The organism is Pseudomonas syringae pv. tomato str. DC3000, from assembly GCF_000007805.1.
Lineage (GTDB): Bacteria > Pseudomonadota > Gammaproteobacteria > Pseudomonadales > Pseudomonadaceae > Aquipseudomonas > Aquipseudomonas avellanae.
In genome coordinates this window covers 2106643-2221985 of record NC_004578.1, presented here as the reverse complement: position 1 = coordinate 2221985, position 115343 = coordinate 2106643, and the positions used below count along the sequence as shown (strand labels likewise).

The following is a 115343-nucleotide window of genomic DNA, read 5'->3' as shown; positions in this document are numbered from 1 at the left end:
GTCGGGTGCATTACTGACGGTCGCTGGCGTTTCCAGCCTGGTCGGTCATCCACAGATGCTCGGCGAGCTGAACGCAAGCCCCGGCGGCGCTGCGTTTGTTGCCGTCAGCGGATTGCTGGTGTTTTACCTGGGCGTCTGGCTATGGCGTCGTTGCCGCCGTCAGCGCAGCGCCAGCGGCTTGAGCATCTCTGCCCATCTGATGAAAAAACACAACTGACCCGCTCACTTGAGCGGTTAGACTAGCCTCCTTCGCGGAGGCCCTCATGCAAGACGACGATTTTTCCCTGTTCAGAAGCGAGACGCGCGGCGTAAAGCCGCTCAAGCATGAACACGCCGATGTCGGCAAACCCAAAGCTGATCGAAAAATGCTGGCGCGCCTGCGCCAGTCGGCAACCGTGCGTACCGATTCGGTCATCGTCGACGGTCTTTCGGATCAGTTCGTGATCGATGTCGGCCCGGAAGATGTCCTGAGCTGGTCGCGTGACGGCGTGCAGGAAGGCCAGATGCGCAAGCTCAAGCTCGGCCAGATCAGCTTCGAGGGCGGCCTGGACCTGCACGGCATGACCGTGGAAGTCGCTCGCGAAACGTTATGGGAGTTTCTCGCCGAAGCTACCCGGCTGGAAATACGCTGCGTGCGTGTGACACACGGCAAGGCGGTGCGCCTGGACGGCAAACGTCCGATGATCAAGAGCCACGTCAACACCTGGCTGCGTCAGCATCCGCAGGTGTTGGGCTTTTGCTCGTGCCTGGCCAAACATGGCGGCGCGGGCGCGGTTTATGTGGTGCTCAAACGCACCATGATGGAAGGACGTGACGAGTAACCCCCGGTCGCGTCTTCACAACGCCTGCGCAGCACGGGCAGCATGCAGTTGCCCGCCCCTGCCATTGAGTTAGCGCTCGCCGCCACCCGGACCAAAACCCGGGCCGCCACCGCCGCCACCCTGGTGATGCCCACCGCCGCCACCACCTGGGCCGCCCCCACCCGGACCGGGCCAGAACGGCCAGCAGCCGGAAACCGACGACAGTACGATGGCGAACATCGCTATTCTTGCTACTCGACTCAACATCCGGATTCACTCTCTCGACAGGCAATTGATTAATGACCTGCCACTCAGACAGTGCGGCGTCGAGGAAGTGGGTAGCGATCTGGTCGCCAACCTGTAAGCGGCGCGATACAAAGCGCATCCTGCCCGGTTGATTTGCAGCACTGCCGTGCACCCGCCCCAGTGCGTAAGTTACTATGTGCGTCTCGGCGAAGGGCTCACCCTCGCACCTATCGAAACCCACACGGAAACACAGTCCTGTGACACTGGAACAGAATTACACCGCCATACTCGGGCAACTGGGCGAGGACGTCTCGCGTGAAGGTTTGCTGGACACCCCCAAGCGCGCGGCCAAGGCCATGCAATACCTGTGTCGCGGTTATGCGCAGACGCTTGAAGAAGTCACCAACGGTGCGCTGTTCAGTTCCGATGCCAGTGAAATGGTGATGGTCAAGGACATTGAGCTGTATTCGCTGTGCGAGCACCATCTGTTGCCGTTTATTGGTAAGGCCCACGTGGCCTACATTCCGAATGGCAAGGTGCTGGGTCTGTCGAAGGTCGCGCGGATCGTCGATATGTATGCCCGTCGCCTGCAGATTCAGGAAAACCTCAGCCGGCAGATCGCTGAAGCCATTCAGCAGGTTACCGGTGCTCAGGGCGTTGCGGTGGTGATTGAAGCCAAGCACATGTGCATGATGATGCGCGGCGTCGAGAAGCAGAATTCGGCCATGATCACCTCGGTGATGCTCGGCGAATTCCGTGAAAACGCCGCCACGCGCAGCGAGTTTCTCAGCCTGATCAAGTGACCCGTCCAGCCTGCGTTCGCGTGCTCTGACGCACGCTGAGCGCCCGGCTGGTCTTCTCCCTGCACGCAAGAGGTATGACCGTGTTCATGAAAGCGTTAAGAGTCGGCCTTGGCCAACTCGTTATCGGCATCGACTTTTTGACCCGCCCGAGCAAGAAAAAGCGTGATCCCAAGGCTCAGGCCGCTGTTGCTGAAGCGGCTCGGAACCTGACGCTTTATCAATTTCATGCCTGCCCGTTCTGCGTAAAGACCCGACGCACCCTGCATCGCCTCAACGTTCCTGTCGCACTGCGCGATGCGAAGAACAATGAGCTTGATCGCCAGACGCTGCTCAACGAAGGCGGCAAGATCAAAGTGCCTTGCCTGCGCATCGAAGAAGGCGGAAAAACGGTCTGGATGTACGAGTCCAAAGTGATCATCGATTACCTGGACCAACGCTTCGGCGCGATCTGAACACAGCGTGCCCGCCCTCCTTCAGCGCGGGCAACCTTCATCGCGGCAGGCCACATAGCTTTTCAGTTGCTTGAGCCGCACACTGGTTTGCTCGGCCAGGCATTGCGACTGCACCAAAGGCCAGATCGAGCCTGAATCCTCAGGCTTGCCCGCCTGATACAGACAATCGGCATCACGCAGGGCTATCCACTTCTGCTGCGCGTCTTTGAGCGCCTGCTTTTTTGCCGGCGTCTGGAGCCAGGCCATCTGCGCCTTGTATTGCTTGTTAAGGTCGGCATCCAGCGCTGCCAGTTTGTTGGCCGCACACGTGTTCATGCTCGCCTGATTGGCGTCGCAATTCTCGGCCTGCGCCGAACAGCCGATACCCAGCGCGATGAACGCAGCCAGAAGGGTCATTGAAATACGCATAAATGTCCTTGGTGTCGGTTTTCAGGGGGAGTCAGTCCAGCATGCCGATATAGCCCGGTTCAGCCTCGACCCGCTTCAACCAGCGGCGAATGCCCGTGTAGGGTTCCAGGTCAAAACCACCCTGATGCGCTACGTGGGTGTAGGCATACAAGGCGATGTCGGCGATGGAGAAATTGTCACCGACCAGAAACGGTGTGCGATGAAGCTGCTGCTCCATGACCGCCAGCGCTCGATAGCCGGACTTCTGCATGGCGCGATATTCGACCATGCGTTCGGCAGGCAAGCCCAGGTAGAACTGTATGAAACGCGCGACGGCCACTGACGGTTCGTGGCTGTATTGCTCGAAGAACTGCCATTGCAGCACTTGAGTCCGTAAACGTGGCTCGCTTGGCAAGTACCTGGAACCATCGGCGAGAAAATTGAGAATCGCGTTGGACTCCCACAGGCAGGTGCCGTCGTCCAGCTCCAGGACCGGAATCTTGCCGTTGGGGTTTTTTTCCAGAAACGCCGGGGTCTGGGTTTCGCCGTTGAGAATATTGACCGGCACCCACTCGTACTCGCTGCCCAGCAGGTTAAGCATCAGCTTGACCTTGTAGCAGTTGCCCGAGTTGTAATCGCCATAAACCTTGTACATCGCCCTGCTCCCTTGATATGCCCGTGACACCGAATCGGATCAAGCCGCTTGCAGATTCTGTGCTGTACGGACCACGGATGCCAGTCGTTTTATGCCTTCATCCAGGCGCGCCGGGTAGATGTGGCTGAAGTTCAGCCGCAAATGCCCGTGATTGGCGTCCGGGTCGGCAAAAACGGCTCGCCCGGCATGAAGGCCATCTGCACCAGCCCGCAGGCTCACGAAGACAAGGAAAAGCGCTACACAGCCGCGATCTGGTGCGGGATTTTCTATGCTGTTGCCGGGATTTTCGGCGCGACGCTGGCAGGCCTGTTCAGCGCATTCCCCAAGGAACTGATGCTCTCGATTGCCGCACTGGCGCTGCTCGGTTCGATCACCAATGGTCTGACCGTAGCCATGGCCGAGCCCCGGCAGCGCGAGCCTGCCCTGATTACCTTTATGGTGAGCGCGTCCGGGTTGACGCTGCTTTCCATAGGCTCGGCGTTCTGGGGCATTGTGGCCGGCTTGCTGACCCTGCTGATTCTGAATGCGCGCAAGGCTTGACCAAGCCGCTGTATCAGCTACGCGCGGCGGCGGATACCAGCAGCGTGCCGGCATCTGCATCAAGAATCGCCTGCGTGCCCAGTGGCACAGCCTGATTGAGATCGCCATGACCGACCGGCAGCCCACCAAGCACCGGAATGCCAAGCCCGCCGAGCCGTTCCATCAGCACATGGGCCGGGCTGATGGAGCCACCGGTGTTGGCTGCGGGGGTGAACTCGCCCACCGCGATACCTGCCAACTGCTTGAGAATGCCGCAGTTACCCAGATGGGTGAGCATGCGGTCGACCCGATAAGCGGGCTCGTTGACCTCTTCTATCAGCAGGATCGCCCCGCTCAGGTCCGGCATGAACGGCGTGCCGACAGAGGTGTCGAGAATGCACAGATTGCCGCCCAGCAGCAGGCCCCGAGCACCGCCAGCGGTTCTGACCCTGGCCGTTGGTGACGCCGGATCGGCCTTGAGCAGTACCGGCTCGCTGCTCATCAGCACATGGCGCATGCCACTGACGAACAGCCCACCGCGCTCCAACTGGGCAGCGACCGGCCCGTGAATGCTCGCCAGACGCGCATGGTTCCACAGCGCACCGTGCAACGCGGTGATGTCGGAAAAGCCGGTCACCAGTTTGGGGTCGCGCCGCACTGCGTCCATGTCAACCTGCTGAACAATCCGCTGCATGCCGTAACCACCGCGGTTGCAGATGACCGCACGGATTTCCGGATCGGCCAGCGCGGCGTTGAGGTCGGCAAGCCGCTCTTCGTCGGTGCCCGAATAGAACGAGTATTTGCCCAGTGCATGCGGATAGACACGCGGTCGCAATCCCCACCCCTTGAGCACTTCGACCGCCGCCTCAAGCTTCGCCGGGTCCACCGGGCCTGCCGGGGAAACCAGCGCCACAGCGTCGCCAGCTCGCAGAACTTGAGGGTGACGGGTGTTTGGAAAGGTCGAGGTCATTACGGTCATCCGGGCATTCATCAAGCAGGCAATGTAGATCAGCAGGTCGGGTGACTCAAGCCGCATTGGCAGTCGGCATGTGTCATCTGCAGATCAATATGAACGTCATAGCCACTGAGCACTCCTATCAACCACATGGATCAAACGGCATTCGCTGGATGATCCGTTCTTGCCTGAACACCGCTCCGAGGCTTGAATCCACCCATAAACCACTGTTACGAGGCCCCGCCATGACTGATTTATCCAACCGCCAGTTCCTGCTCGCCAAGCGTCCTTCGGGCGCTGTACGCCGTGATGACTTCACCTATCAGCAAGTGCCTGTCACCTCATTGGCAGACGGGCAGATTCTGGTCAGAAACAAATTCCTGTCGCTTGATCCGGCAATGCGGGGCTGGATGAATGACGGCAAGTCCTATATTCCGGCGGTGCAACTGGGCGAGGTGATGCGCGCGCTGGGTGTGGGCGAAGTGCTTGAATCGAAGAACCCGAAATTTGCCGCAGGCGATCACGTCCAGGGTGCGCTTGGCACTCAGGATTACTTTGCAGGCGAGCCGAAGGGTTTCTATAAGGTCGATACCAGCCTTGCACCGTTGCCGCTGTACCTGTCGGCACTGGGCATGACCGGCATGACCGCCTACCTGGCGCTGCTGGATGTCGGTCAGCCGAAAAGCGGTGACACCGTATTGATTTCCGGCGCAGCAGGCGCGGTCGGCAGCATTGCCGGGCAGATTGCCAAGCTCAAGGGCTGCCGAGTGGTCGGCATCGCCGGCGGCAAGGACAAATGCAGCCTGCTGACCAGCGAGCTGGGGTTCGATGCGGCCATCGATTACAAGTCCGAAGATGTCATGGACGCGATCAAGCGTCATTGCCCGGACGGCGTGAACGTGTACTTCGATAACGTCGGCGGCGATATTCTCGATGCAGCACTCAGCCAGTTGGCAGTCGGTGCGCGCGTGGTGATTTGCGGTGCCATCAGCCAGTACAACAACACCACAGCCATCAAAGGCCCGGCCAATTACATGTCATTGCTGGTCAACCGCGCTCGCATGGAGGGCTTCATTGTGCTGGACCACGCCGACCGCTTTGCCGAAGCAGGTCAGGTCATGGCCGGCTGGATCAAGGAAGGCAAGCTCAAGAGCAAGGAGCATATCGTAGAAGGCCTGGAGACATTCCCGGAGACCTTCCAGATGCTGTTCAATGGTGAAAACCAGGGCAAGCTGATATTGAAAGTTGAATAAAGCAGGCGTTTGGTACTCGCCCCAGTGGAAGTGACCGGGGCGGCGATCCGCGTTGTTCACAAAGAGGCCTGTGCGGTCGCTGAATGCCCCGCTGATCTGTTAATCCGCTTTCGCTAGCAAGCGAAGCGTCACCCGGCTCGCTCCCGCAGGGATAGACCCCGGCGTGCTTTTGATCAGGCCAGTTCGGCAACCACTGCGGCCAGTGCCTTGGCCGGGTCCGCTGCCTGGCTGATCGGCCGGCCGATCACGAGGTAGTCGGAACCCGCGTCCAGTGCCTGGCGCGGGGTCAGAATGCGACGTTGATCGTCCTGTGCGCTGCCCGCCGGGCGAATGCCTGGGGTGACCAGCTGCAGTGACGGGTGAGCGGCTTTAAGGGCCTGGGCTTCCAGCGCCGAACAGACCAGGCCATCCATACCGGCTTTTTCAGCCAGCGCTGCCAGGCGCAGCACCTGTACTTGCGGATCAATATCCAGGCCGATACCGGCAAGGTCTTCACGCTCCATACTGGTGAGTACGGTCACGCCGATCAGCAAAGGCTGAGGACCGGTGCGCTGCTCCAGCACTTCCCGGCACGCTGCCATCATGCGCAGCCCGCCCGAGCAATGCACGTTGACCATCCACACGCCCATCTCGGCAGCGGCCTTGACCGCCATCGCCGTGGTGTTGGGAATGTCATGAAATTTGAGATCCAGAAAAACATCGAAGCCCTTGCCGCGAAGGGCCTCGACGATGTCCGACGCACAGCTGGTGAACAGCTCCTTGCCAACCTTGACCCGGCACAGCTTGGGGTCGAGCTGATCAGCCAGGCGCATGGCGGCTTCGCGGGTCGGGAAATCCAGGGCGACGATGACAGGAGTCTGGCAGGCGGACATGAGCGTGGTCTCAGGTAAGTCGAAATCGGCGCGCATTGTAGCTGAACCAGCCCACAGGCGGGACCCATAGATCGACATTTGGCTGATGGGCGTCGCAAAAAGTCACGAATCGCTGCACCCGCGCAGTACGCCGCCGAGCTAGCCTGCACCAAACCTGCACAACACGATGACCTCGTTCGCCGCAGCGTTCTGTAAACGACCTGTTTTGAGGCAACACGACGGCGATCCGTGCACTGGCACGGCGTCTGCAACAGGATGTTTCATCGATTATCTAATCTCAGGGAGATAACAATGAGCACGCAACTCAAGCCTACGCTAGGCACGATACATCTATGGGGGATTGCCGTCGGGCTGGTGATCTCCGGCGAATACTTCGGCTGGAGTTACGGCTGGGGGGCAGCCGGGACCCTGGGCTTTTTGGTAACGGCCCTGATGGTTGCAACCATGTACACCTGTTTCATATTCAGTTTTACCGAACTGACCACCGCCATTCCTCACGCAGGCGGGCCGTTTGCCTACAGCCGCCGCGCCTTCGGAGAAAAAGGCGGGTTGATCGCCGGCATGGCGACCCTGATCGAATTCGTCTTTGCGCCACCGGCCATCGCCATGGCCATTGGTGCCTATCTCAACGTTCAGTACCCGGGCCTTGACCCCAAACACGCGGCGGTCGGTGCCTATATCGTGTTCATGGCGCTCAATATCGTAGGCGTGAAACTGGCTGCAACCTTTGAACTGGTGGTGTGCATCCTCGCAGTCGCCGAGTTGCTGGTGTTCATGGGCGTGGTCGCGCCAGCCTTCAGCTTCAGCAATTTTGCCCTCAATGGCTGGGCGGGCTCGCAGACTTTCGGGCCGCAAGCCATCGCCGGCATGTTCGCCGCCATCCCGTTTGCCATCTGGTTTTTCCTGGCCATCGAAGGCGCGGCAATGGCTGCCGAAGAAGCCAAGGACCCGAAACGTACCATCCCCAAAGCCTACATCAGCGGCATTCTGACTTTGGTGTTTCTGGCCATCGGCGTCATGCTGTTTGCCGGCGGGGTCGGTGACTGGCGCACCTTGGCCAACATCAACGACCCGCTGCCACAGGCCATGAAGGCGGTGGTCGGTGACAACTCCGGCTGGCTGCACATGCTGGTGTGGATTGGCCTGTTCGGCCTGGTAGCCAGCTTCCACGGCATCATCATGGGCTACTCGCGGCAGTTCTTCGCCCTGGCCCGCGCCGGTTACCTGCCTTCGTCACTGGCCAGACTGTCACGCTTTCAGACCCCGCACCGGGCAATCATCGCGGGCGGCCTTATCGGTATCGCCGCCATCTACAGTGACGGCCTGATCAATCTGAGCGGCATGACGCTGACCGCTGCAATGATCACCATGGCGGTGTTCGGGGCCATCGTCATGTACATCATGAGCATGCTCAGCCTGTTCAAACTGCGCAAGACCGAACCGAATCTGGAACGCAGCTTCCGTGCGCCTGGCTACCCTGTGGTGCCTGGCATTGCGCTGGCGCTGGCAGTCGTGTGCCTGGTGGCAATGGCCTGGTTCAACATGCTGATCGGCGTGATTTTTCTGGGTCTGATGGCCATCGGGTTCATCTATTTCAGTCTGACGGCCAAATCGCGCGCCGATGCACCGGCCGATTCGATGCTTACCGGCCAGTAACGTAAACAGAATTGCGTGCAAACAGGTTTGCACGCAATTCATTGCGGGCGCTTACACTTGAACCATTGAGCAATCCCGTTGCTCAAACCGGTATCACAACAAGGAGAGCGCTATGCCCTGGTATGCCTGGTTAATTCTGCTCGTAGCCATTGGCTCGATCGTCGGCGGTCTGATGATGCTGCGCGATACCGCCAAGAAACTGCCCCTCACCGAAGAACAGCTCAAACGCGTCCATGAGCGCAATGCGCAAATGGATGCAAAGGACGCCAAGGACCGCTGAAGCTGCTGAAGCTGCTGAAGCTGCACAGGATGGCAGGATCAAACCTGCCTCCCCTCCTCGCTTATTTCCCCGACGCCGCCGCGCTGACCGGCATGACCTTTATGTGCAGTGGCTGAAAGATCGCCGCCAGCTCGCCGTCCGCGCGTAACTTTTCCATCAACCTCACAAAGTGCGGCACATCAATGCTGCCGTTCGGGCGCAGCAGCGCGTATTGACGATAGATCTGATCGACACGTTCGGAGACCATCAATTGCGCGGCCTCATCTTTGTTATGTGCCATGAAATCAATCAGATAGGAACGGGTAACGGGGGCGATATCCGCACGCCCGCGCACCACCATCAGCAGGTTGCTGTCGTGGGAATACGTCGAGGTAACATTGAAGTGCTCACTCAGGTACTTCTGATCGGTATTGAAGTTGGCAAAGCCGTAATGATAGCCACTGAAAAGCGCCAGACGCTTGTCGGACAAATCGTCGAAGTAATTCTGTTCTCGCCCCTCGACCCGCCGTGCCACATAGACTTCGGCATCTTCAAGGCCCATGTCGACCGTCTGGTGTGGAATGTCTTTCCAGCCCCATTCAGGGTTTTCAAAAATCGCGACGTCGAAACGACCTTCCGAGAAGTCACGAAAGCGCCGGGGCACCGAGGTCGGAACCATCACGAACTGATAGTCACTCTGTTCGGCATTCAGGGCATCGACCAGCCTGGGCAACAGACCAGTGTCCTCACCCTTTTCAGGGCGCACCATGTAAGGGGGAAAATGCACCGCGGCAACGCGTACGACCTGCGCAGCAAAGACGTGCGGCGTCATAATCAGCGCAACGAACAGCGTCATTCCCGTCACGGCCGTGTTCACGACATTATCAATTACCACTGCAAGTCTTTTCATAAAACACGGCATTAATCAAAGCCCCCCACGCTATGCGGTTTCCTTGATTTAAACAACTGTCAAATCAACGACGCCAGCGTAGCGCATACCGCTCGACGCTTTGAACAGATGACCGAACACGACGATCTCACTGGAGGCACCAATGCAATAACACGCGGTCACTGTATGGGCGGTGTGAAACACGCTGCTGCCCGCACGCCGCCAGGCACGAGCGTAACGCATTAATGTGGCTACGCTGAAGCCATTGACTATCGAAGGGAGCTTGATGATGCCGCATTGGCTGGTGATTGATCTGGAGGCGACTACCGAAGAAGGTGGCTGGCCGGTCGCAGAAATGGAAGTCATCGAGATAGGTGCGACGCTGGTCAATCAGGATGGGCGCGAGCTGGACCATTTCGAACGCTTCGTACGCCCCGCACGCAGGCCGCTGTTGACTCATTTTTGCAAGGAGCTGACCCATATCAGCCAGAGCAACATCGACAGCGCTGCGCCGCTGACCACCGTATGGCCGCAGTTCGAGCGCTGGCTGAGCCATCATCGCGCCCGAGTAGTGGGCTGGGCCAGTTGGGGGGATTATGATCGTCAGCAACTGGAAGAAGAATGGCGCCGTCATCAACTTGGCAGTGCGTTGTCCAGCATGCCGCATGTCAATCTCAAACAACGTTTCGCACAAGCCCGTCAGTTGCAAAAACCGGTGGGGCTGAACAGTGCGTTGCAGCTGGCGGGTATGCAGTTCAGCGGGCAACAGCACAGGGCGCTGGTAGATGCGCGTAATACCGCCAGGCTTTTGCCGCTGATTCTGCCCAACTGAATGTTGCAGCACCTGAACACTTATTCACTGTCGAGCTGCAATGGACGTGACGACTTTTAACCTGTTGGGCATACTGGCAAACCTTTTTCAGCCCTTTCATCAAGGAACCGCCCATGTTCAAGGTCAACGAGTACTTCGACGGCACCGTCAAATCCATCGCCTTCAGTCAGGCCGAAGGTCAGGCAACTATTGGTGTGATGGCAGCGGGAGAATATGAGTTCGGCACTGCACAGCGGGAAATCATGCATGTGATCTCTGGCGAATTGAACGTCAAACTCCCGGACAGCACCGACTGGGAAACTTTCTCCACCGGCAGCCAGTTCAATGTACCCGCCAACAGCAAGTTTCAGCTCAAAGTCAGCGTCGATACCGCGTACCTGTGCGAGTACCGCTGAACCTGAACGAGTGGGAGGCTTGACCTCCCACTGCTGCCCTCGCCTTCCCGCCGTTATTCGACACCGGCATTGAACTGCAACGCCGCCAGCCGTGCATACAGCGGGTTGCTGGCAATCAGTTGCTGATGAGTGCCTACCGCCACCAGTTGCCCTTGATCCATCACCGCGATGCGGTCAGCATTCTGCACCGTCGCCAGACGGTGAGCGATGACCAGCGTGGTACGGCCTTTCATCAAGCTGGGCAAGGCTTGTTGAATCAGGTGTTCGCTTTGCGCATCCAGCGCGCTGGTAGCCTCGTCCAGCAGTAAAATCGGCGCATCGACCAGCAAGGCACGAGCAATCGCCAGACGCTGGCGCTGCCCACCCGACAACCCCAGCCCGCCCTCGCCCAGATGAGTGCGGTAACCGTCAGCCATTTCCAGAATGAACTCGTGGGCATGGGCGATACGTGCCGCTGCCTGCACCTGTTCAAAGCTTGCGTTGACGTTGCCGTAACGAATGTTGTCCTCGACGCTGCCAAAAAACAAACCAGGCGTTTGCGACACCATTGCAAAGCAGCGACGCAGGTCATGGGGATCGAGCTGCACGGCCGGCACGCCCTCGATCAGAATGCGTCCACAGCCTGGGTCGTAAAAACGCAGCAGCAGGTCGAAGATCGTTGACTTGCCCGCGCCGGACGGCCCTACCAAAGCCAGGGTTTCGCCGGGCTCTACGGTCAGGGTCAGGTCATCGACCGCATTACGCTCGGGGCGCGACGGATAGGCGAAACTGACGCCCTCCAGTGCAAGCCCGCCGCTGATACGTTGCGGCAGGGTCTGCAGACCGGTGGTTGGCGCGCTGATCTCGCTGCGCGCCTGCAGCAACTCGCCGATCCTCTCGGCCGCACCGGCGGCGCGCTGCAGCTCGCCGATCACCTCGCTCAACGTGCCGAACGCCATACCGACCACCAGCGCGTAAAACACGAAGGCCGCCAGTTCACCACTGGAAATGCGGCCGCTGATCACATCCATGCCGCCCACCCACAACATCACCGCCACCGCCCCCAGCACCAGAACGATAACCAGCGTGATCAGCCAGGAGCGTTGCAGGATTCGCTTGCGCGCGGTATCGAACGCCTGTTCGACGGTGTGGGCAAAACGCTGTTTGTCCTGTTGCTGATGGTTATAGGCTTGCACCGTCTTGATCTGCCCCAACGCCTCGGCCACATAGCTGCCGACATTGGCGACGCGGTCCTGGCTCTCGCGCGACAGAGTGCGCACTCGCCGACCGAACATGAGAATCGGCGCGATGATCAACGGCAAGGCCACCACCACGATGCTGGTGAGCTTGGGGTTGGTGATGAACAGCAGTACGATCCCGCCGACGACCATCAAAGCATTGCGCAGGAACATCGACAGCGACGAGCCGATGACCGACTGCAACAGCGTGGTGTCGGCGGTCAGGCGCGACTGGATTTCCGAACTACGGTTGTTTTCATAAAACCCCGGATGCAGTTCGATCAAGTGGTCAAAGACCTTCTTGCGCAGATCCGCCACCACACGCTCGCCGATCCACGACACCAGATAAAAGCGACTGAAAGTGCCTATGGCCAGGCCCACCGTCAGCAGCATGAAGAACCCGATCGAGCGTTCGAGCAATTGCGGCGAACGGGTCATGAAACCCTGATCGATCATCAACTTGATGCCCTGCCCGATCGACAGCGTGATGCCCGCAGTAACGACCAGTGCCAACAATGCGCCAAGCGCCTGCCAGCGGTAAGGTGCGATAAAACTTGCGGCCAGACGAATCGCCTGGCGTTGACGCCTGGAAACCAGTGAAATCATGAAAAATGAACCTGCCTGTGTGCCCGAGCTGTCTGAACCGCAAAGCCTACACCTGTCACGCCGGGCGTGCTGCGCATCATTGCAAGTGAACTTGCGCCGCATTTGAAAGGTCAGGTTATGTCTGCTTGACAGAGAACGCTATAAGAGATCGATCTAAGCGCCTGCTGGCAGATTTACATCATTTCTGTTGCACTGGTATCGCGTTTGAGCGGCTGACAGCACCTGTCACGGACCGGTCATCAAGCGCGGTTAATTTAACGCCGTTATCTGATGAAAGGAGATACACCATGAGCCTGCAAGAGCGCAGCAACGAAGTTCAAGTCGTTCGAGCCACGCCCAATCTGCCGGTTGGCGGTGCAATTCTCGACCAGCACGGGCAAGAAGTCCTGATCACCGAAGAAATGGTTCAGGCTGCCTGCCAGGAATGCGACAAGAACTGGGTCACCCCGGAAAAATAATACCGAGCGACACCTCATCTTGAAACCCGACCTCCAGGTCGGGTTTTTTATGCCAGGCAAAGTCTTAGGCTCTGTACGAAAAGTGGCTGCGCTCGGTGATGCTGCGTTAAAAACAGGCTCGGAATGCTCATTTACAACCCGTAGAGTCGGGCGCGACCCCGGCCGTTCCTCGCCTGTTTTTGCTTTGCCTGACCTTCGCTCGCCGACTTTTCGTACAGAGCCTAAACCCGCACCGCCCCCAGCGCCCGGATCAGTTGCGTCAGCGTGTCGGACTCGCCTTCCAGGTGAACCTTCAGCCCTTCGATTTCCCGACGGGGCGGGTAATGTTTGCGCAGCGCATCGAAGGCCAGTCGCTGGCTGGCGGTGTCGCCGGTCAGGCTGCGACGGAAATCCGCATCGTCACGGCGCGGGTCGTATACGCCGCGGCACAGCATGTTCAAGGCCCACTGCGGGTCAGTGGCAGCGTCGAGGCTGACTTGCGCCAGCCAAGGGGTTGGCAGCAGGTCAGCGAGGCTGATCGCCGCCGGCTGATCGAGAAAGGTGCACAGTGCCTGATAGATCTGCGCAGTGCCGCGCTGCCTGCCGTCGAGACTGTAACCCGCGATGTGCGGCGTGCCGATGACGCAAAGGTCAGCCAGCGCCACGTTGACCTGCGGTTCGCCTTCCCACACATCGAGCACGGCTTGCAGGTCTTCACGTTCAAGCATGACATCGTGCAGTGCGCGGTTATCCACCACCGCGCCACGGCTGGCATTGATCAGCCAGGCGCCTTGCCTGAGCTGACGCAGACGCGCTTCGTCGAGCAGGTGCCAGGTGGGTGACTGGCCGCTCTTGTCCAACGGCGTGTGCAGGCTGATCACGTCACAGCGCTGCAGAATCTCATCAAGGCTGACGAAGTCACCGCCTTCGGCAGACTGGCGTGGCGGGTCGCAGACCAAAACCTTCCAGCCCAGTGCTTTGAGCACCGCAATCAGCCGCCCCCCCACCTGCCCCGCACCGACCACGCCGTAGGTGCGCTGGCGCAGATCGACGCCTTCGATTTCCGCCAGGGTCAGCAGGCTGCCCAGTACATAATCCACCACACCACGCGCATTGCAGCCCGGTGCGCTGGACCATTGGATCGCGGCGTCCTGAAAGTAGGCCAGGTCCAGATGATCAGTACCAATGGTGCAGGTGCCGACGAAACGCACCGGGCTGCCCTCAAGCATCTCGCGGGTCACCGGCGTCACGGAACGCACCAGCAATACATCGGCGTCGGCTACTGCAGCGCGGTCGATGGAGCGGCCTGGCAGGCGGCGAATTTCGCCGAAACCGGCAAAAAAGGCGTCGAGCAGGGGAATGTTTTCGTCAGCAACAATGCGCATGGAAGCCTCTCAAGATCTGGCGGACAGGGGCCGGCCCACAGCGTGAACAGGCGCGTCGTGAACAAGCGCGGTTGCAGCGATGTGGCGGTCAGTCGGACTTTTTACGGATCCAGTACAGGAACGTGCTCTCTTCTGCCTGCTCGGCCACCAGTTCATGGCCGAGAAAGACGCAGAATTTCGGGATGTCACGGCACGTGGACGGATCGGTCGCAATCACCTTGAGCAGGCCACTTGGGGGCAGATCACGGACTTTCTGGTGCAGCATCATCACCGGTTCCGGGCAGAACAGTCCGGTGGCGTCCAGAACGGCGTCGACGGTGAGGCTTTCAATGGGTTCAGACATGGGGCACTCCAGCGGCGGGTGGCTATTGTCGCTCAAATCAGCAGGTACGATAAGCGTCAGCTTGCCTCACTTGCGGGCCGCTTTGGCCACATCCAGCCTGCGCAGGTGGCAAGTGACTTCCTCGCGGTCATGGTAAAGCTGCTTGCAGCCAATCGATACCCGCACACCGCGCGCCTGAAAACCTTCTTCGATGCGGTCGAGCAAGCGGCGCACTTCAGCGTAGCGCTGTTTCATCGGCAGCTTGAGGTTGACCACTGCTTCACGGCACAGCCCTTCACCCAGCCAGGTTTCCAGCAAGGCCGCATTGCGCGCCGGTTTTTCGACGATGTCACAGACCATCCAGTCCACAGGGTGACGAGGCTTGTAGGTAAAACCGTCCGCCATCAAGTGCTGCACCAGCCCGGTGTCCATCAGGCTTTCGGCCATCGGGCCATTGTCGATGGCGGTCACCAGCATTCCCCGGCGCACCAGTTGGTAGGTCCAGCCGCCGGGCGCTGCGCCCAGATCCACACCCGTCATGTCCCCCGAAAGACGCTCGTCCCACTGATCTCTGGGGATAAAGTGGTGCCACGCTTCTTCGAGCTTCAAGGTCGAGCGACTGGGTGCTTCGCGGGGGAACTTCAAGCGCGGGATGCCCATCGGCCACATCGCCGAGTTATCGGCTTCGGCCAGGCCGAGAAACACTTCGCGACCGCTCTTGAAGGTCAGCAGCAGGCGCGGTTTGCGTGGGTCATCGACCAGCTTGCCAGCCTGGGTCAGGGCCTTGCGCAGGGGTGCCTCGAACTTCTTGCAGAAATTCGACAGCTCCTTGCCATCGTTGGTATCCACAACTTCCAGCCACAGGCTGCCGCAGGTCGGGAACGTCGACAGTTGCGCAAGAATCACGCTGATGCGGTCGGTTTCCGGCAGATCAAGGAACAGGCCCCGCGCCCACTGACGAGGGAAGATCAACGTGTCGAAGCGCTGACCGTTCATTAGCCGTTCGGCGCCATCCGCTTCAGTGCAGATGAATTCGGCGCAGGCCGTGTCGGGTCGCGCCTTGGCGTAACCGGAAACGTCCAGGCGTGCAGCGAGGTCGGCGATCTCCGAACAGACTTCGCCCTCAAAACCGGGCCGGCAGTGCATAAACAGCGTATTCATGGGTTACTCCTGATCGGGCGTAACCCCGCAGACGTCAAAGGCGCGCATGATAACGGAATCAGGAACCACTGGCGCGGCCAGACAGTCCACAGAACCTGAAGCCTGATGCGGCGCTCCCTACCTGATGCACATGGAGCCCGTGACCCAATGCTCGGAGATCATTCCAAAAGGAGACATTCATGCCCTCCCTCGATAGCCTGAAAAGCCTGAAAACACTCGACATCGATAACAAGACCTACCACTACTTCAGCCTGCCGGAAGCCGCCCGCTCGCTCGGCGACCTGGACAAGCTGCCCATGTCGCTCAAGGTGCTGCTGGAAAACCTGCTGCGCTGGGAAGACAACAAGACCGTCACCGGCAACGACCTCAAGGCCATCGCCGACTGGCTGACCGAGCGCCGCTCGGACCGGGAAATCCAGTACCGCCCCGCCCGTGTGCTGATGCAGGACTTTACCGGCGTGCCTGCAGTGGTCGATCTGGCCGCCATGCGCGCTGCCGTGGCCAAGGCAGGTGGCGATCCGCAGCGGATCAATCCGCTGTCGCCGGTCGATCTGGTCATCGACCACTCGGTGATGGTCGACAAGTTCGGCAACGCCGAGGCGTTCGGTGAGAACGTCGACATTGAAATGCAGCGCAACGGCGAGCGCTATGCGTTTCTGCGTTGGGGCCAGAGCGCCTTCGACAACTTCAGCGTCGTGCCGCCCGGCACCGGTATTTGCCATCAGGTGAACCTGGAATACCTGGGCCGCACTGTCTGGACCAAAGAGCAAGACGGTCGTACCTACGCGTTCCCCGACACGCTGGTCGGCACTGACTCGCACACCACGATGATCAACGGCCTTGGCGTATTGGGCTGGGGCGTGGGCGGGATCGAAGCCGAGGCGGCGATGCTCGGCCAGCCGGTATCGATGCTGATCCCGGAAGTGATCGGTTTTAAACTGACCGGCAAATTGAAAGAAGGTATTACCGCCACCGATCTGGTGCTGACCGTAACGCAGATGCTGCGCAAGAAAGGCGTGGTCGGCAAGTTCGTCGAATTCTATGGCGATGGCCTGGCGGATCTGCCACTGGCCGACCGTGCGACCATTGCCAACATGGCTCCGGAGTATGGCGCGACCTGCGGTTTCTTCCCGGTCGACGAGGTGACGCTGGATTACCTGCGCCTGTCCGGCCGCCCCGACGAGACCGTGAAGCTGGTCGAGGCCTATTGCAAGGCGCAAGGGCTGTGGCGTCTGGCAGGTCAGGAACCGGTGTTCACCGACAGCCTGGAACTGGACATGACCACCGTGGAAGCCAGCCTCGCCGGCCCCAAACGTCCGCAAGACCGCGTGGCGTTGCCACAGGTGGCCAAGGCGTTTGATGACTTTCTCGGTTTGCAGGTCAAGCCGGCCAAGGTCGACGAGGGCCGGCTGGAAAGCGAGGGCGGCGGCGGTGTCGCGGTGGGCAACGAAGCACAGGTCGGTGGCGAAACCCAGTATGAATACAACGGCCAGACCTACCCTCTGAGAGACGGCGCGGTGGTGATCGCGGCCATCACCTCCTGCACCAATACCTCCAACCCCAGTGTGATGATGGCCGCCGGCCTGGTGGCGAAAAAAGCGGTCGAAAAAGGCCTGCAACGCAAACCTTGGGTGAAGAGCTCGCTGGCACCTGGCTCCAAGGTTGTGACCGATTACTACGACGCAGCGGGCTTGACACCTTATCTGGAAACGCTGGGCTTCAATCTGGTGGGCTATGGCTGCACGACCTGCATCGGTAACTCCGGGCCGCTGCTGGAGCCGATCGAAAAAGCCATTCAGCAGTCCGACCTGACCGTCGCCTCCGTGCTGTCGGGTAACCGCAACTTCGAGGGCCGCGTCCATCCGCTGGTCAAGACCAACTGGCTGGCCTCGCCACCCCTGGTGGTGGCGTACGCGCTGGCAGGTTCGGTGCGCACCGACATCAGCAGTGAACCGCTGGGCGAAGGCTCGGACGGCAAACCGGTTTACCTACGCGACATCTGGCCCAGCCAGCAAGAGATCGCCGACGCAGTCGCAAGCGTGAACACCGGGATGTTCCACAAGGAATACGCCGAAGTCTTTGCCGGCGACGAGCAGTGGCAAGCCATCGAGGTGCCGCAGGCTGCCACTTATGTCTGGCAGGAAGACTCCACCTACATTCAGCACCCGCCGTTCTTCGAAGACATCGGCGGCCCGCTGCCCGTGATCGAAGATATAGAAGACGCACGCATTCTGGCGCTGCTGGGCGATTCGGTAACCACCGACCACATCTCCCCTGCCGGCAATATCAAAGCGGACAGCCCGGCCGGCCGCTATCTTCAAGAGAAAGGCGTCGCGTATCAGGACTTCAACTCATACGGTTCACGCCGTGGCAACCATGAAGTGATGATGCGCGGCACCTTTGCCAACATCCGTATCCGCAACGAAATGCTCGGTGGCGAAGAAGGCGGCAACACGGTGCACGTACCTTCCGGCGAAAAACTGGCGATCTACGACGCGGCCATGCGCTATCAGGCTGAAAGTACACCGCTGGTGATCGTCGCGGGCCTGGAATACGGCACCGGATCGAGCCGCGACTGGGCGGCCAAAGGCACCAATCTGCTGGGCGTGAAGGCGGTCATTGCCGAAAGTTTTGAGCGGATTCACCGCTCCAATCTGGTCGGCATGGGCGTGCTGCCGTTGCAATTCAAAAACGGTCAGACCCGCAAGACATTGGCCCTTACCGGCAAGGAAACCCTGAAAATCACCGGCCTGACCAACGCCGACGTGCAACCAGGCATGAGCCTGACCCTGCACATCAACCGCGAGGACGGCAGCAAGGAAACGGTCGACTTGCTGTGCCGCATCGACACGCTTAACGAAGTGGAATACTTCAAGTCCGGCGGCATTCTGCATTATGTGCTGCGGCAACTGATCGCTTCGTGATACGCAATGCCTGACACGATGCCTGCCCCTGCTCAGGGGCAGGCTCGTGCATGAAGATTTGTATAAGCTGACACCTGCATCGCTGAACGTTGGATAGAATCTTCCGTTTCTAAAAGCAAGATGTCCCTCATGACTACAAGACACTGGATGGTTCTCTTTCTCCTGAGCACTGGTTATGCACTTGCATTGTCTTATGGCAGTATCGCCCCCGCTGCGGCCTTAAGCATCGGCCTGTTGCTCGTCGCGTGGTTATGCGTGGCGTTGCCTTCTGATAAATACATCCGTTTTTTTGGCCATGTGCTGTTTGTTGTGACGGGCCTGGCCTTGGCTTTTCATCTGGCACCCGGTTTCAATAATGCGCAAGTCATCGAAGCCACCCGATTCAGTGCCGATGCCCAGATTTTTTCCATGTACCTGAATCTGGACAAGCCGCTCATCGGCTTCTGGCTGATACTGGCCTGCCCGTGGATCATGCCGAAGGTCGACATCGCCCATTCGCTGAAAGTCGGCGTTCTCGCGCTGATCGTCACGTCAGCGTTCTGCATGACAGCAGCCGTCGTTCTCAACGTTGTCGGCTGGACACCCAAATGGCCCGCTCAAGGCCTGATATGGCTGTTCAACAACCTGTTGCTGGTGACCCTCGCCGAGGAGCTGTTTTTCCGCGCGTATCTGCAAGGCGGTCTGCAGCGCCTGTTCAAGGATTCGAGGTTTGCGACCGCACTGTCGGTCACTCTCGCTGCGGGCATGTTCGGGCTCGCTCACGCAGGCGCAGGCTGGGAGTGGATGGTGTTGGCGAGCATGGCAGGTGTGGGTTATGGCATCGCGTTTCGTTCAGGTGGCTTGCCAGCTGCGGTCATCAGTCATTTTGGCCTGAATCTTGTGCACTTCGGGCTGTTCACCTATCCCATGCTTGCCCGGTAATGATGACTCTTCGGTCATTTGTGACGCACGGCTCAATTTATCGACTCCCCCGCCGATAAAACGCCATCGTCTTCCGGATCGAAGGATCGAAATCCCATGCGCAACAACCAGCCCGTCACTCAACGCGAGCGGACATTTCCTGCCGAACAGCGACTGATCTCCACCACCGACACTCGCGGCACCATCACGTACTGCAACGATGCTTTCGTCGATATCAGCGGTTACAGCGAGGCAGAACTGCTCGGTGCCGCGCACAACACAGTGCGCCACCCGGACGTGCCGCCAGCGGTGTTCGAGCATATGTGGACCACGCTCAAGACCGGTCAGCCATGGATGGGTATCGTCAAGAACCGTTGCAAGAATGGCGACCATTACTGGGTCAACGCCTATGTGACGCCGGTGCTGGAAAACCGCCAGGTCGTGGGTTTCGAGTCGGTGCGCATCAAGCCGACCGCCGAACAGATTCGTCGGGCCGAAACACTTTACGCGCGCATCAATAACGGCAAGAGCGCCGTACCGGGCCGTGATAAATGGCTGCCGATACTTCAGGACTGGCTGCCGTTCATTATGGTCAGCCAGTTGAGCTTTCTGATCGGCGTGTGGCTCAATTCGCAGTGGGGCTTCGCACTGGCTGCAGCGTTGTCGGTGCCGCTGGGCTTGCTGGGGCTGTCCTGGCAGCAACGCGGCACCAAACGCCTGTTGCGACTGGCCGAACAGACCACCTCCGACCCGTTGATCGCTCAGATGTACACCGACAGCCGTGGCCCGCAAGCGCGTCTGGAGATGTCGATCCTCAGCCAGCAAGCGCGTCTGAAAACCTGCCTGACCCGCTTGCAGGACACCGCCGAGCATTTGAACAATCAGGCCCGCCAGGCCAACTCGCTGGCCAACGCCAGCTCGACCGGGCTGGAGCGCCAGCGCGTGGAAACCGAGCAGGTCGCCGCCGCGATCAATCAGATGGCCGCAACCACCCAGGAAGTCGCCAGCCACGTCAATCGCGCCGCTGACGCCACCCAACAAGCCAACGAACTGACCCGTCGCGGCCGCGACATTGCCGGTGAAACCCGCGAAGCCATTCAGCGCCTGTCCACTTCGGTGGGTGAAACCGGCCTGACCGTGACCAGGCTGGCCAAGGACAGCGACGAAATCGGCGGCGTGGTCGATGTGATCAAAGGCATCGCCGACCAGACCAACCTGCTGGCCCTCAACGCCGCCATCGAAGCCGCACGTGCTGGCGAGATGGGTCGCGGGTTTGCCGTCGTGGCAGATGAAGTGCGCCAACTGGCGCAACGCACCGCCGAGTCCACCGGACAGATTCACGGTTTGATCGCCAAACTGCAGCAGACCGCCAACGACGCGGTGCAGACCATGAACACCGGTCGTCTTCAGGCTGAAGAAGGTGTCGCGCGGGTACTGGAAGCCGATCAGGCGTTGGTGGGCATCAGCGAGGCCGTCGCCAACATCACCGACATGACCACGCAGATCGCCACCGCCACTGAAGAACAAAGCGCGGTGGCCGAAGAGATCAACCGCAACATCTCGACCATCGCCAGCCTGGCCGACACGACCTCAGACGAGGCCCGTCGCTCGGCAATACTGAGTGGCGAACTGACCGATACGGCCAACTCCCAGTATTCGCTTGTGGAACGATTTAATCGCTGAAACTTCAAGCAATTTAAAGAGCCCCGACAGAGTTGATCTGTCGGGGCTTTTTATTGGGTGCTTTCTATGTGTTTTTTCTTTATGGACTGACAGATCCCTGAAGTAGCTCCGAAGAGAATGTAGGATATTTCCTTAATGCCACAAACGACAGTAAAACGGCCGGTGTCGGCATTGACACAGAGCGCTCAATCCGATTAGTTGAAATTCAGGTGATGCGCGGTAGTTATTTATTACCTTTTTTAGTTATTGCGTGTCGTCCTGAAAAAAACTTTAGATCGGCGCTATTTGGCGCTTGACTTATTAACTGGAGAGACAAGATGAATAATTTCACAAGCCCAGCATTGGAGGCACCCTCAGTACCTGTGGCAGAAAGCGATGGCCTGATCAGAGTTCGCGATCTTGAATCAGGCATTTCGGTCCATTTCACCGCACGGGGCTTAATCAAAGAAAAAGACAGCTTTGAGCTTATGGTTAACGGTGCTGGCTCCGGGGTTACTCAGATCATTTCTGATCCTGACGCACCTGAAGAGGTGAAGTTCGTTATGAATCTGCAGCCTGAACACTTCGCTAAAGATGGCACTTATGCAATCGGGTACCAATGGTTAACTTTTCCGGGCGATATTCGGACAGACTCTGCAACTACTGAGATTCGGATCGACCGCACCGCCCCAGGCGCGGCGCTGCTGGCTCCTGTCATTTTCCATCAGATCAACCTCGGCAACACCCTCACAGGCCTTGTCCCAGGCTACGCAGACATGCAGCCCGGAGACCGTATCCGGACCTTCTGCAACGACCGGCAAGGTCCCGCTTACGTGGTCACCTCCGACAATCTGACTGATCGTCCGGTACCGATCATTTTCGACAAGGAGTTTCTGCTGAATCTGCACAGCGATAGTGTCACGATCAGCTACCGGGTCATCGATCGTGCGGGCAATATTTCGCTGCCGGCGCGCTCTGTCACACTCTCGATGCAGGTTTAATCACGACCGCCTACATTTTTCGCTCAATACCTTGAAGGTTTCGCACACTGAAGTGTGCGAGACCCTAATGATAAGTTTGAGTGAATCTTCCTACGAACAAGTAGGACTTTAGACAAAATTTAAAATTTCCAGCTTTGTAAGAATTGTCTGTAGTAACGGTCCTACAAAGATAGGCGGCAGAAAAAACCTCAAACCCACACCAACCCGAGGCAACACCCTTTGTTTACAGCATCTTCGACACTAATGACCGATAATTTAGTACCAACATGAAACCAAATGTAACTGCAAAGTCCGACACAACCTTTTCAGAACCTTTGGAGAACCTTGAATTCGTCAGGGACTTGACCTGAACACTTATGTGTTTTGTAATATTTCCGCTGCCGACCCGTGTCGGCACACATATAACAATCCAACTTAATGTAAATAACCGAGTTCACGATGGATAAAAACAAGTCCACGGATGTCGCTGCGCGCACCCAACTAGAAAAAAACGGCCCCGAAAACGCAAGCATTGTTCAAGAAGCTCCACTACACGAGAGTCTCTATCGACAGGCGATTGCTGTGCACATTCCATCCGATATTTCAGACACATTGAAAGCGCCTGTGCTGCCCAACAACGACCCTGCGGCCATCAGTCATGAACAGGCACATGCAGGTATCACCGTCCACATTCCCGGTTCCGTCAAGATGTGCTGGGGAGATGGCATTCATTTCTACTGGGGTAAAAACGTATCGACCACAACGCTTTTCCATCGAGTAGGCGAGAATAGCGTGGTGCGCGAGCTGTGTGTTTCCTACCTGTTCACGCCCCACATTCAGTACGGCCTGATCGACCTGTATTACGAGCTCTACCGCGATTGTCGACTGATCGGCACATCACCGGTGCTGCGTGTGAACGTCAATTACTCGGTACCTGTGACCTCCAGGCAGCGCAGCCGCAAACGCCTGATCAATCGCAGGTTTCCAGACAAATAACTGAAAAACCCCCGGTGATCACTCACCGGGGGCTCGGGCATTGCTCAGTCCTTTACCTGACAGATCAGAATGTCAGACGTAGTCCCACATTAGCCCCCCAGGGTTGCTCGATATGCTGACCTTTCATGTAATCAACGTCCGCGTGCAGTTTCAGGCGCTCGGACAGCGAAACCGATACCCCGGCCCCCAGCTCGCCGCGCGAGCCGAACAGGCTGTTATCAAATTTCACGTCGTTGGCCTTTACCTCGTTACGGCGGGAAAATTCCTGAGCAACGGCGACACGCACGTAAGGCTGCAACACCCCGCCGTCCTTGAGCGCCACAGTGCGCCCCAGCGAAGTACCGACCTTGCCCAGTACCGAACGGGTTCGCGCGTTCTTCGCCTTCATGCCGTTGTCCAGACGCAGCTCCTGCCCCTGCACGACGACGCTGGACAACTGGGCAAACGGCTCGAGAAAGTAGTCGTCCGCCAGCTTGATGTGCCGACCGGCTTCCACCCAGCCACCCACACCGGTGTTGCTGTAGTCGCCCTTGGCCTTGCTCGCATCGCTCATGGCAACATCTGCCTTGTTGCGAAAGCGGTTGAGCTTGAGCACGCCATCCACGTAGTAACCGTCGTCGGACAACCAGGTGCCGTAAGCGCCCGCGTAATAACTGGCAACTTTACCTGTCGTACCGCGGCTCACATCCAGATCGGACGTGCTGTAACCGCCCAGTACACCCACCAGCAGCCGTCCGTTGCTGACCTCGACAGGCGCATCGGCACCCAGCGACAGGCCGCTCTGCTTCTGCCGGTAGTCAACCCCGTCGCTGGTCGTGGCATTGAGACGGCTGCCGTATGCACGCATCCAGCCACCCGCCTGGCCGCTGGCACGAACCTCGCCCATGCGCGAACGCAGGGTAGAAAGCTCACTCATCCAGATGGCAGGCGCTGCGCTGTACAGCGCCAGAGCACTCTGGGTCGAAGGGCTGATGACCTTGTCCCTGCCGACAACGAACCAGTCATTGCCTTGCTGCTCCAGCAGATAGGAATAAGCCCCCAGATCGACCCGCCCGCCCAGCAGGCTGAACTGCGCATCGCCACCTTCGGTGTGCACCACCTTGAGCGGCTGCATATCAGCCGATATCACCTCCACCCCGGTGTTGCGCACCCGCAATCCGAATTGCCCGCTGGCCTGACCATTGACGTTGATGAGATCACCCACCGCGTTATCCAGGTCCACGCGCAGGCCGAACGTGCCCGACCCGGACAACTCATTCAGCGACAAGGTATGGAACCCCTCCCCGCCAAACCCGACGCTGCCTCCCTGCATGGAGAGCGACGTGACGGCATTGTCACCCTGCATCTGCCATTGCCCACCGGAAGTGATCGCCAGCGTATTGCCATTGATGATGTCACCGTTCAATTGCGCGCCATTTTGCAGTGTGACGTTCAAGGTGCTGGTGTCATCAGCGACGAGGTTGCCGTTGAGGGTGCTGTTGTCGACGTTGAAGTTGACGGTACTGCTATCTGCAACCTCCAGCAGGTTCCCGTTCCCGGACAGCAACTCGGAATGGTTCTGCACAGCGATATCGGCATCAATATCAAACAATACACGTTGGTCGACTCTGATAGCAGCGCCAGTCAAGCCCTCAACAATAGAGTCATTGATAACCGTGTAGGGTTTATTTCCAATCAGACTTCCGTCCGAACTCCCCCGAGCCGAGCCGTCAGTAATATTGATGCCGTTCAGATCACCCATGACGTGACTACGCTGGGTAATAAAAACATTTCCTCCAGAAGAAAGAATACCTTGACCTCTCCCACGTTGCGACGCTGCCCCATGCAGCTCCGTGTTAACCAAATTCAGCTCACCCCACAGACCTACTGCAATACCCACTTCCAGTCCAGATACATTGCTCGAAAAAATAGAGGCTTCGGAGCCAGGTTTATCAGAATCTATGATTCCGCCCAGAGAGATACCGAAACCTGAATCATTGCTTACCACGGCGCCGTGAATGTTAGACACACTGTCGGTGAGGTGCAGACCATTCTCCACGCTCCCGGACTCTATATTAACTGTGGACTGTGTTGCGTAGACCGTACCGACTCTTCCGCCATTAACATTGAGAACACCTCTATTGCTCACGACGTATGAATCAAAAGGTGTCTGAGGCCCCACCGTTACTGAATCACCATTTATCGGTATGGCCTTTAGCACTTCTCCATTGGGCAGAATGACCGCAATTTTTTCGTCACCCTGATACCCGGCATTCACTTTGCGTTGAATATCTGCAGACACCTGAGCAGCTACCAAAGCTCCGGCTGCCAGTACGGAAAACTGCAAAATACAGGACCTGAAATTTCTAACGTTACTTTTTCTATAAGACACCATCCATCTCCTCGACTATTGAGCCCGAGAAAGTAGCTCATCCAAATCATAAAACGCTCACACCTTCAACACCAAAACTGTAGGACCATTCCCAAATAACTATAAATAAAATCCTACAGACGACCTCTACTTAGCCCCAACTACAAAAAACCTACTCTCAAGCAAAAAATAATTAACGCACCCATTGACACACATCAAGAAAACCTATTACGTCAAAACGTGATCGAGAAAGCGACATCAATAGATTGTTTTTTAAATCTCCAGCTGCTCTCGCTCAAAATCATCAAGTAGGAAATACCCTACAACTCACATCAACTAATGAAAGGATTGACCGATGAGTAACTCTCAAGAAACTACGCTACTAAAACCTGTAAGCATTCCAAAAATCCGATACGAGATCTCAAAAGCTCCTCTGGACGCGCCTGATGTCGCTGTCGCATTTCACGATGAAGATACCCCAGGTCTGATTCCCATAAACGCATTGACCCAGCCTTTACTTGTCAGTCTGAAGGTGTGGCCAGCCGCGCTCCCTGACTATACCTACCGACTGCTTTTTGACGCGGAAAAAGTGGGCCCGGAAAAGCTGATCCTGGCGTCACACACACCGGGAGATCCCTTGGGAAACTCTGAAAAAGGTTTCCTGATTTGGCAAAATACCCCAACACCTTTCACCGAGCTTCCCTGATGAAACAGATGACCTTCGCCGATGCCGAGTACGCGGGTAAACGTAAGCATACCCGCCGCGAGCGCTTTCTCATCGAGATGGATCAGGTTGTGCCCTGGAAAGGCTTGATTGCCCTTATCGAACCACATTATCCAAAGGGCGAAGGTGGCCGTCCGGCTTATCCGCTGATGGCGATGCTGCGTATTCACCTGATGCAGAACTGGTTTGGTTACAGCGATCCGGCGATGGAGGAAGCACTTTACGAGACAACGATCCTGCGCCAGTTCGCAGGGTTGAGTCTGGATCGAATCGCCGATGAAACCACGATTCTCAACTTCCGGCGTCTGTTGGAAAAGCATGAGTTGGCAGGCGGGATTTTGCAGGTCATCAATGGCTATCTGGGTGATCGAGGTTTGATGCTGCGCCAAGGTACGGTGGTCGATGCGACGATCATTCATGCGCCGAGCTCGACCAAGAACAAGGACGGCAAACGCGATCCCGAAATGCATCAGACGAAGAAAGGAAACCAGTATTTCTTCGGCATGAAAGCGCATATCGGCGTCGATGCCGAGTCGGGTTTAGTCCATAGCCTGGTGGGTACTGCGGCGAATGTGGCGGACGTGACTCAGGTTGATCAATTGCTACATGGTGAGGAAACCTATGTCAGCGGTGATGCGGGCTACACCGGCGTGGACAAGCGTGCGGAGCATCAGGATCGTCAGATGATCTGGTCAATTGCGGCCCGCCCAAGCCGTTATAAAAAGCATGGCGAGAAAAGTTTGATCGCACGGGTCTATCGCAAAATCGAGTTCACGAAAGCCCAGTTACGGGCGAAGGTTGAACATCCGTTTCGCGTGATCAAGCGCCAGTTTGGTTATACGAAAGTCCGGTTTCGCGGGCTGGCTAAAAACACCGCGCAACAGGCTACTCTGTTTGCCTTGTCGAACCTTTGGATGGTGCGAAAACGGCTGCTGGCGATGGGAGAGGTGCGCCTGTAATGCGGAAAAACGCCTTGGAAAGGTGCTGTTTGAAGGAAAATCGATGAGTTAAGAGCGGAAAACGTCTAATTATCTGATCGGGCGAGCTTTTTTTGAACCTCAGGCCATGAGAGCGTCAAAAATCGATGCCTACTTCAGACCTTCCCTTGAGCCTTGAAGTCCCGACTGATCTTTTATCAGAAGGAATTCACGACATTGCCTATGTGATTAAAAACCCGGTAAACCAAGTGGAAGAAATATCAAACTCTTTCCAAATCCAGATCGACAAAACACCACCAGGCGCGCCTGAGCTTGCCGCAATACAATTTCCGGCCGAGATCCAGAACGGCCTGACTGCGGCCGAGCTCGAGCAGTTGGGTGGACAGCTGGTTGTACAGATTGCCGGCTACACCGGCATGGCAAAACATGACCTTATTCAGACAAGATGGGGCGATGTCGTAGGTCCTAGCGCTGTCGTCAACGAAAATGACATGGGACTGGACAAGGTTGTGGTCACCTTCACCCGTGAGTTTCTGGAGTCTTTAGGGCAAGACGAGAAACTGGTTTGCTACAAAGTGGTTGACCGTGCTGGCAACACGTCGATTCTCTCGAACACTGTTTCTGTAAGGTTGAGGCTTCAGGAAGTTCCATCTGACTATCCAGCGCCTATCGTTGACGCTGCGGTGGGCAACACAGTGGATTATCTTGAAGCGCAGTCAGGCGTAGTAGTGGATATTCCGAATTACCCGGGCGCAGCTGCACTTGATAACATCCAGCTTTTCTGGGGCGACAATAACCCTCTGGCACCTGTTGCTCTGCCGCCCGGCGACGAGGATGAGACAGTCGTCCTGACGTTGAGAGTACCCTTTGCAGCGATTGACAAGATCCCTCAGGGTCGCGTCCCCATTCACTATGAAGTATCGCGCACCGGGGAACTCGTCGGCACATCACTCAATACCGATATCGACGTATTTACGACGCTTCCTGTCGATGGGACGCTCAACAGCCTGATAGTGCAAGGTACCAGCGTACAAAACCCGAATATTGAGAACAACTTTATCGACGAAGATGATTATGAACTGAATGGCCGAGCGCTGGTGAGCTGGAACGCTGGCTTTCAGGTAAATGATGACTTGAATCTTCATTGGGGCGACCAAGTAAGGTTGCAATGGCGCCAGATAAATTCGGGTGACGTGGCATCTCAACAGGACTTGATCGTTCCGATTGACAACAACATCATACAAAGCCAAGGAACAGGCGCGGCAATTCCCGTTTATTTTACTGTCTCGCGTGCGGGTAACCCAAACGCTGTCAAAAGCCCGATTCAGCCTGTCACAGTGAGATCTCGAGAGGAACAACCCGGCGGTCAGGACGGGCTGGCAGGCCCTACATTCAAATTGACGCCAAATGGCGTGTTAGGCCCGAATGAAAACCCTGATGGTTCAGACGTAAAAATCTTGCCCTATCTCAATATGATTGATGGTCAGAGAATAACGTTCACCTTCAAAGGTTTTGATCAATCAAACAATCCCATTGAAGCAGCCACCTATACGTCAACAAGAAAAGTCGACGAAGTTGATGTGCTGGAGGGGCATGTTTTTACGGTACCGTTCTATAACACCAGGGTTATCTGTACGGGCTTTGCAGAAGCCAGCTATACCGTCAGCCCGATTGAGGGCAGCAACCAGAGCCCGGCAAACTCCACAGTCACTCGGGTACCGGTTTTAATGCTCAAACCTTCCGATGTTACCTGCTTAGTCCGCTGACCCGACGCGGGCCACTATGGCCCGCGTTCCCCAAGACCTATAAAGGAAAACGAAATGTCTAACCCGAACACAATCACAAACAGAAAACCGCTGGACGCCCCCGTTGTACCGGCCGCATTGAGCAATGGACTGTTACCCGTGAATTCACTTAAGGAAGGTCTGAAGTAGGCATCGATTTTTGACGCTCTCATGGCCTGAGGTTCAAAAAAAGCTCGCCCGATCAGATAATTAGACGTTTTCCGCTCTTAACTCATCGATTTTCCTTCAAACAGCACCTTTCCAAGGCGTTTTTCCGCATTACAGGCGCACCTCTCCCATCGCCAGCAGCCGTTTTCGCACCATCCAAAGGTTCGACAAGGCAAACAGAGTAGCCTGTTGCGCGGTGTTTTTAGCCAGCCCGCGAAACCGGACTTTCGTATAACCAAACTGGCGCTTGATCACGCGAAACGGATGTTCAACCTTCGCCCGTAACTGGGCTTTCGTGAACTCGATTTTGCGATAGACCCGTGCGATCAAACTTTTCTCGCCATGCTTTTTATAACGGCTTGGGCGGGCCGCAATTGACCAGATCATCTGACGATCCTGATGCTCCGCACGCTTGTCCACGCCGGTGTAGCCCGCATCACCGCTGACATAGGTTTCCTCACCATGTAGCAATTGATCAACCTGAGTCACGTCCGCCACATTCGCCGCAGTACCCACCAGGCTATGGACTAAACCCGACTCGGCATCGACGCCGATATGCGCTTTCATGCCGAAGAAATACTGGTTTCCTTTCTTCGTCTGATGCATTTCGGGATCGCGTTTGCCGTCCTTGTTCTTGGTCGAGCTCGGCGCATGAATGATCGTCGCATCGACCACCGTACCTTGGCGCAGCATCAAACCTCGATCACCCAGATAGCCATTGATGACCTGCAAAATCCCGCCTGCCAACTCATGCTTTTCCAACAGACGCCGGAAGTTGAGAATCGTGGTTTCATCGGCGATTCGATCCAGACTCAACCCTGCGAACTGGCGCAGGATCGTTGTCTCGTAAAGTGCTTCCTCCATCGCCGGATCGCTGTAACCAAACCAGTTCTGCATCAGGTGAATACGCAGCATCGCCATCAGCGGATAAGCCGGACGGCCACCTTCGCCCTTTGGATAATGTGGTTCGATAAGGGCAATCAAGCCTTTCCAGGGCACAACCTGATCCATCTCGATGAGAAAGCGCTCGCGGCGGGTATGCTTACGTTTACCCGCGTACTCGGCATCGGCGAAGGTCATCTGTTTCATCAGGGAAGCTCGGTGAAAGGTGTTGGGGTATTTTGCCAAATCAGGAAACCTTTTTCAGAGTTTCCTTAACAAACCTGTTCAGGTATCGCTGTCAGTGTGGCCAGGCGCACAGACTGGCTACACTTATCAACTTTATTTCGATGACACGCTTATTGAACCAAAAAAAGAAATACTGGCGAGCCATAAGCCTGGGGACCCCCTTAGCCTGGAGATCCCAAAAGAATTGCTAAAAGAAGGCAATCACACAGTCGCTTACGCCATCGAAAACCCTGGGAACATGGTTGTTGAGTTTTCAGAAAATACAATCGTATCCGTGGACATCACTCAACCCGGCGCTCCGACTCTCGCCCCCATCATCCTCCCCAGACAAACCCTGAACGGCCTCACCTCCGAAGAACTGGAAAACATGGGTGATGTCCTGACGGGCACGATTGCCGGTTACAACGGCATGCAGGAAGGCGATGTCGTCCGTACCTACTGGAACGACTTACCGGGCCCGATGGCAGTGGTCACCAAAGACGATATGGGCCTTAAGTGTGTAATGGTCTACTTTGTCAGGCCGTTTCTGGAGCTGATTGGTGATATCGAAGCGCCGGTTTACTACACAGTGACCGACCTGGCTGGCAATCAGTCCATGGCCTCAGAAACCCTGGACGTAAAGCTCCAGCTCACGGTGACAACGCCCCTGCCCACCCCAACCATAAAAGAAGCCACCGGCAGCACCCTGGACCCTATCAACGCCTCCGCCGGGGCAACAGTGGTCATCGAGGCCACCGCCAACCTGAAAACCGGCGACCAGGTGATTGTGCAATGGCAGGGGCCGAAAGGCAGTGATACCAAGGAGAAGACACTGACAAGCGCTGAAGCCGGTCAGGCGCTGGAGGTGCTGTTTGCCGCTGTTCTGGTGACTGCCAACGCCGGGCAGACGGTTTCGGTCTCCTACGTCGTGAACCGCACCAACGGTCTGGTGCAGGTATCCGATACTTTGGCGCTGCAGGTTGTGAGCGGGCTGGCCGAGTTGCCTGCACCGCGCATGGATACGGTCGGGGCAGACGGCGTGGTCACGCCTTCGCTGATTCCTGGCTACGGCGCAACGGTGCGGGTGAGTTATCCGGGCGTGGGCGCGCAGGACAGTGTGGTGGTCAACTGGCGCGGCGCGTCCAGCCATGACACGGCGGCGCAGGTTGCAGGGGGTGGCGAATTGCAGTTCAACGTGCCCAAGGCGTTGATCAGCGCCACTGCAGGCCGCTCTGCCACGGTGACTTACACCGTAACCCGCGCAGGGGAGCCCACTGTATCGACCGCGCTACAGCTCAGTGTCAGACAGGAGCTGGTACTGGACACTTCACCGGTAACACTGGCCGGCAAAATCTATCTGCTTCCGGGCTCACCGGACCTGTTGCCGAACTTCCCGGCCGATACCACCGTTCAGCGCCAGGCCAGCGGCGGGCATGCGCCTTATCGATACGCATCGAGTAATCCGCTGGTGGTGAGCGTGGACGGCAATGGCCTGGCTTCTGTTCGAGGTAAAGGTACGGCCACCATTACCGCAACCGATGCGCTGGGCGCGACCAAGAGTTATCCGGTCACTGTTACCGGCGTCATCCATTGCATCGGTGTGGGCAGTGGCAGCTTCTCTCAGATCAGCAAGGCATCGGCCAATAATGGCGCGCGGATTCCGACCATTCACGAGTTGGTGGAAATCTACGCCCTGTACGGCAATCGCTGGCCGATGGGCAACGGCAATTACTGGTCGTCTACCGTTTCAAGCGCGGGTATCGGGGGATGGAACTGGTACTACGTAAAAAACATGGTCTCTGGCGGGAACTTCAAGTTGAAGAGTCACAACTCCAGCCTTGGCGTTTGTATCAAATAATCGACACCTGACGAACCTGTAATCATCACACAGGGCGTTACCTTGACGGGCAACGCCCTGCTTCTATTCATACGCTTTGCAGAGTCAGACCATGCACCGCATACCATCGCCAGCCAAACGCGTCGTTCGTCCTTCGCCTTGTGAAGGCAGTTTTCACGCCCGTGTCAACAGTAAGCCGTTCCAGGCGATGTACCTGTCGGGCCAGTTGGCCCTGCGGGCAGAACTGGAGCACGAACCCGATCGATGGATCTGGAAGCTGATTGTCGATGGCAAGGTGGGCACAGCACGAACCACGATCGGACTGTTTCTGGACAGCGATCTGAAACCCGGCGATCACGACCTGGTGAACCATGCGCAGATCAAAGTGATTTTCAACGAAACGCGACGCAGGCAAAACACGATTTATCATTCGGCCGACTTTCAAAGCGGCACGCTGAGCCTGTTCGAAGCCAATCCCTATACCCTGCGCTTGCGCGGGCGCTTCCGGTTCAACATGTCATCGATCAATTTCGACGTCACCCACGGTTTTTTTGACGTACGTTGCCAATAATTCAGGCACGCAGAAAGCGGGCGATCACCTGCGCCGACTCGACCAGGCACTGGTCATGGCTGATACCTGCCACTTTCAGTGGTTTGAGGTCGTGATTGGCCGTTGGCAACCAGTGCAATTCAATGGCGCTGGACAACGTATACCCCGCCACGCTTTCGCGGTTTCCCAATGCATCGCGCTCACCCTGAACAATAAGGGCCGGCGTTTTCAGCTCGGCCAGATGCGCCACACGCGGTTTTTCCGGTTTACCCACGGCGTAAAACGGATAACCCAGGCATACCAGCGCATCAACCTGCAGTTCATCAGCGATCAAGCTGGCCATTCGCCCGCCCATCGATTTGCCGCCAACCGCCAGCCGCCCCGCAACTAGTGGCCGAACCTGGGCATAGACTTCTCGCCAGCATGCCAGCAATTGCGCCTGCGGATTGGGCGGGCGTTTGCTGCCGCCCTCGCGTCGCTGCGCCATGTAGGGAAACTCGAAGCGCAGCACGCCGATGCCTTGGGCCGCCAAGTGCATGGCCATGCTGTTCATGAACTCGCTGTCCATCGGTGCACCTGCACCATGCGCCAGCAGCAAGGTCGCCGGCGGCAGCGTCGCCAGCGAGTGCCCGGGCGTCCATAGCCAGCCTCTTTCGCGGGTCAGTTGCAGCCATTGCTCCGCGCCGATACCGGGCTGTAAGCCTGTGCTCATGCTTGCCTCGTTTTGATGAGTACGACATTGGCCGACCACTATAAGCAACTGCGCAAGCAACTGCATAACCCGCCGCACATCAGGCACGAATCGCGCGGGCAGATGCTGCGACTTCCCACACTCCTCTTTCAAAGCTAAACTCGCCAGCAGGCGTCTGCTGCAACCATTGACGCTCGTTAGCTTGCCTGTCTGTTCCTGCCCTCGCCTTTTCGGTGTGCTTCGGTGCCATTTCCAGCGATGCATCGCCCGAGCCCGATAACGTCTGCGGTAAACACCTGAATCGTGGAAGTCCGCAATGAGCACAACAATCAGCCCGACCGCCTACAACTACCGAGTGGTGCGCCAGTTCGCCATCATGACCGTGGTCTGGGGCGTGATCGGCATGAGCCTGGGCGTCTTCATCGCGTCGCAACTGGTATGGCCAGGGCTGAACCTCGAACTCGAGTGGACAACCTTCGGGCGCTTGCGACCGCTGCACACCAACCTGGTGATCTTTGCGTTCGGTGGCTGCGCGCTGTTCGCCACCTCTTATTACGTGGTGCAGCGCACCTGTCAGACACGGCTGATTTCCGACGGGCTGGCAGCGTTCACCTTCTGGGGCTGGCAAGCCGTGATTGTCGGCGCCATCGTGACGTTGCCGATGGGTTACACCACCACCAAGGAGTATGCCGAGCTCGAGTGGCCGGTGGCTATCTTGCTGGCCATCGTCTGGGCGGCCTATGCGGCGGTGTTCTTCGGCACTATTGTCAAACGCCGGACCCGGCACATTTATGTCGCCAACTGGTTCTACGGCGCGTTCATTGTGGTGACGGGCATGCTGCACGTCGTCAACCACGTCTCCTTGCCGGTCAGCCTGTTCAAATCCTATTCGGCCTACGCCGGTGCAACCGACGCCATGATCCAGTGGTGGTATGGGCACAACGCAGTGGGGTTTTTCCTGACCACCGGCTTTCTCGGCATGATGTATTACTTCGTGCCAAAGCAGGCTGAACGCCCGGTGTATTCCTATCGCCTGTCTATCGTGCATTTCTGGGCGTTGATCACCCTGTACATCTGGGCCGGCCCGCACCACCTGCACTACACCGCACTGCCGGACTGGGCGCAGTCGCTGGGCATGGTAATGTCGATCATTTTGCTGGTGCCTAGCTGGGGCGGCATGATCAACGGCATGATGACGCTGTCGGGCGCGTGGCATAAATTGCGCACCGATTCGATTCTGCGCTTTCTTGTGGTGGCGCTGGCGTTCTATGGCATGTCGACTTTTGAAGGCCCGATGATGGCCATCAAGACCGTCAACTCGCTGTCGCACTACACCGACTGGACCATCGGCCATGTGCACGCCGGGGCACTGGGCTGGGTGGCAATGATCACCATTGGCTCGGTCTACCACATGATCCCCAAACTCTACGCTCGCCCACAGATGCACAGCGTCGGCCTGATCAACGCGCACTTCTGGCTCGCGACCGTCGGCACCGTGCTGTACATCACCTCGATGTGGGTCAACGGCATCACTCAGGGCCTGATGTGGCGCGCGGTAAATGACGACGGCACGCTCACTTATTCTTTCATCGAGACCATGCAGGCCAGCCATATGGGCTACATCGTGCGGGTGATCGGCGGCGTCATTTTCACCAGCGGCATGCTGCTGATGGCCTACAACGTGTGGCGCACCGTGCGCGCCTCGGACCCGCAAGCAGCGCAGGCCGCTGCGCGCATCGCCGTCGCGGGAGCGCATTGATGAAACACGATGTACTGGAAAAGAATATCGGTCTGCTGGCCTTTTTCATGGTGATTGCCGTGAGCATCGGCGGGCTGACTCAGATCGTCCCGCTGTTCTTTCAGGATGTGACCAATCAACCAATCGAGGGCATGAAGCCGCGCAGCGCGCTGGAAGTCGAAGGCCGCGATGTGTTCATTGCCAACGGTTGCGTGGGTTGCCACTCGCAGATGATCCGCCCGTTACGCGCCGAAACCGAGCGCTACGGGCATTACTCGGTCGCAGGCGAAAGTGTCTGGGATCACCCGTTTCTGTGGGGCTCGAAACGCACCGGGCCGGACCTTGCGCGGATCGGCGGTCGCTACTCGGATGAGTGGCACCGTGTGCACCTGAACAACCCGCGCGACCTGGTCCCTGCCTCGATCATGCCGGCCTATCCGTTTCTGGCCGGCAAACACATCGACAGCACGCAGACCGCGAAAAAGCTGCAAGTGCTGCGCACCCTTGGCACGCCGTACAGCGACGCCGATATTACCGGTGCGGCGGCGGCCGTACAGGGCAAAACCGAAATGGACGCGCTGGTGGCCTACCTGCAAGGCCTCGGCACCCTTATCAAGAGCAAGCGGTGATCAGCATGGACATCGGAATGATTCGGGGTCTCGGCACACTGGTCGTCATGATCGCTTTCATCGGCCTGATGCTGTGGGTGTTCAGCCCTGCACGCAAGGCCCGCTTTGACGACGCGACCCTGCTGCCGTTCGCAGATGACCCCGAGGCCATCGACACCGTCGAGCGGGCCAAGGCCGAGCGAGAAAATCGATCATGAGTACGTTCTGGAGCCTGTACGTCACCCTACTGACGCTGGGCACAATCATCGCCATGCTCTGGCTGCTGCTGTCCACCCGCAAGGGCCAGCGCGAGGAGCCGACCGACGAAAAAGTCGGCCACTCGTTCGACGGCATCGAGGAGTACGACAATCCGCTGCCCAGGTGGTGGTTCCTGCTGTTCATCGCCACCCTTATATTCGCGCTGGCTTATCTGCTGCTGTATCCGGGCCTGGGCAATTGGCAGGGGCTATTGCCCGGTTACGAGTACAGGGACAAGGGCAGCACCTCGCAGTTCTCGGATGGCCAGCAGGGCTGGAGCAGTGTTCACGAGTGGGAGCGCGAAGTCGCCAGTGCCGAGGCACGCTACGGCCCGCTGTTCGCCCGGTATGCAGCGATGCCCGTCGAGGAAGTGGCCAAAGACCCGCAGGCACTGAAAATCGGCGCGCGCCTGTTCGCGTCCAACTGCTCGGTCTGCCATGGCTCCGACGCTAAAGGTGCCTACGGTTTTCCCAACCTCACCGACGCGGACTGGCGCTGGGGCGGCGATGCTCAGGCAATCAAGACGTCGATCATGGCCGGGCGCATGGGCGTGATGCCGGCCTTGGGCGAAGTGCTTGGCGAACAAGGCGTGCGCGATGTATCGGCCTATGTGCTGACCCGACTGGACGCCCGGCAACTGCCCGAAGACGCCAAGGCTGACCCAGTCGCGGGCCAGAAGACTTTCGCCACGCTCTGCGCTGCCTGCCATGGACCGGAAGGCAAAGGCATGCCGATCTTGGGCGCACCGGACCTGACGCACCCGAATGCGTTTATTTACGGTGCCAGTTTCGCCCAGCTTCAACAGACCATCCGCGACGGTCGCCAGGGCCAGATGCCCGCTCAGCAAGCGTTGCAGGGTAATGACCGGGTTCACATCCTCGCCGCCTACGTTTACAGCCTGTCTCGTCAGGAGAAACCGGCAGAGCCCAAGTGATCTGGCTCGATCGGACGTGACTGGACCTGCAGGCCCGTTGCAATTCGAAAGACTTGCAACATTGTAGTTACATCTCTACATGGCTAGACTTACGCATTATCACAACGACGTGTCTGCCCATTCTGGAGCTCGCCCTCATGACAACTACCCTCTCAAGCCGCGAATTCAACCAAGACACCAGCGGGGCTAAAAAGGCTGCGAATGAAGGCCCGGTTTTCATTACCGACCGAGGCCGCCCTGCCCATGTGCTGCTGTCGATCGAGGCGTACCTGCAACTGACCGGCAGTGCAGCGAGTATCGCTGACCTGTTAATCATGCCAACGCACCTCGATATCGAATTCGAGCCGCAACGGGCTGTCATCACGCCTCGACCGGTTGACCTGTCCTGATGTTCCTGCTCGACACCAACGTGGTGTCCGAACTCAGAAAACGCAATGCCGACGCGAACGTGCTCCGCTGGTCGCGAACCCAGATGGCATCCAGCCTGTTCATCTCGTCCATCACGATTCTTGAGCTCGAAACAGGTATCCTGCGGGTCGAACGCCGTGATCCGACACAAGGCGCAGCCCTGCGAATGTGGCTCGACCACCATGTATTGAAAGCCTTCGCCGGGCGCATTCTGCCAATCGACACCCAGGTCGCAAAACGCTGTGCCCAACTGCACGTGCCCGACCCGCGCAGCGAATGTGATGCCCTGATCGCCGCCACAGCGCTGGTGCACGGCATGACCGTGGTCACCCGCAACACAGCAGATTTCAAATCTAGCGGAGCCGCCTTGCTTAATCCCTGGATCAGCCAGTTGAACGAAGAAACGGCCTATTACTCAAGTGCGTCACGTTGAACGCGGCTTTGAACCGGCCTGACCTGTATCGGCGCGGGCTGCGCCAGCGCCGCTGGACCCATCGATGAGCAACCAGATTCCAGTACACGACATCACACCGTCGTCCAACGAGAACAGCGAATACGTTGATCTCTATGCGTCGCGCACGAAAATCCAAACCCGCGCGTTCAAAGGTCTGTTTCGCACGCTGCGCATGGCGGGTGGCGCGGTGTTGCTGCTCATCTTTTTCGGTACGGTCTGGCTCAATCGAAACGGCCATCAGGCTGTGTGGTGGGACCTGCCGGAGCGCAAGTTCTACATCTTCGGCGCGACGTTCTGGCCGCAGGATTTCATCCTGCTCTCGGGGATTCTCATCGTTGCAGCCTTCGGGCTGTTCTTCATCACGGTCTATGCCGGACGTGTCTGGTGCGGCTATACCTGCCCACAGAGCGTCTGGACCTGGATGTTCATGTGGTGCGAGAAAGTCACCGAGGGCGACCGCAACCAGCGTATCAGGCTCGACCATGCCCCGATGAGCGCTGGCAAACTGCTGCGCAAGTTGGCCAAGCACAGCCTGTGGCTGATGATCGGCTTTGCCACGGGCATGACTTTCGTGGGCTATTTCTCGCCGATCCGCGACTTGTGTATAGAACTGTTCACCGGCGAGGCAGATGGCTGGGCGTATTTCTGGGTCGGTTTTTTCACCCTCGCCACTTACCTCAACGCAGGCTGGCTGCGTGAGCAGGTGTGCATCTATATGTGCCCCTACGCGCGGTTCCAGAGCGTGATGTTCGACAAGGACACGCTGGTCATTTCCTACGACCCGCGCCGTGGTGAACCACGCGGGCCGCGCAAGAAGGAAACCGACCATCAGGCTCAGGGGCTCGGTGACTGTATCGACTGCACACTGTGCGTTCAGGTCTGCCCGACCGGCATCGACATTCGCGACGGCCTGCAGGTCGAGTGCATCGGTTGCGCGGCGTGTGTAGACGCTTGCGACACTGTCATGGACAAGATGGACTACCCCCGCGGCCTGATTCGCTACACAACCGAACACAATTTGTCCGGGCAGCGTACCCGCATCTTGCGCCCACGCCTGATCGGTTATGCGCTGGTCCTGCTGCTGATGATCGGGCTGCTGACCACCGCCTTCTGCATGCGCACACTGGTGGGTCTGGAGGTCAGCAAGGACCGCATGCTATTCCGGGAAAACGCCGAAGGCCGGATCGAAAACGTCTACAGCGTGAAGATCATGAACAAGGACCAGGTTGATCACACCTACCTGCTGACTGCCAGCGGCCTGCCTGACCTGAAGCTGCAAGGCCTGCGTGAAATCAACGTTCCGGCGGGCGAGATCATCAGCCTGCCGGTGGCGTTGTCCAGCGCGCCGCAGGCCCTGTCATCGAGCAGCAACGAGGTCATCTTCACCCTCAAGGACATCGACAGCAACACCCGAGTCCAGACCCCAAGCCGTTTCACCGGCCCACTTATTCGGTAAGAGCATCGCCATGCCTGTCGCAACCGTTTCAAGCCCTTGGTACAGGCAATTATGGCCCTGGATCATCATTGGCATCCTGGCCTGCTCGGTGACGTTGAGCCTGTCGATGGTGTTCATTGCCGTCACCAACCCGGACCCATTGGTGACCGACAATTACTACGAGGCAGGCAAAGGCATCAATCGCTCGCTGAACCGCGAAGTGCTGGCCCAGAATCTCAAGCTGCGCGCCAGCATCCATCTGGACGACGTGACCGGCGAGGTCGGGCTGCGCCTGAGCGGCAACAGCCGCCCGCAGCGTCTGGAACTGAACCTGATTTCGCCCACACAGCCCGCCCGTGATCGCCGGGTGTTTCTGAGCCGCAGCCCAACCGAGCCAGACCGCTACATCGGCCAGTTGCAGGACAGCGTCGCAGGCCGGCGCTTTGTCGAGCTGCTGGGCGTTGAAGGCAATCAGACCTGGCGCCTGTTCGAGGAAGAGCTGGTCGGCGCGGCTGACCTGACCCTCGGCGATGAACCGCTGCAAGCTGCGCAACACCGGAACGACTGAACGTGACCGCGCTCAACCGCCCCACGACGCCCTGCTACCACTGCGCCCTGCCCGTGCCGGCCGGCAAGCGCTTCAACGCCGTGGTGCTCGGTGAAACCCGTGAGCTGTGCTGCCCAGGCTGTCAGGCGGTCACCCAAGCCATCGTTACGAGCGGTCTGGAAAGCTATTACCGCCATCGCAGTGAAACATCAGCCAACCCGCAAAGCCTGCCCGCGCAATTGATCGATGAGCTGGCGCTCTACGACCGCCCTGACGTTCAGGCACCGTTCGTGCGCCACGAAGGCGAATTGTCCGAAGCCATTCTGCTGATCGAGGGCATCAGTTGCGCAGCCTGCGGCTGGTTGATCGAAAAGCGTCTGGGCCGGTTGCCGGCTGTTGCCGAGGCGCGCATGAACCTCTCGACGCATCGTCTGCAGGTGCGCTGGCGCAGCGATCAACTGGCCCTCAGCCAACTGCTGAGCGAACTGCACGCCATCGGTTACGTCGCCCATCCGTGGCAGGCCGACCGCGCTGCCGAACGGTTGGCGAGTGAAAATCGCCTGGCCTTGCGGCAACTGGGCGTCGCCGGCCTACTGTGGTTTCAGGCAATGATGGCAACCATGGCCACCTGGCCTGAGTTCAACATCGACCTCAGCCCGCAGATGCACACCATCCTGCGCTGGGTGGCGCTGTTTCTGACCACGCCTATCGTGTTCTACAGTTGCGCGCCGTTCTTTCGCGGTGCCTTGCGTGACCTGCGCAACCGCCAACTGACGATGGACGTTTCGGTGTCGCTGGCCATAGGCGCAGCCTATGTGGCAGGCATCTGGACCGCAATCACCGGCACAGGCGAGCTGTATTTCGATGCCGTCGGCATGTTCGCCCTGTTTCTGCTGGCCGGGCGCTATCTGGAACGCCGGGCCCGGGAGCGCACCGCCGCGGCCACCGCGCAACTGGTCAATCTGCTGCCTGCCTCATGCCTGCGCCTTGATGAGGACGGCCAAAGCCCGCGCATCATGCTCAGTGAGCTGCGTTTGGCTGACCGGGTACTGGTGCGGCCCGGTGCGGTGATTCCAGCTGACGGCACCATTGTCGAGGGTCAATCCAGTGTCGATGAGTCGCTGCTGACCGGCGAATACCTGCCACAGGCACGCAGTGTGGGCGATGCGGTCACTGCCGGGACGCTGAATGTCGACAGTCCGCTGACCGTCAAGGTGACGGCGCTGGGTCAGGAAACCCGTCTTTCGGCCATTGTTCGCCTGCTAGAACGCGCCCAGGCAGAAAAGCCCCGCCTCGCACAACTGGCCGACCGGGCGGCGCAGCTTTTTTTGCTGTTTTCGCTGATGGCTGCTGCGCTGATCGGGGTAATCTGGTGGCAGATCGACGCATCACGGGCGTTCTGGATTGTGCTGGCAATGCTGGTCGCCACCTGCCCCTGCGCGCTGTCGCTGGCAACCCCGACAGCCCTGACCGCAGCCACCGGCACACTGCACACACTCGGCCTGCTGTTGACCCGTGGTCATGTGCTGGAAGGCCTGAATCAGATCGACACGGTCATCTTCGACAAGACCGGCACCCTGACCGAAGGGCGCCTGGTGCTGCGCAGCGTTCAGCCGCTGGGCACGCTCGACGCTGACACCTGCATGGAACTGGCAGCGGCGCTGGAAAACCGCTCCGAGCACCCCATCGCGCGCGCCTTTGGCCATGCACCTGTGGCCGCTGAAGACGTGCACAGCACACCGGGGCTGGGCCTTGAAGGCATTGTCGGTACCCGCCGCTTGCGCATCGGTCAGCCGGCTTTTGCCTGCGCCCTGAGCGGCACTGAAACGCTGTCGATAACAGACCCATCCGGGCAGTGGCTGCTGCTCGGCGACACCCAAGGCCCTCTGGCATGGTTGGTGCTGGACGACCGACTTCGCGACGATGCGCATGGCTTGTTACACGCCTGCAAGGCCCGTGGCTGGAAAACCCTGCTGCTGTCCGGCGACAGTTCGCCCATGGTTGCCAGCGTCGCGCAGGTACTGGGTATCGAAGACGCCCGTGGCGGCTTGCGTCCCGACGATAAACTGGCCGTGCTGCGGGAGCTGCAGGCTCAGGGGCATAAAGTGCTGATGGTCGGTGACGGCGTGAACGACGTACCGGTCATGGCCGCTGCCGACATCAGCGTGGCGATGGGCTCGGCCACTGACCTTGCAAAAACCAGCGCCGACGCCGTCTTGCTCTGCAACCGCTTGCCGGTGCTGATCGACGCATTGACCCTGGCCCGACGTACCCGGCGCATCATTATCGAAAACCTGGTCTGGGCCGGTCTGTACAATGGCCTCATGTTGCCGTTCGCAGCGCTGGGCTGGATCACCCCGATCTGGGCAGCGATTGGCATGTCGGTCAGTTCCTTGATCGTGGTGCTCAACGCACTGCGCCTGACCCGCGTGCCGCGCGCTGCACACCTGTCGCAAACCGCCCCGGAGGTTTCATGCCCGCGCTTTACATCATGATCCCCGCTGCCCTGCTGCTGGTGGGTATCGCGATTTACGTTTTTTTCTGGGCGGTGGACAGCGGCCAGTACGACGACATGGAAGGCCCGGCACACAGCATTCTGTTCGATGACCCGCCGCCTGCGGATCAGCACCCGCCAGCGCATCACACGCCGGGCACTGACGAGAAGCACGATGTTTGAGCTGGCGCCGGTGTTGCTGTCCGCGCTTGTTCTCGGCCTGCTGGGCGGCGGTCATTGCCTGGGAATGTGTGGCGGCCTGATGGGTGCACTGACGCTGGCTATCCCCAAAGAGCAGCGCAACCGTCGCTTTCGCCTGCTGCTGGCCTATAACCTTGGGCGCATTCTCAGCTACGCCGTGGCAGGCTTTTGTTCCGGGCTGGTTGGCTGGGCGGTCGCGCAAAGCCCGCTGGCAACGGGTTTGCGGGTCATGGCGGCGGTATTGCTGATTGTCATGGGCCTGTATCTGGCCGGTTGGTGGAGCGGGCTCACACACATCGAGCGCCTGGGCCGAGGGCTGTGGCGCTACGTGCAGCCGCTGGCCAGTCGCTTGCTGCCAGTGTCCAGCCTGCCGCGCGCCTTGTTGCTCGGCGCCCTGTGGGGCTGGCTGCCCTGCGGGCTGGTCTACAGCGCCCTGCTCTGGGCCGCAAGCCAGGGCAACCCGGTCGACAGCGCACTGCTGATGCTGGCCTTCGGGCTGGGTACCTGGCCGGTTCTGCTGGCCACCGGGCTTGCCGCTGAACGCACCACTGCGCTGCTGCGCAAGCGTGGCGTTCGTGTGGCGGGCGGGCTGCTGGTGATCGTGTTTGGTGTGTGGACCCTACCGGGGCCTCATCAGCACTGGCTGATGGGGCATTGAACCGGGCCGTTCCCGCCTTTTGATCCACATCAAGGCCCGCCACTGATCGTCTGCGTATGCTCGGCGCATCGCCAGCCTGACCAGGAAACGCGCGCATGCTTGACGCCATTCGTTGGGATTCAGACCTGATCCATCGCTACGATGTGGCAGGACCGCGCTACACGTCTTATCCGACCGCCGTGCAATTTGATACCCGGGCAGGCGCATTCGAGCTGCTGCACGCCCTGCGGGAAAGTCGCAAGGCGCGGCGTCCGTTGTCGCTTTACGTGCACATCCCATTCTGCGCAAATATTTGCTACTACTGTGCGTGCAACAAAGTGATCACCAAGGATCGCGGCCGGGCACAGGCTTACCTGCAGCGGCTTGAACACGAAATCCGGATGCTTGCCTGCCATCTGGCGCCCAGCCAGGTGGTCGAGCAACTGCACCTGGGCGGCGGCACACCGACCTTCCTCAGCCATGATGAACTGCGTCGCCTGATGGCCCGGTTGCGCGCGCATTTCACGCTGCTGGAGGATGATTCCGGCGACTATGGCATCGAGATCGACCCGCGCGAAGCGGATTGGGCAAGCATGGGTCTGCTGCGCGAACTGGGTTTCAACCGGGTCAGCCTTGGCGTGCAGGACCTTGACCCGACAGTGCAACGGGCGATCAACCGCATGCAGAGCCTGGAAGAAACCCGCGCCATCGTCGAGGCCGCACGCACGTTGCAATTTCGCTCGGTGAACATCGACCTGATCTACGGCCTGCCCAGACAAACCCCGCAAGGGTTCAGCCGCACGGTGGACGAAATCATCGAGTTGCAGCCTGATCGGCTGTCAGTGTTCAACTACGCCCATCTGCCGGAACGCTTCATGCCGCAGCGGCGCATCGACGCGTCGGACCTGCCGGATGCGCACACCAAGCTACTCATGCTGGAGCGTACCGTCGAGCAACTGACCGACGCAGGTTACCGGTACATCGGAATGGACCACTTCGCCCTGCCCGATGACGAGTTGGCCATCGCTCAGGAAGAACTGACCCTGCACCGCAACTTTCAGGGCTACACCACGCATGGCCACTGCGACCTGATCGGGCTGGGGGTTTCGGCCATCAGCCAGGTCGGCGACCTGTACAGCCAGAACAGCAGCGACCTGAACGACTATCAGCGGCTGCTGGACAGTGATCAACCCGCAACACTGCGCGGGCTGATCTGCAGCGAGGACGACCGGATCAGACGCGCCGTCATCCAGCAGTTGATCTGCCACTTCACCCTGAATTTCAGTGAACTGGAAAAAGCGTTCGCCATAAGTTTCCGGGACTACTTCGCCGATGCGTGGCCGCAGTTGCTGTGCATGGCAGACGACGGGCTGATTACGCTGAGCGATAGTGCAATTGAAGTCAGGCCAGCGGGCCGGTTGCTGGTGCGCTCGGTGTGCATGGTATTTGACGCGTACCTGACCCGGCAGAACAGGCAGCAGTTCTCCCGGGCGATATAAACGAACAGGCGGTAACGCCTTACATCTTCGCCAGAACCAGCATGCCGGCGTTGATCTTGTCGGAGTCGCTGGATTTCAGGCTGTTCATGAGCGACGAGAGATCCGCTGTAGCGTTGCTCATCTGCGCCTGCAACGTGCTGAGCACGGTCTGCAGCGCAGCAGCCTTGGTCCGGCGCTCTTCAGGGTCCAGACTCTGGTCGTTGAGAACCTTTTGCAACTGATCCATGGTTTCCTCGATCTTGCGTTGCAGCTCGCGAATCCCCTTGAGAATCTTCTGCACAGAGGCAGGCAGGCCACTCTGCTCGATATCCGCATCTCTTGAGGATGACGATGCGGCCGCCTTGCCTTCCGAAGACAGATTGACCTCCACACTTTTGGCGCTGCTGGCAGACGCTTCGACGTTGCTGTCTGCTGTCTGGCTGTAGGTGACTTGCGATGTCGCCGTACGGATCGTGATGCTGTTGATCAGCGGGAGCGTCATGGACATGACAAGATGCATCCTGAGTCAGTGAGAGATACCGGCCTATCGGCCGACCGTCTGGAAACTTGATCGGGCAGCGAGCCTTCCAAGGCTGGCCCCGACAAGCGATGGTGAGTTACCCTTACGGCTTATGTGTGTTTTCCCACAAGGAATTTAGTGATGTCCGAGCCAGTCAAGTTGCGTGCTCACACCCAGGCTCATTGCAAGGATTGCAGTCTCGCCCCGCTCTGCCTGCCCCTCTCGCTGAACACAGACGACATGGACTCCCTCGATCAGATCGTCAAACGTGGCCGTCCGCTGAAGAAAGGTGAGTTCCTGTTTCGTCAGGGGGACACCTTCGAGTCGGTCTATGCGGTGCGTTCCGGGGCTTTGAAAACCTTCAATATCAGTGACAACGGTGAAGAACAGCTCACCGGTTTTCACCTGCCCAGCGAGCTGGTGGGCTTGTCAGGCATGGACGCCGAGGCTTACCCGGTTTCGGCGCAGGCGCTGGAAACCACCTCGGTGTGCGAAATTCCGTTCGAGCGCCTGGACGAGCTTTCGGTGCAACTGCCACAACTGCGTCGGCAGTTGATGCGCGTGATGAGCCGCGAGATTCGCGACGATCAGCAAATGATGCTGCTGCTCTCGAAAAAGACCGCAGACGAGCGTATTGCCACGTTTCTGATCAATCTGTCGGCGCGCTTCCGGGCTCGGGGTTTCTCGGCCAATCAGTTCCGCCTGAGCATGTCGCGTAGCGAAATCGGTAATCATCTGGGCCTGGCGGTCGAAACAGTGTCGCGGGTGTTTACCCGGTTTCAGCAAAATCAGCTGGTTAGTGCAGAAGGCAAAGAGATTCATATCCTCGCCCCCATCGAACTGTGCGCGCTGGCGGGCGGTGCGATGCAAAGCTGAAACGTGCGATCTGTGGCAGGTCAGCTTAAACTGTCGGCCAAACCTGCTATGGATCCTCACGATGACCTTCGATCAATCGAACTTCAAATCCCTGATACGCCCGGTCGTAGACTTCCCCAAGCCGGGTGTGGTTTTTCGCGACATCACGCCCCTGTTCCAGTCGCCCAAAGCCACCCGTCAGGTAATCGACAGTTTCGTGCAGCGCTATATCGATGCCGATTTCAGCCACATCGGCGTCATGGATGCACGGGGTTTTCTGATTGGTTCAGTGGTCGCGTATCAGTTGAACAAGCCGCTGGTGCTGTTTCGCAAGCAGGGCAAACTGCCAGCTGACGTGCTGTCCGAGGCCTATCAGACCGAATACGGCGAAGCGTATCTGGAAGTGCACGCAGACAGTCTGTGCGAGGGTAATTCAGTCATCATGTTCGATGACCTGATTGCTACCGGCGGCACGCTGATCGCCGCCGCCAACCTGATCCGCCGTATGGGCGCCCAGGTGCACGAAGCCGCTGCAATCATCGACTTGCCGGAACTGGGTGGCTCCAAGCGTCTTAACGACCTGAACATCCCGACGTTTTGCCTGACGGAATTTGCGTTGGACGAGCAGTAAGACGGGGCGCGGAGCGTCATGAAGACGCGCAGCGTCGCACGATAGTTGAGATTCTCGTTCCTCACGCTCCAGCGTGGGAATGCAGTTCTGAACGCTCTGCGTCCGATCTTGACTGTGCAGCGAAGAAAAACTAGCCCGCTGTATTGCCGTGCAGTTTGGTCATCAACTGCGCTTCGGCCTGGGTCAGGCCGCAGGACTGGGTCAGTTCGTCGATGCTGGCACCCATGCCGACCAGGCGTGCGGCCTGGGCGAAGGACAGCGTCGAGGGATCGCGCTGCTCCAGTGCCGTGAGCTTGTCCGGCAACGGCGCAACAGTGGCGCGCAGCTCGTGCAACGCTTCGCCCATGCGCACCGTGCCGTTCTGGTAGTTGTCCAGACGCCTGGCCAACTCCTTGATCCGCTGATCACGCAAGGCAGCCGCATCATCACGCTCGGTGTCGAGCTTGCGCTGACGCCTGGTATGGGCCAGGAACATAAACAGGGTGACCACCCAGAGAATGCCCAGGAAGACGACAGCTACCTCAAAGATCAATCAGATGCTCTCCAGTTCGGACCACTCTTCTTCGGACATCATTTTGTCCAGTTCGACCAGAATCAACAGTTCGCCGTTCTTGTTGCAAACGCCCTGAATGAACTTGGCCGATTCGTCGTTACCCACGTTTGGCGCAGTTTCGACTTCGGACTGACGCAAGTAAACCACTTCCGCCACGCTGTCGACCAGAATACCGACTACTTGCTTGTCGGCTTCGATGATCACAATACGCGTGTTGTCGCTGACTTCAACAGGTGCCAGGCCAAAACGCTGACGGGTGTCGATCACGGTCACAACGTTACCGCGCAGGTTGATGATGCCCAGCACGTAGCTTGGCGCACCCGGCACCGGAGCGATCTCGGTGTAGCGCAGCACTTCCTGCACCTGCATCACGTTGATGCCATAGGACTCATTGTCCAGGCGGAACGTAACCCATTGCAGGATAGGATCTTCGGAACCTTGTGCAGACGACTTATTCATAACCCCAACCCCTCACGTGTGTTCTTTGCAGGTGATGCCTGTGGCATCGACCCATGATTATTTCGATCTGTTCAACTGCTTGACCGCGCCACTGGCTATCAACTCGGCCAACTCTGCAACATCCAGCAACGCGCACATGTGTTCAATCACCGTGCCCGCCAACCAGGGACGCTGACCTCGCTGCGAGCGCCATTTGATCTCGTTCGGATCAAGACGCAACGAACGGCTGACCTGATGCACCGCCAGCCCCCATTCGTATCCCTGCACCGAGATCACATACTGCAATCCCTGGCGAAAATCGTCGCGGTAGCGATCCGGCATGATCCAGCGCGCGGTATCCAACACTTTCAGGTTGCCCGCCTGACTTGGCAGGATTCCGAGAAACCAGTCCGGCTGACCGAACAGTGGCGTCAGCTCCTGCCCCGCCAGCGGATAAATCGACCCCAGACACACCAGCGGCACCGCCAGCGTCAAACCAGCCACATCGAACAACAGACATTCAAACGGCTCGGCGGCCCAGGCCGGACGTCCATCGCTGGTTGGCGGTGGGGTCGGCGTGCGCTGTGTGACCAGCGTACTCAACTCGGCAACCGGCTCGACCCGTTCAACGGTCGGTGTAGCGGCTACAACCGGCACCGCCTCGGCAACAATCACCGGAGCGACTTCAACAACTGCAACCGGCGCTGCAACCTTCACCGCCACAGCCACCGGAGCCGGTGCAGCCACCGCGACCGCCAACGGCTTGATCTGCGCCTGCATGCGCGCATCAAAGGCCTGCTCTTCGAGCACAGCGGCCTGAAAATCATCAAGACTGCTGGAGGGCTCTTCGAGCACTTCAGTGGCGTCATACAGCAATGCATCCAGATAAGACTGCAAAGCCAGCTTGGGTCGTGTTGCAACTTCTAACGGGCGGTTCATACCAGGGCCCAACCAAAAATGGAGCATGTGCAGCCTGATACAGTTATCGGCCGCATTGAGGCATCACTTGAGCAAACTATGGAGAAAGAATAGACGTTCACGTCAGGCCACCTGAGCATTGAGCTGCTCGGCGAGCATGTGCTTGAGCAATGCCCGATACGCAATCACGCCACGGCTCTTGCTGTCATTCTGCGACGGCGTCAGGCCTAGGCGGCTCGCATCACGCAAGCGCGTGTCGACCGGTACGTAAGCTTGCCAGACGTGCTCGGGAAAACTGTCACGCAACAGCTTCAATGTACCCATCGATGCCTGGGTACGACGATCGAACAGGGTCGGCACGATGGTGTAAGGCAACGGCACTTTGCGCGAGCGATTGATCATGGTCAGGGTATTGACCATGCGCTCCAGGCCCTTCACCGCGAGAAACTCGGTCTGCACCGGAATCGCCAACTGCTGACTGGCGGCCAGCGCATTGACCATGAGCACACCCAGCAGAGGCGGGCTGTCGATCAGCGCATAGTCAAAATCCTGCCACAACTGAGCAAGGCTTTTCGCGATCACCAGACCGAGACCGCTCTGGCCGGGCGATTGACGCTCAAGGGTGGCCAGCGCGGTGCTCGAGGGGATCAGCGAAATACGTTTGTCACTGGTGGGCAACAGTAACTGGCCGGGCAGACCATCCGGCACCGCACCCTTGTGCAGGAAAAGATCGAAGGCACTGTGTTCCAGCTCGTCCGGGTTGTGCCCGAAATAACTGGTCATGGAGCCGTGGGGGTCCAGATCGACAACGACCACGCGCTTGCCTGCATCGGCCAGCAAACCGGCCAGGGCAATGGTCGTGGTGGTCTTTCCGACTCCACCTTTCTGGTTGGCTACTGCCCAGACTCTCATTGATGTTTTTCCTTCCGTACAGCGACGACCATACCGATACGATAATTAGGGGGCGGGTGACGGAGAATTGACGGCGTTCGCGCGTACCGGCGGCTTTGCTGGCACCGGTGCAGTTTGTGTGCCAGCACGGCGTAATGCAGCGTCGGGCTGCGCATTGGCCGTGCCGGAACCGGTCAGGCTGCGGCGAACGTCCAGATTTCGCGAGATCACCAGCACCACACGACGGTTCTTGGCGCGTCCGGCTGCCGTGGTGTTGGGGGCGATGGGCTGAAACTCACCGTAGCCTACCGACGCAAGCCGCGCCGGATTGATACCGTCCATGGCCAACATGCGCACAATGCTGGCAGAGCGCGCCGACGACAGCTCCCAGTTGGTCGGAAACTGTGCAGTGCTGATCGGCTGGTCGTCGGTAAAGCCTTCAACATGAATCGGGTTATCGAACCGTTTGACGATGCCCGAGACCTTTTCGATGATGGTGAAGGCCTTGTCGCTGGGCATGGCATCGCCGCTGACGAACAACAGGCTGGAATTGAGCTCGATCTCGATCCACAACTCGTTGCCACGCACGGTCATCTGGTCGGACTTGATCAGATCACCAAACGCATCGCGCACATCCTGAGCAATGGTCTGCAACGGGTCATCGGAAGCCTGACCGATACCGGCATCGGTCTGCTCGCTGTCTTTGACCAAGGGCTCGGCGGGCTTGACCGACACCGGGCGCTGTTCGCCGATGGGGATCGGCTTCATGGTCCGTTCGGTGTCGTTGAACACGCCGACCAACGCTTGGGAGAGAATTTTGTACTTGCCTTCGTTGACCGAGGAGATCGAGTACATCACCACGAAAAAGGCGAACAGCAAGGTGATGAAGTCGGCGTAAGACACCAGCCAGCGTTCATGATTTTCGTGTTCTTCGGGCTGACGTCGGCGAGCCATGCGCTGTTACTCCATGAAGCCTTGCAGCTTGAGTTCGATGGAGCGCGGGTTTTCGCCCTCGGCGATGGACAGCAGGCCTTCGAGCAACATTTCGCGGTAACGCGACTGGCGATGGGCGATGCCTTTGAGCTTGTTGGCCACCGGCAGCAGAATCAGGTTGGCCATAGCGACGCCATAGATAGTGGCGACGAAAGCCACCGCAATGCCGCTGCCCAGCTGGCTGGGGTCAGCCAGATTGCCCATTACGTGAATCAGGCCCATCACGGCGCCGATGATGCCCACGGTCGGCGCATAACCGCCCATGCTTTCAAAAACCTTGGCAGCCTGGATATCGCGGGTTTCCTGAGTGATGAAATCCACTTCCAGAATGCTGCGAATCGCTGCCGGCTCGGCGCCATCGACCAACAACTGCAGGCCTTTGCGGGCGTAATTGTCGGGCTCGGAGTCTGCGACAGTTTCCAGACCGAGCAAGCCTTCCTTGCGGGCCGTCATGCTCCAGCCGATGACCCGGTCCACGCCACCGGGCAAATCGATGCGCGGCGGGAAGATGATCCAGCGGATAATTTTCATGGCGCGCATGAACGCGCTCATCGGTGACTGCAACAGCGATGCGCCAAGCGTACCGCCCAGCACGATCAGAGCTGCGGGGCCGTTGAGCAGCGCGCCGAGGTGCCCGCCTTCGAGAAAGTTACCGCCAATGATCGCGACAAACGCCAGGATCAGACCGATAAGACTCAGTACATCCATCAGAGACAGGCCTCGACCAGGTGCCGACCGATGTCATCCAGACTGTAGATCGCGTCCGCGAGCTCAGCCTTGACGATCGCCATCGGCATGCCATAGATCACGCAGCTCGCTTCATCCTGCGCCCAAACGGTACTGCCGACCTGCTTGAGCAGGCGCGCTCCTTCACGGCCATCGGCACCCATGCCGGTCAACACGACCGAGAGCACCTTGTCGCCATAGGACTTGGCGGCAGAACCAAAGGTGATGTCCACACAAGGCTTGTAATTCAGGCGCTCGTCACCCGGCAGGATTTTCACCGTACCGCGGCTGTCGACCATCATCTGCTTGCCACCTGGCGCCAGCAACGCCAGCCCCGGACGCAGCACGTCACCGTCCTCCGCTTCCTTGACGCTGATCTTGCACAGCTTGTCGAGGCGCTCGGCAAAGGCCTTGGTGAACGCTGCAGGCATGTGCTGAATCAGCACCAGCGGTGCCGGAAAATTGGCTGGCAACTGGGTCAATACCCGTTGCAATGCAACCGGGCCGCCCGTCGAGGTGCCAATGGCCACCAGCTTGTAAGCCTTGCGCTTGGCAGTGCCGGTGGTGGTCGGGTGCGCAGGCGTGTGGTGAGCATGAGCGGCCGGCGCCGCGGCGGGCGCGACAGTGCGTGAAGGCACGGCTCGGGCGGGCGCTGCTGCCGAGGGCGCAGGCGCACGACTGGACAGGGTTGATGGCGCGGGAGCAGCCGGGGCTGGCGATGCAGCGCTGGCCGAACCAATGCCGCTCGAACGACGGTTACTGCGCGAAATGCTGTTGATTTTCTCGCACAGCAGTTGCTTGACCTTCTGCGGGTTGCGCGAGATATCTTCGAAATTCTTGGGCAGGAAATCCACTGCACCGGCGTCCAGAGCATCCAGCGTCACGCGCGCACCTTCATGCGTCAGCGACGAGAACATCAATACCGGGGTGGGAATACGCTGCATGATGTGACGAACTGCGGTAATGCCATCCATCATCGGCATTTCGTAGTCCATGGTGATGACGTCAGGCTTGAGGGCCAGCGCCTGCTCGATCGCTTCCTTGCCGTTGGTGGCGGTGCCGACAACTACAATGTTGGGGTCCGAAGAAAGAATTTCCGTGACACGGCGGCGGAAAAAACCGGAATCATCCACCACCAGGACCTTGACTGCCATAAACACTCCAATAGGTGTTGCAGGCAGCCAGGCTGCCCGCAACCCCGGATTCAAATACGCCGAGCGGCGTAACGCTTGAGCATGCTGGGTACATCGAGAATCAAGGCGATGCGACCGTCACCGGTGATGGTGGCGCCCGACATGCCCGGCGTACCTTGCAGCATCTTGCCCAGCGGTTTGATGACCACTTCTTCCTGACCGACCAGTTGATCGACGACAAAGCCGATGCGCTGGGTGCCGACGGTAAGAATCACGACGTGCCCTTCTCGCTGCTCTTCGTGAGCCGCCGAACTGACCAGCCAGCGCTTGAGATAGAACAGCGGCAAGGCTTTATCACGCACGATCACCACTTCCTGGCCGTCAACAACGTTGGTAGTCGACAGGTTCAGGTGGAAGATTTCGTTGACGTTGACCAGCGGGAAGGCGAAAGCCTGGTTGCCCAGCATCACCATCAGGGTCGGCATGATCGCCAGGGTCAACGGCACCTTGATGACGATCTTCGAGCCTTGGCCCTTGGTCGAATAGATGTTGATCGAACCGTTGAGCTGGGAAATCTTGGTTTTCACCACGTCCATGCCCACACCACGGCCCGACACATCGGAAATCTCGGTCTTGGTCGAGAAGCCCGGTGCAAAGATCAGGTTATAGCAATCGGTGTCGCTCAACCGATCGGCTGCATCCTTGTCCATGACGCCGCGTTTGACCGCAATCGAGCGCAGCACGTTGGGGTCCATGCCCTTGCCGTCATCGGAAATCGACAGCAGGATATGGTCGCCTTCCTGCTCTGCCGAAAGAATCACCTTGCCGCCGCGGGACTTGCCCGAGGCTTCGCGTTCTTCCGGCGTTTCGATACCGTGGTCGACCGCGTTGCGCACCAAGTGGACCAGCGGGTCGGCAAGCGCCTCTACGAGGTTCTTGTCGAGGTCGGTTTCTTCACCGACCAGTTCCAGGTTGATCTCTTTCTTGAGCTGGCGAGCCAGGTCACGTACCAGACGCGGGAAGCGACCAAAGACTTTCTTGATCGGCTGCATGCGGGTCTTCATGACCGCGGTCTGCAGGTCCGCAGTGACCACATCCAAGTTGGAAACCGCCTTGGACATGGCTTCATCGCCACTGTTCAGACCCAGACGCACCAGACGGTTACGCACCAGTACCAGTTCGCCGACCATGTTCATGATCTCGTCCAGTCGGGCGGTATCGACACGAACCGTGGTTTCAGCTTCCGTGGCCACCGGTTTTTCGCCGGAAGGCGCAGGCGCCCGGGCAGGTGCAGGTGCAGCCGCCTTGGCAGGCTCTGCCTTGGCAACAGGTGCCGGAGCAGGCTTGGCAACCGCTGCTGGCGCAGCAGCCGGGGCCGGTGCAGACGCCTTGGCAGCGATGGCCTGAGGTTCGAACTTGCCCTTGCCGTGCAATTCGTCCAGCAGGTTTTCGAATTCGTGATCGGTGATCTCGTCAGATGCCTTCGCAGCACTCGGGGCCTTGGCGGCACCAGCGGCGGCAACCGGCGCGGCCACAGCACTGTCAAACGAGCCCTTGCCGTGCAACTGATCGAGCAACGCTTCGAACTCGTCGTCGGTTATTTCGTCGCCGGGCGCAGCCTTGCTGCTCTGGGCAGCAGGTGCAGGCGCTGGAGCAGCAGCAACATCGGCCGCAAACTTGCCCTTGCCGTGCAACTGGTCGAGCAGGGATTCGAACTCCTGATCGGTGATCTCGTCGCTGGCAGGCGCTGCAACGGCTGCTGCAACCGGAGCTGCAGGTACAGACACCGGATTTGAGCCATGCAACGAGTCGAGCAGTTGCTCGAACTCATCGTCGGTGATGTCATCGCCAGCGGCGGCTGATGCAGCTACCGGCGCGACAGCTTCGACCACCGGTTCAGGCTCGGGAGCGGCAACCTCGTCGGCAGATTGAGGCTCGGCCAGACGCGCCAGCGCCGCCAGCAGTTCCGGCGTCGCCGCAGTCACGTCAGTCCGTTCACGTACCTGGCCGAACATGCTGTTGACCGTGTCCAGAGCTTCCAGGACCACATCCATCAGTTCGGAATCAACGCGCCGCTCACCCTTGCGAAGGATGTCGAACACGTTCTCGGCGATGTGGCAGCACTCCACCAGCTCATGGAGCTGGAGGAAGCCGGCGCCGCCTTTTACAGTGTGAAAACCGCGAAAAATTGCATTGAGCAGATCAGCATCATCCGGTCGGCTTTCCAGCTCGACCAATTGTTCTGACAACTGCTCCAGAATTTCGCCGGCCTCTACCAGAAAATCCTGAAGGATCTCTTCATCGGCGCCGAAGCTCATGGGGTGCTCCCTAAAATTAACCGTCAACAGACCTTAGAAGCCGAGGCTCGATAGCAGATCGTCTACATCATCCTGTCCGGATACGACGTCTTCACGTTTATCGGCATGAATCTGCGGACCTTCACCCTTGTCGAGATGTTTTTTAGGATCTTTTTCAGCAAGGATGGATTCTTCGTCATGTTCGATGCCAGCGAAGCGATCGACATGGCTGGCCATGAGCACCAGCTTGAGCAAATTGCCCTCTACTTCGGTCACCAGTTGCGTGACGCGCTTGATCACCTGACCGGTGAGGTCCTGGTAATCCTGAGCAAGCAGAATATCGTTGAGGTGCGCGGAAACCGTATGGCTTTCCTTCTCGGTACGCGTCAGAAAACCATCGACGCGCTTGGCCAGTTCACGAAACTCTTCGGCACCGATTTCGCGACGCATGAAGCGTCCCCAGTCTTCGCTCAACGCCTTGGCGTCGGAACTCAGACCATTCATGATCGGCGTGCTTTCCTCGACCAGATCCATCGTACGGTTGGCCGCGTTCTCGGTCAGCCTGACGACGTAGGAAAGACGCTCCGTCGCGTCCGTGATCTGCGACACCTCTTCGGCCTGAGGCATATGCGGATCAATGTGGAAATTGACGATTGCACTGTGCAACTCACGCGTCAGCTTGCCCACTTCCTGATAAAGGCCGCGGTCACGGGTCTGATTGAGCTCATGGATCAGCTGCACAGCTTCGCCGAAACGGCCTTTTTCAAGGCTGGTGACGAGTTCCTGTGCGTGTCTTTTTAAGGTCGACTCAAAGTCGGCCATCGAATCATTGTTATCCATAGCGCCCTCACGGCATGCATCAGCTATTGACGCGTTCAAAGATCTTTTCGATCTTCTCTTTCAGCGCTTGAGCCGTGAATGGCTTGACTACATAACCGTTCACCCCGGCCTGGGCAGCTTCAATGATCTGCTCACGCTTGGCTTCGGCAGTAACCATCAGTACAGGAAGGCTTTTGAGACGATCGTCCGCACGGACCTGACGCAACAAGTCGATACCGGTCATGCCAGGCATGTTCCAGTCCGTCACCAGAAAGTCAAAGGCACCGCTCTGCAGCATCGGCAATGCGGTCAGACCGTCATCCGCTTCAGATGTGTTGGTAAACCCCAGATCACGCAACAGATTCTTGATGATCCGCCGCATCGTTGAGAAGTCATCAACGATGAGGATTTTCATGTTCTTGTCCAATTCGACCTCCAAGCAGTCTTTAACGCGTTCAGCACCTGAACACGCTGTTCACTCAATACTGGCACAGCACACCCCCAGCTATACGAAACGACGACGGGCTTGGCACAACGACAGTCAAGACTGCGACTAAAGCCCATCGAGACATTGCCCGACAGGCCCTTGCCTCGTCTATCCTGCTACCACGTAACGCTTTGCACAGCCGGCATGCAGACAACGCACGACAAACGTCGCGCACTGCCGTCAACGCGCTCGCCACTCCCCCAAACGCCCTCGCAAACGAGCTGCGCACTGGCTGTGTAACTGACTGACTCGAGATTCGCTGACACCAAGAACCTCTCCGATTTCCTTGAGGTTCAGCTCTTCGTCGTAGTACAGCGCCAACACCAGACGCTCGCGCTCTGGCAAATTGGCAATTGCATCGGCCAACGCTGCCTGGAAGCGCTCGTCTTCCAGGTCGCGTGATGGCTCAAGCGAACCGCTTGCGCCGTCCTCGTGCAGCCCTTCATGATCGCCGTCCTGCAGCAGGTCGTCGAAACTGAAGAGGCGGCTGCCCAAGGTGTCATTCAAAATCCCGTAATAATCATCAAGACTCAACTGGAGTTCGGCCGCAACCTCGTGATCTTTAGCGTCACGACCGGTTTTAGCTTCAATTGCGCGAATTGCGTCACTGACCATACGGGTATTGCGGTGAACCGAGCGAGGTGCCCAGTCCCCCTTGCGAACCTCATCGAGCATTGCACCACGAATGCGAATACCGGCATAGGTCTCGAAACTCGCACCCTTGGTGGAATCATACTTGGTGGAAACCTCGAGCAGGCCGATCATACCAGCCTGAATCAGATCCTCGACCTGCACACTGGCCGGCAAGCGCGCCAGCAGATGATAAGCGATACGCTTGACCAGCGGCGCATAACGCTCGATCAACTCGTACTGCGAATTACGGGAGGTTTTGCTGTACATCTGGTAGCCGCTCGCAGTCATTGCACAGGCCCCGCACTGGTCTGGTGAACGAGTCGCTCAACGAAGAACTCGAGATGACCCCGCGGGTTGGCTGGCAACGGCCAGGTATCAACCTTCTGGGCAATGGCCTTGAAAGCCAGCGCACATTTGGAACGCGGGAATGCTTCGTAGACGGCACGCTGCTTTTGTACCGCCTTGCGCACGCACTCGTCGTACGGCACGGCACCTACATATTGCAGGGCAACATCAAGAAAACGATCAGTCACTTTGGTGAGTTTGGCGAACAGGTTGCGTCCTTCCTGCGGGCTCTGGGCCATGTTGGCCAGCACCCGGAAACGGTTCATGCCGTAGTCGCGATTGAGCAGTTTGATCAGGGCGTACGCATCGGTGATCGACGTGGGCTCGTCGCACACCACCAGCAGCACTTCCTGAGCGGCGCGCACGAAGCTGACCACCGACTCGCCGATACCGGCAGCGGTATCGATCACCAGCACATCGAGGTTGTCGCCAATCTCGCTGAACGCCTGAATAAGGCCGGCATGCTGGGCCGGTGACAGGTGCACCATGCTCTGGGTGCCAGAGGCCGCAGGCACGATACGAACCCCGCCCGGCCCCTGCAACAGAACGTCGCGCAACTCACAGCGACCCTCTATCACATCGGCAAGCGTGCGTTTAGGCGTCAGCCCAAGCAGAACGTCGACATTGGCCAGGCCAAGATCGGCATCCAGCAGCATGACGCGCCGGCCAAGCTCGGCGAGGGCCAGTGATAGGTTCACTGACACGTTAGTCTTACCGACGCCACCTTTGCCACCGGTCACCGCGATAACCTGTACGGGATGCATGCTGCCCATGTTATTTCTTTACCTTGTCTTGCGTAGACCGAAACCACATCAAGGGCTGCACGTTCGCAAATGAACACCGCATGGCAGACCGTTGACGCAGGGACATTCCAAAAATATCCATCACTTAACCCACTCTCTTGCCAGGGGTGTGATAGAGGTCAGCAAACATATCCGCCATCGCTTCCTCGCTAGGCTCATCCTGCATCTGCACACTCACCGCACGACTCACCAGTTGATGACGTCGTGGAGTGTGCAGGTCATCAGGAATACGTGGACCGTCCGTGAGGTAGGCCACCGGTAACTCGTGACTGATCGCCAGGCTCAGGACTTCGCCCAGGCTGGCTGTTTCATCAAGCTTGGTCAGAATGCATCCGGCCAGGCCACACCGTTTGTAACTGTGATACGCAGCGGTCAGCACCTGCTTCTGGCTGGTCGTCGCCAGCACCAGGTAGTTACGTGATTTGATGCCGCGCCCTGCCAGGCTTTCAAGCTGCATGCGCAGCGCAGGATCACTGGCCTGCAGCCCGGCGGTATCGATCAGCACCACGCGCTTGCGCAGCAAAGGCTCCAGCGCCTGAACCAGCGACTGGCCCGGATCGACATGGGTGACCGGCACGTTGAGGATGCGCCCAAGAGTCTTGAGCTGTTCCTGCGCGCCGATGCGGAAACTGTCCATACTGACCAGGGCGATATTCTGCGGGCCGTACTTCAACACATAACGTGCCGCCAGTTTGGCCAGAGTGGTGGTCTTGCCCATACCGGCAGGACCGACCATGGCAATCACTCCGCCCTCTTCCAGCGGCTCGATGTCCGGTACAGCAATCATGCGGGCCAGATGGGCCAGCAACATGCGCCAGGCCTGACGAGGCTCGTCGATGTCCGGGATCATCGACAGCAGATCGCGAGACAGCGGGCCGGACAGGCCGACGCGTTGCAGACGGCGCCACAGGTTGGCCTGCTGCGGACGGCTGCCTTGTAGCTGGTTCCAGGCAAGGGAGCCGAGCTGGACTTCCAGCAGCTCGCGCAGGCCGTTCAATTCAGAGCGCATCGAGTCAAAGGCACGCTGACCGCCAGCAGGCTCTGCAGCCGGTGCGGGAGCGTAGGCAAACGGGCGTGGCGGCTCTTCGAGCGTCGGTTCGATATGCGTGTCGGCAGCACTGACCGGCTTGCCGGAAAACAGCTGAAGGTTGATCGACGCATCGCTGTCGCTACGGTTGTTCAGTTCGGCCTGAGCGGAGACGATGCGCGACTGAGTCTTGCGCAGCTCGTCTTCGAGTTCCATATTCGGCACACGCGGCGCCAGGGCAGACAGCTTGTAATCCAGAGCGGCAGTCAGCTCTACGCCACCGGCAATGCGCCGGTTACCGATGATGGCCGCCTCGGCGCCCAGCTCATCGCGAACCAGTTTCATGGCTTGACGCATATCGGCGGCGAAAAATCGCTTAACTTGCATGACTCACTACCTCAGCCGTTCGGCCCGACAGTCGCTACGATGGTTACTTGCTTGTTGTCCGGTATTTCCTGGTACGCCAGAACATGCATGTTCGGTACAGCCAATCGTCCAAATCGTGACAGCATCGCCCGGACAGGACCTGCTACCAGAAGAATGACCGGCAACCCTTGCATCTCCTGACGCTGGGCCGCTTCAATCAACGAACGCTGGAGCTTTTCAGCCATGCTCGGTTCAAGCAGAACGCCTTCTTCCTGACCCTGACCAGCCTTCTGCAAACTATTGAGCAATATCTGTTCCAACCTTGGTTCCAGAGTGATAACAGGCAGCTCCGGCTCAACGCCTACAATGCTTTGGACGATTGCGCGACTCAGACCGACACGCACGGCGGCCACCAGAGCGGCGGTATCTTGACTCTTCCCGGCGTTGTTGGCGATAGCCTCTGCAATGCTGCGAATATCCCGCACAGGTACGTGCTCGGCCAGCAACGCCTGCAGCACGTTGAGCAGCGACGACAGGGACAGCACGCCAGGCACCAGCTCTTCAGCGAGCTTGGGCGAGCTTTTGGACAGCAATTGCATCAATTGCTGGACTTCTTCGTGACCGATCAGCTCGTGAGAGTGCTTGTAGAGAATCTGGTTCAAGTGGGTTGCCACTACCGTACTGGCGTCTACCACGGTGTAACCGAGTGACTGCGCCTGACTGCGCTGGCTGATTTCGATCCAGACGGCTTCCAGGCCAAACGCCGGGTCTCTGGCGGTGATGCCATTCAGCGTGCCGAACACCTGACCGGGGTTGATCGCCAGTTCGCGATCCGGATAGATCTCGGCTTCGGCGAGGATCACCCCCATCAGCGTCAGACGGTAAGCGCTGGGTGCCAGATCGAGGTTGTCGCGGATGTGTACGGTGGGCATCAGAAAGCCAAGTTCCTGTGACAGTTTCTTGCGCACACCCTTGATCCGCGCCAGCAGTTGACCACCCTGATTGCGGTCCACCAGCGGAATCAGACGGTAACCCACTTCCAGGCCGATGATATCGATCGGGGTTACGTCATCCCAGCCCAGCTCCTTGGAGTCCTGAACGCGAGTCGGCGACGGCAGCAGGTCCTGCTGACGCTGCACTTCGGCCAGCGCCTCGACCTTCACCTGATTGTCTTTCTTCCACAGCAGGTATGCGCCACCTGCGGCCACCAGACCAAGGCTGATAAAGGAGAAGTGCGGCATGCCTGGCACCAGCCCCATCACGATCATGATCGCGGCGGATACCGCCAGCGCCTTGGGTGAGGCAAACATCTGGCGATTGATCAGCTTGCCCATTTCTTCCGAACCGGAAGCACGGGTCACCATGATCGCGGCAGCGGTGGACAGGAGCAGTGATGGCAATTGCGCCACCAAACCGTCACCGATGGTCAGCAGGGTGTAAACGCGACCCGCATCGGCGAAGGTCATATTATGCTGAAAGATACCGACCAGCATGCCGCCGATGAGGTTGATGAACAGAATCAGCAGGCCAGCAATTGCGTCGCCGCGTACAAACTTGCTGGCACCGTCCATGGAACCGTAGAACTCGGCCTCCTGGGCCACTTCGGCACGACGGCGCTTGGCTTCCGGCTGGTCGATGAGGCCGGCGTTGAGGTCGGCGTCGATTGCCATCTGCTTGCCGGGCATCGCGTCGAGGGTGAAGCGCGCGCTCACCTCGGAAATACGCCCGGCACCCTTGGTGATGACCACGAAGTTGATGATCATCAGGATGGCGAACACCACGATACCGACGACGTAGTTACCGCCGATCACCACTTCACCGAAGGCCTGAATCACCTTGCCCGCAGCAGCATGACCGTCCTGACCGTGAAGCATGACCACCCGCGTCGACGCGACGTTCAGCGCCAGACGCAACAACGTGGCGACCAGCAGAATGGTCGGAAACACAGAGAAATCCAGCGGCCGCAGGGCATAGACGCAAACCAGCAGCACGACGATGGACAATGCAATGTTGAACGTGAACAGTACGTCCAGCAGGAACGGTGGCATGGGCAACATCATCATTGCCAGCATGATCAGCAACAACAACGGAACGCCCAACTGACCACGGCCAAGGCCTGTGATGTTGCTGCGTGCGCTACTGAGTAATTGAGAGCGATCCACTGATTCGTTACCTGCGCACTAGATCAAAACATTGACGCCGATGGCGACCTGTATCGACCTTATTGCAAAAAGCTGTCCAACTTTTACAAAGCCAGTGCCGGCAAGGCTTTAGAGGTAGAAATTGCGCAAGACGAGGTGATCAGTGAAGCCAGAGAACCTCGCGCTGCGCACACTAAAGAGCGGACGCAAAGCGTCCAGAACGGCATGCCCACGCGGAGCATGGGCCACCATAGTGTTCTTCCGGACACCTATCGTTCCTACCACTCCAGCATGGGAATGCCTGTCGTGACGCTGCGCGTCACAGATCTGCGCCGCGCCGTACATTTAAAGGCGCACGCCAGAGCGTTGGAAGAGAGCTAAGGCAACTTTATGACAGCCACTGAAGGCTAAGCATCGCGCTGCAAATCCGGAGGGATTTTGACGTCGCCAAGGGGGTCGGGGCGCTTGCCCTGGCCTGAGTGGAATTGGCGGATCTGGTAGACGTAAGCCAATACCTGGGCAACGGCCAGATACAGGCCTGCGGGAATTTCCTGGTCCAGCTCGGTGCTGTAATAGATGGAGCGTGCCAGCGCGGCCGATTCAAGGATCAGAATCTGGTTGTGCGCGCCGATTTCTCGAATTTTCAGGGCAACAAGGTCCGTACCCTTGGCCAGCAGCATTGGCGCTCCGCCCTGCTCGGGATCGTATTTCAGGGCAACGGCGAAGTGTGTCGGGTTGGTGATGATGACATCCGCTTCGGGAATCGACGCCATCATGCGTCGCTGGGACATTTCGCGCTGCAACTGGCGAATACGCTGTTTGACCTCGGGGCTGCCCTCGCTGTTCTTGTGCTCGTCGCGCACTTCCTGCTTGGTCATCAGCAGTTTCTTGTGCGCCTCATACAGCACAAAGGGTACGTCGGCAGCAGCAATGAACATCAGGCCACAGGCCATCCAGAAGCTGCTCCAGCCCACCACCAGCAGGCTGTGGATCATCGCCTGTTCGAGCGGCTCGTGGGCGATGGCCACCAGGTCGTTACGTTCCTTGCTCAAGACCACCAGTGCAACGGCCAGGATGATCAGGAACTTGCCAAAGGACTTCAGCAATTCGACCAGCGCATGGGGCGAAAACATCCGCTTGAGCCCCGCTGCCGGGTTCATTCGGCTGAACTTGGGCATCAGCGACTTGGTCGAGAACAGCCAGCCACCGAGCAGGATCGGACCGACCAGCGCCGCCGCCAGCATGGCAATCAGAAACGGCAGCATGACCACCAGCGCGTGCAGGCCGGAACTGAGCAAGGCCTTGCCCATGTACGACTGATCCATGATCGTTTCACGGCTGATCGTGAAGTTGTCGCGCATCAGGTCGGACATCATCTGCGCGATGCCTGCGCCGAACATCAGCAACCCGCCCGCCCCCATCAACATGACCACCAAAGTGGTCAGCTCCTTGGAGCGTGCAATCTGGCCCTCGGCTCTGGAGTCCTTGACCTTTTTTTCCGTGGGGTCTTCTGTCTTGTCCTGGCCATTCTCGTTTTCTGCCATCTCAACGAGCCCTCACCATGTCGCGCAGCATCTGCAGTGCCTGAGTGGCAATGGGCTGATACTGATTGAGAATGTCACCCATCGTCATCCACAGGATGACCATGCCCAGCACCAGAGTCAGCGGGAAGCCGATCGAAAAGATATTGAGCTGTGGCGCAGCGCGAGTCATGACGCCAAAGGCGATGTTGATGATCAGCAGCGCCGTGACAGCGGGCAAAACCAGCCTGAGCCCGGCGCTCAGCGCCCAGCCCAGCCCGTTCGCCAGCTCCCAGAAGTTGTTGACCAGCAGACCACCCCCCACCGGCATCGTGGTGAAGCTTTCGACAAGGATTTCCAGCGCCACCAGATGACCGTTCATGGACAGAAACAACAGGGTCACCAGCATGGTGAAGAACTGCCCGATCACTGCCGAAGACACCCCGTTGGTGGGGTCGACCATCGAAGCGAAGCCCATCCCCATCTGCGTCGAGATGATCTGCCCGGCAATCACAAAGATATGGAAGAACATCTGCAGGGACAGCCCCATGCCGGCACCGATGATGATCTGCTCGCCGATCAGCAACAGCCCACTGAGGTCAAGCGCCTGAACCGGCGGCATGGCCGGCAGCGCTGGCGCGACCACTACCGTGATGGCAAAGGCGAGGTAAAGACGGACACGCCGGGGAACCAGCGTGGTGCCGATCACCGGCATGGTCATCAACAGCGCGACGATACGAAACATCGGCAACATGAAGCTGGCTACCCAGGTACTGATCTGGATATCGGTCAGCGCAAGCATCGGCTGCACGAGGCGCTAGCCGATCAGCGTCGGAATACTGGTGTACAGCGACAGCATGTATTCCATGAATATTTTCAGCAGCCAGGGGCCGATGACGATGAGCGTCACCAGCATCACCAGCAGACGCGGCAGGAAGCTCAGAGTCTGTTCGTTGATCTGCGTGGCCGCCTGAAACATCGCCACCAGCAGGCCGCACAACAGGCTCGGAACTACGAGGATCGCCACCAGCACCGTGGTCAGCCACAGCGCTTCGCGAAACAGATCGACGGCAACTTCCGGCGTCATCGGGCAGACTCCTCAGTAAAACGGCTCATACGCCACCAAAACTGCCAGCCAGGGTGCCGACAATCAGCGCCCAGCCATCCACCAGCACGAACAGCATGATCTTGAACGGCAGGGAAATGATCAGCGGCGAGAGCATCATCATGCCCATCGCCATCAGCACACTGGCTACCACCAGGTCGATGATCAGAAACGGAATAAAGATCATGAAGCCGATCTGAAACGCCGTCTTGAGCTCCGAAATCACGAACGCCGGGACCAGAATGGTCAGCGGCGCAGCGTCCGGTGTCGGAATATCGGTACGTTTGGACAAACGCATGAACAGCTCAAGGTCGCTGGTACGGGTCTGCGCCAGCATGAAATCCTTGATCGGCACCTGCGCCTTGGCAACGGCGTCTTGCGCCGTGAGCTTTTCAGCCAGGTAGGGCTGTAATGCGTCCTGATTCACCCGGTCAAAAACCGGCGCCATGATGAACATGGTCAAAAACAGCGCCATGCCGGTCAGGATCTGGTTCGACGGTGTCTGCTGCAAGCCAAGGGCCTGACGCAGAATAGAAAAGACGATGATGATCCGGGTGAAACTGGTCATCAGCATGACAAACGCCGGAATAAAGCTCAGCGCAGTCATGATCAGCAGAATCTGCAGACTGACCGAATATTCCTGCTGCCCGTCGGCACCGTTGGACAGCGTGATCGCCGGTATCGACAGCGGATCGGCCGCCAGCGCAGCAGGTGCCACCACGGCCAGCATCAGCAGTATCAGGAAACGCAAGGCGCCCATTACTTCTTGTCCTTATCCTTGCCCATCAGCTCCATCAGGCGCTGAGCGAATTCAGGTGTCGTCTGCTCACGAACCGGCACGTGCACAGGTTCCTTGAGTACGTGCAGGGGCGTGATACGTCCCGGCGTGATACCCAGCAGCACCTGCTCGTTGCCAATCTGCACCAGCACCAGACGATCACGCGGGCCTAACGCTCGCGTGCTCACCAGCTCGATGACCTGCCCGTTGTTCGGCCCCACGCGCTGTACCCGGCGCATGACCCACGCCAGCACGAAAATCAGCCCTACCACCACGATCAGGCCAAACAGCAGTTGCATCACCTGCCCGCCCATGCCACCGGAAACCGTGTTGGCCACCTGCGCCGGTGCTGCCTGCGCAACAGGCTCGACAGCCCAGGCCAGCGACGGCACGGTCAGCAGAACACTCAGCCACCGCCTCATTCAGCGCAGCTTCTTGATGCGTTCGCTCGGGCTGATCACGTCAGTCAGACGGATGCCGAACTTTTCGTTGACCACCACCACCTCGCCGTGGGCGATGAGCGTGCCGTTGACCAGCACATCCAGCGGCTCGCCTGCCAGACGGTCCAGCTCGATCACCGAGCCCTGGTTAAGCTGCAACAGGTTGCGAATGTTGATGTCGGTGCTGCCCACTTCCATGGAGATCGACACCGGAATGTCGAGGATCACGTCCAGGTTCGGACCATCCAGAGTCACCGGGCCAGCGCTTTTCGGCACACTGCCGAACTCTTCCATGGTCATCCGGCTGCCCGAATTCCCGGCGTCCGCCGCCAGCAACGCGTCAATGTCAGCCTGGCTGTCGCCCGCTTCGCCCAACGCAGCAGCCCACTCATCGGCCAACGCCTGATCTTCAGCAGACGTCATATCATTTTCATCAGCCATCGGTAGTCCTCTGCACGCAGTATTTCAGTTACGCAACAATTTCCGACGTTAACCAGACAGGTCAACGTCGCGCTATGGGTTCGATTACTTGCAGGGCCATCTTGCCCTTGTGCGAGCCTAGCTTGACCTTGAACGAAGGTACGCCATTGGCACGCAGGACCAGCGTATCGCTCAGTTCCACCGGGATCACATCGCCAGGGCGCATGTGCAGGATGTCCCGCAACGGCAGTTGGCGCTGGGCAATGGTGGTGGTGAGCGGCACGTTGACGTCCAGAACATCTTCTTTGAGCGCGTTGACCCAGCGCTCGTCCTGATCGTCCAGGTCCGACTGGAAACCGGCGTCGAGCATTTCACGGATCGGCTCGATCATCGAGTACGGCATGGTCACGTGCAGATCGCCGCCACCGCCATCGAGTTCGATGTGGAAAGTGGAAATCACCACGGCCTCGCTCGGCCCGACGATGTTGGCCATGGCCGGGTTCACTTCCGAGTTGATGTACTCGAAGTTGACTTCCATGATCGCCTGCCAGGCTTCCTTGAGATCGATGAACGCCTGATCCAGCACCATGCGCACGACACGCAGTTCGGTCGGCGTGAATTCACGGCCTTCGATCTTGGCGTGACGACCGTCACCACCAAAGAAGTTGTCCACCAGCTTGAACACCAGCTTGGCGTCCAGAATGAACAGCGCCGTGCCGCGCAACGGTTTTATCTTGGCCAGATTAAGGCTGGTCGGCACGTACAGCGAATGCACGTATTCACCGAACTTCATGACCTGAACACCGCCCACTGCCACATCCGCCGAGCGGCGCAGCAGGTTGAACATGCTGATGCGGGTATAGCGGGCGAATCGCTCGTTGATCATTTCCAGCGTAGGCATACGCCCACGGACGATACGGTCCTGACTGGTCAGGTCGTAACTTTTGACGCTGCCAGGCTCACTGGCGATGTCAGTCTGGACCATCCCGTCGTCAACGCCATGCAGCAGCGCGTCGATCTCATCCTGGGAGAGCAGGTCTTGCACGGCCATGTGAGGATCCTACTGCAATACGAAGTTAGTGAAGAGCAGCTGTTCGATCACAGTCTTGCCGAGTTCTTTCTGTGCCACTTCCTGAATGCTCGCCGTCGCTTTCTGACGCAGCATTTCCTGGCCGATCGGCGAGGCCAGCGACTCGAAGGGGATGGCCGCGAATAGCATGACAAGGTTATTGCGGATCAGGGGCATGTGCACTTTCAGCGCTTCCATGTCAGCTGCATTGCGGCCCAGCATGGTGATGCTGACCTGCATGTAGCGCTGGCGACCGTTGGCGTTGAAGTTGACCACGAAGGCTGGTGTCATGGGTTCGAACACCGCCACTGGCTTGACGTTCGCTGCCGCTGCGGCGGCTGCCGGGTCTGGCGCGCTTTCGCTCTTGTGCATCAGGAACCACGTTGCCCCGACCGACAGGCCTACCGCAAGCAGCAACGCTACAACCGCGATGATGATGAGCTTGAGCTTGCCTTTGGCTGCCGGGTCTTTAACAACTTCTTCGCTCTTCGCCATGCCAATAATCCGTCACTATTCAAGAGGTTCTTCAATACGTGACAGAGGAAGAGCAAGTGTTATGCCAGAGTTGTACGAGAGGGGCATGTATCTGACACAAACGGTTACGCGCGGAGACAGGCGCTGGACATGACATAAGTCCTGATGAACCCTGAAAACCGGGCTTGGACCATGATGATTACCGCTCCCACTCTCCGCGCTCAGCGTCATACACAAGTCAGCTTTTGATTCTGGCCGAAGGCCGTTGATTATCGTTCCCAAGCTCTGCGTGGAAATGCATTTCGTGACGCTCTGCGTCACACAGATCTGCGAATCAATGAGATTTCGGCTCGACTTCGTCGGGTTCCTTCGCCCTGTCACTTACGTCGCACCCTGCGTCGTCAGTGCCAGCGCGGTAAAAAGCGCTTTCGTTTATGTGCAGTGACTATGAGTAAGACATAACGTTGAGTTGCAACACAGATGCGACGCGGAGCATCACGAACTGCTTGCCAACGCGGAGTTTGGGCACGAATGTCCAGTCGGACTTGCGCATAGCAACCAACCGCCACTGAACATCACGCGTAGTAATCGATCTCGCTGGTGCCGATAACGCGCGCAGCCGGCTGGCTGACGGGAATGGCGGCGTCGACGCCAGCAATGTCGTCAGAGGTATCGCTCGACCCCACGCCGTTGCCGCGACCACTGCGCTGGGCGCGGCTGGCTTGTTCCTGAGCCTGTTGCTGGGCTTGCTGTTGCGACTGGTCGGACACGTTGACGTCGACATTGCCCAGACCCTGCTGAACGAACGACTCACGCAACTTTGACATCTGGCTTTCCAGTGCGTCGCGCACGCCCATGTGGGCGCTCATGAAGGTCACTTGGGTCTGCTGTTCCGGGGCCATGTTGATTCGGATGTCCAGGCGCCCAAGCTCGGCGGGTTCCAGCTTGATATCGGCGGTTTTGAGGTTCTGACTGGACAAATACATGACGCGGTCGACGATGCCTTCGGTCCAGCCGCTCTGGTGCATGGCCAACGGCTGATTCATCAAGGGCGCAGATGCCGGTGCGGCGACCGCGCGGGCGGGTTGCGCCGCCTGGCTCAACGCAGCCAGACGATCAGCAAAGTTGTCTACGCGTGTATCACCCGCAGCGCTTTTGACGTCCTTGAGCCCTTCGCCGATCAGCCCGCTGAACGATTTGTCACTGCTTTCTGTGCTGCTGTCATCTGCAGTGGGCTGCTCGGTCAGGGCCGACAGGTTATTGACTAAATTCTGGTTTGGATCAGCTTCTGCGTTTGACGGCGTCGCCTTGTTGGCGGCGTGAGCATTCTGTGCAGCCAACTGCGTTCTGGCGCTGGCATTTTCGAGCGCCAACTGCACCGCTTCCAGCCCGTCCAGAGGATCGGCGTCCGGATTGAAAGCTTGTTCAGCGACGACCGCCGTTGCAGGCGCAGCCTGAGTCGTAGCGAGGGTCGCAATAACCGGTGCAGTCGTGACTTCCGGCGCTTGCACTCTGGCTGCCGGCAAGCCAGGCGTTTGTACCGCCAGCGCTTGCAATGCGGGATCAAGCGCAGGGTCCAGAGCAGCATCGGTAACGGCCTGCCCGTCCGCCAATGCAGCGGCATCTGCCTGTGCATCGTCAGGCGTCGAGTCAGCGCTGGCAGTGTCAGAGTCATTGCCGGCGACAGATGACGCTGCAGGCAAATCGTTGCCGCTATCGGCAACGGTCGACTTGTCAGCGGCATTGGCCTGATCGTTTACCGGCTTGTCCTTGCCTGCGGCGACCTTGTCCTTGTCAGGCGAAGTCTTGTCCCGGCTCGGCTTGACCGGCACGTCATCGCGCGGCGCAACCGTGTCTCTGGCCTGTTTGGCGTAGACGTTTGAAAAGCTGGAAGCCCCGTCCTTGCTGCTGTCAGCAGACTTGACGGCATTGGTGGCCGCACTGGACCTGGAGGTCGCAGCGGTGCTGGTCTGAAGAAGCGCATTGGTCGCAAGGGGCATTTCGGTCTCCGCATAAGCTGCTGGTTGTTGCCATACAACAAGACATAGCAATATGTGGGCCAACTTTAAAATACAGCCCTTCGACAGGGCATTATCGATCAACTGATGAAGAGCTGGCGCTCAGCATTGAACAAACCACGGACGGTCAGGTATTCGCTGCCTATCCTGCCGATCAGGTCTCGCAGATCCGAGGAATCGTTCTGACGAGCACGCTCCTCAAGCTGGTGACACAATTGCGAAAGCTGCAGGGCACCCATGTTGCTGCTGCTGCCCTTGAAGCTGTGCGCCGTGAGGCTCAGTTCCTGAAGATCAAGGTTGCCGGTTTCAACCGCAAGGCGCAGTTGGGCGAGACGCTGCTCGGAATCCTTGAGGAATACATCCAGCAAAGTCGGATATTCGTCCTCCATGACTTCCTGCAGGGCACTCAGTACGCTGTAATCCAGATGAATCGACACTTGTTCACTCCTTGATCAAGAACCCGGAACGGATTATGCCACTCCCTCCCAGGAAAATTCCACGCAGGCGGTCCTGCCATCAGTGGACCAACGGGCCTCGTGACTGAGCTCGCACACCAACCGAAGTCCGCGACCATACAGCTCATCGCTGTCAGGTATCAACATTTGCGCCTTGTTTGCATCAAATCCGTCGCCGCTGTCTTCGACACTGAGGGTTAATCGCCCGCCTTCTCCTACCGGCTCGACCTGCACGGTTACGCGAATGAATCCGGACTCAAGTGCGCCCAGACGCTCCGCACGCTGCCGGTAATACAGTGCGAAACCTGCGGCATCATGCTTGAGCGCCGAGTCCAGCCCTAGCACACCGTGCTCCAGCGCATTGCTGTACAGCTCACCGAGCACCATGTGCAACGCCGCGCCCTGATTGCGCAACCCATGAACTTCCAGAAGCAATTGCAGCACATAAGGCAGCGGATTGAAGCGTTTGAGAGTCGAAGCCCGAAACTCGAAGCTGGCCGACCAGTCCAGCGGGCTCGACGCGCCGCTGTCCGAATAAGTGGGTGCCGGCCGACGGGTGAGCGGCTCATCGACCGCGCTGATTTCCAGCAGGCTGACATCGTCACGCGCCTTGCCGCCGAAATCGTTAAGCGCCTGGAGGATTTCCTGAATCAATAATGGCGGCTCGCGATTGGCAGACAGAACCTCCCGCAGGCGCTGTACGCCGAACAACTGGTCGTTGCTGTCGCTGGTGTCGAGCACGCCATCGGACAACAGAAATATCCGGTCACCTGGTGCCAGCGGGTAAACCTCGGTGCGCGCATCGAAAGCGTCGACACTCAGCACGCCCAGAGGCAGATGACTGGACGCCAGCGGCACATGCTCGCCGTCCGTACCGCGCAACAGATAGCCATCCGGCAAGCCGCCGTTCCACACCTCGACCTGTCGTTGCGGGAGATTGATGCACAGCAGCGTCGCGCAGCAGAACATGTCGACCGGCAGAATGCGCTTGAGCTTGGCATTCATTTCACGAAGGATCTCGATCAGGCCATAGCCCTTGGCGGTCATGCCGTAGAACACATCGGCCAGCGGCATGGCACCCACGGCAGCCGGCAAGCCATGACCGGTGAAATCGCCGAGCAGCACCTGCATGTGCCCGGCCGGGGCGTAGGCAGCCAGCATCAGATCACCGTTGAACAGCGCATAAGGCGATTGCAGATAACGGATATTGCCCGCCCCCAGACATCCGGCGTGCGCCACCTGATCGAATACGGCCTTCGCAACCCGCTGCTCATTGAGCAGGTATTCGTGGTGCTTACTGATCTGGTCGCGCTGCAGACGAACGGTTTCGTGCAATACCCGCAGGCGGTTCATCGCATTGATCTTGGCAGCCAGTACCAGCGGGTTATAAGGCTTGGACATGAAATCATCGCCGCCGGCGTCCAGACAGCGTGCCAGCGCTTCACCTTCGGTCAGCGAGGTGAGAAAGATGATTGGCACCAGCGATTCGCCCGTCAGCGCCTTGATCCGTCGCGCCGCTTCGAAGCCATCCATGACCGGCATCATCGCGTCCATCAGAATCAACTGCGGGCTTTCGGCCATGAAGATCGCTACCGCCTCGACACCATTGGCAGCACACAGCACTCTGTGGCCCTGACGCGCAACAATAGTCGAAAGCAGCACCCGGTCACTGGCGCTGTCGTCGGCAATCAGAATGCACAGCTTCTTCAGAGGCGACTGCAAAGGATCAGCTCAGTTGGAACAGCTTCGAGAAATTGGAGATGGCGAGAATCTTGTGAACATCGGGCGTGCAGTTGATCAGGCGCACTGTCGCCTTGTCGCCGCCGGCGTGGTCGCGCAACAGCAACAGCATGCCCAGCGCGGAGCTGTCCAGGTAATGCGTGCCGCGCAAGTCGACGACATAGTCGAGATCATGCGGACACTCCTCATAGGCCGCACGAAAGTCCTGATGGGACGAAAAATCAAAGCGGCCCTCGATAAAAAGGGTCAATTGTCGACCCTCTTCGGAACGTACGGAAGTCACTGTCATGGGAACCTCGAGGTGTTTCATCACCGAGACATTAATAGCGTAGACCAGACCGGAAGATCTCCGGGACTGATTAAATGAAACGTCAGAATTGTTCGTGACGAGGCAAACGTTGCGACAACTCGTCGAGCAACTTCTGCTCGCGCTTGTCTTCAAGCCTGCGGGCTTCATCCATGTAGCGCTGGACCAGCTTGCGCAAGCCCTCGACCCGCGCATAGCAATCCTGCCAGGCACTGCGCGCTCTATCGAGGTTGGCCTTGTGCCATTCGAGACTTTTGTATTGCTGGGCAACCGCGACATCAAGCTGGCTGAGGAAGCGCTGGTAGCCCAGCAACCACTGTCCGGACACCCCGGCACTGCCGCGCTGCAGCCATTGCTGCTGATAGTCCTGACGAAACTGGTCCAGCTCCTGCAGCTTGTTGTTGGCCAGATTGACCTGCCCCTGAAAATGCCCGAGCCGCTGAGCCGCCGTACGCTCGGCCGCTTCTGCCATCTCGACCACAGGCGCCAGACGCGCCGCTCGACTCTGGGCCATGGGCTATCAGCCGCCAGGGGCCGGAGCGAATATAGACGCCAGCGCGTCGCCACTGCCCTGCATGCTTTCGTTCTCGCGCAACGCCTGACGCTGGTAGCGCACCAGTACAGGGTGCAGGGCAATCGCCATGTCGGTTTCGCGATCACCACCGGCCACGTAGGCGCCGACGCTGATCAGGTCGCGAGTCTGCTGATAACGCGACCACAGCTGTTTGAAATGTTGTGCCCGGGCCATGTGTTCGGGGCTGACCACGGCGGGCATGACCCGGCTGATCGACGCTTCGATGTCGATTGCCGGGTAATGCCCCTCTTCAGCGAGGCGTCGCGACAGCACGATGTGGCCGTCAAGCACACCCCGTGCCGAGTCGGCAATCGGGTCCTGCTGGTCATCGCCTTCGGAGAGCACGGTGTAAAACGCGGTAATCGAACCACCGCCCTTTTCCGCGTTGCCGGCGCGCTCGACCAGTTTGGGCAAACGGGCAAACACTGATGGCGGATAGCCTTTGGTGGCTGGCGGCTCGCCGATGGCCAGGGCGATTTCACGCTGGGCCTGAGCGAAACGGGTCAGGGAATCCATCAGCAGCAGGACGTTCTTGCCCTTGTCACGAAAGTATTCGGCGATTCGCGTGCAGTACATGGCGGCGCGCAGGCGCATCAGCGGCGCGTCATCGGCTGGCGAAGCAACCACCACCGAGCGCTTGAGACCCTCTTCGCCGAGGATGTGCTCGATGAATTCCTTGACCTCACGGCCCCGCTCACCGATCAGCCCGACCACGATGATGTCCGCCTCGGTGAAGCGCGTCATCATGCCCAGCAGCACACTCTTGCCCACGCCCGTACCGGCAAAAAGCCCGAGACGCTGGCCACGGCCGACTGTCAATAAACCGTTGATGCAGCGAATGCCGACATCCAGCGGCTGGCTGATCGGATCGCGCTTGAGCGGGTTGATGGTCGGGCCGTCCATCGGCACCCAATCTTCAGCCTTGATCGGCGAACGCCCATCCAGCGGGCGACCGGCGCCGTCCAGCACCCGACCGAGCATGCTCATGCCCATCGGCAGACGACCGGTATCGGCCAGCGGCACGACCCGCGCCCCGGGCGCAATGCCGGCAACGCTGCCCACCGGCATCAGAAACACCTTGCCGCCGGAAAAACCCATGACTTCGGCTTCGACTTCCACCGGGTGATGGCTGTCGTCATTGATGACCATGCAGCGACTGCCCATTGCCGCACGCATGCCTTCTGCTTCAAGCGTCAAGCCGACCATACGCAGCAGGCGGCCTTCCACCACCGGCTGGGCCGGCAGGCTGATCGACTCGGCGTAGCCAGCCAGACGCTTGCCGAAGCTCACGCGATCAAGGCGCATCGAGAGCGTCCACGTCAGAATCTTCAGTTTTCGCCGTGCTGACGGGCGAGGCATCCAGATCGACGCTCAGGTCAGCGGCGGCAGGATGAGTCACCTGTTCATGCAACTGATCGTGCATTTTCGAGATCGCCAGGGCGATGCGTGTTTCGACGCTGGCGTCGATACGGCTGTGTTCGGTTTCGATTCGGCAACCACCCGGCAGCAAGTCCTCGTCCTCGACGATTTTCCACGCCTCCTCATGACGCTCGCGCATGGCCTTGACCAGCAGGAAGTCCTGGGGGTTGATGAAGATTCGCAGGTTCTGCGCGCCCATCGGCAATAACTTGAGCGCATCGCGCAACACGCTGGCGATTTGCCCGGAATCAGTGACCAGTTCGCGCTGAATGACCTGCCGCGCGATGTGCTCGACCAGATGAATGACGGCCTTTTCGATCTGTGTGTCCTGCTCGGCGATAGGTGCCAACAGATGGCCCATCAGTTGTTCAAGGCTGGCAACCTTGGCCGCAAGAACGACTTCCGCCTCCTGGCGCACTTTTAGCTGAGTACTGTGAAAGCCTTCTTTTTCACCCGTGGCAAAGCCTTCGTTCCAGGCTTCCTGGCGGATGCTTTCGAGTTCTTCCAGGGTCAGCGGCTGAACCTCGTCAAGCGGCACCTCTTCCATTTCCGCCGGCTCGTCGACCGGTTCCGGCTCGGGTTCAGGCTCGGGTTCCACGTGCGGATCGAAGCTGGGCAATGCCCAGATATCGAGTAACCCGGCGTCCTTGGCGCGAATGAGGTCGCTGGCCGATTCTTTATTGGAACTGGACATGAGTCGGCTGAATCCTTAGATCATTTCCTCGCCACCCTTGCCACCGAGTACGATCTCGCCGGCCTCGGCCATACGACGCGCAATGGTGAGGATTTCTTTCTGGGCGGTTTCCACATCGCTGACACGCACCGGACCTTTTGCTTCCAGGTCGTCGCGCAACAGTTCGGCGGCACGCTTGGACATGTTCTTGAAGATTTTTTCCTTGATTGCCTCGTCCGAGCCTTTGAGCGCCAGTACCAGCACGTCCGAAGACACTTCGCGCAACAGCGCCTGTATACCGCGGTCGTCCACGTCGGAGAGGTTGTTGAAGACGAACATGAGGTCTTCGATCTGCACCGAAAGGTCTTCGTCGACCTCGCGAATCGAATCCATGAGCGCGCCTTCGATGGAGCTGTCGAGGAAGTTCATGATGTCGGCCGCACGCTTGATACCACCCAGGGTAGTACGCGACGTGTTGGCGTTGCCGGAGAACTGCTTCTCGAGAATCTGGTTCAGCTCTTTGAGCGCGGCTGGCTGTACGGTATTGAGCGAGGACACACGCAGGATGATATCCAGTCGCACTTTATGGTCGAAATGGCCGAGCACTTCACCGGCCTGGTCGGCGTCCAGATAGGCCACCACGATGGCTTGAATCTGTGGGTGCTCGAAACGGATCACGTCGGCGACGGCGCGTGGCTCCATCCATTTGAGGCTGTCCAGACCGCTGGTGTTACCACCCAGCAGGATGCGGTCGATCAGGCCGTTGGCCTTGTCTTCGCCCAGTGCCTGGGTGAGCATTTTGCGGATGTAGCCGTCCGAACCAACCCCGAGGCTGGTCTGATCGCCGACGATGTCGACAAATTCGCTCATCACCTCTTCGACCTGCTCGCGATGCACGTTGCGCATCTGAGCCATCGCGACGCCCACTTTCTGGACTTCCTTGGGGCCCATGTGCCGGAGCACCTGGGCCGCGTCGGTTTCACCCAGAGAAAGCAGCAATACCGCAGCTTTCTCGACTTTGGAGAGTTTGGCTACCATGGCTCGATCATTCATCAGTGTTAATCCACTCTTTCACGACCTGAGCCACACGACCCGGGTCTTCGGCCACCAAGCTCTTGATTGCGTTCAGCTGTGCGTCATAACCCTCGGTAGGGCTAGGCAGCAGGATGCTTTGCGGGCCGCCCAGGCTGACACGGTCATTGGACAACTCGCCATCCAGACCGCCCATGCCACCCAGTTCGGCGTCGCCACCGAAACCGGCCAGTTCCTTGCTCTTGCCGCTGGTGATGTTGTTCAACACCGGACGCAGCACACCGAACACCAGGATCAGGATGAAGATCACCCCCACAGCCTGCTTGACGATGTCCCAGAACCACGGTTGCGAATAGAACGACGCTTCAGGCAGAACCTCGGCGCGTTCACTGGAGAACGGCACGTTGATTACGCTGACACTGTCACCACGGCTGGCGTCGAAACCGACGGCATCCTGTACCAGACGCGTGAAACGGGCCAGGTCCGCGGCGCTCCACGGCGCACGGGAAACCTCGCCGTTGGCTGCGTTGGTCTTGACCATGTCATCGACCACTACCGCGACCGACAGGCGGGTCAGACGACCCTGCTGTTGCTTGGTGTGGCTGATGGAGCGGTCCAGCTCGAAGTTCTTGGTCGATTGCACGCGCTTGTCGGCCGGGTATGGCGCCAACGCTGGCTGACCGGTTGCCGGATCCATGATCTGCTGACCGTTGGCATCCAGCAGCGGCTGGCCTGGAGCGATAGGGCCTGCCGCACCGGCAGCACCCGCCGCCGCATTTTGCGGTGCGGTGGCAGGGCCCGGTGGCTGGTTGCTCAATGCCCCCGGTACACCGCCGGTGCTTGAACTGCTGGAACGTTGTTCGTTGACCGATTGCTCGCTGCGCAAGGCAGGCTGGTCAGGGTTGAAGCTTTCTGCGGTCGATTCGACGGCGCTGAAATCGACCACTGCCGAGACTTCAGCCTTATAGCGATCATTGCCCAGAATCGGCTGCAGAATGTTCTGCACGCGCTGGGTCAGCATGCCTTCCATACGACGGCTGTAATCGAATTGCTTGCCAGCCATGGTCAGTTCGGAGTTTTCCGCCTGATCAGACAGCAGCGTGCCCTTCTGGTCGACTACAGTAATCTGCGACTTGCTCAGCTCGGGTACGCTGGTGGCCACCAGATTGATGATGGCCAGCACCTGGCTGGGTTCCAGCGAACGGCCGGCATACAGTTCGACCAATACCGAAGCGCTGGGCTTGCGGTCGTCGCGGACAAACACCGAGCTTTTCGGAATGGCCAGGTGCACACGGGCACCCTTGACATTGTTCAGGGCGGAGATGGTACGAGCCAGTTCGCCTTCCAGACCACGGCGATAACGCGTGGCTTCCATGAACTGACTGGTCCCCAGCCCCTGATCCTTGTCGAGGATCTCAAAACCTATATTGGCGTCGTTCTGAACCACGCCCGCCTGCGCCAGCTGGATACGCGCACGCTGTACGTCATCGGACTTCACCAGCAGCGCACCGGAATTGGGCTCGACGGTGTAGTTGATGTTCGCCGCCGTCAGGGTGTCCATGATCTGCTTGCTGTCCATGCCCGCCAGGCTGCCATAAAGCGGACGGTAGTCAGGTTGCTGGGACCAGAGCACCACGGCAAAGCCGATGGCCACGCTCGCGGCAAGACCGACCATAAGGCCGATCTGACGCAGCATGGTCATTTCAGAGAGATTTTCCAGAAAAGACAAACCGAACAGCGGTTTCTTATCGGAAGCGCCCGCTCTTGCAGGAACGGTATCGGCAGTTGCTTCGGCCATGACTCAGTACGTCCCTTAAACCGGCATCTGCATGATGTCTTGGTAAGCTTGAACCAGCTTGTTACGAACCTGGGTCAACGCCTGAAAAGACACACTGGCTTTCTGCGACGAGATCATGACGTCGGTCAGATCGATGCCGCTCTTCCCAACTTCAAATGCATTGGCCAACTGGCTGGAAGCCTGCTGGGTCTGCGCAACTTTGTTGACGGCCTGGCCAAGCATGTCGGCGAAGCTGCTGGCTCCGGCTTCCTGCGCGCCGGACACGGGCTTGGGTGCAGACATCGCATCCATCTGCATGGCCCGCATATCCAACATCAAGCGATTAAATTCAACACCTTGGCTCATGGACGTTTTCTCTCGTAAGGCCCGCAAATTTTTGACACTGATTCAGCGGGTACAGAAGACTTAGCAACAACGGTGCCAGCTGGATAGTGGCAATTTGGCACACCCTGCAGGAATGCCGTGTTGCCCGACATCAAATCGCCCTGGACCGCCTGTATATCAAGGGGCGTCGGCGATTATGGCTTCCGTCGGTTATACAAAACCCACACGAAAATCGAACACACGCTCATCGCGCGCCACCTGCTCATGTGGCAAACAGATAACCCTCGACATCCATCCCGGCGTCGCGCATCTGCGCCAGCTTGTAACGCAATGTACGCGGGCTGATACCCAACCGTTCGGCGGCTTCCTTGCGACGGCCGCGCTCGGCACGCAGCGTGTCGATGATCATTTGAAACTCACGACGCCTGAGGTCATCCCCCAGCGCCCCGGCTGATTCAGCACCCACGCCAACACCGGCATTCTCTGCCGAAGAAATGACAGGCTGAGGGGGCACAGCCTCACTGGGCACCGCGACAGGCAGGCTGGTGACCGGCCCGGCAAGACAGAAATCCTGCGCCTCTATCACCCCGCCCTGCTGCAGAATCAAAGCCCGCTGCACGGCGTTATCCAGTTCACGCACGTTGCCGGGCCACGGGTAACTCACCAGACACTGCTGCGCCTGGGCAGAAAGACGAACCGGCGCGTGCTTCATTTTATTGACGTGCTTGGCCAGCAGTCGCTCGGCCAACGGCAGAATATCGGCAGTCCTTTGACGCAATGCCTGCCACGCCAGCGGGAATACCGAAAGCCGATAAAACAAATCTTCGCGAAAACGCCCCGCCGCCACTTCACCGGCCAGATCGCGGTTAGTGGTTGCAACTACACGAATGTCCAGGGTGATCGGCTTGCGCGCACCGACGCGCTCGACCTCTCGCTCCTGCAATACGCGCAGCAGCTTGGCTTGCAGCCCCATGGGCATTTCAGAAATCTCGTCGAGCAGGATTGTGCCGCCGTCTGCCTGTTCGAATTTGCCTGCCTGCGCCGCAATTGCGCCAGTGAACGAGCCCTTTTCATGACCGAACAGCGTCGCTTCCAGCATGTTGTCAGGGATGGCGGCGCAGTTGATCGCAATAAAAGGCTTATCGGCCCGCGGCGAATTTTGATGAATGAAACGCGCCAGTACCTCTTTGCCTGTACCGGACTCGCCGGAAATAAGCACGGTGGAGTCGCTTTTCGCCACGCGACTGGCCAGGTTCAGCAACTGGATGCTGGCGGGTTCGACCGCGATCGGCCCGTCACTCTCGGCAGGCCCCAAGCGCCCCAGTGCATGACGCGCAACCAGCGCGATCAGGGCCTTGGGCTCGAAAGGCTTGACCAGATAATCCGCCGCGCCCTGACGCATGGCATCGACCGCCCGGTCGACTGCGCCGTGGGCGGTCATCAGCAGTACCGGCAGTTGCGGATGCCGACTGCGCAACAGGCTCAATAATTGATGACCGTCCATGCCCGGCATGTTGACGTCACTGATGACCAGACTGAACGGCTGCGCCTCGGCCGCGACCAGCGCCTCTTCCGCAGAGCCGACCGCCTGGTATCCATAACCGGCCAGCTCCAGAGTTTCCCCAAGCGCCTCGCGCAGCGAACGGTCGTCCTCGACCAACAGCACGTTGATCGGCATCAGTGAGTACCCGTCGGGCTTGAAGCCGGAATCAGTGGCAGGCTGACGATTGCACAGGTGCCACGCCCGACCCGCGACAGATAATGCACGCCGCCCTGATGCGCACGCGACACCGCCGTCACCACGGCCAGACCGAGCCCGGTGCCGGTGGTCTTGGTGGTAAAGAACGGCTCACCGATACGCGCCAGGGCGGCCTTGTCCATGCCGCTGCCGTTATCGCTGAAGCACACGCGCAACACGTTGCCGCGACTGTAGGCATGCACTTTCAGCAATGTCCGCCCGGCACTGGCCTGGACGGCGTTTTCAATCAGGTTGAGCAACGCACCGACCAATGTGTCGCGATTGCACAGCAGCTCGCCATTGATGCTGTCGCACTGCCAGCGCACCGACACGCCTTGCACATGGGTCGCGGCAGCGTTTTGCAGCGCATGGAACAGCGCACCGGGCGTTAGGCGGTCCGTCAGCGGCAACTCGCCACGGGCGAACACCAGCATGTCGCGAACCTGGTGTTCAAGCTCATGCAGGCGATCCTTGAGCCGCGCGGCAAAGCGTTGCTGGGTTTCCACCGGCAATTCCTGCTCGGTCAGATGACTGGCGTAGATCATTGCCGCCGACAAGGGCGTGCGAATCTGATGCGCCAGAGAAGCAACCATCCGGCCCAGCGACGACAAACGCTCGTGGCGAGCCAGTTGCTCCTGAAGGCGACGGGTTTCGGTCAGGTCGTTAAGCAGCACCAGTTGCCCGGGCTCGGCGTCCAGAGAACGGGTTGCAATGGAAAGCCTGCGGCCGTCCTTGAGGGAGACTTCGTGGCCATCGTCTTCACGCGGGGCAAAGCAGCGGCTGATGACGTGACGCCAGAGCATGCCCAGCAAGGGCTGGCCGAGCAGATCGATGGCAGCCGGGTTAGCCTCACGCACCACCCCCATGCCGTCGATGACGATGACGCCACCGGGGAGCAGATCAAGCAGGTTCTGCAGGCGGTTGGCCAAGCGCTCTTTCTCTGCCAGTTCCTGCAGACGCTGAACACCGGCATCTGCCAGTTCACCCTTGAGTTCGGTGACACGCGCTTCCAGCAACCCGTAGGAATCGGTCAACTGTGCGGACATCTGATTGAACAGCGAGAACGCCTGCTCAAGCCCCTGACGACTTTCCAGCTCCGGGGAGTACCGGGCCTGAGCAGATTGGGCGGACGTCAGTTGGGCGGCCTGGGACATAGTTCATCTCTCTCGTGGCGAACCGTCAGTAAACGGTGTGTTAAGAGAGACTTAGCAATCCTCGTGCCGAAAAAAAACCCTTGAAAATTCAAGGGCTTGATTTTTGGCGTTTGAAACAGGCGTCAATCCTCCGCCTGTTCATCACCCTCACGACGGCTCATACCGTACTTGCGCATCTTCTCGACCAGGGTGGTCCGGCGAATCCGCAAGCGCTCCGCTGCGCGAGCCACAATGCCGTTGGCATCGTCCAGCGCCTGCTGAATCAGACCTTGTTCCAGACCACCCAGGTAGTCTTTCAGGTCAAGCCCTTCAGGCGGCAGCATGGCACCGGATGCGAAGTTCGGTGTGTTGCTGTTGATGGCCACGCGCTCTTCGATATCGCTGCGCATGCTGTCGACCATCTGCTCGTCTTCATCATCGACATAGCGGAATTTTTTCGGCAGCTCGGCCACGCCGATCACACCGTACGGGTGCATGATCGCCATGCGCTCGACCAGGTTGGCCAGTTCGCGAACGTTGCCCGGCCAGGCGTGACGACATAGCGACATAATCGCTGCCGAGTTGAAGCGAATGGAACCGCGCTTTTCGTGTTCCATACGTGAAATCAATTCGTTCATCAGCAGCGGGATGTCTTCTACGCGCTCACGCAGCGGTGCCATCTCGATAGGGAACACATTGAGACGGTAATAAAGGTCTTCGCGAAAGCTGCCAAGCTCAATCATGTTTTCGAGGTTCTTGTGCGTAGCGGCAATAATGCGCACGTCAATGCTCTGCGTCTTGTTACTGCCAACGCGCTCGAAGGTCCGCTCCTGCAATACACGCAGCAGCTTGACCTGCATCGGTAGTGGCATGTCGCCGATTTCATCGAGGAACAGCGTACCGCCGTTGGCCAGCTCGAAGCGGCCGGCGCGGCTGGTGATTGCCCCGGTAAACGCGCCCTTCTCGTGCCCGAACAACTCGCTTTCGAGCAACTCGGCCGGAATGGCACCGCAGTTGACCGGCACAAACGGCGCATCACGGCGCTTGGAATGGTAATGCAGGTTACGGGCAACAACTTCCTTGCCGGTCCCCGACTCACCGAGAATCAGGACGCTGGCGTCAGTGTCGGCGACTTGCTGCATCATCTGTCGTACGTGCTGGATCGCGCGGCTGGTGCCTACCAGGCTGCGGAACAGGTTCGGCTCGCGATGACGACCGCGCTCGCGGGCCTGATCGTACATTTCACGATAGACCTGGGCACGGTGCAGGGAGTCGAGCAGCTTGCTGTAGCTGGGGGGCATTTCGAGCGCGGAGAGCACGCGTCTGCGCAGATCCTCCGGCAGCTCGACGGAAGAGTTTTCGCTCAACAGCAGCACGGGAAGGAACTCATCCCATGCCGCGATGGTCTTAAGAAGCCCTTGCAGGCTGCCCGGCGCGCTGACGTTCCCGACCAGCACGCACAGAACCTCTCGCGTGGACGCCAAAGAGCCGACCACCTGCTGCCAGTCCTGGCTGGAACAGGAGAGATTTTCTTCGCCAAGAAAGTTCAGGATAACCGCCAGATCCCGGCGGCGCTGGCTATCGTCATCGATTAGCAGAATCTTGATTTCACGCCACATGCAATAGCAACTTCCCTAGTCAACTCAATGCCCATGATTGGGGGGCAGCTTGGCATCTCAGCCGGTATAACCATGAGACGCCAGAAAATAGTAAACATCACTAGTTAAGTCAAAAAAACGAACACAGTCAAATTTATGGCGAAACTCTTGTCGACGGATTAAATGACAATTATCAGTCAACCGAACAGATGGTATACCTTCGTCGCATTTTTGGCATTCTGGATTTGCGTCATTTCATCGACGACGGCTTGACGCTCGCCGGTTGCAACATCAATCAGTTGCCGATAGACACCCAGCAGCTCTTCAAGGTTGCTACGCAGCGCAGGTTCGTCGGCAGGCGCTTCGCTGACCACCGCATCCACACACTCGCGACACGCCAGGTCAAGCTTGACGATAGCCTCCCAGTCGCGCTCGGCCAACGCCCCGACCAAGGCTTCCCGGGTTTCTTCGATACGCTTGAGCGCAGCACTCATTTTATTGTTCTCCTAGAGCAGCAGGTTATTGCACAGTGGCAATCGCGTCCCAGCCTTCCTTGACCGTGATCAGCAGACCGGCGACTTCGTCGAGCATCTTCTGATCGTTGCGGGCATTGGCTTCGGCCAGACGCGTCATCATGTAGTGATAAAGGCTGTCCTGCCTGACCAGCGCTTCGCTGGGGGCGTTATCCAAGTCCAGCCCTTCACGCAGACCACCGACAATGCCGATTGCCTTGCTGATGAACACGCCTTTGCTGGCGACGTCACGGCGCGCCATGGCACCCTTGGCTTGAGCGATACGGTCCAGGCCACCCTCCATCAACATTTGAACCAGACGATGAGGGCTGGCTTCCGAGGTCTGAGCCTGGGAGCCGATCTTCTGATACTGCCGCAACGCTAACATCGGATTCATATGGGGGGCCTCGTCACAAATCCAGAATACTGATATTCAAGCTATCGACGCATCGCGCAGAAACTTTAGCCCAAAAGCAAGAACCCGACACGAAGTCGGGTTCTTGATACTGCTGTCAATTAAATTTACGAAGCGTTTTTCTGCGCGTTCATCGCTTCGAATATCGAAGTGATACTGGTCGCGGTCGCTTTGAGCTGCCCGACCACCAGGTCCATCGCGTTGTACTTCTTGGTCAGGCTGGCCGTCAGACTTTCGATACGACGATCAAGGGCATCCTGATCACTGGCGATTCGGGTCTGGACTTTAGTCAGACTGCTTGTCTTGCTGGCCAGAACGCCGTCGGCCTTCGTGTAGGGTAAAAGCGCTTTGCTCATCCGAGCAACCAGGCCGCCATCCACCGTACCGTCAGCATTTGTTGCGCCCGTACCGGTGAACATGGTCTGGATCTGGCTGCCCAGCTTTTTGTCGTTCAGCGCTGCGGTGAATGTAGCGGTGTCGAGCGACAGCGTACCGTTGGACTGCTGGGTCTTGATGCCCAACTGCGACAGAGCACTCAGACCGGCCCTTGAAGAAGCGCCCGCCAACTGATCGCGAATAGTCGCCAGCAGCGCACGCGGCGTTGCGTCACCGGTAAGGGCGGCCGCCGTGAAAACGCCTTTGTCGCTGATCGAACCCTTGGTCAGGGAAGTCACCAGGGTGGCCAGCGTGTTGTAGGAGTCCACGAAGGACTGCAGCGACGCCTTCAGCCCATCGGTGTTGGTAGCCACTGTGACAGTGGTCGTTGCTCCAGCGGCACTTGGCGCGACCAGATCAAAGGTCATGCCGGAAATCGCGGTGCTGACCGTGTTCGTCTTGCTGGTCAGACTCAGACCGTCAACCGTGAAGGCAGCGTCCTTGGCGGTCGCAGTAATCGCACCGGCTCCGGGAATTGCTTTGCCGCTGGCATCGGTCCCCGTGCTTGAGTCGCTCATCAACTTGGTGCCATCAATGTTCAGCGCTTCCTGCCCGGAAGCACCCACCACCGAAATGTCACTGCCTTTGCCGGTGGTCGTCGAACTGAAGACCAGCCTGGCACCGTTGTCGTCGTTGATAATGTTGGCGGTAATGCCTTTGCCCTGCAGCGACGAGTTGATCTTGTCGCGCACTTCCTGCAGTGTCGAGGTCTTGTCGATCGCGACACTGTAGTCAGTGCCATTCTGAGTGATTTTCAGGGTACCACTCGGAATAGCACTCGCCTGCGTAGAGCTCAGCGCGGCTGTCGCGACCTTTGAAGGGGTTGCCAGCTGGGTGATACCTATCGCGTAACTACCGTTGACGGCCGTGTTGCCGGCAGTCGCCTTGACCACTGCTTCATTGGCAGATGTCGCAGCGAAACCCTGAAACGCAGGCGTCGTCGAGCTGCCCAGGGTATCCAGGGTTTTCTGAAACGCAGCCAGTGCAGACGTCAACTGACTGACGCCCGACAGCGATGCAGAGGTGGTGGCGGTCTGCTTGTCGATCTGGTTCTGCTTGGGCGCTTTTTCAGCACCGACCAACCCCTGAACGATGGCGGTAATTGCCAGACCCGAACCCAGGCCCGTTGTCGATGTAATTGGACTTGCCATTTTGCTTCTCCCTTCAAGAATGTCGCCGGTTTTTCTGTCGCGTCAACGCATCAGGCAACCTGCAACAAGTACCGTACCGGCGATCACGCTCTGGCGCGGAACAACAAGCTGTTCGCATCACTCAGGCTATCGGCCAGTTTCAGGATTTCTGCATTGGGAATTTGTCTTACCACTTCACCCGAGTCACTGGCAATGACCTTGACGATCACTTTGCCAGAAGCTTCATCAATCGAAAACTCGAGATTGCGCTTCACCGAGTGAAAAAATTTCTGGATGTCTTCTGCAGCGGCTTTGACTTTCGCCTCGTCCTGAGAATCATCCTTGTGCAAATCCGAGCCTTTACTTTCTTCAGGAGCAGCGACACGCTCCACCGATTTGACGTCGGCTGGCTTGTCAACAGACTTGTCCGACACGGGGGCCTGACTTGCCGGTTGAACGGCCGGATAAGACACGTTCAGCTTTACACTCATATCCATGACCATCACCTCCGAAAGTAAAAAAGCGAGAGAGCGCTATTACGCACTCCCCCGCTAAAACTCATGCCGATATTACTGAAGCAGTTTCAGTACAGCGGATGGCAGCTGGTTAGCCTGAGCCAGAACAGAGGTGGAAGCCTGTTGCAGGGTCTGTTGCTTGGTCAGCTGTGCAGTTTCAGCAGCGAAGTCGGTATCTTGTACGCGACCCAGTGCAGCACTGGCGTTTTCGTTGATGTTCTGCAGGTTGGAGATGGTGCTGGTCAGACGGTTTTGTGCAGCACCGAGGTCAGCACGGGTGGAGTTGATGGTCTGCAGAGCCGAGTCGATAGCGGCAACAGCGGCAGAGAAAGCAGCCTCGGAAGTGGCGCTATCGGCACCGGTGATGCTGATAGCCGAACCGACGCCCAGGGTGTTTGCGTCGAAGCTTGCGCTCAAAGTCAGAGAGATCTGGTTCGAAGCGCCAGAGTTGGAACCAACCTGGAAAGTCATGGTGCTGGCGGAACCGTCAAGCAGGTTCTTGCCGTTCAGATTGGTACTTTGAGCGATACGGGTCAGCTCGGAACTCATCGCGGTGAATTCTTTGTTCAGCGCTTCACGGTCGGTGGCACTGTTGCTGTCGTTTCGCGACTGAACAGCCAGTTCACGCATACGCTGCAGAATGTTGGTCGACTCTTGCAGTGCGCCTTCAGCGGTTTGCGCCAGGGACATACCGTCGTTGGCGTTTTTGATCGCCATTGTCTGGCCACGGATCTGCGAAGTGATCTTGGTAGCGATTTGCAGGCCGGCAGCGTCGTCTTTAGCGCTGTTGATTTTCAGACCGGAGGACAGACGAGTCATCGAGGTCGAAAGAGCGTCGGAGGCGCGACCCAGGTTCTTCTGGACGTTCAACGATGCTACGTTGGTGTTTACTGTTAAAGCCATGATGAATTCCTCGTTGGTTTGGTACTACGTGGCTTCCGGCCCCTGCAAGCGCCGGGTGTGCCTAGAGAACCTTCGTAATAGTTATCGTCGCGATGGCAGGTTGCTTGAGCGTTTTTTTTGAATATTTTGCCATCATTCCTCCACCCCTTATAAAACAAGGGGTTAAGGCGAAACCGAACCCATGTGACACGAGGAGAACTGCTGCCTGGACTTCATTTGCCACGCGCAGATGACACACGTCCAAGTTTAAAAATGTGCAATGAATCGATTAGTCAAAAAAAAGCGCCCGATGAACTAGCCACGGGCGCTCTTTTTAGCCTGCGGTGATTCAGGCTTTATAGATAATTGCAGAACCCCAGGAAAGGCCTACACCGAAACCGCTCAGCGCAACCCGACTCCAGTCAGAGTTAAGCACATGCTTTTCAATCAGCAATGGAATACTGGAAGACACCGTGTTACCCGTTTCGACCATGTCCTTGAGAAACTTCTCGGGCTTGTCTTCAAAGCGACGTGCAACGGCATCGACAATCGCAGCGCTGCCTTGATGAATACAGAACGCATCGATATCGTCCGGCGTCAGGTCCGACTCGCTCAGCAGTTCATGCAAATGCGCGGGAACCTTGAGCAAGGCAAAGTTGAACACCTGACGACCATTCATGAAAAACACGCCATTGCTCACTTTGAGGTGCGGCGCACCGGAACCGTCGGTGCCGAATTTGGCCTTGCCCAACTGCCAGGCAGCGCCCTCGCCCATCCACGTTGCCGTGGCTGCATCGCCAAACAACATGGTGGTGTTGCGATCCTGCGGATCGACGATTTTCGAATACGGATCAGCGGTGATCAGCAGGCCGTTTTTCAGCCCTGCGGCTTCCATGAAGCCCTTGATTGCATAAATGCCATAGACATACCCGGAACAGCCCAGCGAAATGTCGAACGCGGCAACGTTGGTCGACAGCCCCAGCTTGTCCTGAACGATGGCAGCGGTATGTGGCAGGCCTTCTTCGTCGCCGTTCTGGGTGACGACAATCAGTACGTCGATGCTTTCGCGCTTGAGCTGCGGGTTGTTGGCAAACAACGTGTTGGCCGCTTCAACGCACAAATCCGAGGTTTCCTGGCCAGCGTCTTTGCGCGGCAGGAAGGTGGAACCGATTTTCCCGAGGATGAAATCTTCATCCTTGCCGAAACTGGCACCTTGAGCGTAGTTATCAACGCCAGCAGTGGGCACGTAACTCGCTATGTTTTTAATGCCAATCATCATGGCTTCCCGATGAGTAAACAGGTCATTTTTCGTCCCGATAAAATCAGGGCGCTACAGAATAGAGGTGATTTACCGACATTTTCAGGGCGCGGGGCACGTTAAAGCAAGCCAGGCGTGTGTCGTTCCCTGTAACACAATACAGTGAAGATGCACGTTATGACCCGCAGGTCACGCCGGTGTGCACGCTTTGCGATTATTGGCAGGGGGAAAAAGGATGTGGAGTGGCGATGCAAGGGAGACGATCCGACCGCAAAAACAGCCGGATCGCCTGCCGCATAACGCTTAAACCGCCAGCGTGAACCCACGGTCATTGCGGTCGAGATTGGCGTTATAGGCTTCGTCCTGCGCGAACTGCGCCGACCATTTGCCGATCAACGCGCCAAGGGTTTGTTCGGGCGCATGCACCACACCCGAATGCACCACTTGAACATGCGGGGTCCAGACAGTCAGATAGCCTGCCTGCGCGGCCTTGAGACACAAATCGACGTCACCCAGCGACTCGGCAAACACCTCTTCATCCAGGCCACCCAGCGCGTCGAACAGCTCCTTGGCAATGATCAGGCACGCTGATGACACGGCAGAGTAGTTCTGCTCCACCACCAGGCGTTGCATGTAACCTCGGGACGTCTTCGGCTCGCCGACAAAGCCCGAGCCCACGCCACCATTGAGCCCCAGAATCAGGCCCGCCTGGGTCACCGTGCCCTCGCGGTCCACCAGACGTGCGCCGACCACGCCGACTTCCGGGCGCTGTACCTGATTGAGCAGTGACTCGATCCAGCCCACGTTGACGATCTGGCTCTCGGCATCCAGCAGAATCAGGTACTCACCCTTGGCTTCCTGGCTGACCAGGTTGCGCAACGCTGCCGTACTCACACGCTGATCGGCGCGGAATACGCGCACCCGGCTGGACAACTGTTGCTGCTGGTCAAGCCAGGTCGACAGCTCGGCAGAGGTACTGGCGTTATCGCCAATCAACACTTCATAGCGCTGATAGCGGGTGCGCTGCAGGATGCTGTGCAGGCAACGCTGCAATTGCGGCAGATTGTCCTGGCTGTGCAGCAGAATCGAGACCATCGGCCGATGAGCATGGCGATAATCAATCTTGTAGGTGCCGGGCAATGCCGAACTGACTTCCGCCTGATAACCACGCTGGCCCAGATGACGGGTCAGCGCTTTTTGCTCGTCCTGATTGTCTTCAAGCTCGGGCGCATCGCAGATCAATACCGGCTCGCTCAAGTGCGCCAGACCGCTCATGCCGCCCTGTTCGATCAAGCGCAGCAGCAGGTCGAATTCCAGCGCCTTTGGAAACTCTCGCGAATAACCGCCCGCCTCGACCAGCAAATCACGACGAACCAGCCAGTGCCGAGCGGCCAGCGTCGGCAAACTTTGCAACAGATCCAGGTTGAAGCCCGGACGGAACAACGGTGCCAGGGTGCCATTGGCTTGACGGTGAATTTCATCCACCGCGACCGCCCGGCATTGCGCAGCGTCAATCAGCTCGGCGCTGGCCAGCAACAGACCGCTGCGGGTGAACTCTTCACCCGCCTGCGCCAGCATCAGCCAGTCGCTGGACGCCTGTTTGACGACCTGATTGATCTTGTCGACATAATTGTTTTCGGCGACTTTGACGAAGTGCAGGGTGTCATTCAAGGTGGTGGTTGCCGGCAGGTCACCGGTGGTGAACACCACGACTTTGAAACCCCGATAATGGCCGTTGATCAGGCTGTCGAAAGTTGCCTGCAGCTTGAACACATCGGCTTCCAGATCAAGCAGCAAAATACCGATCTGCGAACCTGCTGGCCGACGCGCCAGCTGCGCAGTCAGCTTTTTCAGTTGTGCCGGGGCCGGATCACGTGAATCGAGCCAGTCGAGCAACTTGCCGGAAGCCATACTTTTCAGCAACTGGCTGTTATCGAATGCGGAATCAGACTGCAAACGCTGGCCCCAGGCAACGATGCGCTCGGCGCATTCAATGTCTTCCTCGTCATCGGACTTGCCCAACTCATCGGCCAGACTTTGCACGACACTGTGGCTGAAGGCGTATCTTGCGTAGGCTTGCCACAGACGGCTCAACAGTGACTCGGCGTCCGGGTTGCTCTGCACACGCAGCAGCTCGGCCTGTTTGACCAGCACCGCCTCAAGCCCTTCCAGTTGCGCATGACCTGCCGGCAACAGATGGATCAAAAACTCGATTCTCGCCAGTTCATCGAACAGTGGCTGGTTGTAGAACGGCAGTTCAACGAACTGACGAGGCTCGAACAGCGCATCGGCCTGCGCCAGTGCGACGTTCCACACTGAACTGATAATTTTTTCGCCCGCCTGATAGGGCTGGGTTTCGAGGCATTCAGCCATGGCTGCGAGGCCGGCCAATATGTGCTGCGCGCCCTGCTCGCCGTCAAAACCCGACACATTGCCCAGCGTCGAGACAACCCTGCGCGCAAGCGTTTCGCGCTCGGCTTTCGCCTTGGGGTCGATATGTTTGACCGCCCCTGCAATGGCAGCGCCATAGCGATGCTCTGCCTCCTTTTCAGCGTTGACGTGCAACGCATAGGGAATGGGCAGGATCCGTAGCGCAGCAGCCGCAACCAGAAAGCTCATCTGGCCGATGTCCTGCCAGTGCAGCTCGGTGCCCTCAGGCACCGACGTGAACCACTGACGCGCCAGCCCGGTCCGGGTCACGGCGTTGAGCAGTGACACGCTCTGACCCATAAAGCTCAGAAGCCGCTCATCGGCCTGATCAGACGCGTAGTCCTCATGAACCTTGCGGTCGCGGCGAAAATAATCCACGCGATCGACGTAGGCCTGATAACCCAGGCTATAGCCTTGGCAAGCGCCATAATGCTCGTTGGCTTCAAGGAAATTCACAGCTTCGGTGAGCGCATCAGGCAGCAGGAAACTGTCGACCTGTGCGTACGCCACAAAGGGGGTGGACACCTGCTTGAGGCCTTCTGCAATTCTGGCGCTGAGTCCGGCTTCACTGAGTGCGGCATTGTGGATGTACTGCAGGCCGGTACGCTCGGCAACCTGCGCGTCGGGCGCAGGCGAAGCATCGACCACAATCAGATTGCACGGGTAGCTGCTGTAGTACTTCAGGGCACGACGCAGAAAGTCCGACTGATTCTCGGCAAGCAACAGCAGGGTCAGACGCTGGCTCAACGGGGTGGTTTCATTTCCAGAATGGCTTTGCATGAGCTTTCCTTAATTTCGTACCGATGGCGTCTTGATCCTGGTGACCAGAAGACCCGAAGGCCCTGTCAACGCAAGAGCAAAACAGCACAGCTCCAGCCATCAGTTGGCTGGAGCGCATTAAACAGATCGGGTCAGTCGGGCAACCAGCCGTTGGCCCAATATTGCAGGTTTTCGCCACGCAACATGAAATCGCGCAGCACCGTCTCGCGCAACTCATCGCCCATGCGGTAGCTGGCATTAGGGTCAGACAAGTGCATGCGAATCGCCTGTAGCCATTCTTCGGAGCTGTTGGTGTAGATCCGGGTGGCCGGCAAATGGCCGCGGTAGGCTTCGGTGTCCGAACAAATTACCGGGTAGCCGCAAGCGCCGTACTCCAGCAGACGCAAATTGCTCTTGCAGTCATTGAAGATATGGAACTCCAACGGCGCAAGGGCCAGATCGAGGTTCAGGCTGGCCAGCTTGGCCGGATAGGAGTTCAGGCTGACAGCGCTGTGAAACTCGTGAATATAGGGCTTGAGCAAGTCCGGGCACATGCCGAAGAACACCCACTCGACCTCATCGGCCAGCTCGCGTACCACATCGACAATAAGCTCCAGGTCGCCGCGGTGACTGGTTCCCCCGCCCCAGCCGATACGCGGCTTACCGGAGGTGCGACGCTGGCTTCTGAGGCTGCTCCACAAGTGCGACGCCAACATGTTCGGCACCACGCGAATGTCGCTGTGCATGCTCGACAGCGCCTGGGCCAGCGGCTGGGTAGACACCACCACGCGGTCGCACAGACCTATGCCTTTGCGCAGCATCTGGGCAATGTTGTCGGGCATGCTGCGCCTGTGCTCGTTTCGTTCGGGTACATCGATGATGTAGTCATCCAGCTCAAAAATACGCATGGCACTGGAGTAACTCTTGGACAGAACAATATCCTTGATCTTGGGCTCGGAATAACGTCCTTGAAAAACGATGACATCCGGACGCTGGCGCTCGACCTCAACGGGCGTAATAGACTCATAGGACATTCGGCCAACCACTCGCCCGGCCGCGATCAATTCAAGCATCGGTTGACTGACACGGTAGTGGCCCACTGCCGATGAGTTGACCAGCATGCCCAGAATCGAAGGCAGATGACGGGTGCAGAATGGCTCCCAGCCCATCTGCAGACCAGGGTCAAGATCGAAGGCCTGCACTTCGGTGAGGTTCAGATTGGGGTTATAGGCGGGGTCCCGAGCCATTCTCGGTAACCATTTTTCGAAGAACGATTGCTGCTCATTATCCAGCGCCTGACGAGATGCCTCGGAACGCTCGGCGGCGGCAGGCTCGGCCAGTACCAGTGACGAATCCGGCGTGCCGACAATCAGGTAGCCTTCACGTCCGACCCGCATGCACAGGTCCAGGTCCTGCAATCCTTGAGTGAAGGTTGCCGCCTCCATTGCGCCTGCGCCGTCGAATACGTCCTTGCGCACCATCAGGCAATTGCCACTGACCGCGCTCCAGTTCTGCGTCAATTGCAGGCGCTGCATATAGCTGCTGGAGCCCGCCGGATAGCTTATGAAGGGCCGACCCGCCAGCCCGTCCATGCCCATCACCATCCCGGCATACAAAATGGAGCCCTGCGGGGTGAGGATTCGCGGCCCGACGATGCCCACCTCGGGACGCTGAGCATGGTTGAGCAGGCCTTGCAGCCAGTCCGCCTGATGCAGCACGGCGTGTGGGCTGAGCATGAGCAGATAGTCGCCGTTGGCATGCCGGGCGGCGAGGTTCTGAGCGCTGGCTTCGCTGCCAGGCTCGGTCAGCGAATAAATGCGCAGCTTGTCGCTGCCCAACTCGCTCATCGCGGCAAACCAGGCGCGGGTATTGGCGCTCTTGCTGGCATTGTCGACGATCAGCACTTCGTAATGAGGGTAGGTGGTATTGCTGAGCAGGCTTTCTACACAGCGCTCCAGTGCTGACAGTTGATCCCGAGTAGTGATGATCACCGATACCAGCGGGCTGGCCGCATGCCGGTATTCGATCCGGTTCAACAGTGGCAACTGATCATGGTGGATAACATGCTCTCGGCCAATGCGCGAAAGATGGGCCGATACCACCGACTCGTTGTGCTTGATCACCTGAGGTAGCGACAGCCATTGCGCGAAGGTCAGGGTCGATTCAACCAGAACCTCGGCGATGTGTTCGATGGCCTGAGGCCCGACGCCTTCCACCAGACGCCAGATGAAATCGTGCGGCGCCAGTTCGCCGTGCACAGGGTCCAGGCCGCCTGCGTCCAGCAGATTGCGGCGCTGGAACGCCAACGTGCGACCGACATACGGATAGGCCCGCATCAGGTCCAGATTGAAATCAGGCTTGAAGATCGGCTCGCTGGACTTTCCATCGACCAGTGCGCCTTCGTCGCTGTAAACGCACAGCAGACCTTCGTGTTGCGCGATTCGCTCAGCCAGCACCAGCAGCGACGGCTGGGTCAGGCGGTCCCCGGCACGCAGCAGATAGACCCAGTCGGCGTTCTCCAGCAGCGGCAGCACTTCGTTCAACTGGCGTGCCCAATCCGGCTGCAACGAGAAGCGCAGCACCTGCGGATCGTCAACCTCGGCATTGGTCAGCACCACCACCGAGTCGGCTGCGTAATCCTGCTCGGCAATGCTGCGCAGGGTGATGTCCAGCCCTTCGGCATCGCCAGCCGGATCAATGATCACCGGAACAATGCGCGGCTGCCATGCCCACTGCCCGATACGTTGCTCGATCAGTTTTTTCTGCGGGGCGGTAAATTGCCTACATGACAACCAATCGATGTAAAGCTCGGCGTAGTTTTCACTTTTGCTGCCCACCCGGCTGTTCATGACACCCTGACGGCTGGCCATTATCCCGTGAAGGCCGACTTCATCCCACTCACGGGGCAGTTCCAGCGCCTTGCGCAGAGGCAGAAAACGCACCCAGCCCTCGGCCGGGGCTTGCTCGCCGCTGCGCGCCTTGAGCATTTCGTTCAACCAGGCCCATTCGGTAGTCGCTTTCTGGATCATGTCTGGCTGGCCGCTGAAACGACCTGGATGCAGGCGCTCGACGTTTTGAATAGTATGCAGCACCACCAGATTGCCCCGGCGCAGCAAGCAAATGAGCAGTGCGAAGTCCAGCAGTGCAACAAAACCCTGTCCCGACTGGGCGATAGAAGGCAGGTACTCCAGAACATCGGCCCGGCGCATCAGTGCAGCACTGAAGCCACCCAGATAATTGCGTGGCGTGCGCTCGAAAATCGCCAGCATGTCCTCGCCTTTGAACACGGCGTCATAAGGCACCAGCCCGACGTTTTCCAGACGAGCCGGCAATACGTAATCATCGATATCGACCAACTGCCGTCGGCCAACCACCAGACTCACGTCTTCATAGGCATCCAAAACGCTTGCCTGATTGGCAATGAAGTACGGAAAGAGGCGGTCGTCGTCACACAGAAACTTGATGTAGTGGCCGCGTGATTCGTCCAGGCACTTCAGCAGGTTGCCTTGAAACCCCAGCCGCTGCGGGTTGCGCACATATCGCGCACGGTCGCTGGACGCAGGCGCCAACTCGTCGAAAATGGCTTTGATTTCATCACTGCGGCAATCGTCGCAGACGATGATCTCCAGATTGTCGTAAACCTGATTCAAGGCACTTTGCAGCGCGGCGCGGAAAAACCGGGGATTGAAGGCGGGGATGACGATACTGACGAGGGGGGCTGAATTCACTATTACAGACTCGCGAGCGGCGGGACGCTACCGGTCAAGTAGCCCCCCTCACCGCTGAAATAAAGACGGCGGATGCTCAACGCCAGGATTACAGCTGGCTGAACAGGTTCAGCTTGGACAACTGGACGAATACCTGCTGAGAAGCGTCCAGCATGGTCTTCTGCAACGTCAATCGGGTAGTGGCCTCAACAATATCGGCGTTGACATAGGTGCCCTGCTCAACCGTGTTGTTGCCCTTGAGCAGCTCGTTGGTCGTCCCTTGCGCCGTCGCCGCCAATTGACGTGCACCGCCCGCGGAGCGCGCTGTGGACGCCTGATCAATGCTGCTCGAAATGTTGCCAAGCGCGGAGCCCAACGCGGCATCGAGCTTTTGCGAAGCAACCAGATTGCCATCAGTGGGTGTCGATAACGCCTTGATCGCTGCGGTCAGCGTGTTGAGGATGTTCTCGGTCTGGTGCGTGCCGGACTCAACGACGAACTGATCACCGGCCGCTGGCGTACCGCTAACGGTAAAGTTGACGCCCGACGCATTGGCGGTCGAACCGGTCAGTGTGCCACTCGACACCGGCTTGCTGCTGCTGGTGACGGGCGAGGCATACAGGTCGTAGGCAGTGGCGCTGGTGAACTTGAGAATCGCGCCATTGGGCGGGAAGGTGTTGTTGAACGCCGTGCGGTCAGCCGTTGTGTTGCCCACAGCCGAACTGCTGATAGTCGCAGCCGACGTGTTGCCCGGGCTGCGCGAGGCCGAGACCGTGTCCGGCGTTGAGGCCAGTTCATAGCTGCGATTGGTCAGGGCAGTGGCAGCCGTTGCCGCCGTAGCGGATTCGGCGGCTGACAGGTTGACGTTCATGGTCAGCTCTACACCGCGGAAGGTGAAGGTCTGGTCAGAGAACGAGGCGTAGTTGAATTTACCGGCAGACGAGGCATCGGTCGTGACATCGGTGCCAGTGGCATCGGTGATCTTGAACTGCGTGCCGCTGAGGAACGTCATGGTGTACGGTTCGCCAGCCTGATACCCGGCGTTGTAAGCGCTGGTGGACTTGACCTGACCGCCCGTCAGGCCGACCTTGCCGTCGTCGGTCGCAGGCGACAGCAGCGTCGACGAGGTACGGGTGGTGTTGACCGCTTGCTCGAATGCCTCATGGCCTGTGGTGTTGCTTGGAAGCACCAGGCCATCACCAATCGCCAGATTGACGCTGGTCTGGTCGCCGCTGTAGCTATAAGTGCCATCGGCATTCTGCGCGTACGGCGGTGCCGAAGACTTGGAGCCGGCGAAAATGTACTGTCCGTTGGCGTCCTGGCTGTTCATCAAGCCGAGAATCTGGCTCTGATACTGTTTGAGCTCGGCGGCCTTGGCCAGGCGGTCGGAGTCGGTGTAGGCACCGTTGCCGGCCGACACGACCACTTCACGAGCCGCCTGCATCGTATCGACGATGCTGGTCAGCGCGGTTTCGGAATTGACGATGTTGGTGTTGATCGTGCCGATGTTCGACGCGTACTGGGTCAGCATGGAGTTCTGCTGAGCCAGTTGCAGAACGCGTGCAGCACCTACCGGATCATCACTGGCGGTATTGAGCTTGATACCGCTGGTGACCTCATCACCGGTCTTGATCACATTCGCATAATTACGCTGATAGTTGGCATTGGTGGATTCGAAGAACTGGGTAGTTGAGATCCGCATGGTTCACGACTCCTTAAAGGCTGTTGATCAGCGTGCTGAAAATGGTTTGGGCCGCCTTGATGATCTGCGACGAGGCCGTGTAGTACTGCTGATACTTGATCAGGTTGGCCGCTTCTTCATCGAGCGATACGCCCGAAACCGAATCACGCGCAGACTTGGCCTGTGCAACGACTGCCGCACTGGCGGTGACATCACTCTTGCCCTGCCCTGCCAGAGTACCGACGACCGACACCAGATCAGAGTAGGCGCCGGACAGGCTGGTGCCCACGCCGCCATTGGTGACACCAACAGTCTTGGCGGTCTGCAGCCCCACTATTGCCAAGGCATTGCGGTTGTCCGAAGAGCCGGCACCGGTCAACCCGATGCTGAACGTGTCATTGGCCAGTGGCGAGCCGGACAGGGTCATCTGCACTTCGAACGCCGTCTTGCTGGCTGGCGTAGTCGTGTTATCGGTGTAACCGACGCTCAGCTTGAGCGCGTTGCTCTGACCCTGAATGATCGTGCCGCTCACCGCACTGCCATTCTGGTCGAGCACGGGTGAGCCACTCGCGTTGATCAGCGTATAGCTTTGAACACCAGTGCTGCTGACCGCGCCCATCACCAGCTTCATCGGCGCGGAGTCTTTGACCGCGTTACGCAGGTCAGCCGTCTGAACGCTGTTGTAGATGTTGGATTTGGTGCTCAACACCGGCTGGGTAAAGCCACCTGTGCCCGAGTTGCTGGCCCCGGCAGTCGCGGTCAATGGCGCGGCGGCTGCAATGTCCTTGGGATCGGTCAATACCACCGAAATACCCGAGGCACCGTTGCGTGTCGGGGTGACCTTGAAGATGTCGCCCGCAGCCAGCGCATTGCCTTTGAGGCTGACACTGAAGCCGTCGAATTGCTTGGGCGGGTTGTCAGTCAGCGCACCGGTGCCGACGCTTTCGCCGTTGGGCAGGCGTCGCACCGTGAAGTTGGAGGCGTCGTTGAAAGTGACTTCATAGTCGTCGGCAGTCAGCTTGCTGGTATCACCAATGGTCACGTCCAGGTTGCCGGAACCGGCGCTGTTGGTGGTTTTGCCGGTACTGCGCTGCGAAATGGCGTCGGCACTGTTGATGTTGGCGTACAGGCTGCTGCCGAAGTTGCCTTTGCTGTCGATGCCCTGGCTCATCTGGCTATTGACCTGATCGGCCAGCACCATCGCCGCACGACCGAGTTCATTGGTCGCAGGCACCAGTACATCGGAGCGGTAACGCAGCAGGCCGCCGATCGAGCCACCGGTAATCACCGAGGTCACGTCAGTCTTGGTCTGGCCGTAAGCGATCTGCACGTTGTACTGCAGCGGATCGGCCGGGCTCGGGGTCGCCGACATGGTGTACGACGTGCCGCCACTGACCAGCGACTGGCCAGTACCGGTATAAATATCGTAGTTGCCGTTGTTTTCGACCACTTTCACGCCGACCAGACCGTTGAGCTGGCGGACGGCTTCGTTGCGCGAATCGAGCAGCGAGTTGGGCGTGGTGTTGCCCGCCCCGGCCTGCGTGATCTGTTTGTTCAGGCTTGCCAGCGTCGTGGTCAGCTCGTTGACCTGTTTGGTGAAGGTGGTGAGCTGGGCATTGACGTTGTCATTCTGCGACGACAACTGCGAAGCGACCGAATTGAAACGCGAGCTCAAGGCAGATGCCTGAGTCAGGAATGACGAACGGTCCGACGACTGCGTGGCATTGGTGGCAATGCCCTGCATCTTGGTGAAAAAGTCAGCCAGCTGCGTGGACACGCCGGTCGCGCTGTCGGACAGCAGCGTATCGGTCTTGCTGGCCTGGCCGGAATACGCAACCGCGTCGGCGCTCAGGGCAGTACTGGTTTGCAATTGGGCATCAAGGTAGCCGTTGTAGATACGACGCACGTCGGACAGCGTCGTACCGGTGCCGATGTAACCGACACCCAGACCGATATTGATCTGTGCCGAAGCCGTGGTCATTACCTGCTGGCGCGAGTAACCGGCGGTATCCACGTTGGCCGTGTTGTTACCGATGGTGTTGATCGCGGCACTGCTGGCATTGATACCTGAGAGCCCAATTGAAATCAGCGACATGATTCAAAACCTTATAAAGTCGTGGAAGAGCCCGTTGCAGCGGCGTAAGTCTGGTAACTCTTCATCTGCTTCGCGATCTGCGAAATCTTGCTGGCATAGGCCGGGTCAGTTGCATACCCGGCCTTCTGCAATTCTTTTACAAACTGTTCCGGTTTATCGGCCGAGTTGACCACATCTTTATAACGATTGTTGTTCTGCAGCAGGCTGACCAGGTCGTGGAAGCTGTCGGCGTAGGAGTCGTACGAGCGGAAGTCTGCCGTCTCCTTGACCATCTTGCCGTCGCGGAACTCGCTGGTGATGGCGCGCGCTTCGGCACCCTTCCAACTGCCAGCGGCCTTGATGCCGAACAGGTTGTGACTGCTGCTGCCGTCCTGCTGACGCATGATCGACTTGCCCCAGCCGGTTTCCAATGCCGCCTGCGCGACCAGCATGACCGGGTCGACGCCGATGCGCGCTGCCGCTTCCTTGGCGAGCGGCAACATGGTCTCGACAAACTGGTCGGCGTTGCTGAAAGCGCGCTTGGCTGGCGCCAGCGGTGGCTGGGCCATGGAGCGAACGTATTCCGGCGCAGGTGCCAGGTTGGGATCAAGTGTCCAGTCGCCGTTGTTACCGGGCGTGCTGGCGGTCGCGCGAGTCGGTGCCGGGCTGTTGCTGACGGCGGCCGTGGCAGAAGGAACGATGCCTGCCAGCAGCCGATCGGTGAGTTTGGTCGGCAACGACAGACGACGGGCATTGAGCGCCGCCATGTCATTGCGCCCTTCACCGGAGGCCGAAACGGCGGCAGCCGCCTGATCCGCTGCTGCCGAACGCGTGGCCCACAGCGGACGTTGATAGACGCTGGTCGCCAGGCCGGTCTTGGCCGGTGCTGCGTCGGTCGCCGTTGCAGCCTTGGCGGTGTCGGTGGTGTTTGTCGCCGCCGCGTGGTTGATGCCCTTGTCTTTCGACAATTGGCGCATCAGCACATCCTGCAGGCCAATACCATTGCCGCGCGTGGACAATGTGACCGCCAGTTGCTGGTCATACATGTCCTGATACTGGCGCGTGGCCGGAGTATTCATCGGATTGTCCTTGGCCAGCACTTCGTTGGCCGAACGCATGGCCTTGAGCATCTGGCTGACGAACAGCGACTCGAACTCCTGAGCAACCTTCTTCTGGTTGGCCACGCTGTCCTTGTCGCCATGCTTCAACGCCGCCAGCCGGTTGACGTCGGTGTAGGCACCGGAGTCGACAGCTGACGAAATTCCGCTCTTGGGCATGTCCATACTCGACTCCTCAGATGACGATCAGGTCGGCTTGCAAAGCGCCGGCCTGTTTCAGGGCTTCGAGGATGGCCATCAGGTCACCGGGCGCAGCGCCCACCTGATTGACCGCACGGACGATCTCGTCCAGCGTGGTGCCTGGACCAAATTTGAACATCGGGTGCAGCTCTTGCTGGGCGTTGACCCGTGAGCGCGGTACGACAGCGGTCTGGCCACCGGACAAGGCACCCGGCTGGCTGACAATCGGGTCTTCGGTGATGGTCACGGTCAGGCTGCCGTGGGTCACAGCGGCAGGCGACACCTTGACGTTCTGACCGATGACAATAGTGCCGGTCCGCGAATTGATGATGACCTTGGCAGCGGTCTGGCCCGGATCGACTTCCAGGTTTTCCAGAATCGACAGGTAATCGACACGCTGGCCCGGATCAAGCGGCGCGGTCACACGCACCGAACCGCCGTCCAGCGCCTGGGCAACGCCAGGGCCGAGCAATTCGTTGATCTTGTCCACAACCCGCTTGGCCGTGGTGAAGTCGGAACGGTTGAGGTTCAGGGTCAGGGTATTGCCCTGATTGAAGCCACTCGGTACCGAACGCTCGACCGACGCACCACCGGGAATACGGCCCGACGACGGAACGTTAACCGTGATTTTCGAGCCATCGCGGCCTTCTGCGTCAAAACCGCCGACCACCAGGTTGCCCTGCGCAATGGCGTAGACGTTGCCGTCGACACCTTTCATCGGCGTCATCAACAACGCACCGCCGCGCAGGCTCTTGGAGTTACCGATCGAGGACACGGTGATATCGACCGTCTGACCCGGCTTGGCAAACGCTGGCAGATCCGCGTACACCGCAACGGCCGCGACGTTCTTCAACTGCACGGTGCCCGAACCTGCCGGCACCTTGATGCCGAACTGCGAGAGCATGTTGTTGAAGGTCTGCAGCGTGAACGGGGTCTGGGTGGTCTGGTCGCCCGTACCGTTGAGCCCCACCACCAGACCGTAACCGATCAATTGGTTGGCCCGCACGCCGGAGATGCTGGCGATGTCTTTCAGACGTTCGGCGTGTGCGCCGAACGCTGCAGACAACAGCAAGGTCGCGGCTATCAGTTGCTTGAGCTTGATCATGTCTATCCCGCTATCAGAAAGGGAACAACGGGCTGAGGAAGAACCGGTCGAACCAGCCTGGCTGGCTGGTATCGGCAAAGGCTCCGGTCCCCGAATAGGTAATACGTGCATCGGCAATACGGGTAGAAGACACCGTGTTGTCGGTTGCGATGTCATCGGCGCGCACCAGGCCGGCAATGCGTACCAGTTCGTCACCGGTATTGAGCGTCATCCACTTCTCGCCACGCACGGACAGAATGCCGTTGGGCAGCACATCCGCAACGGTCACGGTAACCGAGCCGGTCAGGCTGTTGCTCTGCGCGGCCTTGCCGTCACCCTTGGTGGTGCGGGCGCCGTTGTAGCCTGCGCTGAGGCTCAGGTCGTTGCCGCCAATCGGGTTGTTGGTGGTCAGGCCCGAACCGAACAGCGAGGTCAGACCAATACTGTTGGTGCTGTCCTTGCTCATTGCCGAGGTCGCCGCCTTGCTCGCTGCCATGCGCTCGGAGAGCGTGATGGTGATGATGTCGCCGACGCGGAACGCCTTGCGGTCGCCGTACAGGTTCTGCTCGAAGCCGGCCTGATAGATAGCGCCATTGTTCGAAGCGGCCGACATGGGCGTACGCGGCAACACCGGAGCGTAGTAAGGGTCATTGGGCTTGGCCGTCGGCGCAACACAGCCAGACAGCAGGGTGATCCCGCACAATGAAGCGATCAACACTGAAAAACGCGGAAAACCAGGGCGGTTCATGACACTTGAAACCTCGCGGTGTAGCAGGCGCTTATCAGGCGCCCCTTCGGATTGAGCAGTTTTACCAACAGCAACATCAGGGCCTTACAGGTTCTGAGTCAGGTTTTGCAGCATCTGGTCAGCCGTCGAGATCACTTTGGAGTTCATCTCGTAAGCGCGCTGGGTCGTGATCATGTTGACCAGTTCCTCGACGGTGCTGACGTTGGAGTTTTCCAGAGTGTTCTGCAGGGTCGGGCCCAGGCCGTTGAGGCCGGGCGTGCCGATCTGCGGCGCGCCGCTCGAACCGGTTTCCAGGTACAGGTTGCCACCGATGGCCTGCAGGCCGGCCGGGTTGATGAAGTCGGCGGTCTGGATGTTGCCGATGATCTGCGGCGTGGCGGTTGCACCTGCCAGCGTCACCGAAACAGTACCGTCCTGGCCGACCGTGAAGGTCTGGGCATTCTGCGGAACCACAATCGCAGGCTCCAGAGCGTAGCCATTGGCAGTGACGATCTGGCCGTTGGCGTCCAGGTGGAACGTACCGTCGCGGCTGTAGGCCACGGTGCCGTCAGGCTGGGTCACCTGGAAGAAACCGCGACCGTTGACCGCCAGGTCCAGCGGGTTGTTGGTGGTTTGCAGGCTGCCAGCAGTGAAGTTCTTCTGCGTGCCGACGATGCGCACACCGGTACCCAGTTGCAGGCCCGATGGCAGCTCGCTGTCCTGAGTGGACTGAGCACCTGGCTGACGCTTGATCTGATACAGCAGGTCCTGGAACTCGGCACGATCACTCTTGAAACCTGTGGTCGAAACGTTCGCCAGGTTGTTGGAGATGGTGGTCAGGTTGGTGTCCTGAGCGGCAAGGCCGGTTTTGGCGACGTATAGTGCAGGAAGCATGTGTGTTCTCCTCAAGCGCCGGTTTGTCGGCGCAAGCTGTCATTGATTAGCCAAGTTGCAAGACGCGAGCCATCGACTGGTCGTCTTCTTCGGCGGTCTTCATCATCTTGACGTGCAATTCGAATTGACGGGACAAGGCCAGCACCGAAGTCATTTCCTCGACCGCATTGACGTTGCTCGCCTGCAGAAAGCCGGACTCGACCTGAACGGTGGCGTCTGCATCGGCAGGCCGGCCGCTCTTGGTGTGGATCAGGCCATCGGGGCCTTTTTCCATGGTCTTGAGGTCAGGCTTGACCAGCTTGATACGGTCGACCTGCGCCATTACCTGCGGGCTCTCGCCCAGCGAGCGAATGCTGATTGTGCCGTCGGCGCCGATCTCGATCTGCTGCTGCGGCGGCACGGCAATCGGACCGCCGTTGCCCATTACCGGCAAACCACTGCCGTCGCGCAACACGCCCAGGGCATCGATGTTCATGCCGGAGCTGCGTGTGTAGGCTTCGCCACCGTCGGGAGTCTGCACGGCAATCCAGCCATCGCCCTTGATGGCGATGTCCAGTTCGCGGCCGGTCTCGACCATCGCGCCACCGGAGAAGTCAGTACCCGGACGCTCGCTCATGGCGTAGGCACGCGACGGCATGACCTCGCCAAACACCGGCATCGAGCGGGCCTGTTCAAGGTCACGCATGAAGCCATTGGTCGAAACGTTTGCCAGGTTGTTGGCGTGAGCCTTCTGCGCAATCGCGTTTTCGGATGCACCGCTCATGGCGACGTAAAGCAACTTGTCCACAGTCTTCCTCCTCCGACAGACGCTTGCCGCCTGTAGCTGTTCTGAAAGGGTTAAAGCAATTTTTGAACCAACTTGTCAGCCTCGATACAAATGCCTGATTAACCAGCAAAAACCGGCACGCGACGATCACCTTCAGGCAAAGCGCCATCCAATAGCGGCGGCGGACTGCCGCCTGCTGATCATCGAGCAGGACACACCGCCAAAAAAACTTCATCGATACGCGCTAACAGGCTAATCGACAGTGATAATCTTGCAGGCACCGCAACCCTGAACGGGAACCGTCATGCTTTTTCGTGTGTGCGTTGTCGGCGTCGCGACCGCGAGCCTGATGACCTTCGCCCTGCTCTGCCAGGCCGCCCCTGCGCACTATTACCGCTGGCAGGGCGACAGCCGGATTGTCTGCGCCCAGACCAGCCCGGGGCCGGGCTGGACCCGCCTGAAAGGTCACTTCGTCAAATCCGACTGCTCAATCTGATCAGGTTGACTGAATCAGCGTCTGCATGACCGTCGCCTCCGTCGATATCGCCTTGGAGTTGGCTTGATACGCCGTCTGCGCCTGAATCAACGCAATCAGTTCATCGGCCAATACCACATTGGAGCCCTCCAGCGCGCCGCCGACCAGACTGCCCAGCGTGCCGACGCCCGGCACCTCGTAATCGGCAACGCCCGACTCTGCGGACTCTGTCCAGCGCGTATCGCTGCGCGCCTGCAAGCCCTGCGGGTTGGCGAAGCTGGCAAGGATCACCTGGCCGATATTCTTGTTCATGCCGTTGGTAAAACCGGCACGCAGAATGCCATCGCGCCCCACACTCAGACTGCTCAACTGCCCCGCCGCATGCCCGTCCACGTGGGTCGAGGAACGCGAGCTGGCAGCGTTGTGCTGTAGCAGGTTGGTGAAGTCCAGTTCAATGCCGTTTGCACTGCCGGCCGCGCCGTTGGACACCCAGCGATCCTGCCCCGTTACCCGCTCGGCAGGCATTGCCGGCGTCCAGCCGTTAAGCTGCAGCCCGCCGCCGTTGGTGCTCACCAGCCCCGAACTGCCGGTCAGCGAACGCACCGAACCGCCGGAATCAAAAACGATGTTAGCCGTCAGCGGCTCGGTGGAATCGGGCATCTGCGGGTTGCGCCCGTCAATCAGTACATGCATGCGCCAACTGTTGTTGCCATCCTTGACGAAATACTGTTTCAGCTCGTGCTGATTGCCCTGACTGTCAAAAATCGCATTGGCAAACATATCGCTGTAGGTTTTCAGGTCCAGCGAATCAAACGCCGGAACGGGTCGATCCATCACCGCGTCGGCCGGATCAAGCATACTGGCTGACCCATCGATCAACGGCAGCGAAACCGCACCGCCACTGGCCGCGCCATTGCTCATCCAGGCCCCATTCACCTCGTGAGCCGGCCGCCAGCCCTGCAGGGCAAACTCGGTGTCGGAAATCTTGCGCAGGTGCTGACTATTGCCGCTGTACGACAGTGACCCGTTGGGCTTTTGCTCGAGGGTGACGTGTAAAGGGGCCACGCTGTTGGGGTCCACCGGATTACGCCCGTCGACCAGCACATACATCGACCACTGGCTGTCGCCGGTCTTGACGAAATACTGCTTGAGTTCATGATCTGCCGCGGGCACCGCGCCAGCACCAGTGCCAGACCCTGCGTCCTGAATGGTTCGGCCGATGGCACGGGTGTAAGTGGCGGGGTCGGCAGGGTCGAACGCCGGCAACCGGGCAAGTGACGGCAGCGAGGCGTCGAGGTTAATGTTCTCGGCAACCCGCGTCGTGGCTCTGGCAGCCACATTCGAGGTGTCAATCTGCAGGTCGGTGCGCAGGCCGCGCATGATCTCGCCATTATCGTTGGCAGCGTATCCCTGCAGGCGTCCGCCCTCGCTGTCGACGACGAAATTGGCCGCATCCTTGAGGAAAGCTCCGGCCCGGGTATAGGCAAGCGATCCTTTGTCGCTCACCACAAAAAAACCGTTGCCCTGAATGCGCATGTCCAGCGGGTTGCCGGACGTGGTCATGCTGTCGCCCTGATTGAAATTCTGCTGAGTTGCGGCAAGGCGCACACCGTCGCCAATCGCATTGCGGCCACTGCCCAACTGGGCAGATGAATACAGCGCCGAGAACTGCGCCCGCGATGATTTGAAACCGATGGTCCCGGAGTTGGCAATATTGTTGCCCGCCACTTCCAGCCTTTTGTTTGCAGCGTTAATACCACTGATCGCTGTATTGAATGACATGAGCACTTCCTTGCCACACGTGGCAGTTTATAAGGAAGTTTTATTCTCACACCATCGTGCGTAGGAAATTTCCAAGCCCAACGACTGAACTTTCCGTAAGTTTTAATCTTGCTCGATACTTCATCAGGCTGAAAAAAAATATAAAAAAAAGCCCCTTCGAAAAGGGGCTCTATTCAATGCGTCACACTATCAAGTCATCTGAATAGTGGTCTGCATGATGGTGCTTTGAGTGGAGATGGTCTTGGCGTTAGCCTGGTAGTTGCTTTGCGCCTTGATCAGATTGACCAGTTCCATTGTCAGGTCGACGTTGGACTCTTCCAGCGCCTGACCGGTGATGTAACCCAGTGTACCGGACTCCGGAACGCCGCTCACCGGAACGCCAGAGGCGAAGGTTTCACGCCAGTTGGTACCACCCGCCTGCGCCAGACCCTGGACGTTGGCGAAGTTGGTCAGCGAAGTCTGACCGATCACCTGAGATTTGCCGTTGGTGTAAGTCGCGAACAGATTACCGGTCGCATCGACGCTCATGGCGCTGAGCTGGCCAGTGGCGTAACCGTCCTGATCCTGAGTGATCAGACCCGACACCGACGCGGTCTGGGTGATGCCAGCCATGTTCAGCTTGATGGAAGCACCCGTGGCACCATTCGCCACCCAACTGGTGGTCGTGCCGGTACCGGTCTGCACACCCGGTACCCAGTTGGCGACGGTGAAGGTGCCGTCAGTGTTGAACTTGATGTTCGCGCTGTCGGATGGCACGGTGCCCGGTGCTGCAACCACCAGATTACCCGAGGAGTCGAATGTCAGGTCGTTCTTGTCAGCTGCGGTGGTGGTCGGGTCGGAAATGCTGCGACCGTCCATCAGCGAGTACATGGACCAGGTGTTAGTGCCGGTCTTGACGAAGTACTGATCCAGCGTATGCGCGTTACCCTGAGTGTCGTAGGTTGGCGTGCTGTACTTCATGTTGTACGACTTGGTGTCGGTCGCATCGAACGTGGTAAGGGTCGGCAAGGCGGTAGTGGAGTTCAGGTTGGCAACGTTAGTGATCGCCGAGGTCGCCTTGGGCTCGAGGTTGGACGAGTCCACCTTCAAGTCGCTCAGCGCACCCGTGACCACACTGCCGTTGGCATCAACGTTGTAACCCTGCAACTTCATGCCGCCGCTGTTGACGACAAAGCCTTCCTTGTCGGTGTGGAATGCACCGGCACGGGTGTACAGCTTCTCGCCGTTATTGCTGAGCATGAAGAAACCGTTGCCGTTGATGGCAAGGTCAAGGCTGTTGGCAGTGCCGGTTGTCAGGTTGCCCTGAGAAAACTGCTGAGAAACCGCTGCGGTCGATACACCGCTGCCCACGTTAGTTTGCCCGGACGTGCCGCGAATAGACTGGGCATACTGGTCGGCAAACTCCGCACGCGAAGACTTGAAGCCGGTCGTTGCAACGTTGGCAATGTTGTTGCCGGTAACGTCGAGACTTTTGTTTGCAGCATAGAGCCCACTAAGGCCGATATTGAAAGACATGTTTCACTCCTGCGCCTGGTAGGCTCTACAATCCGATGGTTTGAACTTTGGACAAGGCAACACTGCCGCTGGCCAGATTGAGCATTGTTTCTGCACCATTCACACCCAACGTGACGCTGTTGACCGTGGCAGGCAGGTAAGTCGAAAGCTGTGTGTTCTTGCCGTCAACCGAACCTTCAGCCTTGAAGGTGTAGTTGCCCGACGCAACCGCGGCACCGTCGCCGTCGGTACCGTCCCAGGCGAAGCTGATGGTGCCGGCTTTCTGCGCACCCAGTTCGACGGTGTCGACCAGGTTCGATTGCGCGTCATACACCTTCACACTCGTCGCCGAAGTGGCGCTCGGCAGGACAATCGAACCGGTCATGCCCTTGGTGGTATCCACGGTGGTGGAGCTCGAATCGATGATGACCGAGCGGCCGACCAGCGACGATGCCTGCAAGGCCTGCGACGATTGATAACTGGAGGCAATCGTGTCAACTGTCTTGGTCAGGTTCTGCATGCTTTCAAGGCTGCTGAACTGCGCCAATTGGGCCACGAACTGCGTGTTGTCCTGCGGGTCCAGCGGGTTCTGGTTCTTCATCTGGGTCACGAGCAACTGCAGGAACGCGTCTTTGCCCAGCGTGCCGGTAGAGTTCGTCGTGGTAGCAGTGGGGTTCTGCAACTTGTCCAGAAATGTCGATGAAACGGTGCTTGCTGAGGTGCTATCAACGGCCATAACGTTCGCCTTCTATCACTGACCGAGGGTCAGAACCTTCTGCATCATGGATTTAGCGGTGTTCATGATTTCAGCGTTGGTCTGGAAAGACCGGCTGGCAGAAATCATGTCGGCCATTTCTTCCACGACATTGACGTTGGGGTAATAGACATACCCGTCCTTGTCAGCGGAAGGATGATTGGGCTCGTAGCGCGCTTCGAGGTTGGAACTGTCTTCGATGATGCCGTTGACCTGAACGCCCTGACCCGCTTCGCCCTGATCCTGGAACAACGAACCGCCTGTGGACTGCTGACCCTGCATCACGGTGGCAAACACCGGGTGACGGGCGCGATAGGTCTGGTCCATGCTCGACGACACGGTCTCGGCGTTGGCGATGTTACTGGCCGTAGTGTTCAGACGCGTGGTCTGTGCACTCATGGCGCTACCGGCAATGTTGAACACATTGGCTAGTGACATGAATTATTCTCCGCGAAGGGCTGCAACCAGCCCTTTGAACTTGCTGTTGAGCAGTGTGAAGCTGGCCTGGAAGCCCATGGCGTTCTCGGTGTAGCTGGCCGTCTCGACCTGCGAGTCAACGGTGTTCTGGTCCAGCGAAGGTTGCGACGGCGTGCGGTACATCAGCGTGCCATCGTCATTCCCCATGCCCTCGGCTTCGATATGGCGGCTGTTGGTCTTGTTCAGCGCGAAATGACCGTTCTGGGCCTTGTCGTTTTCGGCAGCCAGCACCGAAGAGAACTCCAGATCGCGCGCCTTGAAGTTCGGGGTGTCGGCGTTGGAAATGTTGTTGGCCAACACCTCTGCACGCTGAGCCCGGAAGTTCAGAGCCTTTTCATGTATGCCTAATGCTTTATCGAAGCTGATGCTCATGTCGGGAAACCTTTGCCGGTTGACCTGATTCTGTTGTTACTGACAAAGCAATCGGCGTGCCATGTTTCAAAAGCCAATGATTGCGAGGGTTACAGACAGCGCAGAGGCGGCAATGCCAGAAAAGCGGCAAGGCATTTCCGCTGTGGAGAGGCAAAGCGGCAAGGTGGGTGCCGTTTTTTTGCCAGTATGGGTTTGCCGTGTGGCAGCGCCTTGAGTCGAACCCAATAAAAAAGAGACCCTGAGGTCTCTTCATATAAAAGGCGAGTAGCGATGATCAGAGCCCCAGCTCACTCAAGCCAGGATGATCATCTGGTCGCCGCCCCAGTGGCCAGCGGTATTTGCGCTCGGACTCGGCGATCGGCAAATCATTGATGCAGGCAAAGCGCCGTTGCATGAGGCCGTTCGCCGCGAACTCCCAGTTTTCATTACCATAGGAACGGAACCAGTTGCCCGAGTCATCGTGCCATTCATAGGCATACCGCACGGCAATGCGGTTATCGGTGAATGCCCAGAGCTCCTTGATCAATCGGTAATCCAGTTCCTTGCGCCACTTACGCTCGAGAAAAGCCTGCGCCTCATCGCGACCGTTGACGAATTCGCTGCGGTTACGCCAGTACGTGTCTTCGGTATAGGCCAGCGCAACTTTCGCCGCATCGCGCGAGTTCCAGCCATCTTCGGCGCCGCGGACTTTCTGGATAGCCGTCTCCAGCGTAAAGGGTGGCAGCGGGGGTCTTCCGTTGTCAGTCATAGCAGCGTCCTTAAAATGGTTTGTAGGGCAGGAATTTGCCATCCAGGGTTATTACCGCACGCTCTCCCCCTTCCGGGTCTTCGACTTTCCTGATGTCCAGCTTGAAGTTGATGGCACTGATGATGCCGTCGCCGAACTGTTCATGCACCAATGCCTTCAGCGTGGTGCCGTAAACCTGAACCATCTCGTGGAAGCGATAGATAGTCGGATCACTGGAAACGTCTTCCACATGACCGCGCAAGGGGATGGTTTGCAGCTCGACAACCGCGTCCCGGTCCAGCCCGAGACGCTCGGCGACCACCTCGGCAACTGCTTGCGGCAACGGATGCTGGCCGAGCAACGCCGCGGTGACATACACCACGCTCAGCCCCGTGTCTTCTGCGAGCGACGCCCAGGTCAGATTGTTTGCTGCTTTGGCCTGCAAGACGCGTTCGGTCAACTGCTGGCGTGGCGTACTGGATATATTGCTGTGCGGCATAACCAATCCTCTGACGGTTTGACTAAATGACACATCAGCAATACCACAACAGAACCCGAAATAAAAAAGAGACCCGAACAGACTGTGTGAAAACACACTGATGAAGGCCCAAGCAAACGCCCCGACTTGTTCGGGGCGTTTTGTTTTGTATTGGCAGCAGACGAAAAAATGACCGCTCAGCCCATCAAAGCCATCAGATGGCGCACACCGAGCACTTTAATCGCTCGTTTCAGGTTATAAGCATTCACCGCCAAGGCCATTTCAGCTTTTGTCCCCTCCAGTTGTCGCAGCAAGAAACGGCCATTACCAAATAGCCATTGCTTGAGGTTGCCGAAGGGGTGCTCAACGATGGATCTTCGGTTGGCCATCATCTCAGGATGCGCCTGCATTCTTTGCTCCATCCGCTCGAAAGCCTCTTCATGGGCATGTCGTGAGACATAACGGCGCTGGGCTCGAGTGCATTGCGTTTTCAGCGCGCAGTTGGCGCAGTCATCGACCTCAGCCTGATAGATCCGATCACCTTTGTTGTGCTGTTTTAGCGTTAACCATTTGCCTGCCGGACACTGGAAACGATCGTGTCCGGCCTCATAGATAAAGTCTTTTCGCTCAAAGAGCTGCTCTTCATGACTGCCAGGGTTTTTCGAACGATTGGGCGGTACATAGGCCGTAATCGAAGCATCCTCGCAGGCCTGAAACTGCTTGCCATTGGAGTAGCCGGCATCGGCAGTGACCGTCAGCTCATCTTGCTGTAACTCTGCTTTGGCGGCCTTGGCCATCGGCTCCAGTTGCTTTCGGTCATCGCCATCCTGGGTGACCTCATGATGCAAAATCAGGCAATGCTCGGCGTCCACGACGGTTTGCACGTTGTAGGCCACACGTGGCCCTTTGGCCGTGCGCATCATTCGGGCATCGCTTTCATGAGTGTTGAACTGCTCGATGCCCATCGAACGCATCAGTGCCTGGCAACTCTGATTATCCTGTTGTCGAGCCTCAAGCTGTGCCAGTGCTGCTTTGATTGCGCTGCGATCAATTGAATCTGTGGTTTCAGCCTTGTCGGCCTCATCCAGCTCGGCCAGATACTGAGCGATGCGCTTATCCAGTTTTTCTTCCTGGCGCTTGAGCTGCTTCAAATTCACATGACGCCGTGAGGAGGCGACCGCCTGAAACTTGCTGCCGTCGATGGCCACCAATTCACCGGCGATCAAGCCTGCTGTGCGACAAAATCGAACGAAAGCACGGCAGGTCGCGATGAAGGCGGGTTTATTGTTCTTGCGAAAGTCGGCGATGGTCTTGAAGTCGGGCTTGAGCCGGTTGATCAGCCACATCACTTCGATGTTGCGCTGACACTCGGCTTCAAGACGTCGCGATGAGCGAATCCGCTGAAAATAGCCGTAGAGGTAGAGTTTTAGCTGATCGGCGGGATCATAAGCAGGGCGCCCCGTGCTTTTTGGAATCGCTTTATCGAAGCCCAGTTGCACCAGATCGAGCTTGGCAACGTACAGGTCAATGACACGAACGAGGTGATCCTCGGGGATCAACTCTTCCAGCGAGACCGGGAATAGGCTGGTCTGGCTGCGGGACTCACCTTGGATGTAGGCCATAACGAAAAATGCTCTGTATCTTTCGATACGGAGCATTTTCTTTGAGCGCTGCGCAGATTGCTAGGTTTTCACACAGTCTGCGAAGGTCTCTTTCATGAAAGGCAGTCAGCCAGGTATCACTTGGCCTTGTAGATAATCCCGGGGCTACACTGGACCATCTGATAGTGATCAGGCAGGCCATTGAGCGCTTCGGATGCACCCAGAAACAGATAGCCGCCCGGCTTGAGCGTGCCGTGGATGCGCAGCAGAATGTCTTTCTTCACTTCGGCCGAGAAGTAGATCAGCACGTTGCGGCAGAACACGATGTCGAACTTGCCCAGCGCCGAGTAGCTGTCGAGCAGGTTGAACGAGCGGAACTCCACACGGCTCTTGATCGGTGCCTTGACCACCCAGCGGCCGGGGCTTTTCACATCGAAAAAGCGCTGCAGACGATCCGGTGACAGGCCGCGACCAATCGCCAGGCTGTCGTACTCGCCGGTCTTGCAGTTGTTGAGCATCAAGCCCGACAGGTCGGTGGCAACGATCTGCGCGCCGGACTTGAGCTGGCCCGGGTTGGCGCGCTCGAACTCGTCGATGGACATCGACAGCGAGTACGGTTCCTGCCCCGACGAACACGCCGCCGACCAGATGCGCAGTCGCTGACCGGGGCTGGCCTTGATCTGCTCGGGCAACACCTTGTTCTTCAGCACTTCAAACGGGTAGGTATCGCGAAACCACAGGGTTTCGTTGGTGGTCATCGCATCGACCACCTGCTCGCGCAAACCACTGCGCGGCTGGGTCTGAATGCGCTGGACCAACTCGCCAAGCGACTTGATGCTTTGCTGCTCCATCAATTTGTTGAGGCGGCTGGACACCAGGTACTGCTTGTTTTCCCCAAGCAAGATGCCACAGGCTTTTTCCAGAAATACCCGGAACTGATCAAAATCCAAATTACCCGTAGACAAGGTGCCGCCTCTCAAATCATGTGAATCACCGGGGACGACGCCCCCGGCTGGTTATTCTGCTGCCTTGATCCGCGCAACAACCCTGGCCGCCAGATCATCAGGCCGGAATTTGGCGAGAAAATCATCCGCCCCGACCTTCTTGACCATTGCCTGGTTAAACACCCCGGACAGCGACGTGTGCAAGGTAATATGCATCTTCTGCATGCGCGGATCATTACGTATGGCAGCTGTAAGGGTATAGCCATCCATCTCCGGCATTTCAATGTCGGAGATCATCATCAGGAACTCTTCTTCCGGCTTTTTACCTTCTGCGACCATTTTGAGCAGGTAATCCAGCGCCTGACGACCGTCATTCAGTGCGACCACTTCCACCCCGACGGTTTCCAGGCAACGGCTGACCTGCTTACGGGCCACCGACGAGTCATCGACGGTCAGAACGCGCAGCGAAACCGCCTTGTGATGAACCTCGGCGTCGATAACACCTATCGAAATCTCTTCGGAAACGGGCGCTACTTCGGCGAGGATTTTCTCGACATCGATGATTTCCACCAACTGGTTATCGACCCGGGTTACTGCGGTCAGGTAATGATCGCGCCCGGTGCCCTTGGGTGGTGGATGAATCTCTTCCCAGTTCATGTTGACGATGCGTTCGACAGAATGCACCAGAAACCCCTGAACCTTGGTGTTGTACTCGGTAATGATGACGAAGGAATTGACCAGCGAAATCATCCCTGTGGAGCCCGTCGCCATTGCCAGATCCATAATCGGAATGGTACCGCCACGAATATTGGCCACGCCACGAACGATCTTGCTCGATTTGGGCATGATGGTGAGTTTCGGGCATTGCAGTACTTCTTTTACCTTGAAGACGTTGATCCCGTAGAGCTGCTTGCCGTCGAGACGGAACAAGAGCAGCTCCAGGCGATTCTGACCCACCAGCTGAGTTCGCTGGTTTACCGAATCCATTACACCTGCCATGCCGAACCCCCTTACCAAAATGACCGCCACCCAGGCACCAGACCAACAAGCGGCACGGGCTTTGCTATTTGTTACGTCATGAACGCCAAGATGACAATTTCTCGACACCTCGCATTAGAAACCCGCTGGCTTCTCTGCGCAATCGCCCTGCTGTGCCTTTCCGGCACGGTGAGCCTCGCTCGTGCAGAGAATTTCACACTGCCTGAACAGCTTATCGGCGTCACCCAAGGGTTTCTTGAGTTCACAGTAGAAGACTATTTGGCAACCAACCAGATTGACGGGCGTCACGACATACAGGTCAAGCAGCTCGACCCGCGTTTACGGATGGGTGCCTGCGACAAGGATTTGACAGCCACACTGGAAAGCCCGCGCCCGGTTGGACGGGTCACCGTGCGGGTGCGTTGCGAAGGCTCATCGCCCTGGACGGTGTTCGTGCCCGCCCAGGTGCAGTTGTTCCGCAACGTGGTCACGGTCATGCGGCCGCTGAAACGCGACGCCATCGTGACTGAAGAAGATATCGCGATGCGTGAGCGGGATGTCAGCAGCCTGGGCCAGGGTTTCCTGGCATCGCTTGATCAGGCAGTCGGTCAGAAGGTTGTCCGACAAATGGTCATCGATCAGGTCATCACCCCCGTGGCGCTTGAACAGCCCCAGATGATTCACAAGGGCGATCAGGTGGTGATCATCGCCCGCAGCGGCTCGCTGGCGGTACGGATGCCCGGCGAAGCGATGTCCGACGGCGGTTTCAACGAACAGATACGGGTGAAAAACCTTAACTCCCAACGGGTGATCAAAGCGAATGTCACCGGTCCAGGACAGGTAGAAGTGGCCATGTAATGCATTGAGGCTGGCGCAGAGGGTGTGTTTTTTTTAGACTGCGGGGAATGCCCGACGGTGAAAAGCATCTATTGAGAAGCTTTATCACAATCGGCCTAAAGTTTAATTGGGGTTGGCCGAAAACAAGGCAAGCGTCCAAACACCCAGAGGTTTTTCAATCATGGTCATAGATTTCAGTCGCCTTAACAATTCGCAGCCGGTTGCCAGTACTGCACGTACCGCAGCCAGCAAAGACACCGCCAAAACCGATGCGCCAGCACCTGCTGCAACCGCAGGCGTCAAAAGCACCGGGGAAACGTTTTCATTGAGCAGTGAGGCTCAACAGTTGCAGAAAATCACGGACAAGCTGACCGACCTGCCTACCGTTAACAGTGCTCGCGTTGCCGAGCTCAAGCAAGCAATTGCCGACGGTAGCTATGTAGTAGACAGCAACCGTGTCGCCAGCAAGCTGTTGAATTTCGAAACCCAACGCTAAGCCACGGCTCGCGCTGGATATTCTGGACGCTTAAAAACCAGAGCATGCGATGCAAGACACTACTTTGCTGCAGATGATCACTGATGACATGGTTTCTGCCCGGCAGCTTCTTGAGCTGTTGCAGGCTGAATCACTGATTCTTCACGGCCGCGACATGAGCGAGATGGAACAGGTGCTGGCGCAGAAACAGGCGTTGGTCATCCTGCTGGATCAGCACGGCCGCAAACGTAGCCAGGTGCTCGCCGGTATGGGGCTGCCCGCCAATCGCAGTGGTCTGCAGCAACTGGCCAGCCAGTCCGAGGTCGGCGAGCAATTGCTGACGAGCAGCGATGAGCTGAATGCGCTGATCAATGAATGCCAGACGCTGAACGATCAGAATGGTAGTCTGATCCAGTTGCAACAGATCAGCACCGCTCACCAGCTTCGCATTCTCAATGGCGGTGAAACGCCAACGCTCTATGATGCTCGCGGCTCGACTGCGCTTAGAGCAAAGCCACGCCCCTTGAGTCAGGCGTAACTTCCTGTATCAAGGTTTCGTGCGTAGTGGCAGAATGCCTGTTGTTGCGTTGCCGTAGTATTTTGCCTGGAGATTCAAGATCGTGAATGGCTCAAGCGCGGACGATGCTCCGCAGCCCCCGAAGGTCCTCAACACACCTTTGGAAATTGCCGCCAACCTGCGGCTGTTACTCGAGAGTCATGATCCGCTGATCATTACCTTCCATGAGCGCGCCCAGCGCTTTCAAAGCTACCTGCTTGAAGTCGACCGTGACAGCAATGTCATGGCGCTCGACGAAATGATCCCCCGTGACGGCGAACGTTTTCTCAGCAACGGCGAGTCTTTTCGTGTCGAAGGTTTTCACGATGGCGTGCGTATCGCCTGGGAAAGCTCGGCGCACATGGACATCGTCGATACCGACGGGCAGCGCATGTACCGCGGGCCGATGCCTGAGGAAGTCATTTACCACCAGCGTCGCAACGCATTCCGTGCAGCGTTGAAGCTGGCGCAACTGGTCGATATCGAGATCGGCGGTGACCGTCTCAAGTCTCCGCTCAAAGGCAAGCTGCTGGACATCTCCGCCACCGGATGCAAACTCCGTTTTGAAGGCGACCTGTCCGAGCGCATGCAATTGGGCCAGGTGTACGAGCGGTTCATTGCCAAGCTGCCGTTCGGTGCCATGACAGCCCCCGTCGAGCTGCGCTATCTGCACTTTGAAGAGCGCGTTCACACCACGTTTGCCGGGGTGCGCTTCCACAACATGAGTGGAC

Annotated in this window: 113 protein-coding genes and 3 pseudogenes (2 of these 116 only partly in view); 41 read left to right on the top strand and 75 right to left on the bottom strand. The window is 58.5% G+C overall.

Features of this window, described 5'->3' with window-relative positions; genetic code table 11:
- Both PSPTO_RS10565 and PSPTO_RS10560 read left to right on the top strand, forming a co-directional pair.
- Positions 1-217, top strand: the 3' portion of a protein-coding gene (locus tag PSPTO_RS10565; protein ID WP_003378639.1) for a hypothetical protein. Its footprint begins 101 nt before the window's first position; the window shows 217 of its 318 coding nt (coding positions 102-318); its start codon lies beyond the left edge, outside the window; its stop codon occupies positions 215-217.
- Between the two features lie 46 nt (positions 218-263).
- A complete protein-coding gene (locus PSPTO_RS10560) occupies positions 264-821 on the top strand; it encodes a Smr/MutS family protein (protein WP_003378641.1) in 558 nt (185 codons plus the stop codon).
- A gap of 69 nt (positions 822-890) precedes the next feature.
- On the opposite strand, the gene PSPTO_RS29885 is transcribed toward PSPTO_RS10560, so the two are convergent.
- A complete protein-coding gene (locus PSPTO_RS29885) occupies positions 891-1040 on the bottom strand; it encodes a hypothetical protein (RefSeq protein ID WP_005766886.1) in 150 nt (49 codons plus the stop codon).
- On the opposite strand from PSPTO_RS29885, the gene PSPTO_RS30495 reads away from it, so the two are divergent.
- The 3 genes from PSPTO_RS30495 (at position 1030) to PSPTO_RS10550 (ending at position 2301) form a co-directional block, all read left to right on the top strand.
- On the top strand, positions 1030-1164 hold the full coding sequence (locus PSPTO_RS30495; RefSeq protein ID WP_010201283.1) for a hypothetical protein: 135 nt from the start codon (positions 1030-1032) through the stop codon (positions 1162-1164). The genes PSPTO_RS29885 and PSPTO_RS30495 overlap by 11 nt on opposite strands.
- A gap of 139 nt (positions 1165-1303) precedes the next feature.
- Positions 1304-1849 (top strand): GTP cyclohydrolase I FolE, encoded by a 546-nt coding sequence (folE, locus tag PSPTO_RS10555; protein ID WP_005616969.1) that lies wholly within the window; start codon positions 1304-1306, stop codon positions 1847-1849.
- Positions 1850-1923: 74 nt separating this feature from the next.
- A complete protein-coding gene (locus tag PSPTO_RS10550; protein ID WP_007244324.1) occupies positions 1924-2301 on the top strand; it encodes a glutathione S-transferase N-terminal domain-containing protein in 378 nt (125 codons plus the stop codon).
- 21 nt (positions 2302-2322) lie between these two features.
- Here PSPTO_RS10550 and PSPTO_RS10545 read toward each other — a convergent pair whose 3' ends face one another.
- The 3 genes and pseudogenes from PSPTO_RS10545 to PSPTO_RS30220 all read right to left on the bottom strand — a co-directional run.
- Positions 2323-2709 (bottom strand): lysozyme inhibitor LprI family protein, encoded by a 387-nt coding sequence (locus PSPTO_RS10545; RefSeq protein WP_011103812.1) that lies wholly within the window; start codon positions 2707-2709, stop codon positions 2323-2325.
- A gap of 31 nt (positions 2710-2740) precedes the next feature.
- Positions 2741-3343: a glutathione S-transferase family protein gene (locus PSPTO_RS10540; protein ID WP_005766893.1), complete on the bottom strand. Its 603-nt coding sequence runs from the start codon at positions 3341-3343 to the stop codon at positions 2741-2743.
- 39 nt (positions 3344-3382) lie between these two features.
- Positions 3383-3537 (bottom strand): annotated as a pseudogene (locus tag PSPTO_RS30220) (PLP-dependent aminotransferase family protein); the annotation flags it as partial.
- Here PSPTO_RS30220 and PSPTO_RS10535 point away from each other — a divergent pair.
- Positions 3536-3883: pseudogene (locus tag PSPTO_RS10535) on the top strand (benzoate/H(+) symporter BenE family transporter); the annotation flags it as partial. The pseudogenes PSPTO_RS30220 and PSPTO_RS10535 overlap by 2 nt on opposite strands.
- Before the next feature lie 13 nt (positions 3884-3896).
- On the opposite strand, the gene PSPTO_RS10530 reads toward PSPTO_RS10535, so the two are convergent.
- Positions 3897-4841 (bottom strand): S66 peptidase family protein, encoded by a 945-nt coding sequence (locus PSPTO_RS10530; RefSeq protein WP_032710620.1) that lies wholly within the window; start codon positions 4839-4841, stop codon positions 3897-3899.
- A gap of 221 nt (positions 4842-5062) precedes the next feature.
- Here PSPTO_RS10530 and PSPTO_RS10525 point away from each other — a divergent pair, with 221 nt between their 5' ends.
- Complete coding sequence (locus tag PSPTO_RS10525; RefSeq protein WP_005766899.1) at positions 5063-6070, top strand: NADP-dependent oxidoreductase; 1008 nt, start codon at positions 5063-5065, stop codon at positions 6068-6070.
- A gap of 173 nt (positions 6071-6243) precedes the next feature.
- On the opposite strand, the gene pyrF is transcribed toward PSPTO_RS10525, so the two are convergent.
- Positions 6244-6942: an orotidine-5'-phosphate decarboxylase gene (pyrF, locus tag PSPTO_RS10520; RefSeq protein ID WP_024667462.1), complete on the bottom strand. Its 699-nt coding sequence runs from the start codon at positions 6940-6942 to the stop codon at positions 6244-6246.
- A 291-nt stretch (positions 6943-7233) separates the two neighbouring features.
- On the opposite strand from pyrF, the gene eat reads away from it, so the two are divergent.
- Together eat and PSPTO_RS10510 are read left to right on the top strand one after the other, a co-directional pair.
- On the top strand, positions 7234-8598 hold the full coding sequence (gene eat, locus PSPTO_RS10515) for an ethanolamine permease (RefSeq protein WP_005766903.1): 1365 nt from the start codon (positions 7234-7236) through the stop codon (positions 8596-8598).
- 112 nt (positions 8599-8710) lie between these two features.
- Positions 8711-8878 (top strand): DUF2897 family protein, encoded by a 168-nt coding sequence (locus PSPTO_RS10510; RefSeq protein ID WP_005766904.1) that lies wholly within the window; start codon positions 8711-8713, stop codon positions 8876-8878.
- 61 nt (positions 8879-8939) lie between these two features.
- On the opposite strand, the gene PSPTO_RS10505 is transcribed toward PSPTO_RS10510, so the two are convergent.
- Complete coding sequence (locus PSPTO_RS10505) at positions 8940-9767, bottom strand: substrate-binding periplasmic protein (RefSeq protein ID WP_057443274.1); 828 nt, start codon at positions 9765-9767, stop codon at positions 8940-8942.
- Positions 9768-10035: 268 nt separating this feature from the next.
- Here PSPTO_RS10505 and PSPTO_RS10500 point away from each other — a divergent pair, with 268 nt between their 5' ends.
- Both PSPTO_RS10500 and PSPTO_RS10495 read left to right on the top strand, forming a co-directional pair.
- Positions 10036-10578 carry an exonuclease domain-containing protein gene (locus PSPTO_RS10500; RefSeq protein ID WP_005766910.1) on the top strand — a complete coding sequence of 181 codons (543 nt, stop codon included), beginning with the start codon at positions 10036-10038 and terminating at the stop codon, positions 10576-10578.
- Positions 10579-10691: 113 nt separating this feature from the next.
- Positions 10692-10973: a pyrimidine/purine nucleoside phosphorylase gene (locus PSPTO_RS10495; RefSeq protein WP_003378666.1), complete on the top strand. Its 282-nt coding sequence runs from the start codon at positions 10692-10694 to the stop codon at positions 10971-10973.
- A 53-nt stretch (positions 10974-11026) separates the two neighbouring features.
- Here the strand turns inward: PSPTO_RS10495 and PSPTO_RS10490 are convergent, their stop codons facing one another.
- Entirely contained in the window at positions 11027-12796 is a 1770-nt protein-coding gene (locus PSPTO_RS10490) for an ABC transporter transmembrane domain-containing protein (protein ID WP_005766911.1), read from the bottom strand.
- A gap of 287 nt (positions 12797-13083) precedes the next feature.
- Between PSPTO_RS10490 and PSPTO_RS29880 the strand changes: the two genes are divergently transcribed.
- Positions 13084-13254 (top strand): PA1571 family protein, encoded by a 171-nt coding sequence (locus tag PSPTO_RS29880; RefSeq protein WP_003378668.1) that lies wholly within the window; start codon positions 13084-13086, stop codon positions 13252-13254.
- Between the two features lie 221 nt (positions 13255-13475).
- Here the strand turns inward: PSPTO_RS29880 and pdxB are convergent, their stop codons facing one another.
- From pdxB to rlmM, 3 genes are all read right to left on the bottom strand, one after another.
- Positions 13476-14618, bottom strand: coding sequence for a 4-phosphoerythronate dehydrogenase PdxB (pdxB, locus tag PSPTO_RS10485; protein ID WP_005766914.1), 1143 nt, complete (start codon positions 14616-14618; stop codon positions 13476-13478).
- An 88-nt stretch (positions 14619-14706) separates the two neighbouring features.
- Entirely contained in the window at positions 14707-14961 is a 255-nt protein-coding gene (gene tusA, locus PSPTO_RS10480; RefSeq protein ID WP_005766916.1) for a sulfurtransferase TusA, read from the bottom strand.
- 66 nt (positions 14962-15027) lie between these two features.
- Positions 15028-16101: a 23S rRNA (cytidine(2498)-2'-O)-methyltransferase RlmM gene (rlmM, locus tag PSPTO_RS10475; protein WP_011103806.1), complete on the bottom strand. Its 1074-nt coding sequence runs from the start codon at positions 16099-16101 to the stop codon at positions 15028-15030.
- Between the two features lie 179 nt (positions 16102-16280).
- Between rlmM and acnA the strand changes: the two genes are divergently transcribed.
- The 5 genes from acnA (at position 16281) to PSPTO_RS10450 (ending at position 23563) form a co-directional block, all read left to right on the top strand.
- On the top strand, positions 16281-19025 hold the full coding sequence (acnA, locus tag PSPTO_RS10470; RefSeq protein WP_007244335.1) for an aconitate hydratase AcnA: 2745 nt from the start codon (positions 16281-16283) through the stop codon (positions 19023-19025).
- Positions 19026-19154: 129 nt separating this feature from the next.
- A complete protein-coding gene (locus PSPTO_RS10465) occupies positions 19155-19946 on the top strand; it encodes a CPBP family intramembrane glutamic endopeptidase (RefSeq protein ID WP_046463454.1) in 792 nt (263 codons plus the stop codon).
- A gap of 96 nt (positions 19947-20042) precedes the next feature.
- Positions 20043-21608, top strand: a complete 1566-nt coding sequence (locus tag PSPTO_RS10460) for a methyl-accepting chemotaxis protein (protein WP_011103804.1) — start codon at positions 20043-20045, stop codon at positions 21606-21608.
- A 317-nt stretch (positions 21609-21925) separates the two neighbouring features.
- Positions 21926-22588, top strand: a complete 663-nt coding sequence (locus PSPTO_RS10455; protein ID WP_011103803.1) for a hypothetical protein — start codon at positions 21926-21928, stop codon at positions 22586-22588.
- A gap of 438 nt (positions 22589-23026) precedes the next feature.
- Entirely contained in the window at positions 23027-23563 is a 537-nt protein-coding gene (locus PSPTO_RS10450; protein WP_005766927.1) for a hypothetical protein, read from the top strand.
- A gap of 64 nt (positions 23564-23627) precedes the next feature.
- On the opposite strand, the gene PSPTO_RS10445 is transcribed toward PSPTO_RS10450, so the two are convergent.
- A complete protein-coding gene (locus tag PSPTO_RS10445; RefSeq protein WP_046463456.1) occupies positions 23628-25505 on the bottom strand; it encodes an autotransporter outer membrane beta-barrel domain-containing protein in 1878 nt (625 codons plus the stop codon).
- A 763-nt stretch (positions 25506-26268) separates the two neighbouring features.
- Here PSPTO_RS10445 and PSPTO_RS10440 point away from each other — a divergent pair.
- From PSPTO_RS10440 to PSPTO_RS10430, 3 genes and pseudogenes are all read left to right on the top strand, one after another.
- Positions 26269-26547: pseudogene (locus PSPTO_RS10440) on the top strand (hypothetical protein); the annotation flags it as partial.
- A 71-nt stretch (positions 26548-26618) separates the two neighbouring features.
- Positions 26619-27596 carry an IS5-like element ISPssy family transposase gene (locus PSPTO_RS10435; RefSeq protein WP_007247571.1) on the top strand — a complete coding sequence of 326 codons (978 nt, stop codon included), beginning with the start codon at positions 26619-26621 and terminating at the stop codon, positions 27594-27596.
- Positions 27597-27721: 125 nt separating this feature from the next.
- Entirely contained in the window at positions 27722-29341 is a 1620-nt protein-coding gene (locus tag PSPTO_RS10430) for a hypothetical protein (RefSeq protein ID WP_011103801.1), read from the top strand.
- Between the two features lie 297 nt (positions 29342-29638).
- Here PSPTO_RS10430 and PSPTO_RS10425 read toward each other — a convergent pair whose 3' ends face one another.
- Positions 29639-30616, bottom strand: coding sequence for an IS5-like element ISPssy family transposase (locus PSPTO_RS10425; RefSeq protein ID WP_007247571.1), 978 nt, complete (start codon positions 30614-30616; stop codon positions 29639-29641).
- 19 nt (positions 30617-30635) lie between these two features.
- Here PSPTO_RS10425 and PSPTO_RS10420 point away from each other — a divergent pair, with 19 nt between their 5' ends.
- Positions 30636-32492: an Ig-like domain-containing protein gene (locus PSPTO_RS10420; RefSeq protein WP_011103800.1), complete on the top strand. Its 1857-nt coding sequence runs from the start codon at positions 30636-30638 to the stop codon at positions 32490-32492.
- Positions 32493-32583: 91 nt separating this feature from the next.
- Positions 32584-33042 carry a hypothetical protein gene (locus PSPTO_RS10415; protein WP_046464008.1) on the top strand — a complete coding sequence of 153 codons (459 nt, stop codon included), beginning with the start codon at positions 32584-32586 and terminating at the stop codon, positions 33040-33042.
- A gap of 1 nt (position 33043) precedes the next feature.
- Here the strand turns inward: PSPTO_RS10415 and PSPTO_RS10410 are convergent, their stop codons facing one another.
- Complete coding sequence (locus tag PSPTO_RS10410; RefSeq protein WP_010207888.1) at positions 33044-33733, bottom strand: alpha/beta family hydrolase; 690 nt, start codon at positions 33731-33733, stop codon at positions 33044-33046.
- Between the two features lie 295 nt (positions 33734-34028).
- Here PSPTO_RS10410 and ccoN point away from each other — a divergent pair, with 295 nt between their 5' ends.
- The 12 genes from ccoN to hemN all read left to right on the top strand — a co-directional run bounded on the left by ccoN (position 34029) and on the right by hemN (position 44925).
- A complete protein-coding gene (gene ccoN / locus PSPTO_RS10405) occupies positions 34029-35471 on the top strand; it encodes a cytochrome-c oxidase, cbb3-type subunit I (protein WP_011103797.1) in 1443 nt (480 codons plus the stop codon).
- Entirely contained in the window at positions 35471-36079 is a 609-nt protein-coding gene (ccoO, locus tag PSPTO_RS10400; protein WP_011103796.1) for a cytochrome-c oxidase, cbb3-type subunit II, read from the top strand. The genes ccoN and ccoO overlap by 1 nt, the downstream gene beginning before the upstream one ends.
- A gap of 5 nt (positions 36080-36084) precedes the next feature.
- The gene (locus PSPTO_RS10395; protein ID WP_005766941.1) at positions 36085-36276 is read left to right on the top strand and encodes a CcoQ/FixQ family Cbb3-type cytochrome c oxidase assembly chaperone; all 192 of its coding nucleotides are present in this window, start codon (positions 36085-36087) and stop codon (positions 36274-36276) included.
- Entirely contained in the window at positions 36273-37250 is a 978-nt protein-coding gene (gene ccoP / locus PSPTO_RS10390) for a cytochrome-c oxidase, cbb3-type subunit III (protein ID WP_005766943.1), read from the top strand. The genes PSPTO_RS10395 and ccoP overlap by 4 nt, the downstream gene beginning before the upstream one ends.
- Positions 37251-37387: 137 nt before the next feature.
- The gene (locus PSPTO_RS10385) at positions 37388-37639 is read left to right on the top strand and encodes a type II toxin-antitoxin system Phd/YefM family antitoxin (protein WP_005766946.1); all 252 of its coding nucleotides are present in this window, start codon (positions 37388-37390) and stop codon (positions 37637-37639) included.
- Positions 37639-38091: a type II toxin-antitoxin system VapC family toxin gene (locus tag PSPTO_RS10380; RefSeq protein ID WP_005766948.1), complete on the top strand. Its 453-nt coding sequence runs from the start codon at positions 37639-37641 to the stop codon at positions 38089-38091. Before PSPTO_RS10385 ends, PSPTO_RS10380 begins: the two co-directional genes overlap by 1 nt.
- Before the next feature lie 64 nt (positions 38092-38155).
- The gene (gene ccoG / locus PSPTO_RS10375; protein WP_007244349.1) at positions 38156-39568 is read left to right on the top strand and encodes a cytochrome c oxidase accessory protein CcoG; all 1413 of its coding nucleotides are present in this window, start codon (positions 38156-38158) and stop codon (positions 39566-39568) included.
- A 10-nt stretch (positions 39569-39578) separates the two neighbouring features.
- On the top strand, positions 39579-40115 hold the full coding sequence (locus tag PSPTO_RS10370; protein ID WP_011103795.1) for a FixH family protein: 537 nt from the start codon (positions 39579-39581) through the stop codon (positions 40113-40115).
- A gap of 2 nt (positions 40116-40117) precedes the next feature.
- On the top strand, positions 40118-42589 hold the full coding sequence (locus tag PSPTO_RS10365; protein ID WP_005766952.1) for a heavy metal translocating P-type ATPase: 2472 nt from the start codon (positions 40118-40120) through the stop codon (positions 42587-42589).
- On the top strand, positions 42568-42771 hold the full coding sequence (gene ccoS, locus PSPTO_RS10360) for a cbb3-type cytochrome oxidase assembly protein CcoS (RefSeq protein WP_005766953.1): 204 nt from the start codon (positions 42568-42570) through the stop codon (positions 42769-42771). Before PSPTO_RS10365 ends, ccoS begins: the two co-directional genes overlap by 22 nt.
- On the top strand, positions 42764-43447 hold the full coding sequence (locus PSPTO_RS10355; protein ID WP_005766954.1) for a sulfite exporter TauE/SafE family protein: 684 nt from the start codon (positions 42764-42766) through the stop codon (positions 43445-43447). The genes ccoS and PSPTO_RS10355 overlap by 8 nt, the downstream gene beginning before the upstream one ends.
- Before the next feature lie 95 nt (positions 43448-43542).
- The gene (hemN, locus tag PSPTO_RS10350) at positions 43543-44925 is read left to right on the top strand and encodes an oxygen-independent coproporphyrinogen III oxidase (RefSeq protein WP_011103794.1); all 1383 of its coding nucleotides are present in this window, start codon (positions 43543-43545) and stop codon (positions 44923-44925) included.
- Between the two features lie 19 nt (positions 44926-44944).
- Here the strand turns inward: hemN and PSPTO_RS10345 are convergent, their stop codons facing one another.
- Positions 44945-45412, bottom strand: coding sequence for a hypothetical protein (locus tag PSPTO_RS10345; RefSeq protein ID WP_005766956.1), 468 nt, complete (start codon positions 45410-45412; stop codon positions 44945-44947).
- A 153-nt stretch (positions 45413-45565) separates the two neighbouring features.
- On the opposite strand from PSPTO_RS10345, the gene fnr reads away from it, so the two are divergent.
- Both fnr and PSPTO_RS10335 read left to right on the top strand, forming a co-directional pair.
- Positions 45566-46300: a fumarate/nitrate reduction transcriptional regulator Fnr gene (fnr, locus tag PSPTO_RS10340; RefSeq protein WP_007244356.1), complete on the top strand. Its 735-nt coding sequence runs from the start codon at positions 45566-45568 to the stop codon at positions 46298-46300.
- Positions 46301-46361: 61 nt separating this feature from the next.
- Positions 46362-46910, top strand: coding sequence for an adenine phosphoribosyltransferase (locus PSPTO_RS10335; RefSeq protein ID WP_005766964.1), 549 nt, complete (start codon positions 46362-46364; stop codon positions 46908-46910).
- Positions 46911-47040: 130 nt separating this feature from the next.
- On the opposite strand, the gene PSPTO_RS10330 is transcribed toward PSPTO_RS10335, so the two are convergent.
- The 50 genes from PSPTO_RS10330 to PSPTO_RS10080 all read right to left on the bottom strand — a co-directional run bounded on the left by PSPTO_RS10330 (position 47041) and on the right by PSPTO_RS10080 (position 102683).
- The gene (locus PSPTO_RS10330; RefSeq protein ID WP_005766966.1) at positions 47041-47442 is read right to left on the bottom strand and encodes a DUF2802 domain-containing protein; all 402 of its coding nucleotides are present in this window, start codon (positions 47440-47442) and stop codon (positions 47041-47043) included.
- Positions 47443-47922 (bottom strand): chemotaxis protein CheW, encoded by a 480-nt coding sequence (locus tag PSPTO_RS10325; RefSeq protein ID WP_002554262.1) that lies wholly within the window; start codon positions 47920-47922, stop codon positions 47443-47445. It abuts the gene before it with no gap.
- Between the two features lie 57 nt (positions 47923-47979).
- Positions 47980-48867, bottom strand: a complete 888-nt coding sequence (locus PSPTO_RS10320; protein ID WP_007244357.1) for a CheW domain-containing protein — start codon at positions 48865-48867, stop codon at positions 47980-47982.
- A gap of 75 nt (positions 48868-48942) precedes the next feature.
- The gene (locus PSPTO_RS10315) at positions 48943-49731 is read right to left on the bottom strand and encodes a ParA family protein (RefSeq protein WP_005766970.1); all 789 of its coding nucleotides are present in this window, start codon (positions 49729-49731) and stop codon (positions 48943-48945) included.
- Between the two features lie 45 nt (positions 49732-49776).
- Positions 49777-50664, bottom strand: coding sequence for a flagellar motor protein MotD (motD, locus tag PSPTO_RS10310; RefSeq protein WP_011103791.1), 888 nt, complete (start codon positions 50662-50664; stop codon positions 49777-49779).
- A gap of 6 nt (positions 50665-50670) precedes the next feature.
- Complete coding sequence (locus PSPTO_RS10305; protein WP_003378725.1) at positions 50671-51411, bottom strand: flagellar motor protein; 741 nt, start codon at positions 51409-51411, stop codon at positions 50671-50673.
- Positions 51411-52583, bottom strand: a complete 1173-nt coding sequence (locus tag PSPTO_RS10300) for a protein-glutamate methylesterase/protein-glutamine glutaminase (protein ID WP_010207872.1) — start codon at positions 52581-52583, stop codon at positions 51411-51413. Before PSPTO_RS10300 ends, PSPTO_RS10305 begins: the two co-directional genes overlap by 1 nt.
- A gap of 50 nt (positions 52584-52633) precedes the next feature.
- Entirely contained in the window at positions 52634-54880 is a 2247-nt protein-coding gene (locus tag PSPTO_RS10295) for a chemotaxis protein CheA (protein WP_011103790.1), read from the bottom strand.
- A 33-nt stretch (positions 54881-54913) separates the two neighbouring features.
- Positions 54914-55699, bottom strand: coding sequence for a protein phosphatase CheZ (locus tag PSPTO_RS10290; RefSeq protein ID WP_005766975.1), 786 nt, complete (start codon positions 55697-55699; stop codon positions 54914-54916).
- 19 nt (positions 55700-55718) lie between these two features.
- Entirely contained in the window at positions 55719-56093 is a 375-nt protein-coding gene (locus PSPTO_RS10285; RefSeq protein ID WP_007244361.1) for a chemotaxis response regulator CheY, read from the bottom strand.
- Between the two features lie 252 nt (positions 56094-56345).
- Positions 56346-57086 carry an RNA polymerase sigma factor FliA gene (fliA, locus tag PSPTO_RS10280; protein ID WP_003378731.1) on the bottom strand — a complete coding sequence of 247 codons (741 nt, stop codon included), beginning with the start codon at positions 57084-57086 and terminating at the stop codon, positions 56346-56348.
- Complete coding sequence (fleN, locus tag PSPTO_RS10275; RefSeq protein ID WP_003412391.1) at positions 57083-57916, bottom strand: flagellar synthesis regulator FleN; 834 nt, start codon at positions 57914-57916, stop codon at positions 57083-57085. The genes fliA and fleN overlap by 4 nt, the downstream gene beginning before the upstream one ends.
- A gap of 115 nt (positions 57917-58031) precedes the next feature.
- Positions 58032-59360 (bottom strand): flagellar biosynthesis protein FlhF, encoded by a 1329-nt coding sequence (gene flhF / locus PSPTO_RS10270; RefSeq protein ID WP_005766980.1) that lies wholly within the window; start codon positions 59358-59360, stop codon positions 58032-58034.
- A gap of 11 nt (positions 59361-59371) precedes the next feature.
- Positions 59372-61501: a flagellar biosynthesis protein FlhA gene (gene flhA / locus PSPTO_RS10265; RefSeq protein WP_005616857.1), complete on the bottom strand. Its 2130-nt coding sequence runs from the start codon at positions 61499-61501 to the stop codon at positions 59372-59374.
- 386 nt (positions 61502-61887) lie between these two features.
- Positions 61888-63024: a flagellar biosynthesis protein FlhB gene (flhB, locus tag PSPTO_RS10255; protein ID WP_005766982.1), complete on the bottom strand. Its 1137-nt coding sequence runs from the start codon at positions 63022-63024 to the stop codon at positions 61888-61890.
- A 1-nt stretch (position 63025) separates the two neighbouring features.
- Complete coding sequence (gene fliR, locus PSPTO_RS10250; protein WP_007244363.1) at positions 63026-63802, bottom strand: flagellar biosynthetic protein FliR; 777 nt, start codon at positions 63800-63802, stop codon at positions 63026-63028.
- 15 nt (positions 63803-63817) lie between these two features.
- The gene (locus PSPTO_RS10245; RefSeq protein WP_002554277.1) at positions 63818-64087 is read right to left on the bottom strand and encodes a flagellar biosynthetic protein FliQ; all 270 of its coding nucleotides are present in this window, start codon (positions 64085-64087) and stop codon (positions 63818-63820) included.
- A gap of 25 nt (positions 64088-64112) precedes the next feature.
- The gene (gene fliP / locus PSPTO_RS10240) at positions 64113-64865 is read right to left on the bottom strand and encodes a flagellar type III secretion system pore protein FliP (protein ID WP_007244364.1); all 753 of its coding nucleotides are present in this window, start codon (positions 64863-64865) and stop codon (positions 64113-64115) included.
- Positions 64865-65305 carry a flagellar biosynthetic protein FliO gene (fliO, locus tag PSPTO_RS10235; RefSeq protein WP_005766986.1) on the bottom strand — a complete coding sequence of 147 codons (441 nt, stop codon included), beginning with the start codon at positions 65303-65305 and terminating at the stop codon, positions 64865-64867. The genes fliP and fliO overlap by 1 nt, the downstream gene beginning before the upstream one ends.
- Positions 65306-65764: a flagellar motor switch protein FliN gene (gene fliN / locus PSPTO_RS10230; RefSeq protein ID WP_003378749.1), complete on the bottom strand. Its 459-nt coding sequence runs from the start codon at positions 65762-65764 to the stop codon at positions 65306-65308.
- Between the two features lie 61 nt (positions 65765-65825).
- The gene (gene fliM, locus PSPTO_RS10225) at positions 65826-66794 is read right to left on the bottom strand and encodes a flagellar motor switch protein FliM (RefSeq protein ID WP_003378750.1); all 969 of its coding nucleotides are present in this window, start codon (positions 66792-66794) and stop codon (positions 65826-65828) included.
- A 9-nt stretch (positions 66795-66803) separates the two neighbouring features.
- Positions 66804-67307 carry a flagellar basal body-associated protein FliL gene (fliL, locus tag PSPTO_RS10220; RefSeq protein ID WP_007244365.1) on the bottom strand — a complete coding sequence of 168 codons (504 nt, stop codon included), beginning with the start codon at positions 67305-67307 and terminating at the stop codon, positions 66804-66806.
- Positions 67308-67861: 554 nt separating this feature from the next.
- On the bottom strand, positions 67862-69286 hold the full coding sequence (locus PSPTO_RS10215) for a flagellar hook-length control protein FliK (RefSeq protein ID WP_011103786.1): 1425 nt from the start codon (positions 69284-69286) through the stop codon (positions 67862-67864).
- Positions 69287-69384: 98 nt separating this feature from the next.
- Positions 69385-69741: an Hpt domain-containing protein gene (locus PSPTO_RS10210; protein ID WP_005766990.1), complete on the bottom strand. Its 357-nt coding sequence runs from the start codon at positions 69739-69741 to the stop codon at positions 69385-69387.
- A 33-nt stretch (positions 69742-69774) separates the two neighbouring features.
- Positions 69775-71481 (bottom strand): fused response regulator/phosphatase, encoded by a 1707-nt coding sequence (locus tag PSPTO_RS10205; protein ID WP_011103785.1) that lies wholly within the window; start codon positions 71479-71481, stop codon positions 69775-69777.
- A gap of 4 nt (positions 71482-71485) precedes the next feature.
- Positions 71486-71788, bottom strand: coding sequence for an STAS domain-containing protein (locus PSPTO_RS10200; RefSeq protein WP_005616835.1), 303 nt, complete (start codon positions 71786-71788; stop codon positions 71486-71488).
- 82 nt (positions 71789-71870) lie between these two features.
- The gene (gene fliJ, locus PSPTO_RS10195; protein ID WP_002554288.1) at positions 71871-72320 is read right to left on the bottom strand and encodes a flagellar export protein FliJ; all 450 of its coding nucleotides are present in this window, start codon (positions 72318-72320) and stop codon (positions 71871-71873) included.
- Positions 72321-72326: 6 nt separating this feature from the next.
- Positions 72327-73685, bottom strand: coding sequence for a flagellar protein export ATPase FliI (fliI, locus tag PSPTO_RS10190; protein ID WP_005767000.1), 1359 nt, complete (start codon positions 73683-73685; stop codon positions 72327-72329).
- Complete coding sequence (fliH, locus tag PSPTO_RS10185; RefSeq protein ID WP_005767003.1) at positions 73675-74493, bottom strand: flagellar assembly protein FliH; 819 nt, start codon at positions 74491-74493, stop codon at positions 73675-73677. Before fliH ends, fliI begins: the two co-directional genes overlap by 11 nt.
- Before the next feature lie 15 nt (positions 74494-74508).
- Positions 74509-75525, bottom strand: a complete 1017-nt coding sequence (fliG, locus tag PSPTO_RS10180) for a flagellar motor switch protein FliG (protein ID WP_002554291.1) — start codon at positions 75523-75525, stop codon at positions 74509-74511.
- Complete coding sequence (fliF, locus tag PSPTO_RS10175; RefSeq protein WP_007244370.1) at positions 75518-77302, bottom strand: flagellar basal-body MS-ring/collar protein FliF; 1785 nt, start codon at positions 77300-77302, stop codon at positions 75518-75520. Before fliF ends, fliG begins: the two co-directional genes overlap by 8 nt.
- A 15-nt stretch (positions 77303-77317) precedes the next feature.
- Positions 77318-77647 carry a flagellar hook-basal body complex protein FliE gene (fliE, locus tag PSPTO_RS10170; RefSeq protein ID WP_003382144.1) on the bottom strand — a complete coding sequence of 110 codons (330 nt, stop codon included), beginning with the start codon at positions 77645-77647 and terminating at the stop codon, positions 77318-77320.
- Between the two features lie 241 nt (positions 77648-77888).
- Positions 77889-79304 (bottom strand): sigma-54-dependent transcriptional regulator, encoded by a 1416-nt coding sequence (locus PSPTO_RS10165; RefSeq protein WP_011103783.1) that lies wholly within the window; start codon positions 79302-79304, stop codon positions 77889-77891.
- A complete protein-coding gene (locus PSPTO_RS10160) occupies positions 79304-80518 on the bottom strand; it encodes a sensor histidine kinase (protein ID WP_044390087.1) in 1215 nt (404 codons plus the stop codon). Before PSPTO_RS10160 ends, PSPTO_RS10165 begins: the two co-directional genes overlap by 1 nt.
- Positions 80519-80640: 122 nt before the next feature.
- The gene (gene fleQ / locus PSPTO_RS10155) at positions 80641-82116 is read right to left on the bottom strand and encodes a transcriptional regulator FleQ (RefSeq protein WP_003382141.1); all 1476 of its coding nucleotides are present in this window, start codon (positions 82114-82116) and stop codon (positions 80641-80643) included.
- 176 nt (positions 82117-82292) lie between these two features.
- Entirely contained in the window at positions 82293-82589 is a 297-nt protein-coding gene (gene fliT / locus PSPTO_RS10150) for a flagellar protein FliT (RefSeq protein WP_002554297.1), read from the bottom strand.
- A 25-nt stretch (positions 82590-82614) separates the two neighbouring features.
- A complete protein-coding gene (fliS, locus tag PSPTO_RS10145; RefSeq protein WP_003382140.1) occupies positions 82615-83004 on the bottom strand; it encodes a flagellar export chaperone FliS in 390 nt (129 codons plus the stop codon).
- A gap of 125 nt (positions 83005-83129) precedes the next feature.
- Positions 83130-84608: a flagellar filament capping protein FliD gene (gene fliD / locus PSPTO_RS10140; protein WP_011103781.1), complete on the bottom strand. Its 1479-nt coding sequence runs from the start codon at positions 84606-84608 to the stop codon at positions 83130-83132.
- Between the two features lie 83 nt (positions 84609-84691).
- Positions 84692-85084, bottom strand: a complete 393-nt coding sequence (locus PSPTO_RS10135) for a flagellar protein FlaG (protein WP_005767009.1) — start codon at positions 85082-85084, stop codon at positions 84692-84694.
- Positions 85085-85156: 72 nt separating this feature from the next.
- On the bottom strand, positions 85157-86005 hold the full coding sequence (locus PSPTO_RS10130) for a flagellin domain-containing protein (RefSeq protein WP_005767010.1): 849 nt from the start codon (positions 86003-86005) through the stop codon (positions 85157-85159).
- A gap of 328 nt (positions 86006-86333) precedes the next feature.
- Entirely contained in the window at positions 86334-87260 is a 927-nt protein-coding gene (locus PSPTO_RS10125) for a ketoacyl-ACP synthase III (RefSeq protein ID WP_005767011.1), read from the bottom strand.
- A gap of 285 nt (positions 87261-87545) precedes the next feature.
- The gene (locus PSPTO_RS10120) at positions 87546-90452 is read right to left on the bottom strand and encodes a glycosyltransferase (RefSeq protein ID WP_005767013.1); all 2907 of its coding nucleotides are present in this window, start codon (positions 90450-90452) and stop codon (positions 87546-87548) included.
- A 131-nt stretch (positions 90453-90583) separates the two neighbouring features.
- Complete coding sequence (locus PSPTO_RS10115) at positions 90584-94159, bottom strand: glycosyltransferase (RefSeq protein WP_005767015.1); 3576 nt, start codon at positions 94157-94159, stop codon at positions 90584-90586.
- A gap of 88 nt (positions 94160-94247) precedes the next feature.
- Positions 94248-95840, bottom strand: a complete 1593-nt coding sequence (locus PSPTO_RS10110) for a flagellar hook-associated protein 3 (RefSeq protein WP_011103779.1) — start codon at positions 95838-95840, stop codon at positions 94248-94250.
- A gap of 13 nt (positions 95841-95853) precedes the next feature.
- Positions 95854-97914 carry a flagellar hook-associated protein FlgK gene (flgK, locus tag PSPTO_RS10105; protein ID WP_005767017.1) on the bottom strand — a complete coding sequence of 687 codons (2061 nt, stop codon included), beginning with the start codon at positions 97912-97914 and terminating at the stop codon, positions 95854-95856.
- A gap of 11 nt (positions 97915-97925) precedes the next feature.
- On the bottom strand, positions 97926-99176 hold the full coding sequence (gene flgJ, locus PSPTO_RS10100) for a flagellar assembly peptidoglycan hydrolase FlgJ (protein WP_005767021.1): 1251 nt from the start codon (positions 99174-99176) through the stop codon (positions 97926-97928).
- A gap of 10 nt (positions 99177-99186) precedes the next feature.
- Positions 99187-100296, bottom strand: a complete 1110-nt coding sequence (locus PSPTO_RS10095) for a flagellar basal body P-ring protein FlgI (protein WP_005767023.1) — start codon at positions 100294-100296, stop codon at positions 99187-99189.
- A gap of 13 nt (positions 100297-100309) precedes the next feature.
- Positions 100310-101023, bottom strand: coding sequence for a flagellar basal body L-ring protein FlgH (gene flgH, locus PSPTO_RS10090; protein WP_007244381.1), 714 nt, complete (start codon positions 101021-101023; stop codon positions 100310-100312).
- 84 nt (positions 101024-101107) lie between these two features.
- Positions 101108-101896 (bottom strand): flagellar basal-body rod protein FlgG, encoded by a 789-nt coding sequence (flgG, locus tag PSPTO_RS10085; RefSeq protein ID WP_002554310.1) that lies wholly within the window; start codon positions 101894-101896, stop codon positions 101108-101110.
- Positions 101897-101942: 46 nt separating this feature from the next.
- The gene (locus tag PSPTO_RS10080) at positions 101943-102683 is read right to left on the bottom strand and encodes a flagellar basal body rod protein FlgF (RefSeq protein WP_005767027.1); all 741 of its coding nucleotides are present in this window, start codon (positions 102681-102683) and stop codon (positions 101943-101945) included.
- A gap of 283 nt (positions 102684-102966) precedes the next feature.
- Between PSPTO_RS10080 and PSPTO_RS10075 the strand changes: the two genes are divergently transcribed.
- Positions 102967-103158 (top strand): hypothetical protein, encoded by a 192-nt coding sequence (locus tag PSPTO_RS10075; RefSeq protein WP_017682472.1) that lies wholly within the window; start codon positions 102967-102969, stop codon positions 103156-103158.
- On the opposite strand, the gene PSPTO_RS10070 is transcribed toward PSPTO_RS10075, so the two are convergent.
- From PSPTO_RS10070 to PSPTO_RS10025, 10 genes are all read right to left on the bottom strand, one after another.
- Entirely contained in the window at positions 103159-104919 is a 1761-nt protein-coding gene (locus PSPTO_RS10070; RefSeq protein ID WP_011103777.1) for a flagellar hook-basal body complex protein, read from the bottom strand. It lies immediately after the preceding gene.
- A 189-nt stretch (positions 104920-105108) separates the two neighbouring features.
- Positions 105109-106434: a flagellar hook protein FlgE gene (gene flgE, locus PSPTO_RS10065; protein ID WP_005767033.1), complete on the bottom strand. Its 1326-nt coding sequence runs from the start codon at positions 106432-106434 to the stop codon at positions 105109-105111.
- Positions 106435-106459: 25 nt separating this feature from the next.
- Complete coding sequence (flgD, locus tag PSPTO_RS10060) at positions 106460-107149, bottom strand: flagellar hook assembly protein FlgD (protein ID WP_007244383.1); 690 nt, start codon at positions 107147-107149, stop codon at positions 106460-106462.
- 15 nt (positions 107150-107164) lie between these two features.
- A complete protein-coding gene (flgC, locus tag PSPTO_RS10055; protein ID WP_002554316.1) occupies positions 107165-107605 on the bottom strand; it encodes a flagellar basal body rod protein FlgC in 441 nt (146 codons plus the stop codon).
- 3 nt (positions 107606-107608) lie between these two features.
- Positions 107609-108016, bottom strand: a complete 408-nt coding sequence (gene flgB / locus PSPTO_RS10050; protein ID WP_005767037.1) for a flagellar basal body rod protein FlgB — start codon at positions 108014-108016, stop codon at positions 107609-107611.
- 274 nt (positions 108017-108290) lie between these two features.
- Positions 108291-108764 carry a DUF1348 family protein gene (locus PSPTO_RS10045; protein ID WP_011103775.1) on the bottom strand — a complete coding sequence of 158 codons (474 nt, stop codon included), beginning with the start codon at positions 108762-108764 and terminating at the stop codon, positions 108291-108293.
- 10 nt (positions 108765-108774) lie between these two features.
- Positions 108775-109242, bottom strand: a complete 468-nt coding sequence (cynS, locus tag PSPTO_RS10040) for a cyanase (protein WP_011103774.1) — start codon at positions 109240-109242, stop codon at positions 108775-108777.
- Positions 109243-109418: 176 nt separating this feature from the next.
- Positions 109419-110843, bottom strand: coding sequence for an IS1182-like element ISPsy6 family transposase (locus PSPTO_RS10035; protein WP_054082654.1), 1425 nt, complete (start codon positions 110841-110843; stop codon positions 109419-109421).
- 116 nt (positions 110844-110959) lie between these two features.
- The gene (cheR, locus tag PSPTO_RS10030; protein ID WP_003382687.1) at positions 110960-111787 is read right to left on the bottom strand and encodes a protein-glutamate O-methyltransferase CheR; all 828 of its coding nucleotides are present in this window, start codon (positions 111785-111787) and stop codon (positions 110960-110962) included.
- A 51-nt stretch (positions 111788-111838) separates the two neighbouring features.
- Positions 111839-112765, bottom strand: a complete 927-nt coding sequence (locus PSPTO_RS10025; protein ID WP_005771567.1) for a chemotaxis protein CheV — start codon at positions 112763-112765, stop codon at positions 111839-111841.
- A 78-nt stretch (positions 112766-112843) separates the two neighbouring features.
- Here PSPTO_RS10025 and flgA point away from each other — a divergent pair, with 78 nt between their 5' ends.
- From flgA to PSPTO_RS10005, 4 genes are all read left to right on the top strand, one after another.
- The gene (gene flgA, locus PSPTO_RS10020; RefSeq protein WP_032608868.1) at positions 112844-113602 is read left to right on the top strand and encodes a flagellar basal body P-ring formation chaperone FlgA; all 759 of its coding nucleotides are present in this window, start codon (positions 112844-112846) and stop codon (positions 113600-113602) included.
- A gap of 160 nt (positions 113603-113762) precedes the next feature.
- Positions 113763-114077, top strand: coding sequence for a flagellar biosynthesis anti-sigma factor FlgM (gene flgM, locus PSPTO_RS10015; protein WP_005616754.1), 315 nt, complete (start codon positions 113763-113765; stop codon positions 114075-114077).
- 49 nt (positions 114078-114126) lie between these two features.
- Positions 114127-114594 carry a flagella synthesis protein FlgN gene (locus tag PSPTO_RS10010; protein ID WP_005771571.1) on the top strand — a complete coding sequence of 156 codons (468 nt, stop codon included), beginning with the start codon at positions 114127-114129 and terminating at the stop codon, positions 114592-114594.
- Positions 114595-114676: 82 nt separating this feature from the next.
- Positions 114677-115343, top strand: partial view of a flagellar brake protein gene (locus PSPTO_RS10005; RefSeq protein WP_005771573.1) — the 5' portion only. The gene runs 80 nt beyond the window's last position; the window shows 667 of its 747 coding nt (coding positions 1-667); the start codon lies at positions 114677-114679; its stop codon lies beyond the right edge, outside the window.

Coding starts and splice junctions, on each gene's coding strand:
- PSPTO_RS10560 (WP_003378641.1), top strand. CDS start 264: ATGCAAGACGACGATTTTTCCCTGTTCAGAAGCGAGACGCGCGGCGTA.
- PSPTO_RS30495 (WP_010201283.1), top strand. CDS start 1,030: ATGGCGAACATCGCTATTCTTGCTACTCGACTCAACATCCGGATTCAC.
- PSPTO_RS29885 (WP_005766886.1), bottom strand. CDS start 1,040: ATGTTCGCCATCGTACTGTCGTCGGTTTCCGGCTGCTGGCCGTTCTGG.
- PSPTO_RS10550 (WP_007244324.1), top strand. CDS start 1,924: ATGACCGTGTTCATGAAAGCGTTAAGAGTCGGCCTTGGCCAACTCGTT.
- PSPTO_RS10545 (WP_011103812.1), bottom strand. CDS start 2,709: ATGCGTATTTCAATGACCCTTCTGGCTGCGTTCATCGCGCTGGGTATC.
- PSPTO_RS10540 (WP_005766893.1), bottom strand. CDS start 3,343: ATGTACAAGGTTTATGGCGATTACAACTCGGGCAACTGCTACAAGGTC.
- PSPTO_RS10530 (WP_032710620.1), bottom strand. CDS start 4,841: ATGACCGTAATGACCTCGACCTTTCCAAACACCCGTCACCCTCAAGTT.
- PSPTO_RS10525 (WP_005766899.1), top strand. CDS start 5,063: ATGACTGATTTATCCAACCGCCAGTTCCTGCTCGCCAAGCGTCCTTCG.
- pyrF (WP_024667462.1), bottom strand. CDS start 6,942: ATGTCCGCCTGCCAGACTCCTGTCATCGTCGCCCTGGATTTCCCGACC.
- eat (WP_005766903.1), top strand. CDS start 7,234: ATGAGCACGCAACTCAAGCCTACGCTAGGCACGATACATCTATGGGGG.
- PSPTO_RS10510 (WP_005766904.1), top strand. CDS start 8,711: ATGCCCTGGTATGCCTGGTTAATTCTGCTCGTAGCCATTGGCTCGATC.
- PSPTO_RS10505 (WP_057443274.1), bottom strand. CDS start 9,767: ATGAAAAGACTTGCAGTGGTAATTGATAATGTCGTGAACACGGCCGTG.
- PSPTO_RS10500 (WP_005766910.1), top strand. CDS start 10,036: ATGCCGCATTGGCTGGTGATTGATCTGGAGGCGACTACCGAAGAAGGT.
- PSPTO_RS10495 (WP_003378666.1), top strand. CDS start 10,692: ATGTTCAAGGTCAACGAGTACTTCGACGGCACCGTCAAATCCATCGCC.
- PSPTO_RS10490 (WP_005766911.1), bottom strand. CDS start 12,796: ATGATTTCACTGGTTTCCAGGCGTCAACGCCAGGCGATTCGTCTGGCC.
- PSPTO_RS29880 (WP_003378668.1), top strand. CDS start 13,084: ATGAGCCTGCAAGAGCGCAGCAACGAAGTTCAAGTCGTTCGAGCCACG.
- pdxB (WP_005766914.1), bottom strand. CDS start 14,618: ATGCGCATTGTTGCTGACGAAAACATTCCCCTGCTCGACGCCTTTTTT.
- tusA (WP_005766916.1), bottom strand. CDS start 14,961: ATGTCTGAACCCATTGAAAGCCTCACCGTCGACGCCGTTCTGGACGCC.
- rlmM (WP_011103806.1), bottom strand. CDS start 16,101: ATGAATACGCTGTTTATGCACTGCCGGCCCGGTTTTGAGGGCGAAGTC.
- acnA (WP_007244335.1), top strand. CDS start 16,281: ATGCCCTCCCTCGATAGCCTGAAAAGCCTGAAAACACTCGACATCGAT.
- PSPTO_RS10465 (WP_046463454.1), top strand. CDS start 19,155: ATGACTACAAGACACTGGATGGTTCTCTTTCTCCTGAGCACTGGTTAT.
- PSPTO_RS10460 (WP_011103804.1), top strand. CDS start 20,043: ATGCGCAACAACCAGCCCGTCACTCAACGCGAGCGGACATTTCCTGCC.
- PSPTO_RS10455 (WP_011103803.1), top strand. CDS start 21,926: ATGAATAATTTCACAAGCCCAGCATTGGAGGCACCCTCAGTACCTGTG.
- PSPTO_RS10450 (WP_005766927.1), top strand. CDS start 23,027: ATGGATAAAAACAAGTCCACGGATGTCGCTGCGCGCACCCAACTAGAA.
- PSPTO_RS10435 (WP_007247571.1), top strand. CDS start 26,619: ATGAAACAGATGACCTTCGCCGATGCCGAGTACGCGGGTAAACGTAAG.
- PSPTO_RS10430 (WP_011103801.1), top strand. CDS start 27,722: ATGCCTACTTCAGACCTTCCCTTGAGCCTTGAAGTCCCGACTGATCTT.
- PSPTO_RS10425 (WP_007247571.1), bottom strand. CDS start 30,616: ATGAAACAGATGACCTTCGCCGATGCCGAGTACGCGGGTAAACGTAAG.
- PSPTO_RS10415 (WP_046464008.1), top strand. CDS start 32,584: ATGCACCGCATACCATCGCCAGCCAAACGCGTCGTTCGTCCTTCGCCT.
- PSPTO_RS10410 (WP_010207888.1), bottom strand. CDS start 33,733: ATGAGCACAGGCTTACAGCCCGGTATCGGCGCGGAGCAATGGCTGCAA.
- ccoN (WP_011103797.1), top strand. CDS start 34,029: ATGAGCACAACAATCAGCCCGACCGCCTACAACTACCGAGTGGTGCGC.
- ccoO (WP_011103796.1), top strand. CDS start 35,471: ATGAAACACGATGTACTGGAAAAGAATATCGGTCTGCTGGCCTTTTTC.
- PSPTO_RS10395 (WP_005766941.1), top strand. CDS start 36,085: ATGGACATCGGAATGATTCGGGGTCTCGGCACACTGGTCGTCATGATC.
- ccoP (WP_005766943.1), top strand. CDS start 36,273: ATGAGTACGTTCTGGAGCCTGTACGTCACCCTACTGACGCTGGGCACA.
- PSPTO_RS10385 (WP_005766946.1), top strand. CDS start 37,388: ATGACAACTACCCTCTCAAGCCGCGAATTCAACCAAGACACCAGCGGG.
- PSPTO_RS10380 (WP_005766948.1), top strand. CDS start 37,639: ATGTTCCTGCTCGACACCAACGTGGTGTCCGAACTCAGAAAACGCAAT.
- ccoG (WP_007244349.1), top strand. CDS start 38,156: ATGAGCAACCAGATTCCAGTACACGACATCACACCGTCGTCCAACGAG.
- PSPTO_RS10370 (WP_011103795.1), top strand. CDS start 39,579: ATGCCTGTCGCAACCGTTTCAAGCCCTTGGTACAGGCAATTATGGCCC.
- ccoS (WP_005766953.1), top strand. CDS start 42,568: ATGCCCGCGCTTTACATCATGATCCCCGCTGCCCTGCTGCTGGTGGGT.
- PSPTO_RS10355 (WP_005766954.1), top strand. CDS start 42,764: ATGTTTGAGCTGGCGCCGGTGTTGCTGTCCGCGCTTGTTCTCGGCCTG.
- hemN (WP_011103794.1), top strand. CDS start 43,543: ATGCTTGACGCCATTCGTTGGGATTCAGACCTGATCCATCGCTACGAT.
- PSPTO_RS10345 (WP_005766956.1), bottom strand. CDS start 45,412: ATGTCCATGACGCTCCCGCTGATCAACAGCATCACGATCCGTACGGCG.
- fnr (WP_007244356.1), top strand. CDS start 45,566: ATGTCCGAGCCAGTCAAGTTGCGTGCTCACACCCAGGCTCATTGCAAG.
- PSPTO_RS10335 (WP_005766964.1), top strand. CDS start 46,362: ATGACCTTCGATCAATCGAACTTCAAATCCCTGATACGCCCGGTCGTA.
- PSPTO_RS10325 (WP_002554262.1), bottom strand. CDS start 47,922: ATGAATAAGTCGTCTGCACAAGGTTCCGAAGATCCTATCCTGCAATGG.
- PSPTO_RS10320 (WP_007244357.1), bottom strand. CDS start 48,867: ATGCTCCATTTTTGGTTGGGCCCTGGTATGAACCGCCCGTTAGAAGTT.
- PSPTO_RS10315 (WP_005766970.1), bottom strand. CDS start 49,731: ATGAGAGTCTGGGCAGTAGCCAACCAGAAAGGTGGAGTCGGAAAGACC.
- motD (WP_011103791.1), bottom strand. CDS start 50,664: ATGGCTCGCCGACGTCAGCCCGAAGAACACGAAAATCATGAACGCTGG.
- PSPTO_RS10305 (WP_003378725.1), bottom strand. CDS start 51,411: ATGGATGTACTGAGTCTTATCGGTCTGATCCTGGCGTTTGTCGCGATC.
- PSPTO_RS10300 (WP_010207872.1), bottom strand. CDS start 52,583: ATGGCAGTCAAGGTCCTGGTGGTGGATGATTCCGGTTTTTTCCGCCGC.
- PSPTO_RS10295 (WP_011103790.1), bottom strand. CDS start 54,880: ATGAGCTTCGGCGCCGATGAAGAGATCCTTCAGGATTTTCTGGTAGAG.
- PSPTO_RS10290 (WP_005766975.1), bottom strand. CDS start 55,699: ATGGATAACAATGATTCGATGGCCGACTTTGAGTCGACCTTAAAAAGA.
- PSPTO_RS10285 (WP_007244361.1), bottom strand. CDS start 56,093: ATGAAAATCCTCATCGTTGATGACTTCTCAACGATGCGGCGGATCATC.
- fliA (WP_003378731.1), bottom strand. CDS start 57,086: ATGACTGCGAGCGGCTACCAGATGTACAGCAAAACCTCCCGTAATTCG.
- fleN (WP_003412391.1), bottom strand. CDS start 57,916: ATGGGCAGCATGCATCCCGTACAGGTTATCGCGGTGACCGGTGGCAAA.
- flhF (WP_005766980.1), bottom strand. CDS start 59,360: ATGCAAGTTAAGCGATTTTTCGCCGCCGATATGCGTCAAGCCATGAAA.
- flhB (WP_005766982.1), bottom strand. CDS start 63,024: ATGGCAGAAAACGAGAATGGCCAGGACAAGACAGAAGACCCCACGGAA.
- fliR (WP_007244363.1), bottom strand. CDS start 63,802: ATGCTTGCGCTGACCGATATCCAGATCAGTACCTGGGTAGCCAGCTTC.
- PSPTO_RS10245 (WP_002554277.1), bottom strand. CDS start 64,087: ATGACGCCGGAAGTTGCCGTCGATCTGTTTCGCGAAGCGCTGTGGCTG.
- fliP (WP_007244364.1), bottom strand. CDS start 64,865: ATGGGCGCCTTGCGTTTCCTGATACTGCTGATGCTGGCCGTGGTGGCA.
- fliO (WP_005766986.1), bottom strand. CDS start 65,305: ATGAGGCGGTGGCTGAGTGTTCTGCTGACCGTGCCGTCGCTGGCCTGG.
- fliN (WP_003378749.1), bottom strand. CDS start 65,764: ATGGCTGATGAAAATGATATGACGTCTGCTGAAGATCAGGCGTTGGCC.
- fliM (WP_003378750.1), bottom strand. CDS start 66,794: ATGGCCGTGCAAGACCTGCTCTCCCAGGATGAGATCGACGCGCTGCTG.
- fliL (WP_007244365.1), bottom strand. CDS start 67,307: ATGGCGAAGAGCGAAGAAGTTGTTAAAGACCCGGCAGCCAAAGGCAAG.
- PSPTO_RS10215 (WP_011103786.1), bottom strand. CDS start 69,286: ATGCCCCTTGCGACCAATGCGCTTCTTCAGACCAGCACCGCTGCGACC.
- PSPTO_RS10200 (WP_005616835.1), bottom strand. CDS start 71,788: ATGACAGTGACTTCCGTACGTTCCGAAGAGGGTCGACAATTGACCCTT.
- fliJ (WP_002554288.1), bottom strand. CDS start 72,320: ATGGCCCAGAGTCGAGCGGCGCGTCTGGCGCCTGTGGTCGAGATGGCA.
- fliI (WP_005767000.1), bottom strand. CDS start 73,685: ATGCGCCTTGATCGCGTGAGCTTCGGCAAGCGTCTGGCTGGCTACGCC.
- fliH (WP_005767003.1), bottom strand. CDS start 74,493: ATGTCCAGTTCCAATAAAGAATCGGCCAGCGACCTCATTCGCGCCAAG.
- fliG (WP_002554291.1), bottom strand. CDS start 75,525: ATGAATGATCGAGCCATGGTAGCCAAACTCTCCAAAGTCGAGAAAGCT.
- fliF (WP_007244370.1), bottom strand. CDS start 77,302: ATGGCCGAAGCAACTGCCGATACCGTTCCTGCAAGAGCGGGCGCTTCC.
- fliE (WP_003382144.1), bottom strand. CDS start 77,647: ATGAGCCAAGGTGTTGAATTTAATCGCTTGATGTTGGATATGCGGGCC.
- PSPTO_RS10165 (WP_011103783.1), bottom strand. CDS start 79,304: ATGCCGATCAACGTGCTGTTGGTCGAGGACGACCGTTCGCTGCGCGAG.
- PSPTO_RS10160 (WP_044390087.1), bottom strand. CDS start 80,518: ATGTCCCAGGCCGCCCAACTGACGTCCGCCCAATCTGCTCAGGCCCGG.
- fleQ (WP_003382141.1), bottom strand. CDS start 82,116: ATGTGGCGTGAAATCAAGATTCTGCTAATCGATGACGATAGCCAGCGC.
- fliT (WP_002554297.1), bottom strand. CDS start 82,589: ATGAGTGCTGCGCTCAAGCGTATCGAAGAAACCCGGGAAGCCTTGGTC.
- fliS (WP_003382140.1), bottom strand. CDS start 83,004: ATGAATCCGATGTTAGCGTTGCGGCAGTATCAGAAGATCGGCTCCCAG.
- fliD (WP_011103781.1), bottom strand. CDS start 84,608: ATGGCAAGTCCAATTACATCGACAACGGGCCTGGGTTCGGGTCTGGCA.
- PSPTO_RS10135 (WP_005767009.1), bottom strand. CDS start 85,084: ATGGATATGAGTGTAAAGCTGAACGTGTCTTATCCGGCCGTTCAACCG.
- PSPTO_RS10130 (WP_005767010.1), bottom strand. CDS start 86,005: ATGGCTTTAACAGTAAACACCAACGTAGCATCGTTGAACGTCCAGAAG.
- PSPTO_RS10125 (WP_005767011.1), bottom strand. CDS start 87,260: ATGATTGGCATTAAAAACATAGCGAGTTACGTGCCCACTGCTGGCGTT.
- PSPTO_RS10120 (WP_005767013.1), bottom strand. CDS start 90,452: ATGCAAAGCCATTCTGGAAATGAAACCACCCCGTTGAGCCAGCGTCTG.
- PSPTO_RS10110 (WP_011103779.1), bottom strand. CDS start 95,840: ATGCGGATCTCAACTACCCAGTTCTTCGAATCCACCAATGCCAACTAT.
- flgK (WP_005767017.1), bottom strand. CDS start 97,914: ATGTCGCTGATTTCAATTGGGCTCTCAGGTATCAATGCCAGCAGTGCC.
- flgJ (WP_005767021.1), bottom strand. CDS start 99,176: ATGGACATGCCCAAGAGCGGAATTTCGTCAGCTGTCGACTCCGGTGCC.
- PSPTO_RS10095 (WP_005767023.1), bottom strand. CDS start 100,296: ATGATCAAGCTCAAGCAACTGATAGCCGCGACCTTGCTGTTGTCTGCA.
- flgH (WP_007244381.1), bottom strand. CDS start 101,023: ATGAACCGCCCTGGTTTTCCGCGTTTTTCAGTGTTGATCGCTTCATTG.
- flgG (WP_002554310.1), bottom strand. CDS start 101,896: ATGCTTCCTGCACTATACGTCGCCAAAACCGGCCTTGCCGCTCAGGAC.
- PSPTO_RS10075 (WP_017682472.1), top strand. CDS start 102,967: ATGCTTTTTCGTGTGTGCGTTGTCGGCGTCGCGACCGCGAGCCTGATG.
- PSPTO_RS10070 (WP_011103777.1), bottom strand. CDS start 104,919: ATGTCATTCAATACAGCGATCAGTGGTATTAACGCTGCAAACAAAAGG.
- flgE (WP_005767033.1), bottom strand. CDS start 106,434: ATGTCTTTCAATATCGGCCTTAGTGGGCTCTATGCTGCAAACAAAAGT.
- flgD (WP_007244383.1), bottom strand. CDS start 107,149: ATGGCCGTTGATAGCACCTCAGCAAGCACCGTTTCATCGACATTTCTG.
- flgC (WP_002554316.1), bottom strand. CDS start 107,605: ATGTCACTAGCCAATGTGTTCAACATTGCCGGTAGCGCCATGAGTGCA.
- flgB (WP_005767037.1), bottom strand. CDS start 108,016: ATGAGCATCAGCTTCGATAAAGCATTAGGCATACATGAAAAGGCTCTG.
- PSPTO_RS10045 (WP_011103775.1), bottom strand. CDS start 108,764: ATGACTGACAACGGAAGACCCCCGCTGCCACCCTTTACGCTGGAGACG.
- cynS (WP_011103774.1), bottom strand. CDS start 109,242: ATGCCGCACAGCAATATATCCAGTACGCCACGCCAGCAGTTGACCGAA.
- PSPTO_RS10035 (WP_054082654.1), bottom strand. CDS start 110,843: ATGGCCTACATCCAAGGTGAGTCCCGCAGCCAGACCAGCCTATTCCCG.
- PSPTO_RS10025 (WP_005771567.1), bottom strand. CDS start 112,765: ATGGCAGGTGTAATGGATTCGGTAAACCAGCGAACTCAGCTGGTGGGT.
- flgA (WP_032608868.1), top strand. CDS start 112,844: ATGAACGCCAAGATGACAATTTCTCGACACCTCGCATTAGAAACCCGC.
- flgM (WP_005616754.1), top strand. CDS start 113,763: ATGGTCATAGATTTCAGTCGCCTTAACAATTCGCAGCCGGTTGCCAGT.
- PSPTO_RS10010 (WP_005771571.1), top strand. CDS start 114,127: ATGCAAGACACTACTTTGCTGCAGATGATCACTGATGACATGGTTTCT.